Raw genomic sequence first — 90,271 nt, 5'->3', positions numbered from 1 at the left:
CCTGCTCTACCAGCTGAGCTAACGATCCATGTTGTTTCGATAGTAGCAAGATGGGGTGGGTGAAGGGGCTCGAACCCTCGACCTACGGAGCCACGGTCCGTCGCTCTGCCAACTGAGCTACACCCACCATCTGTTTGCCACTGCTCGAAGCAGCTCGTTTATTATGCACAGACGCCAGCGGCCGCGCAAGGGGGAATTTTATAAATTTTTTCGGGTGCCCTTGCGCTAGAATTCTCGCCGAACGTACGCGCCCTTAGCTCAGCTGGATAGAGCACCGGACTTCTAATCCGACGGTCGAGCGTTCGAATCGCTCAGGGCGCACCATCGAGTTCGAGGCCGGGTGGCAAACGCCATCTGGCTTTTTTGTTTGCGTATCGAGAAGGGCCTGCAGGGGAGGTTCAACTTCAGCTCATTTCTACGATGCCGAGACCATGGGCTTCGGCAAGGGCTTCAACGCCTACAACGACGCGGCCGTGCGGAGGGTCATCGGGACCAGGTGGACCGGCGGGCAGTCCTACTCCGGGCGCATCTGGGGGAGCGCCGGCAGGCCCGCGGGGCACAACGGCAAGGTCTACCTCATTCTCCCCGGCAAGCGAGAGGGAGCCTTTGCCAGGTTGGTAGAATGGCTCCAGATGTCGAAGGAACTCACGTCCGACAGCAGGGAGGCCGAGGACATGGCCCGTCGGGCCTTCCTCGATGAGAACGTCAGAAAGAGGTGGATGCAATGCGTGGAGATAAGAGCGGGGTCAAGGTAACGGTTGCTGACGCCACGGGTGACGCTGCGTGGGGCGTTGATGACCGGCACTGGGAAGACCCCGACCGCAGACCGGTGCCGGACGAGCTGATGGAGAAGCTTCGAGCAAAAATGGCCCGACGGGACAAGGTCAGCGCTTGAGCTGGCAATGAGAGACTTTGAAAAGAGGTGCGGGATAACATGGCGAAGGCTGATGTGAGGACGGTCGAGGTGGACCTGTCCAAGTCGTTCGACGTCCCAGCCGACGTCAGGTATTCTGACCTTCACGGCAAGGACCTCGACAAAGCCATCGAACTCTCACTTGAGCGAGCAAAGTCGCTCAAGTCATGGGCCGATGCCGAGGTCCTGAGCTATGAATTTAGCTAAATGTGCGTCAACATCGTGGTTCTGCTTGGGGCCATCCATCCGGGTGGCCCTTTCTCTTAGGGAGGCGGCGTGGGGCGCTCATGGCACGTGGACGGTTCCATCTTGATCGCCGTAGGCCCTTCTGCCGCGCGCCCCGCTCACTTGTTCTCAAATCGCTAGTCATTTGGGAGAATAAACTTGCAGGTAGTGCCTAGTAAATGTTTGCGAAGCGCGCACGGGGCGAGTACTATGAAACCGATGTGTACAGACGAGGCCTCGGCGCATGCCGGGTCGAGAGAGGGAGTAGCCATGGCCATTCTCGAAGCTTCCCACGTTTTCCTTGACAACCCTGCCACCACTCGTGACGAGGCCCTTGAGTTCCTAGCCTCCAAGGCCGTTGAGCTTGGCGCGAGCGATGACGCCGCTGCTCTCGTCGAGGGTCTCAAGAAGCGCGAGGCCGAGGGCTCCACTGGCATGATGAGCGGCTTTGCCATTCCGCACTGCAAGTCCGCTTCCGTCAAGGAGGCCTGCGTCGTCGTCACCCGCTTCGCCAACCCGGTCGAGTGGGAGACGATGGACAAGAACCCCGTCACCGTCGCCATTGCCCTGCTCATCCCAGACGGAGACCTCGGCACCAAGCAGCTTCGCATCCTCTCCAAGATCGCCGTCATGCTCATGCACGACGACTTCTGCGAGAAGGTCCAGAAGAGCGAGGACGCAGACGCTATCGTGGCCGCCATCAACGAGGGTCTCGAGCAGTAGGCGTTTTGCATATATAGAGACATTGACACGTGGGCTCGACGGTTGGCCACCGTCGGGCCCAAGTTGTATGGCAGGAGCTATACATTTGCAGGTAGATGGCCAAATTGCCATACAGAATCATTACCTGGCGCACCGATTTACGACATTTCAAGGTGCGTCCTGAGTCATACTGGAACCTGGTTCAAATCGCGTGAAAGGGGCGTTTCAGTTGATTTATACCGTCACGTTTAACCCTGCAGTCGATTACGTCATGCACCCCCTCACCCTCGACATGGGCTTCACGAACCGCTCGTCGAGCGAGGAGGTCCGCTGTGGTGGCAACGGAATCAACGTCTCGAGTATCCTCAACGAGCTCAACGTCGATACCATCTGCCTGGGCATCATCGCGGGCTTCACGGGTGACTACATCCTCGATACGCTTCAGCAGGCCGGCGTCACCTGCAACTTTGTTCGTCTCGACAAGGGTTTCACGCGCATCAACGTCAAGCTCAACGGCATCGTGATGACCATCATCAACGGCATGGGCCCCAAGATTCCCAACGAGAAGGTCGACGAGCTCTTCGGTCGTCTTGACCGCATCAAGGCGGGCGACACGCTCGTCCTCACGGGCTCCATTCCCAAGTGCCTGCCGGATGACATGTACGACATCATCATGACGCGCCTCGCTGGCCGTGGCATCCGCTTCGTGGTCGACGCCCCGGGCACGCTGCTACTTCAGTCCCTCGCCGCCAAGCCGTTCATGATCAAGCCGAACAACCATGAGCTTGGAAAGCTCTTTGACGTGAATCCCGAGACGCCGGAGGAGTGCCTGCCCTACGCGCGCCTGCTGCACGAGCGCGGCGCCCAGAATGTCGTCGTTTCTTGCGGCGGCTACGGTTCGGCCCTCATCGCCGCAGACGGCAACGAGTACACCACGAAGTGCCCGCCGTGCCGTCTCGTGAACGCCACCGGTGCCGGCGACTCCATGGTGGCGGGCTTCCTGGCGAGTCTCGATGCTGGCATGGGCTATCAGGACGCTCTCAACTTCGCCTCCGCCTGCGGCTCTGCCACGGCTGCGAGCAAGGGCCTCGCGCACCGCTCTACGATCGATAAGTTCTACGACTCCCTAAAGAAGGTCATGGCTGCCGACGCTTGCCAGAGGGAGCTGGAGACTGCTAAGGCAGAGAAGTCCGAGAAGGCCAAGGCCTAGCGTCTCTCGTGCCGTCTTCACATCTCGCTTCGTTCGTTCTTATGGCGTAGGTGCGGTTTTGTGCGAACGGTTTCAAGGCGTCCGTGAACGGCAGGAGCCTTCGCACCGCCGGCAGGTTGCCGACGCACTCCCTACGCTGGCCCGCATTTGCCATTGCGTGGGGATTCAGGGACGGATTGTCTGCTAGACTGCGCTTCGGTTACATCAGGAGGACCGGCTGCGGGTTATGAAAGTCGCAACCTGCCGTCCTGCACGGGGAAAGGGCCCTGATAGGGCCAAAGAGAACAAGGAGTTCAGCATGGTTTCCGAGAAGGTTACGCTCATCAACCCGCAGGGTCTCCACATGCGTCCGGCTGGCACGTTTGCCTCCGCCATGGGCAAGTTCGCCAGCACGGTGACGATCGTCGCCAACGGCAAGGAGACCAACGGCAAGTCGCCGATGGCCCTCATGGCCGCCGGTCTCTCCTGTGGTACTGAGGTCGAGGTCAAGTGCGACGGCGCCGACGAGGCTGACGCCCTCGCCGCTGCCGTCGAGCTCATCAAGAGCGGTATCGGCGAGTAGCATCGCTCCTGGCCTCTCGGGGGCCTTGCGCGCTCATGCATGCGCATGGAGGGGGCGACGCCTGGCGTCTGCCCCCTTTTTTGTTATATGGCAGCTTGTTCGCCATAACTAACTCAATCAGGGGGTTTCCATGTACAAGGGTGTAAACGCTTCCGATGGCATCGGTATCGGCGTCGCTCGCGTCGCCGTCGAGCCCGACCTCTCTTACGTCCCCGCGACGCACCAGGACACCGACGAGGAGGAGAAGGCTCGCTACCAGGCGGCCCTCGATGCCTTCTGCGCCAAGACGCAGGCCCAGGCCGACCGCATGAAGGTCACGGTGGGCGAGAAGGAGGCCGAGATCATGGTGGGTCACATCACCATGGCCAACGACCCCTTCATGCTCGACGAGGTTAACAACCGCATCACCGAGGGCAAGTGTGCCGAGCAGGCCATCGACGAGGTTTGCGACATGTTCTACGCGATGTTCGACGCCTCAGACGAGCAGCTCATTCGCGAGCGCTGCGCCGACGTGCAGGACATCCGCACTGGCATCCTCGCCCAGCTGCTTGGCAAGGAGCTTGTTGACCTTTCCGTCCTGCCGAAGGACTCCATCGTCGTCGTGCACGACCTTACCCCGTCCATGACGGCGACCATCGACAAGGAGAACGTTGCTGCCGTGGTCACCGAGGTTGGCGGTCGCACCTCCCACTCCGCCATCATCTGCCGTGCCCTCGAGATGCCGGCGGTGCTCTCGCTCGAGAACGCCTGCACGCTCATCAAGAACGGCGACACCGTGGTCGTGAACGGCTCCACGGGCGAGGTTGACGTCTCGCCGACGCAGGACGAGCTCGCCGAGTTCCGCACACTGGCCGAAAAGGCCGCTGCCGAGAAGGCCGCCCTCGAGGCGTACCGCGGCGTTCCCACCAAGACGGCCGACGGCATCGAGAAGCTCCTCGTGGCCAACATCGGCAACCCCGATGACGCCAACGTCGCCGCCGAGCGCGATGCCGAGGGCGTGGGCCTGTTCCGCTCCGAGTTCCTGTTCATGGATGCCAAGGAGCTCCCGAGCGAGGATGAGCAGTTCGCCGCGTACCAGAAGGTTGCCCTGCGCATGAAGGGCCAGCCGGTCATCATCCGTACGCTCGACGTGGGTGGCGACAAGGAGATCCCGTACCTACACCTCACGCAGGACGACAACCCCTTCATGGGCTACCGCGCCATCCGCTACTGCCTGGCCAACCCGGACCAGTACAAGGTCCAGATTCGAGCCCTGCTTCGCGCCAGCGCCTTTGGTGATATCAAGATCATGCTGCCGCTCGTGACCGACATCGACGAGGTTCGCGATGCCAAGGCGCTCGTTGAGGCTTGCAAGCACGAGCTGGACAACGAGGGCGTCGAGTACAACAAGGACATCGAGGTCGGTACCATGATGGAGACGCCGTCCGCGTCGCTCATCGCCGACATCCTTGCCTCCGAGTGCGACTTCTTCTCCATCGGTACGAATGACCTCATTGGCTACACGATGTGCGCCGACCGCGGCAACGACGCCGTGCGCTACCTCTACACCGTGTACCAGCCGAGCGTCCTGCGCTCCATCAAGCGCATCTGCGAGGAGGGCAACAAGTCCGGCATCATGGTGGGCATGTGCGGCGAGGCTGCGGCTGACCCGCTGCTTATTCCGCTGCTGATTTCCTTCGGCCTGGGTGAGTTCTCCGTGAGCGCCCCGTCCATCCTGCGCACGCGCAAGATCATCTCCCAGTGGACCAAGGCCGAGGCAGACGCGCTTGCCGAGAAGGTCCTCGCGCTCAAGACCAAGGAAGAGGTCAGAGCCGCGCTCGAGGCCGCCGCGAAGTAGGTTTGGCTTAAATCTACGTATCCGAGGAGCTCGATTGCGAGCTTTTCGGAGGCTGTTTTAGGACCCGGGGCTGGTTTCAGAGAAACCAGCCCCGGGTTCGACGTTTTCTTGCTCGGAAGGGGCTAAGGACTCGTGGCTGTTTCCCAGCAATACATATGGGCCGTTGGCGGACTGGTTGAAATGAGGGTTGCCCGTCATGAGAAGCCGACCTTGGAGCTGCCGCCGGCGGCGAATTATCCCTGCCGGGTGGGAGTGATGACCTCGAGAGCTCGGTGAGCGCAGGTGATCTTGAAGTGGGCGCCCACGAGCCGCTCGCCGTCGGCCTGGCAGGGAGGTTCGCCTTCGAAGTCGATCGAAATCGACTTTGCTTTAAGGAAGCCCAGGTACGGCGAGTGGGTATGCAGCCCGATTCGTGCGCGTGCAAAGGTTGCGAGGGCCGTGGCAGTGCTGGGGTCGCCGTGCGAGTAACAGACGTCAAGCAGGCCGTCGGTGCTGTCCGCGTCCGGGCAGATGCGGAAGCCGCCGCCGTAAGTGGGCCCCACCTGCACGGCAAAGACGATTGAGCTCCCCGTCACCTGCTCTCCGTCAAAGGCGGCCGTGAATGGCCACGAACTAATCTGATGACGAATGATGTCGAGGCCCGAGCCCATGAAAAGGCGCGTCCCGTGCGCGCCGTGGGCCTTGCGGCGCCTCATCGTGTCGAGCGCGATGGCCGCATCCACGCCAAACGAAAGCGTCTCATCAAAGTAGGTACCGTTCACAAGCCCAAGGTCCACGCGACGGCAGACGCCGCGAAGAATCTGTCCGAGGGCGACCTCGGGGGCGTTCTTTGCCATGCCGAGGGTGCGAGCGTAGTCGTTTCCGGAGCCTAGGGGGATGATTCCGAGTCTCGGCCTCCGCGAGGCGTCGATGTGCATGAGGCCATTGACGACCTCGTGGATGACGCCATCACCGCCGAGCGCGAGTACCGTCTCGAAGCCAGTTGCCGCCCGTGCCATCTGCGTGGCGTTGCCGGGCCCAGTGGTGAGCCTAAGGTCGAATCCGTCCGTAGCGGAGGAAAAGGCCTCGAGCGTGCGGCGAACGAACTCCGCGCCCTGTGCACCGGCGCCGCTCTGGGCTGCGGGGTTTGCGATGACGAGGGTGCGGCCGAGCCTGAGTCCCAATGCAACCTCCCTGGCCCGTCGCCTGGTCACGGCGTTTGTAGCCATACAAAAGCAGCCCAGGCCACCGAGCGGACCTGGGCTGCTGCGCTCCCGAGTGGAGCGGGTGACGGGAGTCGAACCCGCGTCATCAGCTTGGAAGGCTGAGGTTCTACCGTTGAACCACACCCGCATGTTGGTCGGGGCGACTGGATTCGAACCAGCGACCCTCTGCTCCCAAAGCAGATGCGCTACCAAACTGCGCCACGCCCCGGGACCGCCGGATTAGTATAGGCGAGCGCCGGGGCTACGGCAACGGTCATGTTCGAATCCAGATGTGAAAGCTATCTTCACGCCCGGACCTCGCCGGAGACATTGGTACTTCTTGCGGACGGGTATCCGCTCGTGGAGCTTTCTGATACCGTTCGCCGGCCGATGGGGCGGATGCGGGTGTAGGGGCGGTGCCCGGCGGTACACTGCATTACGCTAAAGTGGTTATTACCACTTGTCCAGCCTGACGTGACGAATTGCTCGTGTTCAGGCAAGATGTTCATCGTTTGATGGTGTCCCGTCTTCGGCCACCGGCCGAGGCAGGCCGTTCCTTCGCGCCTTTGCGCGAGAGAGGGGAGACGCATGTCCTATTCCCAGAGGGTGCTCGCGGAGCTTCGCGAGCGGTACGCGGACCAGCCCGAGTTCATCCAGGCCGCCGACGAAGTTCTCGAGAGCATCGCCCCGGCCGTTGACGCAAACCCCGCGTACGAGGAGGCTGGCCTGCTCGAGCGCCTCGTCGAGCCCGAGCGCGTCATCATGTTCCGCGTCCCGTGGGTGGACGACGAGGGCAAGGTACAGGTCAACCGTGGCTACCGCGTCGAGTTCAACTCCGCGCTCGGCCCCTACAAGGGTGGCCTGCGCTTCAACCCGACGGTCACCCTCGGCATGCTGAAGTTCCTCGGCTTCGAGCAGATTCTCAAGAACAGCCTCACCACGCTGCCGATGGGCGGCGGCAAGGGCGGCTCGGACTTCGACCCCAAGGGCAAGTCCAACCGCGAGGTCATGGCCTTCTGCCAGTCCTTCATGACCGAGCTGTGCCGCCACATCGGCCCCAATACCGACGTCCCCGCCGGAGACCTGGGCGTCGGCGGCCGTGAGATCGGCTATATGTTCGGCCAGTACAAGCGCATCCGCGACGAGTGGAGCGGCGTGCTGACGGGCAAGGGCCTCTCCTTCGGCGGCTCCCTCGCGCGCACCGAGGCCACCGGCTACGGCCTCGTCTACTTCGTGGACGAGCTGCTCAAGAGCGCCGGCGACTCCTTCGAGGGCAAGACCGTCGTTGTGCACGGCTCCGGCAACGTCGCCATCTACGCCATTCAGAAGGTCGCCCAGCTCGGCGGCAAGACCATCGCCGCCTCCGACACCAAGGGCTGGGTCGAGGACCCCGAAGGTATTGACTACAAGGTGCTCGAGGATATCTACAACGCCAAGCGCTCCGGCCACGACAAGGGCGTGAGCCTCGCCATGTACGTCGAGAAGCGCCCGGGTGCCACCTGGCATGCCGAGGACGGCCGCGGCGTCTGGGCCCTGCCCTGCGACGTCGCACTTCCGTGCGCCCGCGAGAACACCCTGCTTCTCGAGGATGCCGAGAAGCTCGCCGCCAACGGCTGCAAGGTTGTCGGCGAGGGCGCGAACATGCCCACGACCACCGAGGCCACGAACTACCTCATCGAGCACGGCGTCGCCTTCTGCCCGGGCAAGGCCGCGAACGCCGGCGGCGTGCTGGTCTCCGGTCTCGAGATGAGCCAGAACGCCGAGCACCTGTCCTGGACCTTCGAGGAGGTCGACGGCAAGCTCGAGCAGCTCATGCGCGGCATCTACCACAACTGCGCCGAGACGGCCAAGCAGTACGGCCATGAAGGCAACTTCGTGGTTGGCGCGAACATCGCCGGCTTCAAGAAGGTCGCCGATGCCATGATGGCGCAGGGCATCGTGTAGCCTTGCGGGGCATATGACCGTCCGGGAGGCCCCGGCGTTCATCGGCTTTGACGCGGTGCCAGGCATCGTGGCAAGGTCGGTGGCCGCCGGGGCTTTTTGTGACGGTCGGCGGGGTGGGGGAGGCGTATGCTATCCCTCAAGCTTGCTTTCAGACCGGAAGGCAGTTTGACGAGGGGTAACGGACGTGTCGTGCGGCTGCACCTTCGGCCTGCGTCGCGACTACGTCCATGACGAGTGAGGAGACGCGTATGGCAGGCAATGGTTCTGGGGCTCCGGTTCCGCCTCAGGGGGTGGGCGCGCCCGCGCCTCCGCCGGGGGCACCCGTACCCCCTCAGGGAGCGGCCCCGCAGCCGCCCGCGCCCGGCAAGCCCGCGCGCAAGAAGAAGCCCGGTCGCACCCTGCCCATCGCCCTCGCGGCGGTGCTTGTCCTCGTCCTCGTTGGCGTGGGCCTGTTCACCTTCGGCCCCCTGCGCACCCCGCACGGCTCGGCAGACGTCGCGGCGATGAACTCCGACGTCTACTCCGACAACCTGAGCCCCGACAAGTACGACCTGCAGCCCCCGCAGCGCAATCTCGAGGCTGACCACGAGTTCGACTTCGACCTCGACGACGGCGTCGACCTCGGCCTCGAGAACATCGGCGACGAGGCCACCGGCGACTACTCGGTCGCCGACGCCACCGGCGCGGCGCGCGTCTTCGTCGACGGCGCGCTCACCCAGGAGATCCCCGTCGACGTCTCGCAGACCAACGACGGCGAGACGAACCGGCTCCAGGTCGAGCCCGCCCACGTCGTGTGCTGGGACACCTCGAAGGGCTACGACTACGAGGGCGACGACGTCTTCCATGCCGACACGCTCAAGGGCGCCTGGGGCCGCTGGTACGGCTTCGGCGGCTACTACCTTGTGCTCTACACCGGCTCTGACGGCAAGCCCCTCGACAAGCCCCAGGTGACCTACTTCACCGTGAAGGACGACGTCACCGACGCCGACAACCAGATTGCCGCCCCGCAGAACGTGCAGTTTGCCGTGCAGGACGACGGCGGCCTTGGCATCTCGTGGGACAAGGTGGACGGCGCCAAGGAGTACAAGGTCTACATGAAGACCATCGACCCGACGCTCAAGGACCCGTCCGAGTCGGTCACGCTGTCGCTTCTCGCCACGACCTCCGACACCTCGATCAACACCCTCGACTTCGACCCGGTGACCGAGAGCAGGCAGCAGCGCGCGGTCGACGACGCCGAGAAGTGGGGCGACGCGGGCGCCTCGAACTACACCCAGAACTCCCAGTTCGAGGATCTCGTGATTGGCGACGACGAGGACCGGGTCTACTACAACCGTGAGCAGACCAAGGAAGGCGCCCAGGGCCTCGAGGTCACCTACGCCCCGACGAAGGACAAGGTCAAGGCGACCTCGATCACCGTCGTGGCGGTGGGCGACAAGTCCGACGACCAGCAGTCGCCATTCCAGTTCCAGAGCATCAACAACGTGTTGGGGCAGATTCCCGTGGAGACGGCCTTCAACGTCAACAGCGACTGGGTGCAGCAGACCCCTGACGACCCCAAGGCCGGTTTGGGACATCGCCTCATCACCTACGTGACGATGGCCGACGGCACCGCGGCGTCAATCGTCAACGACATCGACGTCTCCAAGATGACGAGCACGCAGGGCACGATGACCGAGGGCTCGGACGAGAACGACCCGTCGACGTGGACCAAGCGCTCCTACACGCGCCTCGAGATTCCCTACACGGTGAGAAACACCCTGCTCTCCGGCACGTTCGTCCTCGACGGCACGAACTGGCCGGGCGGCGCCGACGAGATCAGCCGGGCGGCGACCGACCAGCTCCAGGCGATGGCCAAGGCCAACCCCGCCGTCGGCACGCCGCAGCGCGTGAGCTCCTCCGACGACGTGGACTGGGAGTCCATCCAGAACGCCCAGAAGCCCGCGACCGACATGGCCGACGTGCCCTACCCGGTTTCCGGCAGCTCGGACTACGTCAAGTTCGTCGCGAGCAACATCATGGCCGGCAACATGTACCTTGACATCACGAAGTATGCCAACGAAATCGGCGCGCCGAGCATCTACGACGTCGTGGGAGAGGCCTGCGCCCAGAACCCGATGACGATGGTGTGGCCGGGCGGCATGAAGGTGAACGAGCGCACCGAGGGCGACAAGGTCACGGTGGCGCTCTACATCAACGGCCTGAACGCCGAGGGCGAGGACAACGACATCCCCGCGCTCAACAAGAAGCGCGAGGAGACCTACAAGGTGATCAAGCAGATCGTGGCCGACGCCGTGCAGGACGGCATGTCCGATGCGGAGAAAGTCAAGGCGCTCGACGCCGCCCTCTCGAACCGCCTGTCCTACGACTGGGACAGCTACTACCTGAACACTGGCCAAGGCGACAAGGCCGACGTCGACCCGATGGACGTCTGGAAGCACCGCGGCTACGCCGCCTACGAGCTGCTCGACGACAACCGCGTGGTGTGCTCGGGCTATGCCGCGATCTTCAAGGCCTGCGCCGACGAGGCGGGGATCAAGAGCCTCTACGTGACGGGCACCGTGCCGCCGCAGCCGGGCTCCGACAACAACGGCCACGCCTGGAACCTCGTGAACGTCGACGGCTCCTGGAAGGTCGTGGACGTGACCTGGGACGACACGGACCGGGGCGACAGCCAGTCCAACGGCACGTACCTGCTGCTCGACCAGAAGGACCCGAAGCTGGACGGCCGCGTGTACGACTCCGACAGCCTGTTGGACTCCGTGGTGGAGGACTACGTGGACCCGAGCCGCCTGGCGGCGTAACCGCGACTGCGGCACGCGGCGCCCGCCCGCACGGCGGGTGCCGCGCGCGGGGGAGGCGGGCGTCCATCGCCTCCGTCCCGCGCACGCACGTCCCGTGCGCTACCACCGCGGCAGCGCACGAAAAGAGGCCGGGGCCACAAGGGCTCCGGCCTCGCCTGTTCGTGGTGCGGGCGACAGGAATCGAACCTGCACGAAGTTTCCCCCACTGGAACCTAAATCCAGCGCGTCTACCATTTCCGCCACGCCCGCTCGTGACCTCAGCATAATACCCTAAGTTTGCGGGGAGTTGTGTTGTCATGTGGCAACCATGGCGCAAGTGCCGCACTCTGCTAAGATAGGCCTGTTTTGTGCATGCGGGCGAGCCGTGAGGCCAGCCCGCCGAGAGCGCACGGGCTCCGCCCGCACGCAGGAAAGACCCATCAGGAGGAACGTTGAACATCACCGTCACTGCCGCCGAGCCCAAGGACAGCAAGCTCGAGGCCCAGCTCACCATCTCCGCCGCCGATGTCGACGCGGCCATCAAGAAGGCCTACAAGGACATCGCGAACAAGTATCGCTTCCAGGGCTTCCGCAAGGGCAAGGCCCCGCGTCCGGTGATCGACAACCTCGTTGGCAAGAACGCCGTCCTCGCCGACGCCTCCGAGGCCCTGCTCAACGCCGCCACGCCGCTGATGCTCGACCAGCTCGACGTCGTGCCCGTGGGTCAGCCCACCTTTGGCGAGGAGCCCAAGCTCGCCGAGGAGCACAAGGACTACGAGCTCGTTGCCACCATCAACCTGCGCCCGGACGTGGAGCTCGACTCCTACGACGCGCCCGAGATCAACATGCCGCCGGCGGAGGTCACCGACGCCGAGGTTGACGAGCAGGTTGAGGCGCTGCTTAACTACCACGCCAAGTTCGAGGACGCCGGCGAGGACTACGCCGCCGCCGCTAACGACATGCTCACGATTGACGTCGAGAACGTCGAGAACGGCGAGAACCTCGCCGGCAACGACCGTCCGTTCATGATTGGCTCCAGCGTTGCCCCGGCCGAGCTCGACGAGGGCATCAAGGGCATGAAGGTTGGCGAGACCAAGGAGATCTCCTGGCACGTCGAGGGCGAGGAGCACACCCACGCCGACGGCGAGGTCCACAAGACCGAGGACAAGGACGTCAAGATCAAGGTCACGCTGAAGAGCGCCAAGCAGCACGTCGTGCCCGAGCTCAATGACGAGCTCGCCAAGAAGGCCTTCGGCTTCGACACCGTCGATGAGTTCAAGAACGCCGTCAAGGACGAGGTCGCCGAGGACAAGAAGGCCCAGTTGCCCTCCCTCAAGGAGACTCGCGTCATCGAGGCCGTCACCAAGCACCTCACGCTCGAGGAGGCTCCCGAGGACTACACCAAGCAGGTCTTCGACGAGATTGCCCAGGACTTCCTCGGCCAGCTTCAGCGCCAGGGCCTGACGCTGGACCAGTGGCTGCAGTCCCGCCACATCCAGGTCAACGACTTCCTGGCCGACCTCAACGCCCAGGCTGCCGAGCGTGCCAAGCAGTCCCTCGCGCTTGACGCCCTCGCCAATCACCTCGAGCTCGAGGCCACCGAGGGCGACGTTCGCTCCGAGTTCGAGAAGGCCGGCGTCAAGGACGTCGACGCCTCCATCAAGGAGTTCACCGAGGCCGGTCGCATGCCTGCCGTGCGCGAGACTATCAAGCGCACCAAGGCCGTCGAGTGGCTCGTCGAGAACGTCAAGGTCACCGAGGTCGACGAGGTTGCCGAGCGTCGCGCCAAGAAGGACGCCGAGTAACCGATCCCGGAGGCACCCGGCCCACCGGGTTTGACCGCCGTCATTAGGGGTATACGGGCCGGGCGGGGTTTTCCCCGTCCGGCTTTTTCTCACAACGGGCACGCCGCAGGGCGGCCCGCTCCCTGGAACGAAGGAGGACCTCATGGTCAACCCAGTTCGCAACATCCCGCTGATTCCGTACGTCGTGGAGCAGACGCCCCGTGGCGAGCGCAGCTATGACATCTACTCGCGCCTGCTCAACGACCGCATCGTGTTCCTGGGCGAGGAGGTTACGCGCGACTCCGCTAACCTCGTCATCGCGCAGCTGCTGCATCTCGAGAGCCAGGACCCCGACAAGGACATCGTGCTCTACGTTGACTCCCCGGGCGGCGACGTCTACGCCGGCCTTGGCATCGTTGACACGATGAACTACATCAAGCCCGACGTCTCCACCGTGTGCGTGGGCATGGCCGCCTCCATGGGCGCCGTCATCCTCGCGAGCGGCACGAAGGGCAAGCGCCTCGCGCTGCCGAACTCCATGGTGCTCATCCACCAGCCGAGCTCGGGCGTCCAGGGTCAGCAGACCGACATCCAGATCGTGGCCGACGAGACCAAGTGGATTCGCCAGCACCTGAACCAGATCCTGGCCGACGCCACGGGCCAGCCCGTCGAGAAGATTCAGGCCGACACCGAGCGCGACAACTACCTGCGCGCGAGCGAGGCCTGCGCCTACGGCCTCGTGGACAAGGTCATCACGTCTCGCAAGGACGCAGACAACGACGTCAAGGGAGCGTAAGTCGATGCCCTCGTACCAGGACCCTCAGAATCCCTCGGGCATGCGCTGCTCCTTCTGCGGCAAGACCCGCGACCAGGCCCACAAGCTCGTGCAGGGTCTCAACGGCGTCTGCATCTGCGACGAGTGCGTGAGCGCGTGCTCCGACATCATCCACGACGCAGAGGGTATGGGCACGGTGGCCCCCGGCGAGGCCGCCTCGCTCTCGGACTACGCAGATGACGAGCCGCCGATCCTCCCGATTGCCGAGCTGCCCACGCCTCACGAGATCTACGACGAGCTGTCCCAATACGTGATGGGCCAGGAGGACGCGAAGCGCGCGATGAGCGTGGCCGTCTACAACCACTACCGCCGCGTGCTCTATGGCCTCGAGGACTCCCAGGCCGAGGACGACTACGAGCGCCTGGAGCTTGCCGCTCGCAACGCCGGCGCCACCGACGTGATGCCGCGCGAGCGCGTGGAGCTCGCGAAGAGCAACATCTTGCTGCTGGGCCCCACGGGCACAGGCAAGACGCTGCTCGCCCAGACCCTGGCGCGCTTCCTCGAGGTGCCCTTCGCCATCGCCGACGCAACCACCCTCACCGAGGCCGGCTACGTGGGCGAGGACGTGGAGAACATCCTGCTCAAGCTCATCACGGCCGCCGACGGTGACGTGGAGCGTGCGCAGGTGGGCATCGTCTACATCGACGAGATCGACAAGATCGCTCGCAAGGCCGAGAACCTCTCGATCACGCGCGACGTGTCAGGCGAGGGCGTGCAGCAGTCGCTGCTCAAGATCCTCGAGGGCACGGTGGCGAGCGTGCCACCCCAGGGTGGCCGCAAGCACCCGCAACAGGAGCTCATCAAGATCGACACGACGAACATCCTGTTCATCTGCGGCGGCGCCTTCGTGGGCCTCGACAAGATCGTGGCCGACCGCATCGGCAAACGCGGCGTGGGCTTCAACTCCGAGCTCGCCACCAAGGTCACGGACTCCGAGAACGAGCTCATGAGCGTAGTCACGCCTCAGGACCTGCACAAGTTCGGCATGATTCCCGAGTTCGTGGGCCGTATCCCGGTCATCACCTCGACGCGTCAGCTGGGCGAGGACGACCTCGTGCGCATCCTCACGGAGCCGCGCAACGCCATCGTCAAGCAGTACACGCGCATGTTCGAGATCGAGGGCGTCGAGCTCGAGTTCGAGCCCGAGGCTCTGCGCGAGATGGCGCACCTGGCCCTTGAGCGCAAGACCGGTGCGCGCGGGCTGCGGGCCATCTGCGAGCAGACGCTCCAGCAGACGATGTTTGACGTGCCGAGCGACCTGTCCGTCTCCAAGGTCGTCGTCTCCAAGGGGGCGGTTGACGGGGAGGAGCAGCCCCGTCTCGTGCGCACGCACAAGGCCGGCCACCGCGAGTAGCCTTGGTGACCGTACCTGCCCAGGGGGCGGCGCTCGCCGTCCCCTGGGGCATCGACTATGCGTCAGTCGTGGTGGGCGTCCTGGTGGGCGCCCTCCTTGGTTGCCGCGGCAAGTTCGACGTCGTGGGCACCACGGTGCTCGGGTTTCTCACCGGCTATGCCGGCGGCATCATCCGAGACCTGCTCATGGGGGCCAACGACGTCTACTTCATGCAACACCCGGAGCTTGTCTGGGTGTCTCTGGCCATTTGCCTTCTCACGTTCTACTTCAGGGGGCCCTTCCTGGGGCTTCATCGCTCGATGATCGCGGCCGACGCCCTCTCCGTGGGGCTCTTTGCCCTCGCGGGGGCCAACAAGGCCTACGCCTACGGGCTCGACCCGCTCTACGTCATCCTTATGGGAACGATCACCGCCGTGGGCGGCGGCGCCGTGAGGGACTCGTTTGTCGGCGTGACGCCGGCGATCTTCAGGCAGTCCAACTACTACGCGCTCGCGTGCCTGGGAGGCTCCGCCTCGTTCGCCGTGCTCGCGTACGCCGGGGCACCCCTCGAGGTCGCGGGCGTTGCCTGCGTGCTCGTGGTGCTGCTGCTGCGCTACCTTTCCCTGCGCTTCGATTGGCAGACGCGCAGCGAGGCGGACCTCGCGCCCAAGGCAAAGGCCGTCGTGCGCAACATGCGCCGGCGGATGCGGACCAGGCGCCGAGGGCGCGGACGCCCGGACCGGCGCTAGCCAACCCGAAGAGGGGAGACCAATGTCTACGGTCCTCGACATCATCGGCCCGGTCATGATCGGACCCTCGAGCTCGCACACGGCCGGCGCCGCGCGCCTCGGGCTCGTTGCCCGGAAGCTGCTGGGCGAGGACGCCACCCGCGCCCGGGTGACGCTCTACGGCTCGTTTGCGAAGACCTATCACGGCCATGGGACGGATCGCGCCCTTGCCGCTGGCATCATGGGCATGGCCACGGATGACGTGCGCCTGCGCGACGCGCTCGACATCGCGCGCGAGCGCGGCATCGACATCGCATTCGTCCCGAGCGAGGACGAGGCGGGCCACCCGAACACTGCCAAGCTCGAGCTCGCTGGCACCTCGGGCGCGACGCTCGAGCTCATTGGCAGCTCGGTTGGTGGCGGAGCGATTCGCGTGACGGAGATTGACGGCATGAAGGTCAACATCACCGGCCAGCGCGAGACGTTCATCGTGCTGCACCGCGACGTGCCGGGCCTCATCGCCGCCGTGACCGACGTGCTTGCCGAGGGTGGCGCGAATATCTGCGACTTTACGCTCTCGCGCGTCTCGCGTGGCGGCGACGCCGTCATGTCCATCGAGGTGGAGGGCCACGTGGACCCGCTCACCAACAAGCGCATCCGTCGTCTTCGCGACGTCACGGCCTCAATCGTGCTGCAGCCCGTCTAGGGGAGGACCATGAGCTACGACTTTTCTTTCGACTCGCTCGCCGAGGTGGTCTCGGCTGCCGAGCGCGACGGCGTGCGCATCTCCGACGTCGTCCTTGCCCAGCAGGCGGAGGCCATGGAACTTGCCCCCGAGGACCTGTTCGACAAGATGGCGGAACGCCTCAGGGTCATGGACGAGTGCATCGAGCCGGGCTGCGCGGCAGACCTGCGCTCCACAAGCGGGCTCACGGGCGGCGACGCCCGCCGCATGCGCGAGGCCTCGCGCACGGGGCGGGCGCTGCTCGGGCACGTCATGGACGGCGCGCTCTACCGGGCGCTCGCCGTCTCCGAGCTCAACGCCGCCATGGGCCGCATCGTGGCCGCCCCCACGGCCGGCTCCTGCGGCATCCTGCCCGCGGCGCTGCTCACGATGCGCGACGAGCTTGGCTGCGAAGAGCGCGCGGTGGTGATGAGCATGTTCACGGCCGCGGCCGTGGGGCTCGTTATCGAGAAGCGCGCATCCGTCGCGGGCGCCGAGGGCGGCTGCCAGGCGGAGACGGGCTCGGCCGCCGCGATGGCAGCGGCGGCGATCGTTGAGCTTGCGGGCGGCACGCCGGCGCAGGCGTCTTGCGCCGTGGCGTCGGCAATCCAGAACCTGCTCGGGCTCGTCTGCGATCCGGTTGCGGGGCTCGTCGAGGTGCCGTGCGTGAAGCGCAACGCCTCGGCCGTTGCCGTGGCCTTCGTCTCGGCCGAGCTCGCGCTCGCGGGTTGTTCGACCGTCATCCCGGCCGACGAGAGCATCCAGGCGATGCGGCTCGTGGGCAACGCGATGCCGGCATCCCTGCGGGAGACGGCCGAGGGCGGGCTTGCCGTGACGCCGACCGCCCTCGAGCTTGCGGCCGAGGTCTTTGGCGGCGCAGCCGACGCAGGGCAGTCCGCGGGATGCGGTCAGGGAGGCTGCGCGGCCTGCGGCGACTATGGCTGACGCCGACGCTGTCCCAGGTACGTGAGTCTTCATAACGTAAGAGCACAGCCGCGCCGCTTGTCTCGGCGCTCATTGAGAGGAGTTCTCTTGTCGGAATCCCGAAATGCCACGATCGCGCCCACTGGTTCTGCCGGCTCGCTCAGCCCCAGGCAGAGCCTGCTCGTGGGCGTGACCCTGTTCTCGATGTTCTTTGGGGCGGGCAACCTCATCCTGCCGCCCCTTCTGGGCCTCAAGGCCGGCGCGGCGGTCGTGCCGGCCATGGCCGGCTTCCTCGTGGCCGGCATCGGCCTGCCGGTGCTCGGCATCATCGCCGTGGCGCTCTCGGGCACGATCCGCGACCTTGCGGCGCGCGTGCACCCCGCCTTCTCGGCGGTGTTCGTGGCGGCCATCTACCTGTCCATTGGCCCCTGCCTCGCGATTCCGCGCACATCCTCGACCTCGTTCGAGATGCTGGCGCCGCTGCTGCCCGCGGGTCTTGACCTTGGCGTGGCGCGGCTCGCCTTCTCCATTGCCTTCTTTGTTGTGGCCTACCTGCTGGCCATGCATCCGGGCGAGCTCACGAAGTTCCTCGGGCGCGTCACGGGCCCCGCGCTCGTGATCTTGATCGTGATCGTGAGCGTGGCCTCGATCGTGGCGCCCACGGGCGCGGCCGGCGTGGCCCAGGCTCCCTATGACGGCGCCGCCCTCGCGCAGGGCTTCCTTACGGGCTACCAGACGATGGACCTCTTGGCTTCGCTCACCTTTGGCATCGTCATCGCGGAGAACATCCGTGGGCTTGGCGTCACAGACGACGCGGGCCTCACGCGCGAGATCTCCAAGGCCGGCGTGTTCATGGCGGTGCTCATGGGTCTCATCTACTGTGGGTTTGCCTACGTGGGCGTCACCATGGGCGCGGTGCTGCCAAACGCCACGAACGGCGCCGCGGTGCTCACGGCCTCTGCCACGGTGCACTTTGGCGTCGTGGGCACGGTCGTGGTGGCGGCGATCTTTCTGCTCGCGTGCCTGAACGTGTGCGTGGGCCTCATCAGCTGCTGTGGCACCTACTTCTCCGAGCAGCTGCCCCGCGTTTCGTATCGTGTGATGGCCGGGGCGTTTGCCCTGTTCAGCTGCGTGGTGTCCAACTTTGGCCTCGACGCCATCCTGGCATTCTCGGTGCCTCTGCTCTCGGCGCTCTACCCGGTTGCCATCGTGCTCGTGGCGATGGGCCTTGCGCGCGGGGCGCTCGAGGGGCGTCGCGCGGTGTGGGCGTGCGCCGTGGTGCCCACGGCCGTGGTGAGCGTCTGCGAGGCCGTGCGCACCGCGGCAGCCCCCTTCGCCTGGCTTCCAAGCGACGCGTTGCCCCTTGCGGCCTTTGGCCTGTCGTGGGTGGTGCCGGCGCTGGCTGGCCTCGTCGTGGGCTTCGTCTGGGCTCGATTCGCGCGCAGCGCCTAGCGGGCGTGCTATTCTGAGCAGTTAGTTTGTACGCAAGGGGAGGGCGGCGCCCTCCCCGTATCCTTGCGAGAGGATGGACCTGCCTGTGAGCGATTCCACGAACGCCGCCAACCCGGCCGAGTTCGACATGCCCAAGACCTATGACCCGGCAACCGCCGAGCCCGACCTCATCGACCAGTGGATCGATGCCGGCTGCTACCAGCGCAGCAAGGGCGTGGGTGACTGCACCGTCGTCATTCCGCCGCCCAACGTCACGGGCGTGCTGCACATGGGCCATGCCATGGATGACACCATCCAGGACTCCATCATCCGCTACAACCGCATGCGCGGCCGCTCCACGCGCTGGATCGTGGGCACGGACCACGCCGGCATCGCCACGCAGACCAAGGTGGACAAGAAGCTCAAGAGCGAGGGCATCAGCCGCCTCGAGATCGGCCGCGAGAAGTTCATCGACGCGTGCTGGGACTGGCGCCGCGAGTACGGCGGAACCATCATCAAGCAGATTCGCCGCATGGGCTGCTCCGTCGACTTCGACAACGAGCGCTTCACCATGGACCCGGAGTACGCCAAGGCCGTGCGCAAGGTCTTCTGCGACTGGTACCACGATGGCCTCATCTACCGCGGCAAGCGCATCGTGAACTGGTGCCCGGACTGCACCACGGCCATCTCCGACGACGAGGCCGAGTACAAGGACGAGAAGGGCCACCTTTGGCCCCTTCGCTATCCGCTCAGCGAGCCGGTCGACGGCGTGGAGTACATCGTCGTGGCCACCACGCGTCCCGAGACCATGCTCGGGGACACGGGTGTGGCCGTGAGCCCCTCCGACCCGGACAAGGCTAAGTTCGTGGGCAAGACGGTCAAGCTACCGATCGTCGACCGCGAGATTCCCATCTTCTCCGACTGGCACGTCGATGCCGGCTTCGGCTCCGGCTTCGTGAAGGTCACGCCCGCGCACGACCCCAACGACTACGCCATGGGCCAGGCCCACGACCTTCCGCAGATCAACATCTTCGACGAGCACGCCGTCGTGGTGCCGGGCTACGGCGAGTTTTCCGGCATGACGCGTGACGAGTGCCGCGAGGCCATCGTCAAGTGGTTCGACGAGCACGGCCTGCTCGACCACGTCGAGGACCATGAGCACTCCGTCATGCACTGCTACCGTTGCGGCGCCGCTCTGGAGCCGTGGCTGTCCGAGCAGTGGTTCGTGGCCGTCGACAAGCTCAAGGGTCCCGCGCTTGAGGCTGTGACCTCGGGCGACATCAAGTTCCACCCGGCCCGCTGGACGGACACCTACACCACCTGGATGGAGAACCTCAAGGACTGGTGCATCAGCCGTCAGCTGTGGTGGGGCCACCGCATCCCGGTCTTCTACTGCGCCGACTGCGGCTGGGAGGACGCGTGCATGGATGACGTGCACGAGTGCCCCAAGTGCCACGGCCACCACGTGCACCAGGACGAGAATGTGCTCGACACCTGGTTCAGCTCGCAGCTGTGGACCTTCGCCACGCAGGGCTGGCCGGACCACCCCGAGCAGATGCAGGGGCACCACCCCACAACGGCGCTCGTCACCGCGCGCGACATCATCGCGCTGTGGGTCGCCCGCATGATCATGAGCTCGCTGTACTTCACGCACGAGATTCCGTTCAAGGACGTGGTCATCTACGCCACGATCCTCGCCAAGGACGGCAGCCGCATGTCCAAGTCCAAGGGCAACGGCGTGAACCCGATGGACCTCATCGGCAAGTACGGCGCGGACGCCATGCGCTTCAACCTGCTGACGCTCGTGACGAACAACCAGGACGTCAAGTTCGACGCGGACATCGACAAGAAGACGCACGAGCTTCTGGGATCGCCGCGCACCGAGCAGGCTCGTGGCTTCGTGACCAAGATCTGGAACGCGAGCCGCTTCGTGCTCATGAACATGGACGGCTACACGCCGGGCCCGGCGGTGGCCGCGACGCCCGAGGACGCGTGGATGCTCAGCCGCCTCGCGAAGATGGTCAAGGCGACGACGGAGCGCCTCGAGGCCTATGAGATGGGCGACTACGCCCGTGACCTTCAGAGCTTCTTCTGGGGTGAGGTCTGCGACTGGTATATCGAGCTGTGCAAGAGCCGTCTGCTCGACGGCACCGGCGCCGAGCGCCTGCAGGTGCAGCGCAACCTCGTCTACGTGCTCGACGCCTCCCTGCGCATGCTGCACCCGGTGATGCCGTTCGTCACCGAGCGCGTGTGGGACGCCATGCCGGCGAGCGAGCTCGACGCCGACGGCGAGGGCGGCTACGAGCCGCACGTCGGGCGCTTCCTCATGATGGCGCCGTGGCCCGCGCCCGAGGCGCTCGCCTCCTTCGTCGACGACGAGGCGGAGTCCACGTTCGACATCGCGCGCAGGCTCGTCGCCGGCGTCCGCTCCAGCCGTGCCCGCTACAAGCTCTCGCCGAAGACCGAGCTCGAGGTTGTCGTGCGTGCCGCCGGCGACGCCGTCGCCAAGCTCGAGAGCCAGGCGGAGTTCGTCAAGAGTGTGGGACGCGTCAGCGCGCTGACGGTCGCCGAGGACGCCGCCAAACCGGCAGCGTCCGTGAGCTTCGTCGAGCCCGACTTCGAGGCGTTCGTCGTGATGGGCGACCTCGTGAACTTCGCCGCCGAGGGCAAGAAGCTCGAGAAGGACCTCGCAAAGGCGGAGAAGGAATTGGCCGGCACCGAGAAGACGCTGGGCAACCCGGGCTTCCTCGCCAAGGCCGCGCCCGAGGTGGTCGCGACGAAGCGCGAGCGCGTGGCCGAGCTCGCCGCTACGGTCGAGCGCATCAAGGCCCAGCTCTCGGATCTCGCCTAAGGCGTCTTGTGGCTACCGCGCCACTCGATAAGAAACGGCTGAGGACCCAGCTCCTGGCACTTCGCCGGGGGCTTGGTCCTCGCGTTCGTGCCGACGTTGACGCGCGGATCGCGACTGCCGTGGCAGCGACCGAGCAGTGGCGTGAGGCCCCGGTGGTCCTCGCATACCTCTCCGTGGGGGATGAGGTCGATACGCGCGAGCTCGTGCGCCTTGCCTGGGATGCCGGCAAGATGGTGGCGGCGCCGCGCGTGACGGGCCCCCGATCTCTCGCGTGGTATCGCGTCGAGGCGGGTGACGAGCTCCACGTAAACGCGATGGGTATCGAAGAGCCGGCGGCGCGCGGGGAGCGGCGCGTCGAGCCCGCTCGCCTTGATGGGCGCGCGGCTGCGCTCGTGCCGGGCCTCGCCTTTGACGAGGCGGGCTATCGCCTTGGTTATGGCGGTGGCTTCTACGACGCGTTCCTCAATCGATTCAGGGGCGTTTCCATCGGGCTTTGCCGGGATGCGGCGTTGGTGCCGTCCCTCGCCGACATGGGCGCCCTCGAGGCGCATGACCGCGCCGTCGGCATCGTCGTTACCGAGAGCCGCCTGCTTCGCAAGCGCTCGTGGCCCGGATCCGCAAATCGTGGGTCGGGCGTTGGCCAGGGCTGAGGCGCCCTCACGCCAGCATGCGCTCCATATGGCGCTTGGCGCGCGAGAGCGCCTCTTTGATGAGCGTCTGCTTCTCGTCGGTGAGACGGTAGGAGGGCGTCGTGACCGACAGGCCGTACTGGATAGTGCCATGGCTGTGTATGCCAATGGCGATGCACTGGACGGCCTCCGTCGCCTCTTCCCGGTCATAGGCAAAGCCCTCGTGCCGTACCACGGCAAGGTTGGCGATGAACTCGTCGACGGTTCGCACCGTGGCCTCGGTGGGTCGCTCGAGCGGCTCATGGAGCATTGCACGCACGCTTGCCTCGTCCATCTCGCTTACGAGCACTTTGCCGATTGCCGTGTAGTGGACAGGCAGCGTCTTGCCGATGCTCGAGGTGAGGCGCACGGGCTGGGGCGAGTCAACCTTGGCGATGTAGAGCACGCGGCCATGGTCGAGAACGCCGAGTTGGCAGGTCTCTCCGCATGCGCTCGTTATATCTCGCATCGCGGCCATGAACAGGCTCATCAAGGTGCTCTCGCAATCGAATGACTTGCCGAGCAGATACGTCCTGAGGCCGATGGAGTAGCGCTTCGTCGTGTCGTCAAACGCGATGTAGCCGGCATCTGCCATCGTATGCAGGATGGGAGAGAGGCTTCCCTTGGGCGCGTTCACATCACGGCAGATCTCTGCCATCGTGAGCCCTCCGGAAGCGTTCGCGAGCGTTTCGAGGGTGTCGAGAACGCGCTTTGTCGAGCGATGCTGGGGTTTGTCCTCAACTGTAGTCATTACTCCTGGGCTCCCTTGGGGAAATAGTCAGGCCCAAAGGCCATGTGCGCGGCCGCGACGTCTCGTGTTCTCAAGTACTCTTAGCACTGTTTCTTAGGGTTCGCAAATACGAACGCCGTTCGTAGAATAATAACAACCGTTCACGGACGCTGCGCATGTCCCGTTCCCGTGCGTGGCGCGAGAGAATTATTCTGCAATTGGAATTTGGGGATGGTGTTGTATATCCGAACAAGCGGGGTCCAAGCAGCGCAAGTGGGCGCCAAGCGCCTGCGCTTGGTCTCCTTAGATTACGAACCGTCCCAGACAGAGGGAGGACCCTTCATGAGAAACGGCGTCATCATCGACGAAAACGACAACGTCGTTGTTGCCATTCACGAGCTTGAGGCTGGTACTGACGTCGCCTATCCGCTGCCCGGCGGAGGCGAGGGCCATGTCGTGACTCGCGAGCACATTCCACTGTTCCACAAGATTGCTCGCACGGATATCAAGCGTGGCGAGAAGGTCATGAAGTACGGTGAGTACATCGGCGTCGCCACCGCCGATATCGCGGCGGGCGAGCATGTGCACACGCACAACTGTGCCAGCTCCGATGAGCTCAAGGACACGGACGCCAACGATGTGGCCTCCGCCGCCTCCGATGTCATTTCCCCCGCGGCCGCGCCTGAGTCCACCCGCACCTTCCGCGGCTACCGTCGTGCGGACGGCCAGGTGGGCATCCGCAACCACGTGCTCGTCCTTCCCACGAGCATCTGCGCCTCCGACACCACGGAGCGCATCGCCCGCGCCGTCACCGGCTGCGTGACGTTCCACAACCAGAATGGCTGCAGCCAGGTCAACGTCGACCAACAGCTGACGATCGACACGCTCGCCGGCCTTGCCGCCAACCCCAACGTCTACGCGGTGCTGGCCGTGTCTCTTGGCTGCGAGGGCTGCCAGAACGACCTGGTCGTCGATGCCATTCGCAAGCGCACCAACAAGCCCATTCGCTCGCTGATCATTCAGGAGGTCGGCGGCTCCATCAAGGCCGTTGACGAGGGCACGCGCATCGCCCGCGAGCTCGTCCGCGAGGCAAGCCTGTGCGAACGCGAGGACGTGCCGGTCTCCGAGCTCATCTTCGGCACCAACTGCGGCGGCTCTGACACCTCCAGCGGCCTGGGGTCCAACCCGCTGATCGGCGAGGTCTCCGACTGGCTGGTCGCCCAGGGGGCCACGACGGTGCTGTGCGAGACCCCGGAGCTCTTCGGCGGCGAGCACATCCTGGCCCGTCGAGCCGCCACGCCCGAGGTGGGCGAGCAGATTCTCAAGATCGTGCGCGACTACGAGAAGTACGTGCAGTCCTTTGGCGCCGAGATGCGCGAGGGTAACCCAGCCCCGGCAACATGGCGGGCGGTCTCACGACCCTCGAGGAGAAGTCCCTCGGCTGCATCCACAAGGCGGGTCACAGCCCCATCAACGCCGTCTATCCCTATGCGGCGAAGCTCAAGAGCCACGAGGGCCTCGTTATCATGGACACGCCGGGCAACGATCCCTCCAGCGTGGGCGGCATCATCGCCGGCGGCTGCCAGCTCGTCATCTTCTCCACCGGCCTGGGCACGCCCACGGGCAACGCCATCGCGCCGGTGCTGCGCATCACGGCCAACGGTCGCACGGCCCAGACCATGGCCGACAACATCGACGCCGATGTTCAGGCGACGATCTATGGCCCCGAGACAATGGAGCAGCTGCGCGACAAGCTGATCGACCATATCATCCGCGTCTGCAACGGCGAGCCCACATGTGCCGAGGCGCTCGGCTACACCGAGACGGCCCTTCCGCACCTATGCAACTACATGTAGCGGACGCTCTCCAAGGCCCTGGGATTCACGGCGTCCCACATGGGACGGGTCTCGGGCGAGGGCTCTGAAGCCTGGCATTCGGCGTCAGGCGCAAGGAATCACCGCGGAGCAATCCGCGTGATGGATACGGCGCGAGTCACAATCGCGCTATCGGCAAACCCCGGGGCGAGACACCCGGGACAGGAAAAGGAGTACATCATGGATCTGCATCTCGAGGGTAAGGTTGTCTTCGTCACCGGCGGTTTTAAGGGCATCGGCAAGGGCATCGCTCTGCAGCTCGCTCGCGAGGGCGCTGTTCCTGTGGTCCTGAACCGCAAGGATGGCGTCGAGGACGAGTTCCGCGCCGAGATCTCTGAGATCACCAAGACGTTTGAGATGTACTACATCGACCTTAACGACACCGACGCCATCGCGCCGATCGTCGAGGAGGTCTACAAGAAGTACGGTCACATCGACGGCGTGGTCAACAACGCCGGTCGCAACGACAACCTGGAGCTCGAGACCCTCGAGTGGCGCGACTTCGAGAAGTCCCTCCATGGCAACCTCACGCACTACTTCGAGCTCGTTCACTGCTGCTGCCCCTATCTCAAGGAGAGCAAGGGTTCGATCGTGAACATCGCCTCCAAGGTCGCCCTCACCGGCCAGGGCAAGACGACCGCCTACGCTGCCGCCAAGGGTGCCATCCTCGGCCTTACCCGTGAGTGGGCCGCCGCTCTCGTCCATGACTCCGTGCGTGTCAACGCCATCGTCGTCGCCGAGGCCTGGACGCCGCTGTACGCCAACTGGATCAAGACCTTCGGTGACGAGGAGGCCCAGCAGAAGCGTCTGTCCCTCATCACGGACCGCATCCCGCTGGAGCACCGCATGACCTCCACCGAGGAGATTGCCGACACCACGTGCTTCCTGCTCTCCGACCGCTCCAGCCACACCACCGGCCAGTGGTGCAACGTCGACGGCGGCTACGTCAACCTCGACCGCGCGCTTGACTAGTCCGCGGTTTGAAAGAGGGCTTTTGAATGTCTGATCCCACCAAGAAGGCGAGCTCGAAGGGTTCTGCGGCAACCGTCGCCATCGTTCTCGTTACCTCACTGTTCTTCGTCTGGGGCCTGACCATGAACCTGGTCAGCTCGCTGAACGCCCCGATCGCGAACTACCTTGAGCTGACGACGACCCAGACGTCGCTCATGCAGGTCGCTTACTATGGCGCCTATTTCGTTATGGCCATTCCGGCCGGCGCAATCGCCAAGAAGTACGGCTATAAGGGTGGCGTCATCGCCGGCCTCGCCCTGTTCGTGATCGGCTCCATCATCACGGTGCCCGCCACCAACGCCGCCTCGTTCGGCCTGTTCCTCGTCTCCACGTTCGTCGTCGCCGCTGGTGCCACCACGCTCGAGGCGAACTGCAACCCCTACATCACCAAGCTTGGTGATGAGAAGCACGAGTCCATGCGACTCAACCTCGCCCAGTCCTTCAACGGCGTCGGTTCCATCGTGGGCCCGCTTATCATGGCCCAGATCCTGAGCACTACCGTTGCGGCCGGCCAGCCTGGCTTCGCCGAGGCCAAGACCGCCTTCCTTGGCAGCACCCGTGGCATCTACATCGTCATCGCCATCGCGCTTGCCATCATGCTTGCCGTCTTCGTGTTCGTGAAGCTCCCCACACCGCCGAGCGACGTCGAGGAGGCAGGTTCCGAGAAGGCCGCAAAGGGCGGCGCCCTCAAGAAGCCCTACTTCAAGCTTGGCGTCGTTGCCGAGTTCTTCTACGTGGGCATTCAGACGGTTGGCTTCTCTCTGTTCGCCACGTATGCCACCAAGGTCGCTGGACTTGAGATGAGCCTCGCCACGGGCCTCGTGAGCGCCCTGTCGCTGCTGTTCACCATCGGCCGTTTTGGTTCCACGCCGCTTCTGGCCAAGAAGGACCCGGGCAAGCTGCTCGGTGTGTACATGACCGGTGCTGCCATCTGCTTCTTCCTCGTCTTCCTTGACCTGGGTGTCGTCTCCGTCGCCGCGTTCGTCATTGCCTATCTCTTCATGTCCATCGGCTACCCGACGATTTTCTCGCTGTCGCTGCGTGGCATGAGTGGCAATGAGACCAAGACCGGCTCCTCCATCATCACGATGTCTATCGTGGGCGGCGCCATCATCCCGGTCGTCGTCAGTGCCATCGGCGACGCCTGCGGCCTGCCTATCGCCATGCTCGTCGCCGTTCCCTGCCTGGCCTACTGCGCCTGGTTCGGCTTCGTAGGCTCCAAGATCGGTTTTGAGAGGGAGTAAGCACCATGTCTGATCTCAAGGTTGTCGATTCCCACTTCCATGTCTGGAACCTCGATACACAGGAGCTCCCGTGGCTTGACGGTACCGACGGCACCATCACGAACACCTACACGGTGCCCGACCTCGAGGCCGAGTATGCCCGTCAGGCCGGCGTGGAGTTCGTTGGTGGCGTGTATGTCGAGGTGGACTGCGCCGACCACGAGGCCGAGGACAAGATTGCCTACGATCTCAAGGCCGCCCACCCCAAGATGCTCGCCTGCATGCTTCGCAGCGACGTCTCTCCGTGGATGCGTGTCCCCGCGTTTGCCGCCGGCATTCGTGAGCCGCTCCACATCGACTCCGAGCCCCGTGGCCGTTGCCTCGAGCCTAGCTTCATCGAGGGCCTGCACACGCTGGCCGCCAAGGGCCTGCCGTTCGAGTCTTGCAACCGAGTGAACGAGCTCGAGGACGCCTTCGAGGCATTCGCCCAGGCACCCGAGGAGACCGTCATTCTGAACCACCTCGGCAACGTCGAGGCGCTCACGCCGGAGTGGTGCGCGGTCATGAAAAAGTTCGCCAATCTGCCGAACCTCTACGTGAAGGTCTCTGGCTTCGCCACGGCCGACAAGCAGTTCGTCTCCGAGCTGCTCAAGTTCACGCGCGACACGTTCGACCCCAAGAAGCTCCTGTACGCGTCCAACTGGCCCGTCGTCAAGCTCTACAGCTCCTTCGACGAGCACTTCCAGACGCTGCGCGACGCCTTTGGCGATGACGAGGACTTCTTCATGAACAACGCCGTGCGTGCGTACGGCCTCAAGCTCTAGCGCCATCTTTTGACCCGCGCGTCTGTCAGGCGCGCGGGCCTTTCCATCCATCCGTTTTAAAGAGGGAGCACATCATGCTTAAGGGTATTTCTCCGGTCCTGCCGCCAGAGCTTCTCTCGATTCTGTGCGAGATGGGACATGGTGACACGCTCGTGATTGCCGACGGCAACTTCCCGGCGGCCTCTATCGCCAAGGACTGCAAGCTCGTTCGCTGTGACGGACACGGCGTGCCTGAGGTGCTCAAGGCCATTCTCAAGCTCGTCCCGCTTGACCAGTACGTCGAGAAGCCCGTTACGCTCATGGACGTCGTGCCGGGCGATGACTGCGAGACCCCGATTTGGGATACGTACAAGGAACTCGTCTCTCAGGTCGACGACCGCGGCGCCGATGTCATTGGTACCATCGATCGCTTCCCGTTCTACGACGAGGCCAAGAAGGCCTATGTCGTGATCGCCACGAGCGAGCGTGCCCAGTATGCTAACGTCATCCTGCAGAAGGGCGTCGTTTACGAGAACGAGAAGATTGACTAGCTTACCTGGTCAGAGCTGGTAAATGCCTGTGGGACCGGCGCCTCGTGTGTCCGGTCCCCGCTGCTGTTTTGGATATAAAGGTAGGGATAGCGGAGATTGCGTCCGTCCCTAGAAAAGGAAGGGTAGTGACATGTTCGAGGGCATTTTCTGTCCGTCCATCACCATCACTGATGATGAGGGCAACATCGACTTCGATCTGTGGGGCAAGCACCTTGATCACCTTGCCGACGCCGGTCTCAACGGTGTTCTGCTCTTTGGCAGCATTGGCGAGTTCTACAGCGTCTCGCTCGAGGACAAGAAGGCCGCTTGCGACTTTGCCGTGAAGCGCGTGGGCGATCGCATGAAGGTCTTCATTGGTGTTGGCGACACGAACTACGCGAACGTTCTGGAGCTCACCCGCTATGCCGAGAAGGCTGGCGCTGACGCGCTGCTCGCGGTGTCCCCGTACTACTTTGGCCCGAGCGCGCCTACCGCCGAGCACTACTTCGGCGGCATCGCCGAGGCCACGAAGCTCCCGGTCATTCTCTACAACTTCCCGGCGCGCACCGGCACCGACCTCACGCCCGAGCTTGTTGCCTCCCTCGCTGCCAAGCACGCCAACATCTGCGGTATCAAGGACACCGTGGACACGATCAGCCACACGCGCAAGGTCATTCGCGCCGCGCGTGCCGTGAACCCCGAGTTCACCGTGTTCTCCGGCTTTGACGAGTACTACCTGGTCAACCGCGTGAGCGGCGGCAACGGCGTGCTGTGCGGCCTCACGAACGTGGAGCCCGAGACGTTCGCCAAGATGCACGCCGCCTACCAGGCCGGCGACTATGCAACGACCATCTCGTGCGCCGAGCGCATCTCCAAGCTCATGGCCGTCTATGACGTGTGCGACCTGTTCGTCTCCGCCATCAAGGCTGCCGTGAAGGTCAAGGGCCTGCCCATCTCCACGAAGATCTTCGACCCGGCTGTCCAGGCCACCGAGGCCGACGAGGCCGCCATCGCGGAGCTGCTCGCGGAGTAGCGACGTCGCCATCGAAACGCGAAATGGCTAGTTTTGACCAAGGGCCCGCCTCCGGATTAGGCTTCGGAGTCGGGCCCTTCTTCTGGCGCGCCGTATGGCATTTTGATTTTGAATCTTGAGGTCGCCGAGAAGTTTCATGACGGGGCAGCGAGCGATGGCCGGAATTGAATGCCATGGCGTTGCGAGGGCCTGCTGACCTTCGATGCTCTAGAGCTCTGTGAGTACGGCTTCCCAATCTTGTGGCGTGGCTACTGAGTCGAAAGCCTCGACGAGGGGGGCTTGGTAGAATTCGTGCTTTTGCCCCTGCTTGGCAAGCCAGTGCCGGCAGAAGGAGCGGGCTTCCTCCGGCGAGACGCCCCCTTCCTCGTAGTTCTCGGAGAACTCCTTCGAGAACTCGGCCCAGACTGCTGGGTCGGCAGAGAGACGGTCCTTCCAGACGAAGGGGTCGGCGTCCTCCACAAGGGTCTTCAGGCCTGGGTCAGTGTACTCATCTGTCGCCGCCTCAAGTGCGTAGTACATCGCCATGAAGGCGTCATGAGCTGCGACTTCCATGTCAGTTCCTCCTCTTCCTTCGGAACGGGTTCCTGTTGAAGCCCGTCTCGTCGTTCCATTCCCGGGGCATGTCGTTCTTTCCCGCGTCCGAAAGGGTGCTGCCCCAGACGCTTGCCCACAGTTGGGAGCCGTCGGGCTGAATCTTCGAGTACCAACTCTTACCGTTTCCATCGATTCCGACTCTGTTGGCAGGGTCATTGATTAGTTCGACGATGGTCTGCCGGTTGCGGGGCGTGTCGGGCAGGTGTCCGGGTCTGTCGGCGAAGATGTGCGCCATCTGCGCCTTGTTGGAAGGCATCCGGTTTCCCGTCTGGCCCCCGAAGCCTCCCATGCCTCCCTTCTCACACATGGGCAACACGCGCGTGGGCCTGCGCCGCCTTTCCCCTGAAGAAGTAGAGCGGGATTTCGCAGTCCCTTGCGTAATCGAAGACTCCGTACGAGTCGCCTCCGACGACCACGATCCCCGTAGGCTCGAGCTCCTGAACCGCTCTGACGATGCCGCCTTCGAAGCGGTTGCGGTCGTATCGGTTCTTGACGCAGCCTACTTCGCCGACGCATATGAGGCTGTGCCGGGGCACGCCTGCCAGAAAGTAGTCGTGGCCGAAGACGGGGCAGCGAACGTTGCACAGCGCTGCTATCCCGAGGGACTGCATCCAGGCTCCGGTCAGTTGATTTCGATAGACGTTGTATCGCCTGACGGGGTCTGGCATACTCGGCCCGGTACTGTAGTCGGTCGCCACGACGCCCGCGAAGCGGCTGAGCCTCTCGAGGTAGCGCCAGGGGTTGTTCCAGAACCTTTCTATCACGTCGTCGTTCTCGAAGAAGTGGACGTGGCAGGAGTAGTCAGGGTTCTTTTGGCCCATGGCTACGCTGAACGGTACCATTCCGGTCGGGACGTTCGACTCGGGCCACATGACGGGCATGCCGTTTGTCTGGTCGATGATCACCCCCTTTGTCATGTAGGCGTGGGCCACATCGCGGTTTGACCCGCGCTGTCTGCGGCTCTCGGGCGGAATGCCCGGCAGCGTCCCCTGGCAGCAATGAGTTTTTTGGCGCAAATCGGTTGACATGGTTCTCGACCAGTCCCCTTCTGCCGATTCTCGGCAATCTGATGACAAGAAAGGGCTGGCGTGAGATACTGCTCTTTGCTACAGGGTGTGCATCCGCACGCCAGCCGATGGCCGTTGGAGTTGGCGCTCCAGCGGCTTTTTTTATCTAAGGCCGTCCAATGAGACCACCTCCCCTCCACGTCGCATTCTCGATGAGCCACTTCTCATGGGGCCTCCAGGCACCGCCCTCTCTGAGCCGGCTTTGTGCCTGGTCGTACGCGAAGTCTGCGCACGGTTGGCTGATGCCGAACCTGTCGGCGATCGATGCCCCCTTTGGCATGGTGAGGATGAGCGGGTGGGGTGCGAGGAGATATCCGGCGTAGTAGTCGGCCTCCGTCTCACGGTTCGGCGTGTCCTCCGTGTGCTCCAGATGGATGTGGCCGACCTCGTGCGCGCCAGAGAACCTCGATCGGTTGTAGTAGGACCCGGTCATGTCGTTGACGACTATCTTCGCAATCGTAAAGTCGGCGTTGTGTATGCCGAATGCGTCCCCGGACGCGGCGAGAGCCAGCCTTCTCTCCCTCTCATCGAGGGAGGAATACGGAACGATGTCGATGCCCAGTGCCTCTGCGACCTTGCCGATGCTCATCGGGTACATCGCGCGACCGTAGTCCTTGAGCATCTCGACGATCTCGACTTCAATCTCGATTTGGCGTGCGCGTGAAACCAAGCGTCCCCCTAGTCCTGGACCAAGGCGGCGATGAGCTCCGCCTTCTGCTCTTTGGTGAGTGCGTGGGCGTTGCGGGCGATGAGCTTGATAGCCTCGTCCGTCTCCCTTTCGACCTCGTCGCCGGTGATATCCGCCGGCGTGACGCCAAGTGCCTTCGCCATTGCGGCAATCGTTATCGCGCGCGGCTCCCGCGCTCCGCTGACGTACCTGCTCACTGCGGCTGGCGTGAGGTTCGTCGCCTCGGCGAGCTGCTTCTGGCTCATCCCGCGCTCGGAAAGCAGGGCCGCCAGCCTCCTTCCCACGATTGAACTCATATCTGCTCTCTCTCCTTCAATCCCTGCATGGTAACGATTACCAACTAACGGTAATTCTAGACAACGTTGCGTACGATGGTCAAGTGCGATTCGAGTCGTGTTTTTGTCCGCTGTGCCCATAAAATGGAGGCATCTGCGCACTGGCAAAGGAGACAACGCATGAAGTCCGTCTACGACGCGCTCGACCCCATAGTCAACGGGAGCCTTACCGAGAAGGAGAAGGGCACCAAGTACGAGGCTGCCTGCGTCTGGTATCTGTGCAACGATTCGTTCTGGGCCGGCTACTTCTCTCGCGTGGGAACGCTCGAGCAGGCTCTCGGCTGGAGCGATTGCCCCATCCATGACGCCCAGGACACGGGCATTGACCTCGTCGCGCAGACGGTGACCGGCGGCTTCTGGTGTGCCATCCAGTGCAAGTGCTATGACGCGTCCAAGGACCTCCCCAAGGGTGTTTGCGACTCGTTTTTCGCCCGCGCGGCCTATGACGATGACATCGCAGAGCTCATGATCATGACCTCTGCGGCGAGAGCCGGCAAGCACCTCGAACAGCAACTCGAGAAGTCGGGCGCCATCTTTGTGGACACCCAGAAGATGGCCGTCTCCAACCTCGACTGGACGCCGTTCATCGATGGTGCCCCCGCATCCGAGCGCGTGACGTATGATCTGCGCCCGCACCAGGAGGAGGCGGTCGCCAAGATCGAGGAGGCCTTCGAGAGCAACGACCGCTGCAAGGCGGTCATGGCCTGCGGCACGGGCAAGACCCTCATGTCGCTGCGCCTGGCCGAAGAGTACCTGGATCCCGAGGGGCTCGGGACCAAGACGGTGCTGTTCTGTGCGCCCTCCATCGCCCTCGTGGGTCAGTCCATGCGAGAGTGGATGGCTCAGAGCAGGGTGAGGATGTCGCCGCTCGTCGTATGCTCTGACTCGAGGGCCTCGCGCCTCGAGGACTCCGTCCCCATGACGCTCATGGACTTCGAGTACCCGGCCACCACAAGTGCCGAGAGCCTCGCGAACGCCTACGCTGCGTGCTCTGCCTCCAACGACGATGGCCTCATCGTCGTGTTTTCCACCTACCAGTCCATAGATGTCATCCACAAGGCCCAGCAGCTCGGCATTCCCGAGTTCGACCTCGTTATCTGCGACGAGGCACACCGCACTACGGGCAACACCCTGCCCGGCGTCTCCAAGGCCGAGGCCTCCGCCTTCATGAAGGTGCATTACGACGAGAACGTCGCCGCCAAAATGCGCCTCTACATGACGGCCACTCCACGCATCTATGGCGAGACGGCAAAACGTAAGGGCGCCGAGGAGGACTACACCATCGCCTCCATGGACGACGAATCCATTTATGGTCCCACCGCGTACCAAATCAAGTTTGGCGAGGCGGTCGAGAGGGGGCTGCTCACCGACTATAAGGTCGTCGTTCTTACGGTTATGGAGGACGCCATAGGTGAGCGCATTGCCGCTTATGACGATGAGGGCGTCGATGCCGTCAGTCTCGACCCGGAGGACATTGGTAAGATCATCGGCTGCTGGAAGGGCCTCGTCGACCACGGCGAGGCAGCGCCGGAGGATGCTACGGGCCTGGGCGACATGCTCGTAGTCGACGACATGGACGTGCTTGCCGCCCATGCCAAGCCGTTGCGCCGAGCTGTGGGTTTCTGCTCCACAATCAACGCTTCCAAGACCATCTGTGAGACGTTCAACAAGATCGTTGAAGGCTACGCCGAAGATGCCGCGGAGGAGGGCTACGGGCTCGAGTGCGAGCTCAAGCACGTCGATGGCAACATGAGAGCAGACGTTCGCACCAAGAACATCGCCTGGTTGGGGGAGGACGTTCCGGAGGGCAAGTGCCGCATCCTCACGAACGCCCGTTGCCTGGCGGAGGGCATCGACGTGCCTAACCTGGACGCCGTCATCTTCTTCAACGCCAAGAACTCCACGGTGGACGTGGTCCAGGCTGTGGGCCGCGTCATGCGCCGTGCGGAGGGCAAGGATTACGGCTACATCATCCTGCCCATCTTCGTGCCGGCAGGCATGAGTCCGGAGGAGGCCCTTGACGACTCCAAGGTCTTCGCGAACGTCTGGAGCATCCTGCAGGCACTGCGCTCTCACGACGAGCGTATCGAGGCTCGCGTCAACGAGCTCAATCTTCTCCAGGAGGCAAACAAGAACAAGCTTGCTGACTCGGGTAAGAACCACGAGGGTTGGGACGGCAATGGTCCCTCGGCGAAGGAGAGGGAGGACGCCAAGGCGGCTGAGATCGCCTCGGGCGTCCAGATGAAGCTATCACTCTTCCCGGTTGAGCGCTGGGAGAAAGCCGTCAAGACGCAACTCGTTAAGAAGTGCGGTACGCGCATCTACTGGGACGAGTGGGCTGACGACGTGGCGCGTATCGCGAAGAGGCACATCGAGCGAATCGGCGAGCTTGTGAGGGGAGACGATGACGTCCGCACCCACTTCGATGTCTTCCTCAAGGGCCTTCAAGACTCGCTTAACCCGCACGTGACGGCAGACGACGCCATCGAGATGGTGGCACAACACATCATTACGGTGCCGGTGTTCGATGCACTGTTCTCAGACTTCAAGTTCGCGGACTCCAACCCCGTCTCCATAGCGATCAACAGGTTCCTCTCCTCGCTCGAGGGACACAACATCGGCGAGGCGTCCGATGCCGACGTGCTCGAAGGGGTCTACGCAAGCGTACGCCGCCGTGCCTCCGTCATCCAGTCCGACGCTGCCCGCCAGCAACTCATCCGCGACCTCTACGAGCGCTTCTTCAAGGTTGCATTCAAGGGGGCGTCGGACAAGATGGGCGTGGTCTACACCCCCATGGAGATCATTGACTACATCCTGCGTGAGACCGATCGCGTACTGCGCCGTGAGTTTGGCAAGTCGCTCGCAGACGACGGCGTGCACATCCTCGATCCCTTTGCGGGCACGGGTGCTTTCATGGCTCACCTCATCGAGAGCGATCTCATTCCAGACGAGAAGCTCCGCCGCAAGTACACCAGGGAAATCCACTCCAACGAGATCCTGCTGCTGGCGTACTACATCATGTCGGTGAACATCGAGCAGGCCTACCACGCCCGCATGGGTGGGGACTACGTGCCCTTCGACGGTGCAGTGCTTACCGACACCTTCCAGATGACCGAAGAGAGCAACACGCTCGACGACGAGGTCTTCTATGACAACACGGACCGTGTACGCATCCAGAACGCCCTGCCCATCCGCGTCATCGTGGGTAACCCTCCGTACTCGTCCGGTCAGAAAAATGCGGATGACGCTAACGCCAACGACTCCTACCCAACGCTGGACTTGAGGCTTGAACAGACCTATGTCCAAGCGTCTGACGCGAGCAATAAGCGCCAGATGTACGACTCTTACATTCGCGCATTCCGCTGGGCGACCGACCGAATCGGTGAACAGGGCATCGTCTGTTTCGTCTCGAACGCCGGATGGCTCAGAGGTCAGGCAATGGCTGGCATCCGCCGATGCTTCCGGAAGGAGGTCGATGACATTTACGTGTTCGACCTCAGGGGTAACCAGAGAACGATGGGCGAGGAATCCCGTAAGGAGGGCGGCAAAGTCTTCGGGCAGGGCTCGAGGACGCCCGTTGCCGTCACGATGCTCATCAAAAAGAAGAACGGCGATCGGGCTGGCAGGATTCACTATCACGACGTGGGTGACTACAAGTCTCGAGACGAGAAGCTCTCAATCATTGGGGACACGGCGATTGATGGTGACGTCAGCTGGACTACTATCGAGCCAGATGAGCATGGGGACTGGTTTGACAAGAGGGAGAAGTCCTTTGACCTCTTCGCTCCGGTTGCATTGGGAAAGTTGAAGGCTCCCGCCGGCGTCTTCCAGACCTACTCTCTCGGCATAGCCACAGGCCGCGACTCGTGGGCATGGAACTACTCCGCCTCCAGGGTTGAGGGCAACATGGCAGGTCTGATCGGCAGACTCAACTACGAGGTTGATCGTTATACCGCGGAAGGGGATGGAACAAAGCCCGAGGACTTTGTGACGTATGACCCGACTGTTATCAGCTGGAACAGGAACCAGCTTGACGATGTGAAGCGCGGCAGACATGCGACATATGATGAATCTCATGTTGTGATGGGCATGTACAGACCATTCTGCAAGCAGGCTGTCTACTTCTGCAAACAACTGACCGCAAGGACCTACCAACAAACCCGCCTTTTCCCGCTCGCCGAAGGCGAGCGGGCGCAAGGACCTACCAACAAACCCATACCTTCCTCAATGGCTGCTCTTACGGCGACGGGAGGGGTGAAGGGAAAAGGCGGCGCAATGACCTACCAACAAATACCTGGTCATTGTCTTGAGAACCTTGTTATCTGCTTTTCCCAGACGACGAGGAGAGATTTTTCTTGTTTCGTGACCTCGCTTCTTCCGGACCTTCACATGGATCCGGATGGCGCTCAGTGTCTTCCCCTCTTCTGGTACGAGGAGTTCGAGGCTGGCGCGGCCCTGTTCGATACAAATGACTATGCGGCTTTCGGTGCTCAGACGTCATTGTTCGGCAATGGTGCTTCGAATAAGGAGAAGGGCATTACCCGTCACGACGCCATCACCGACCAGGCGCTCGAGGTCTTCCGCAAGGCGTACCCGCACGCGTTTGTCGGCAGGTTCAAGAAGGACGGCGGAGAGGAGCTCACCAAGTTCGACATCTTCTTCTACGTCTACGGTATTCTGCATTCGCCGGAGTACCGTAGCCGCTTTGCCGCCAACCTCAAGAAGGAGCTGCCGCGCATCCCGCTGGCGGCGGACTTCAGAGCCTTCTCGGAAGCTGGCCGCAGGCTCGCAGAGCTACACGTGAATTACGAGTCCGTGGAGCCCTGGGCCTCAATCGAGGAGGACGGCGATTCCGTCGACCCTGGCCGCACCGAGAAGATGGCTTTCGGCAAGTGCAAGAAAGATGACGACCACCCCAAGGGCCAGGACATGACCGTGCTGCATGTTGCCGAGCGCATGACGCTGCGTGGCATTCCCGAGAGGGCATACGAGTACGTTGTCAACGGCCGTTCCGCCATTGGCTGGCTCATGGACCGCTACCAGGTTCGCAAGGACAAGGCCTCCGGTATCGCGAACGACCCCAACGACTACTCGGATGACCCGCGCTACATCGTGGATCTTGTGGAGCGCGTCGTGACGGTCTCGATGGAGACTCTCGATATCGTGACCCAGCTCCCAGCCTTGAACGAGCGAGAGCAGCCCGCTGACTGGCCCGTTGAGTGGAAGGTGATGTAAATGCACGACAAGGGCTATATCTTTTGGGATAGCGAAACTGCCAATCCTCAACAGAGAATCTGCCAGGCTGCCTACATCCTGACTGACTTCGAGGGGGAATCGTATCGGCGATCCTGTTTGCCAGACGATTAACCCCGAGAGCGAAATAGCGCCATGGAACAGGCACCACCTTCACATTGATTGGGACTCTCTTGAGGATATGCCTACGTTTCCTCAGTTTTGCGAAGAAGCTGGGCTGCTGGATATCTTGAGCGATTACATCCTCGTTGCTCATAATGCTAATGGTGCTGATATCCATCACATCAGGAAGAGCTTGGCTGCGTACGGCATCGAGATGCCTGTAATCGAGGCGGCTGATACGATGCGGATTGCCCAACAGCACGGACTTCCCAGTTCACTTGTGGGGCTCTGCAATCGTTATGGTGTCGAGCTCGGAGAGCATCATGACGCGCTTTGTGATGCAAATGCCTGCATGGGCGTATATCTCAAGATGTCTGCCGAGTTTGGGAGCTTGGAATCTGCGGTCTGGACGCCTCGGCGCGATTCTTATCACGGACATAAGCATGTCTTCTCCGACCTTGGAACAGTTAACAATTCAACTGAAAGAGTCGAGCAGGTCCTAGAAAAGGCAGAGAAAATGGGACTCAGGGGCTATCCGAGTGATATCGAAAACCCAGTCGGGCTGAAGGTGAAGGTGTCGGGCGAAACCCAAGGTTACAACCGCGGCGAGATCATTGAAGCTCTCCGATCTTGTGGAATGGATGCGAGCGATGGAAAGCCGGCCAAGAAGACGCAGTTCTTGGCCATTGGCGACAATGATGGACGGACCAAGCTCGACGTCGTCTTTGGCGGGGGGGCACTCAGGCAAAGATCATTACCACGGGAGAGATTTTGGAGGTCATGAATCGCTTCGCCGAGGTGAAATAAGGCCGCATGATTTTGTCTGCGTTTCATGGCCTGCTGTTCTTGATAATACTGGCGTCAATGGTGGGAGGTCTCGTCGCTGCCTCACTCCTCACTCCCGCTCGTGGAGGCGCAGGGCGATGTCGCAGGCGAGGCGCACGTCGGGGTCGTCCAGGTCGAGGCCGCTTATCTCGACGATCTGCTCCAGGTGCCTGATGCAGGTGCTTCTCGTGAGGAACAGGTCGCGCGCGGTGCGCGTCACGTTGCGGTCGCGGTCGAGGTAGCCGCGCAAAAGGCGCGTGAGGTCCGTTCCGTTCGCGCGGTCGTGCTCCATGAGGCGCAGGAGTCCCGGCGGGGTCAGCGCCGCGGGAATCTGGCGCACGCGCACACGCCGCAGCATGTCCGCGAGCAGGAAGTCCGTGTAGCGCCAACAGGCGCTCTCCGGCCGCCTCCTGATGCCCAGGAGCGCTGCCGCCAGCGCCTGGTTGTAGTAGTAGAACGTGTTCTTGAGGTCACCGTACGCCTCGCTCGCGCCCACGGCGAGCAGACCCGGGACGAACACGCCGGCAAGGCGTCGCAGCATGCCTTCCTCGTCTGTGCCAGCGCGCGTGAGGTTGCAGACGACGAGGTGCTCGCCATGCATGACGCAGGCGAGCTCGCCGATCCTTCCGGAGAGCGAGCGCGCCGTGGACTCCAGGCGCTCCTGGCTCTGGCCGCGCTGCACGGATGCGATCGAGACGCACAGGTAGCGGTCGAACACATCCCAGCCGAGAAGCCCCGCGCCTGCCTCGATGCGCCGCTCGTCAAGCAGCTGGTGGGCGAGAAGGCCCTCGAGCACGAGCCCGAGCTCCCGCGGCTGTCCGGCCTCCTCGATCTGCCCGCGCATCGAGCGCTCCCACTCCTCGTGGCGCGCGAAGGACCTCGTTACGCGCGCGAGCAGCGCCCTCACGTCGATCGCACCCTCCTCGGTCCAGAGGATGTCGAGGTCTCCGTGGCGCCAGGAGGCGGTCGGCTGGCCCACGCAGATGACGGACGCGATGCCGCTCGTGCTGGGATGCGCGGGCAGCTCGCTTGCCTCCGTGACGTAGACGGGCCCCTCCTCGAGGGGCTCTCCGGGCACGAGGGGGAGGGCGTAGGTGCACGTACGCGTTGCCGCCCCGGGGGCAAGGTGGCTCGAGAACTCGAGCGGGGCGAGCTCGTCTCGGAGAATCTGGAGGTTCAGCCGCATGGGGTCTCCATCGTTGCATGGTACAAAGTGTTTCATCATCTTAGTGGTGTTGCCGCGCTCTGGTTGAGACGTGCGTGCGCGAGGTTCATAGAATTAAACGCGTTGAGATAAACGGGTTTGTTTTGCCTTTCCCACACGACATCGGCCGCATGTGCCCTCGCTCTCAAGAGATGCAAAGTGTCTCAGTCGCGGGGGCTTCTCGAGTTTGGTCGGCGAGGCGTCTGATAATGGTGGCGCAGCAGACCCCTCGAGCGAATGGAGCTCCCATGGCACTGACGGATATCGAAATCGCACAGCAGGCCGAGGTCTGGCCCATCAGCAAGGTCGCCGAGGGTCTCGGCCTGACCGATGACGAGCTCATCCCCTACGGCCACCACATGGCCAAGGTCGACGTCACGAAGCTCCGCGACAAGGAGCGCCGCGCCAAGCTCATTCTCGTGACCGCCATCAACCCCACGCCTGCGGGTGAGGGCAAGACCACGACGTCCGTGGGCCTCGCTGACGCCCTCCAGCGTCTTGGCAAGAAGGCCGTACTTGCGCTTCGCGAGCCGTCCCTTGGTCCGGTCTTCGGCGTCAAGGGTGGTGCCGCTGGCGGCGGCTATGCCCAGGTCGTTCCCATGGAGAACATCAACCTCCACTTCACCGGCGACTTCCACGCCATCGGCGCGGCGAACAACCTGCTTGCCGCCATGCTCGACAACCACATCAAGCAGGGCAACGCCCTCGGCATCGACCCGCGCCGCATCACCTGGAAGCGCGTCGTCGACATGAACGACCGCCAGCTGCGCAACATCGTCTGCGGCCTCGGCGGCGTCGCCAACGGCATGCCCCGCGAGGACGGCTTCGACATCACCGTCGCCTCCGAGGTCATGGCCTGCTTCTGCCTGGCTACCTCCATCATGGACCTCAAGGCCCGTCTTGGCCGCATTGTCGTCGGTTACACCTTCGACCGCACGCCCGTCACCGCGCACGACCTCCACGCCGAGGGTGCCATGACGGCGCTGCTCAAGGACGCCATCTCGCCCAACCTCGTCCAGACGCTCGAGCACACGCCCGCGTTCGTCCACGGCGGTCCCTTCGCGAACATCGCCCACGGCTGCAACTCCGTCATGGCGACCGACGTCGCGATGAAGCTCGGCGACTACGTCGTCACCGAGGCGGGCTTCGGCGCGGACCTCGGCGCGGAGAAGTTCTGCGACATCAAGTGCCGCATGGCCGGACTCACCCCGAGCGTCTGCGTGGTCGTCGCCACCGTGCGCGCCCTCAAGCACAACGGCGGCGTGCCCAAGACGGCGCTCTCCGAGGAGAACCTCGAGGCCCTCGAGGCCGGCATGCCCAACCTCCTGCGCCACGTCACCAACATGCGCGAGGTCTTCGGCCTGCCCGTCGTCGTCGCCATCAACGCGTTCCCCACGGACACGAAGGCCGAGCTTGACCTCGTCGAGGCCAAGTGCCACGAGCTAGGCGTGAACGTTGCCCTGTCCGAGGTCTGGGCGAAGGGCGGCGAGGGTGGCCTGGCCCTCGCCGAGGAGGTCGTGCGCCTGTGCGACGAGCCCAGCGAGTTCACGCAGGCCTACGAGCTTGGCGGCATTCGCGAGAGTATCGACGCCATCGCCCGCCGCGTCTACCACGCTGACGGCGTTGACTTCACGCCCGCCGCTGCCAAGCAGGTTGCCCAGCTCGAGGAGCAGGGCTTCACGAACATGCCCGTCTGCATGGCCAAGACCCAGTACTCCTTCTCCGACGATGCCAAGAAGCTGGGTGCCCCCGAGGGCTTCCGCATCACGGTTCGCTCGGTGAAGGTCGCCGCCGGCGCCGGCTTCGTCGTTGCCCTCACGGGTGACATCATGACGATGCCGGGCCTGCCCAAGCGCCCCGCCGCGGAGAACATCGACGTCGACGAGGACGGCCGCATCACCGGCCTTTTCTAGGGAGTAACCCAGTTCATGAGTGTTTCTATGACCGAGAGGACCTGTGCGGAGTTCTCCGATCGCCTGGCCGCCCGGGAGCCCGTTCCGGGCGGCGGCGGAGCCTCCGCCTACGTGGGGGCGCTGGGTCCGGGCGGCGGCGGGGCCTCTGCCTACGTGGGGGCGCTGGGAACGGCGCTCTGCACGATGGTCTGCCGCTTCATCGAGGGCAGGCCCGCATGCGCCGCGCACGATCCCGCCTGCTCGCGGGCTGAGCTCATGTCCTCCATCTCTGCCGCCAGCGAGGACCCGGCGGTCCACGGCATCCTTGTGTTTCGCCCGCTGCCCGCCTCGCTCGACGTGGCGGTCGCATGCGAGGCCATCGCTCCCGAGAAGGACGTCGACGTGGGCATCACCTGGGACGACGACGCCGGCAGGCTCGTGGGCGACGTCAACTTTGACATCGTTGAGCCCGTCGCTGGTGCCATAACGCCTCTGCCTGGCGGGGTGGGGTCGCTCACCACGGCCGTTCTCATGCAGCATGTCGTACAGGCGGCGGAGCGTGCCGCGACCCGCTCGGAAGGTGAGTAGCATGACCGAAGACCATCGAGCCCGGGTCGCCGCGTTTCCGGACCCCGGTGCCCTCACGCCCCAGAAGATTGAGGCGAAAGCCGTGGAGGCGGGGTCTGCCAAAGCCGGCATGAGCCCTGCGAGGGCCTTCGTCCTCGCCGTGATGGCGGGCTTCTTCATCGGATTGGGCGCCATGTTCATGACGCTCGTGAAGTCCGACGCGACGCTGTCCCCCGCGGCCTCGTCGCTTCTCGGCGGGCTGTCCTTCTCGCTGGGCCTCTTCCTCGTCCTCGTGGCGGGAGCCGAGCTCTTCACGGGCAACGCGCTTATGGTCATCGGTCGCATGCACGGTAGCTATTCGTGGGTTGCCCTCGCCCGGAGTTGGCTCGTCGTCTATGCGGGCAACCTCGTGGGTGCGCTTCTGCTCGCCGCACTGCTCGTCGGGGCGGGTTTCGCCGACATGGCGGGAGGTGCCGTGGGCGAGACCATGGTGGCGGTTGCCGCAGGTAAGGCCGGGCTTTCCTGGAGGGTCGCCTTCTTCCGCGGCGTCCTGTGCAACGTGCTCGTGTGCCTTGCCGTGTGGATGGGGTTCGCTGGCAAGACCGTCGTGGACAAGCTCGCCGCCGCACTTTTGCCCGTGACGTGCTTCGTCGCGTGCGGGTTCGAGCACTGCGTCGCAAACATGTTCTTCCTGCCCATGGGCCTCGTGGCCAACGCCCTGGGCTATGCCGCCCACGGCGTTGACGTCTCTGCCCTCACGGCCACGGGCGCCCTCGCCAACATTTCGGCCCTGACGCTGGGTAACATAGTGGGCGGCGCCATGTTTGTGGCGCTGGGCTACTAGTTCGTCTGCGGGCGCGGCGTGAGGACGTCGTCTGCTGACGACGAGGCGTCGATTCCGGTTTGAGGAGATTCATGGCTATGTACCAGATTCCGTTCGAGATTCCCCCCTACACTTTCGAGGAGGCGGTGGAGAGGCTTCACAGCTCCAAGAAGTTCGGTATCCAGCCCCTGCTCGAGACCGTCGAGGACATGCTCACGGAGCTCGGCAATCCGGATGACTACTTCGAGAGCGTCCAGATCGCGGGCACCAACGGCAAGACCTCGACCTCGCGTTATACCGCCGCGATCCTCATGGGGGAGGGCAAGCGCACCGCTCTCTACACCTCGCCGGAGCTCGTGTGCCTTACGGAGCGCATGGAGCTCATGGGCCGGCCCGTGAGTAAGGAGCGCTTTGCGCGTGGCCTGGCCGCTGCCGTCACCGCGGGCGAGCGCGTGAACGAGCGCCGCAGCGCCGCGGGGCAGAGGCCCTATGACGTCACGGAGTTCGACCTTCTCACCGTGGCCGCCCTCGTCGTCTTCGCCGAGGCGGGCGTTGACGTCGCCGTGCTCGAGTGCGGCATGGGCGGTCGCTGGGACGCGACGAGCGCTGCGCGCACCATCAAGTCCGTCGCCGTCACGGGCATCGGCCTCGACCACATGAGGATCCTCGGTGACACGCTCGAGCAGATCGCGGGCGAGAAGGCTGCCATCATCAAGCCCGGGAGGACCTGCGTCCTGGGCGTCGGTACGGGCACGCCCCCGAGCGTCGAGGACGTGCTGCTGAGCCGCTGTATCGAGGCGGGCGTCGAGCCCACGCTCGTTCGACCGCGCGTCGCCTCCGATGCCCCCGGCGAGCTTGAGCACGGCGAGATGCGCTCACATCCCGAGCTTGCGCAGGCCACCTATCACGTCACGCGCCACCCCGAGCGCATCGGCGGCGGGCTTGTCCTCGACGTAACGACTCCGCGCGCAAGCTACGAGGGACTGTGCGCGGCGCGCCCTGCCTACCAGGCGGCCAATATCGCCTGCGCCGTCGCGCTCGCCGAGGCCTTCCTCGGCCGGCCGCTCGACCAGTATCGCCTGTCCGACCGCGTGGGGGAGTGCCCGACGCCCGGGCGCTTCAACGTCGTGTCGGGCTCGCCCCTGCACCTTGTCGACGCTGCGCACAACCCGCAGTCGATTCGTGCCTTCCTCGCTTCGCTCGCCGAGGTGGCGCCCGACGTCGGGAGCCGTCCCATGCTCCTTTGCGCGGTGCTTGCCGACAAGGACGTTCACGGCATCGTGGGCCTGCTTGCCGACCAGTTCCCCCGCATCGCCGTCTGCGCCACGAGCAGTGACCGCGCCCTTCCCGCCTGTGAGCTCGCCGACGAGTTCGCCTCCTGTGGCCATGTGCCCGAGGAGGTCTTCGAGACGGCCGCCGAGGCCCTCGACGCGCTCGCGGGCGACAGGTACGTGGCCGTCGGCTCGATCACGCTCGCGGGCGAGGCCGTGGCCTGGCACCGCGGGCGCGCCGGTGACTAGCCCCCCTCGTCGCCGGTCTGTGTCGTTTTGCCGATGCACCCTGCAGCGGCAGGGCCCCCGCGCTCATTTGCTACAATTCCTAAAACCATGCCCGGGCACTGAGAGTTCAGGCGAGAGCGCGCTGCCAAACGCCGTGCCGGGCATGTGCGGCAACATTCGACCAGGAGGAGTCTTCGCCCCTATGCAGGATATTCTTGACCAGCTCATCACGCCCGAGGTCCGCATGGTGCTCTATCTCATGCTCGCCTGCGTCGTCATGCTCTACGTGCTCTCCATCGTCTACGTGATTCGTGACGCCCAGCGCCGCGGCGCCGAGCCGTGGTGGCTGTGGGCCATCATCTCCGTTATCCCCATCGTCGGCCTGCTCGCCTACGTGATCCTCCGTCCGAGCTCGTATCTGGTCGACCGCGAGGAGCAGGACCTCGACATCGCCCTGCGCGAGCACCAGCTGTCGCACTACGGCATCTGCCCCAAGTGCGGCACGCCGATCGACAAGGACTTCATCGTCTGCCCGATCTGCAACACGCAGGTGCGCAACGTCTGCCCGACGTGCCACCGACCGCTCAACGCGGACTGGAAGGTCTGCCCGTACTGCCGCACGCGCATCCAGTAGCGCGGGTTCGGCGGGGGAGCGAGCCCCGAGGCATCGACGAAGTGTGGCCCGTCACGAATGTGGCGGGCTTTTTTGTACATCGCCTGCGGGACGCTATGCCCCCTCGAACGGCCCAACGTCCCTTTGGGCCGCTATCCGCCCGAGGCCCCGTGACGAGCCCGTGCCCCGCACGCCGGCGCCGGCATTTTGTGGTAAACCTATGCAAGCAATATTCCGCGAAAGGTCGGGTCCATGTTCCAAGCGCGCGCACGTCTCGTATCGGCAGGCATCGTCTCGTCACCTACGGCCACGCGAACCCAGACTATCTAGGCGTCTGCCCGCCGCGTCTCGCGCGGCCCTGACAGGCGCCTTTTCCGTGGGCGTCGCACGCGGCGCGCCCCGGCGGCCCCGCCGTCACCCCTTCGGTTCGAACGCGCGCCCTGGCGCGCATATCCTAGAGAGAGGTTCCCATGAAGGTTCTCTACAACGATGGCCACGTGGCCGAGTGCCCCGCCGACGAGGAGCTCCACGTCATCCGCCACTCCGCCGCCCACATCATGGCACAGGCCATCAAGCGCCTCTACCCCGAGGCCGACTTCGCCTACGGTCCGGCCACGGACAACGGCTTCTACTATGACATCGACCTCGGCGACAAGAAGATCAGCGAGGAGGACTTCCCCGCGATCGAGGCCGAGATGAAGAAGATTTGCAAGGAGAACCTCAAGTTCACGACGTTCGAGCTCTCCCGTGACGAGGCCAAGAAGCTCATGGCCGAACGCAACGAGAAGTACAAGCTCGAGCACATCGACGACCTGCCTGCCGACGCTCGCATCACCTTCTACCAGCAGGGCGAGTACATCGACATGTGCGTGGGCCCGCACCTCACCTACACCAAGGCGCTCAAGGCCTTCAAGCTCACCGGCGTGTCCGGCGCCTACTGGAAGGGCGACAAGGACAACAAGATGCTCACCCGCATCAACGGCATCGCCTTCGGCTCGAAGGAGGCGCTCGAGGAGCACCTCAAGATGCTCGAGGAGGCCGCCCGCCGCGACCACCGCAAGATCGGCCGCGAGATGGAGCTCTTCATGATGAACGACGCCGGCCCGGGCTTCCCGTTTTGGCTGCCCAACGGCATGGTCGTGCGCAACTCCCTTATGCAGTACTGGCACGAGATGCAGGCCAAGTTCGGCTACGAGGAGGTGCAGACGCCCGTCATCCTGTCGCGCACCCTCTGGGAGACCTCCGGTCACTGGGACCACTACAAGGCCAACATGTACACGACGAAGATCGACGAGGAAGACTACGCGATCAAGCCGATGAACTGCCCGGGCGCCTGCCTCATTTACAAGAACAAGCCTCGCAGCTATCGCGACCTGCCGCTCAAGCTCGCCGAGGCCGGCCTTGACCACCGCCACGAGCTCAAGGGCGCGCTGCACGGCCTGTTCCGCGTGCGCGAGTTCACGCAGGACGACGCGCACCTGTTCATACGCCCGGACCAGATCACCGAGCAGGTCACGGACGTCGCGCACCTCATCACGGCCTACTACGCGCAGTTCGGCTTTCCCTACAAGGTGGAGCTGTCGACGCGCCCGGACGACTCGATGGGCTCGGACGAGGACTGGGCCAACGCCGAGGAGGGCCTGCGTCGCGCTCTCGAGACGATGGGCGTGGAGTACACGATCAACGAGGGCGACGGCGCCTTCTATGGCCCGAAGATCGACTTCCACCTGCAGGATTGCCTCGGCCGCACCTGGCAGTGCGGCACGATCCAGCTCGACTTCCAGCTGCCGCACAACTTCCAGCTCGAGTACACCGACGCGGACGGCTCCAAGAAGCAGCCGATTATGATCCACCGTGCGGGCTTCGGCAGCTTCGAGCGCTTCATTGGCATGCTGACGGAGGAGTACGCGGGCAAGTTCCCGACGTGGCTCTCGCCGCTGCAGGTCAAGGTGCTGCCGGTGTCCGAGAAGACCCGCGACTACGCCCACTCGGTGGCCGACACCCTGCGCGACGCCGGCGTGCGCGTGAAGGTGGACGACCGCGACGAGAAGATCGGCTACAAGATTCGCGAGGCGCGCAGCCTCGACCGCGTGCCGTACATGCTGATCATCGGCGAGAAGGAGGCCGAGGCGGGCAACATCAGCGTGCGCGACCGCTCGAACGAGACGGTCCAGCGCGACCTCGCCGACTTCGTGGCCGACGTGACGGCCGAGATTGCCGAGCGTCGCTAAGTCGGGCGTTTTGAGGTGATGTGCGGGGTTCCGGTTCTTCCGGGGCCCCGCCTTTTCGTTTCCTTGCAATTCGCATTCGATGAGGAGGCTCCTGTGGCCGACTACGACGAGCACGAAGCCGATGGGCCTGAGGGCCGCTCCTATCCGAAGTTGCGTGAGCTGAAGGCCCTGTCTGAGACCATGGGACAGGCCGGATGGTCCGCCTCGTCCGATACGGCCCAGGTTGTCGCGAATTACCTGTGCTGCCACCCGGCCGTTGCCGAGGTGCGCTATGCGGGCCTTCGCGAGGACCCTCTGTTTGCCGAGGCGTCCTGTACCCTCGAGAGAGGCTTCGGTCCGCTGGTCGGCTTTCGTCCCGTTTCGGGCGGATGGCGTCTGCTCGATTGTTCTGGAGCTCGCGACGCGAGGGCGTTCGTGCTTTCGCTTGAGGCGGAGCTTGCTCGCTAGGCGGGTTTGCTCCAGAGGTGCGGGCCCATCGGGGGAGGGTCTCTCTGGCCTGCACTGACGTTCTGAATGGGCATGCGTCGCATCTTGTACTCAGCCGCTCGCCTTGCCGAATTGACCGTTCGCCGTTTCGACCTCGGAAATACCTCTCATATGCACGGATTCGGCCATGAGACACAGATTCATGCACATATTCGCGAATGCTATGCACACTTCGTTTCATATGCACAGTCAAATGTGGTCATTTGTGGGCCAAGTTGACCGCTCTTTGACCATGTTTGGATAGACAACTGCTGGTTAATGGGCTGGCGAAGGTGTTTGCGCCGCAGATATGCCCGGAGCCGGCCGGCTAGTATGTATTCCAGTTCTTAGCGTGTTTTATGCACGTATCTGCAATCGTGGTTAACCTGGGCGCGTCCCGCGGGACGTCCCACAGAATCTGGAGGTAGCTATGGCGGAAAAGGTCATCGACAGCCTCGACGCACTGACCTCGCGGCTCAACAGCATGCGCAAGGCGCAGGCCGAGTTTGCGACGTTCTCTCAGGAGCAGGTCGACAAGATTTTCCACGCTGCGGCCATCGCGGCCAACAAGGCCCGAATCCCCCTGGCAAAGGATGCGGTTGCCGAGACCGGCATGGGCATCGTCGAGGACAAGGTCATCAAGAACCACTACGCGGCCGAGTACATCTACAACAAGTACAAGAACATGAAGACCTGCGGCGTCGTCGAGGACGACCCGGAGTTCGGCTACAAGCGCATCGCCGAGCCCTACGGCATCGTCGCTGCCGTCATCCCGACCACCAACCCGACGTCCACGGCGATCTTCAAGTGCCTCATCTGCCTGAAGACCCGCAACGCCATCATGATCAGCCCACACCCTCGCGCCAAGAAGTGCACGATCGACGCGGCCCGCATCGTCCGCGACGCCGCCGTCGCCGCCGGCGCCCCCGAGGGCATCATCGACTGGATCGGCGCACCGTCCCTCGAGCTCACCAACGAGCTCATGCGGTCGGCCGACATCATCCTCGCCACCGGTGGCCCGGGCATGGTCAAGGCCGCGTACTCCTCCGGCAAGCCCGCCCTGGGCGTCGGAGCCGGCAACACGCCCGCCATCATCGACTCCACGGCCGACATCAAGCTCGCCGTCAACTCGATCATCCACTCCAAGACCTTCGATAACGGCATGATCTGCGCCTCCGAGCAGTCCGTGACCGTGCTCGCCGACATCTACGACGAGGTCAAGGCTGAGTTCAAGGCCCGCGGCTGCTACTTCCTCAAGGGCGCCGAGCTCGATCGCGTCCGCAAGACCGTCATCATCAACGGCTCCGTGAACGCCAAGATCGTCGGCCAGAGCGCCTACACGATTGCCAAGATCGCGGGCGTCGAGGTTCCCGAGAAGACCAAGATCCTCATCGGCGAGGTCACGAGCACCGACCCGTCCGAGGAGATGGCCCACGAGAAGCTCTCGCCGGTGCTGGCCATGTACAAGGCCAAGACCTTTGACGAGGCCATCGACAAGGCCGAGCACCTCGTGATGGACGGCGGCCCCGGCCACACCTCCTCCCTCTACATCGCCACGACGGAGAAGGAGAAGATGGCCAAGCACGCCGACGCCATGAAGACCTGTCGCATCCTCGTGAACACCCCGAGCTCCCAGGGCGGCATTGGCGACCTCTACAACTTCAAGATGGCCCCGTCGCTGACGCTGGGCTGCGGCTCTTGGGGCGGCAACTCCGTCTCCGAGAACGTGGGTCCCAAGCACCTGCTCAACTATAAGACGGTCGCTGAGAGGCGGGAGAACATGCTCTGGTTCCGTGCACCCGAGAAGGTCTACTTCAAGAGGGGCTGCCAGCCGGTGGCGCTCGACGAGCTGGGCTCTGTCATGCACAAGAAGCGCGCCTTTATCGTCACCGACCAGTTCCTGTTCAAGAACGGCTACATCAAGCCGATCGAGCAGAAGCTCGACGAGCTCGGCATCGAGCACGCCTGCTTCTGGGACGTTGCGCCCGACCCCACGCTGCAGTGCGCGCGTGAGGGCGCGAAGATCCTCACGAGCTTCGAGCCCGACGTGATCATCGCCTTCGGCGGTGGCTCCGCCATGGACGCCGGCAAGATCATGTGGGTTCTCTACGAGCACCCCGAGGCCAACTTCGAGGACATGGCCATGGACTTCATGGACATCCGCAAGAGGGTCTTCACCTACCCGGAGATGGGCTCCAAGGCCTACTTCGTGGCCATCCCGACCTCCTCGGGCACCGGCTCCGAGTGCACGCCGTTCTCCGTCATCACCGACGCCGAGACGGGCATCAAGTGGCCGCTCGCCGACTACGCGCTGCTGCCGAACATGGCCATCGTCGACGCCAACAACATGGACTCCCAGCCCAAGGGCCTCACCTCGGCCTCCGGCCTCGACGTCCTCACGCACGCCCTCGAGGCCTACGTGTCCGTCATGGCGAGCGACTGGTCTGACTCCATGGCGCTCAAGGCCATGAAGCTCGTCTTCGAGTACCTGCCGCGCGCCTACGACAAGGGCGCCGCCGACCCCGAGGCCCGCGAGCGCATGGCCAACGCCTCCTGCCTCGCCGGCATGGCCTTCGCCAACGCCTTCCTCGGCCTTAACCACTCCATGGCCCACAAGCTCGGCGCCTACCACCACATCCCGCACGGCCTGGCCAACGCCGTCATCCTCACCCGCGTCATGCGCTACAACGCGGCCGAGAAGCCCACGAAGATGGGCACCTTCCCGCAGTACGCCTACCCCCACACCCTGGCCCGCTACGCCGAGGCCGCCCGCTTCTGCGGCGTCACCGGCAAGAACGACCAGGAGGTCTTCGAGAAGTTCGTGGACAAGATCGAGGAGCTCAAGGCCCACTGCGGCGCCAAGGCGACGATCGCCGAGTACGGCGTTGACGAGAAGTACTTCCTCGACACGCTCGACGAGATGACCGAGAACGCGTTCAACGACCAGTGCACGCCGGCGAACCCGCGCTATCCGCTCATGAGCGAGATCAAGGAGCTCTACCTCGACGCCTACTACGGCCGCGAGCCCAAGAGCTACGAGGACTAACCCGTAGTGACCGCCGGCATCCGTTGCCGCGGGTGCCGGCGCCTTCTGGCGCGCCGTCTGCCGAGCGCTGCCGTCCCTTGGTCTGCATGGGGCCGGCGGCGGACTCATCTGGCGGCGGGCAGGGGATATAGTTTGGGAAATCAAACCCGAAGGAGGGTTACCCATGGAGCTTCCCGAGAACAAGACCGTCCTGGTGAGCCGCGGCAACAAGGTCGTCTATGACTGCGGCGACCGCATCGTTAAGGTGTTCAACGCCTCCAAGCCCGAGAGCGACGTCTTCAATGAGGGCCTCAACCTCGCGCGCATTCAGGAGACGGGCATTCGCGTCCCGCACATCCTCGAGGTCTCCAAGAGCGACGAGGGCTGGGCGCTTGCCACCGAGAAGGTCCCGGGCAACACGCTCGCCGAGCGCATCAAGGCCGACAAGAAGAACGTCGACATGTACCTCGAGCAGTTCGTGCGCCTGCAGCTGGAGATCAACGGCCACACCGCGCCTCTGCTCAACCGCCAGCGCGACAAGTACGCCCGCATGATCAACTCGCTCACCGAGATTGACGCCACGACGCGCTACGAGCTGCTCATCCGCCTGGACGGCATGAAGGTGGAGTCGAAGGTCTGCCACGGCGACTTCAACCCCACGAATGTCATCGTGGGCGACGACGGCCTGCTCTACGTCTGCGACTGGGCGCACGCCACCCAGGGCTCGCCTGCCGCCGACGCCGCCATGACCTACCTGCTCTTTGCGCTTGAGGACCTGGACCTGGCCGACAAGTACCTCATCATGTTCTGCAAGATGGCCGACATGCCGATGCAGGTCGTGCGTCGCTGGATGTCCATCGTCGCCGCCTCCGAGCTTGCGCGCCACCGCGAGGCCAAGGAGGAGGAGTTCCTCCGCAGCTGGATCGACGTGGCCGAGTACCAGTAGGCTTGAGCCGGATCAACCTGACCGCCGAGGCCAGGCATACCCCTGTGCTGAGGGACTTTTCGCGTCGCGAATAGTCCCTCAGCCCTGCGCTTCGGGGTATGCCTGGCCTCGGCTCTGTTGACGCGGACGCGGGGTGCCTCCACCTTGTTGGGAGGGAGGGTGACGTCGTTGGGCGCGCGGCTGATTGCCGGTGCCTCCATCTTGTCGAGAGAGCTTGGAGGGTGACGCAGCTCGGAGCTCTCGACTCGTTTTCGGTAGGATGGTTTGGTTGTCGAAAGAGGGGAGAGGGATGGCTGAGGTCACGGATACGACGGTTCGGGGGTATCTGGACGCGGTGGCGTCAACCGAGCCGGTGCCTGGCGGGGGTGGCGCGGCTGCGCTGGCAGGCTCGCTCGCCTGCGCGCTGGGCTGCATGGTCGCGGGTCTCACGATGGGCAAGCGCGCCTATGCGGACTTCGAGCAGGGTGCTCGCTCGGCGCTCGAGAGCTGCGAGCGCCTGAGGGCCCGCATGCTCGAGCTCTCGAACTCCGACGCCGAGGGATTTCGGCCCGTCACGGTGGCGCTGAAGCTGCCGCGCTCCACGCCGGAGGAGGTGGCCGCGCGCGCGGAGGCGCTCGATGGCGCGCTCGCATCTGCCTGTGAGGCCCCCTTCGAGGTCCTCGAGAGCGCCCTGGAATCCCTTGGCGCCCTCCACGAGCTCGCTGAGCACGGATCGAAGATCGCGGTCGTGGACGTTGGCGTTGCCGCGAGCCTCGCCCGCACCGCAGCGGACGGCGCGGCGCTCACGGTCCACGCCAACGCGCGCATGATGTCCGACGACGCCCGGGCGGCGGCGCTGTGCGAGCGGGCCGACCAGCTCATGGGCCTCACCGAGGTGCGGTCGCGCGAGGTGTACTTTGCGGCGAAGCTGAGGTTCTCGTGACGGCCCGCGAGTTGCGTGGCGCCCCCGTCGCCGCCGCCATCTGCGAGGACCTGGCGCCTCGCGTGGATGCACTGAAGGGTCGTGGCGTCGAGCCGCGTCTGGCCATCGTGCGGGTGGGCGAGGAGCCGGGAGACCTCGCCTACGAGCGTGGCGCACGCTCGAGGATGGGCAAGGTGGGTATCGCCTGCGACGTGTCGGCCCTGCCTGGCGACGTCTCTCAGGACGAGCTCGAGGCTGTGCTCACGAGCCTGGCCGGCGACCCCGCCACGCACGGCATCCTTCTGCTGCGCCCGCTCGCCCCGGGTCTCGACGAGCGCTCGGCCATCGCCTGCGTGGGCGCCGCGAAGGACGTGGATGGCATGACGCCGGCTTCGCTTGCCGCCACCTTCACGGGTGCGGGCGAGGGCTATGCCCCCTGCACGGCCGAAGCCGTGGTGCGCCTGCTCGAGCACTACGAGGTGCAGCTCGACGGCGCGCGTGCCGTGGTGCTCGGCAGGAGCCTCGTCGTGGGCAGGCCGCTCGCGCAGCTGCTGCTCGCACGCGGCGCCACGGTCACCCTCTGCCACTCGCACACCCGCGACCTCGCCTCGGAGTGCCGCCGCGGCGAGGTGCTCGTGAGCTGCATGGGCCGCGCCGGTGCGGTGGGGGCCAGCATGGTCTCTGCGGGCTCCATCGTCGTCGATGTGGGTACAAACGATGACGGTGCCGGCGGCATCACGGGAGACGTGGACTATGCCTCCGTCTCAGGGGTGGCCGCCGGCGTGACGCCCGTGCCCCGCGGCGTAGGGTCCGTCACCACCTCGGTGCTCGCCGCCCACGTGGTGGAGGCTGCGGAGCGCCTGTCGTCTGGGCGCTAGGCGCCGGCTGGTCCGGCAGAAGGGAAGGTTGGCCATGAAGGTCCTGCTTATCAATGGAAGCCGCCGCGCGAAGGGTTGCACGTACACGGCGCTGGGCGTCATCGGCGACGAGCTCGCGGCGCGGGGTGTCGACTCCGAGATGGTGCACGTCACCGACGAGGGGGCCGAGGACCTCGCTCTCGACCTGCTCAACACCTGCGACGCCATGGTGATCGGTTCGCCGGTCTACTATGCGAGCCCATCCGGCGAGGTCGAGCTCTTCCTCGACCACCTGTTTGGGAGGGCCTCCTACGCGCAGCTCGCGCACAAGCCTTGCGCCGTGGTTGCCTCCGCGCGGCGTGCCGGCACGACGGCGACGCTCGACGCGCTTGCCAAGTACCCCACCATTGCCGAGATGCCGCTCGTGAGCTCGAGCTACTGGTGCGAGGTGCACGGCAACACGCCGGAGGAGGTCCTTCGCGACGAGGAGGGCGTCTCCACGATGAGGCGTCTCGGCCAGAACATGGCGTGGATGCTCGAGTGCATCGAGGCCGGCAAGGCGGCCGGCGTCGAGGCTCCGGAGCAGGAGAAGAAGGCTCGCACTAACTTCATCCGCTAGAGCCAAAGGTAATTCGTTTGACCCCCGCAATATGCGACGGTGGTCAAGTTTTATGCATGCGAGGGAAAGACGCCGCGCGTATCCGCTTGTGCCAAAATGACCATCAACCGCTGAGCAACTTGGCCATCTAGCAGCATATTTTCGCAAAAAGCTAACGCGCGTGGGGGTAAGTTCCCCGCAAGCGTGGCTATAATGCGAATCGGTTAGTGTCACCGTCACGTTATGGAGGTACGTTATGCTCGTCAACGCAGCCACTATGCTCCAGCACGCCGAGAAGGGCCACTACGGCATCGGTGCGTTCAACACCAACAACCTCGAGTGGGCCACGGCCATTCTCCAGGCCGCCGAGGAGACCCAGAGCCCGATGATCATCCAGTGCACCTCTGGCGCCGCCAAGTGGCAGACCAGCTTCAAGGTCGTCTCCCAGCTCGTGCACCAGCTTGTCGAGGACATGAACATCACCGTCCCCGTCGCCCTGCACCTCGATCACGGCTCCTACGAGGCCTGCTTCCAGTGCATCGAGGCCGGCTTCACCTCCATCATGTATGACGGCTCCCACGAGGCCGACTTCCAGACGAACCTCGACCGCACGGCCGAGCTCGTCAAGCTCGCCCATTCCAAGGGCATCTCCATCGAGGCCGAGGTTGGTGGCATTGGTGGCACCGAGGACGGCGTGACCTCCGCCGGCGAGCTGGCCGACCCCGAGCAGTGCAAGCAGATCGCCGACCTCGGCGTCGACTTCCTCGCCTGCGGCATCGGCAACATCCACGGCGTCTATCCCGCCGACTGGCAGGGTCTCTCCTTCGAGCGCCTCGGTGAGATCAAGGCCCTCACGGGCGACCTGCCGCTCGTCCTCCACGGCGGCTCCGGCATTCCCCTGGAGCAGGTCCAGAAGGCCATCAAGCTCGGCGTCTCCAAGATCAACGTCAACACCGACCTTCAGATTGTCTTCGCCGAGGCTACGCGCAAGTACATCGAGGAGGGCAAGGACCAGCAGGGCAAGGGCTTTGACCCGCGCAAGCTCATGGCCCCGGGCAAGCAGGCCATCGTCGATCACACCAAGAAGCTCATCTGCGACTTCGGCTCTGACGGCAAGGCCTGGAACTAACTTTTCGCCTTGGCATTCGGCCTTTTCGGGGCACCCCTTGGGGTGTCCCGTTTTTTGTGCGACTCTTTGGGAGACGAACGGGGCCATGTTTGTGGTCCTTGCTTTTGATGCCGGAGACGAGACATGCTCGCCGTGGGACCCTGCGGGCGGTCTTGCGGGCGTCAGGCTTTTTGGGTTTGAGCGGGACGAACTGCTGAGCTGCAGCGTTCACTGCGGCTTCACATAAGCTTGGAACAGGTGCTAGGAAACACTATGATTAATAACCAATGGCAGCGTAAGCTGCCATTTCTGTAAGCAACCGAAGGGAATTCCGTTCGATGACTTGCAAGACCAGGATTGCTCGTTTTGCCATTGGTGCCGCCCTTGGCGTTTCCGTTCTCACAGGCCTGCCCACGCTGTCCGTGGCCGATACCTCCTCGGAGCTCCAGTCCCAGCTCGACGAGGCCAGCTCCCACCTGAACGACCTCTACTCCCAGGCCTCCGACCTTGGCCAGGATCTTCTGCAGACGCAGGAGGACCTCGACAGTACGAATGCCGAGATTGCCCAGAAGCAGACGGAGCTCTCCCAGGCCCAGGACACGTTGGCCGGTCGCGTCTCGACCAACTACAAGACGGGCGGCGTCTCGCTCGCGTCCATCATCTTCGAGTCCAACAGCTTCGATGACCTGGTGAACCGCATCTATTACGCCTCCAAGGTGAGCGAGAGCGACGCCCAGACCATCCAGCAGGTCAAGGACATTCAGAACGAGCTCGACCAGAAGAAGTCCGAGCAGCAGCAGCTCCTTGCAGACCAGCAATCCCAGAAGGACGACTTGGATGCCAAGACGTCTGAGGCCGAGACGTACGTGAGCTCCCTCGACCAGCAGGTCCAGGACAAGCTGGCCGAGGAGCAGGCCGCCTACGAGGCGCAGCAGAAGGCCGCCCAGGAGGCTGCGCAGCAGCAGGCCCGGCAGGATGGCGGCTACGTAACCGAGCAGGACGTCGCAGGAGGCTCTGCGGAGTCGGGCACTGCCAACAACGGTGGCAACGAGTCCAACGGCGGCGCTGGAAACCAGGGCTCCGCCAACACCGATACCACCGACAACGCTGGTTCGCAGGAGACGCCCACCTCTCCCTCCAAGCCCTCCAAGCCCTCCAAGCCGAGCAACAACGGCAGCTCCAACGGCAATTCCGGCTCCTCGAGCGGGCTCACGCAGTCCCAGCGTGACGCCATCGTCTCGGCCGCGTGGAGCAAGGTTGGCGGCCCCTACGTCTATGGTGGCACGGGTCCCGTGGGCTACGACTGCTCCGGCTTCGTGCGGTACTGCTATGCCCAGGCGGGCATCTCGCTGCCTCGTACCTCCGAGTCACAGGGTGGCTGGGGCAAGTCGACCTCGAATCCCCAGAAGGGTGATATCGTCTGCTGGGGTGGCCATGTGGGCATCTACATGGGTGGCGGCATGATGATTGACGCCGGAAACGAGCGCGTCGGCATCTCGTATCGCGCGGTCTACGGCTCTCCCTGGTACCGCACGAAGGCATAGCTTGCGCTAACAAGCTGGGAGTTGGCCCCGGCCGGCCCTGGAACATGGCAACGTCCTCGAGGGGACCAGGCAATTGCCTGGCCCCCTCTGTGGATTGTTTCCTTAGTTCTAGGGCTGGGCGGGGCCGTTTCGTTGTTGCGGTGCCGCGCTTACGCTTGTCGGCCTCTTCGCAACATGTTCCCATAGTCTCTGGGTCGGGCGGGCCGGCTTCGCTGTTGGGCGTCTATGAACGGTGCAACAAGAAAAAGGCGGCCCCGTCTTGCGATGGGGCCGCGCGTTTGCCGGCTGAGCTTGGGCGAGCTCGATGGGTCTGTGGGGTTGGGGTCCCTTTATTTGCAGAGCCCCTCAATGCCGGAGAGGGCGGTGTCGGTGTCCTCAGGCTGGGTCATGTTGGCGGTGATGTCCGAGAGGTGCTTGCTGTCGAGGTAGCCGCTGATGAGGGCTCCGAGCTCCTGCCAGACCGGCAGGGTGGGGCAGTGACTCGACCGCGGGCAGAGCGTGCCGCTCGAGCAGTCGAGGCAGGCCGCGGGCGCAAGCGAGCTGCCCTCGGCCGAACGGATGATCTCGCCGAGCGTGTAGTTGGCCGGGTCGCGCTTGAGGCGGTAGCCGCCCCCCTTGCCGCGCTGGCTTGTGACGAAACCCGCCCGGTGCAGGGAGGCCATGACCTGCTCGAGGTATTTCCTCGAGATACCCTGCCTACGTGATACGTCACCGAGGGACACCCAGTCGTTCTCGCCCTGGGAGACCGCGAGGTCTGCCATGACACGCAGGGCGTAGCGACCCTTTGTGGAGATGCCTGAGGCCATGGCTAGGCCCTCTCTCCCATGCCGTGTCCGTCGGTTGCGCAGTCGACGACGGTCTTGCCCGCGAGCGGGTTTCCGCTCTCGTCCGTGCCGTCCTCCGTGGAGGTGGGGGAGGTGCGCTCGGAGGTCTTCGGGTGGGCGAGCATCTCGTCGAGCGTGCGCCAGGCAAGCTCAGCGCACTTCACACGTGCGGGCATGTGCGATATGGACTCGAGGCAGCTTGCCTCGTCAAGCTCGTCCAGCTTGCTCTCGTCCTTCTCCTCGCCGCGGATCATCTTGCCAAAGAGGTGGCAGAGGGCACGGGCGTTCTCGGGGGTCTCGCCCACCATGAGGTCGCTCATCATGTCCGCGGAGCCCTGGGAGACGGCACAGCCATGTCCCGTCCAGCTCACCTCGGCGATCTTGCCGTCATCGCCGAGGCGCACGTCGAGCACGAGGTCGTCGCCGCAGCTGGGGTTGATACCCTCGTGGGAGAGGGTGGGGTCGTCCATCTTGTACTTGTAGTCCGGGTTGCTCACGTGGTCCATGAGCGCGCGACTGTAGACGTTCTCGTTAGCCATGGAAGACTCCCCATACGAACTTGAGGCCATCGACGAGCTGGTCGATGTCGTGGCGGTCATTGTAGAAGGCCACGCTGGCGCGGCAGCAGCTCTCGATGCCCATCCAGGTAAGCAGGGGCTGTGCGCAGTGGTGGCCGGCGCGGATGGCGACGTCCTTGGTGTCGAGTAGGCTCGAGACGTCGTGCGGGTGGATGCCGTCCACGTTGAAGGAGACGGCACCGATGTGGGCCTTCGGGTCGCTCGGGCCCACGATGGTCACGAAGTCGAGCGCCTGGAGCTGCTCGCAGAGGTGGGCGGCCAGCTCGCGCTCGCGCGCCTCAAGCTCGTCGCGGCCGTGCTCCACCACGTAGTCGATGGCGGCGCCGGTGGCGTAGATGCCCGCGGCATCCTGGGTTCCGGCCTCGAACTTCTCGGGAATGGGTGCCCAGACGGCGTCGGTCTCGGTCACGGAGTCAATCATCTCGCCGCCAGTGAGGAAGGGCGGGAGGCTCTCGAGCAGCTCGCGCTTGCCCCAGAGCCCGCCGATGCCCATCGGGCCGCCGAGCTTGTGGGCTGAGAAGGCAAAGGCGTCAACGCCGAGCTCTCGCACGTCGACGTGGACGTGGGGGAGCGACTGGGCGCCGTCGGCGATGACCGTGGCACCCTGGGCGTGGGCGGCATCCGCAATCATGCGGACGGGGTTCTCGACGCCAAACACGTTGGAGACGTGGGTGACGGAGACGATCTTCGTGCGCGGGCCAATCTTTGCCGCAACCTCCTCCGGCGTGATCCGGCCCTCCTCGTTGGGGCGCAGGTAGACGAGATCGGCGCCCGTCGCGCGGCAGACCTGCTGCCACGGGATGAGGTTGGAGTGGTGCTCCATGATGGAGATGCACACCTCGTCACCCTCGCCGAGTGCCTGGGGCCCGAGCGTCTTGGCGATGATGTTGAGCGCCTCGCTGGCGTTTCTCGTGAAGACGACCTCGTCGCGGTCGGTGGCGCCGAGGAAGGCGGCAACCTTGCCGCGCGCCTCCTCGATGGCCTGCGTGGCGTCAACGGAGAGCTTGTAGAGGCCGCGCAGCGGGTTGGCGTTCATCGTCTCGTAGAAGCGGCGCTGGGCGTCAAGCACGGTGGCCGGACGCTGGGCGGTGGCGGCGCTGTCGAGGAAGGAGAGCCCCGGGTTCTGCGCAATCAGGGGGAAGTCGGCCTTGTAGGGGTTGGCTGTGATGTCGATGGCTTCGGCCATGTGCCTTATGCCTCGCTTTCGTCGTTCGTGCGCGCGAGCGCATGGTCGCCGAGCTCGAGCGCGTCGGCAATCTCCTCGGCGGCCTCGGCTCCCAGGGCCGTGCGGGCCCAGCAGACCACGGCCGCGGGCGCCGCGCCCGGCAGGGTGTTGGCGGCGTCGTCCACGATGGCGCGGCTGAAGAGCTCGAGTGCCTCTCGCTCGGTGAGGCCGCGGTCGGAGAGGTAGCCGAGCTGCTCGGCGCTCACCGTGCCGATGGCGGCGCCGTGGGCGCCCTCGACGTCGTCCTCGTCGCAGAGGATGACCGGCAGCGTCTTGTTGCGTACGTCGTCGCCGGCCACCAGGACGGTCTCCTGCTCGGAGCCCTTGGCACCCTTGCAGCCGTGCTTGAGGTCGATCGTGGCGCGCAGGGACTTCTGGGCGTCATCGGTGAGCACGCCGGTCATGTCGAGGTTGGCGCGGCTCTTCTTGCCCAGCATCGGCACCGAGTAGCCAAGGTCGAGCTTATCGCCCGCGCCGGCCAGGTAGCGCAGCGTGAGGTCGAGACGGCTGCGGTCGCCGTTGAGCTCGACGTTGGTGCCGAGCGCCGTGGCGCCGGCGCCGATGACGTACTGGTGGACGGTGACCTCGGCGCGGTCGTCTGCGATGACGCCGAGGCTGTCGAGGTACTGCTCGTTCGTGCCGGCGGCCACGAGCAGGGTCACGTGGACGACGCTTGCCGCCTCGGCGTGGATGCGCAGGGCGTGGCCGCTCGTGACGGCGGCGTCTCCCTTGATGTGCGGAAGGTCGGCCTTGCGGGCAACCTCCTCGTTGGCCTCGGCGTGGGCACGTTCGTCGCGCTCCTTGGGCGCGGCGCCCAGGCCCTCGGCCACGACGACGTTCACGCTCACTTCGGAGTGGGGGCGGCAGAAGACGTTCGTTTGGGCCACGGCGCCGAGCGAGGCATCGAGCTCGACCGTCACGGTCTGTGCGGTTGCGCCGGCGGGCACGACAACGGTGCGGCGGGAGGTTGCCGCGGCGTCGAGCCACTGGGTGGCCTCCGCACCGGCGCCGCAGGTGATGCGGCGGGCGGCGGCGGGCACGTCGGCCGCGGGGTCTGCAGCGGGGGGCTCGGGCACCGTGAGCTTCGTGTCGTTGATCTTGAGCCAGTTCCAGGTCTGGGAGGGCGCCACGTCAACGCCGGAGAGCGTGACGGTGCCCGTGGCGGCGGTCTTCGCTGCCTGGTCTAGGGTCGCGGCCATCTAACCGATCGCCCCTTCCATCTCGAGCTTGATGAGGTTGTTCATCTCGACGGCGTACTCAAGCGGCAGCTCCTTCGAGACCGGGTCCGCGAAGCCGTTGACCACCATGGTCTTGGCCTCCTGCTCGGAGCAGCCGCGACTCATGAGGTAGAGCACCGTGTCGTCCGAGATGCGGCCGATGGTGGCCTCGTGGCCCACGCTCGCGGTGGCGTTGCGAACGTCCATCGCCGGGATGGTGTCGGAGCGACTGATGTCGTCGAGCATGAGCGAGGAGCAGCTCACGGAGGCCTTGGCGTTCTGTGCGGCCTTCGTCACTACGACGGAGCTGCGGAACGTGGAGATGCCGCCGCCCTTGGAGAGCGACTTGGTGTCCACGCTCGCGCGCGTGTCGGGCGCGGCGAGGGTCACCTTGCAGCCCGTGTCGAGGTTCTGCGTGGCACCGGCGAAGGTGATGCCGGTGAACTCGCAGCTCGCGCGCTTGCCCACGAGCACGGAGCTCGGGTAGAGGTAGGAGATGTGGCTGCCGAATGAGCCGGAGACCCACTCGATCTTGCCGTCCTCCTCGACCTTGGCACGCTTGGTGTTGAGGTTGTACATGTTCTTCGACCAGTTCTCGATGGTCGAGTAGCGCAGGCGCGCGCCCTTCTTGACGAAGAGCTCCACGGCGCCCGCGTGGAGGTTGGCCACGTTGTACTTGGGTGCCGAGCAACCCTCAATAAAGTGCAGGTCGGCGCCCGGCTCCACGATGATGAGGGTGTGCTCGAACTGGCCCGCGCCCGCCGCGTTCAGACGGAAGTAGCTCTGCAGCGGAAAGTCCAGGTGCACGCCGGCCGGCACGTAGACGAACGAGCCGCCGCTCCAGACCGCGTAGTGCAGGGCCGCGAACTTGTGGTCGCTCATGGGGATGAGCGTGCCGAAGTACTCGCGCACCATGTCCTCGTAGCCTGTGTGCAGCGCGTCCTCGACGGTGGTGTAGACGACGCCCTGCTTGGCCACCTCGTCCTTCATGTTGTGGTAGACGATCTCGGAGTCGTATTGGGCGCCCACGCCGGCCAGGCTCGCGCGCTCGGCCTCGGGAATGCCCAGGCGCTCGAAGGTGTCCTTGATGTCATCGGGCACCTCGCTCCAGTCCTTGGCCTGCTTGGAGCCACTCGCCACGTACGTGGAGATCGTGCCCATGTCCAGGCCACCGATGGAGGGACCCCAGTTGGCGGGCATCTCCATGCGTTCGTAGAGGTCGAGGGCACGGAGACGCATCTCGAGCATCCAGGCGGGCTCGTCCTTCTTGCGGCTAATCTCCTCGACGACGTCGCCGGAGAGGCCGTCGGCGAAGCGCTCGTAACCGGCCTCGGGCTTCACGAAGTCGTACATGCTGCGGTCGACGTCGGCCACCTCGGCGCGCTTGCGCTCGGGCTCGGCGCCCGGCACGTTGGCGCCGTGCTCGACGTCCACGGTTGCGCTCTGCGTCGGCTGGGCGTCTGCCTTTGCCTTGGCGGCGAGGGCGGCTGCCTGCTCGGCGATCTTGCTCAGGTCTGCCATCGCTTACGCCTCGGCCTTCTCGTTGGCCTCGATGTGCTCGAAGCGCTCGAAGCCCTCGCGGTCGATCTCGCCGATGAGCTCGGGGCCCTCGTTGGCCACGAGGTGGCCCTTGACCATCACGTGCGTGCGGTCGACGTCCACGCGCTCGAGGATGCGGGTGTTGTGCGTGATGATGAGGAGCGCCCCGCCGCACTGCTCGCGATAGGCCGTGATGCCGCGCGAGACCACGGAGAGCGCGTCGACGTCAAGGCCGGAGTCGGTCTCGTCGAGGATGGCGAGCTTCGGCTGGAGGAGCAGGAGCTGCAGCATCTCGACCTTCTTCTTCTCGCCGCCGGAGAAGCCCACGTTGAGCTCGCGAGTGAGGTAGGAGGAGTCCATGTCGAGCTCGTCGCAGAGCTCGCCCACGCGGCGGCGGAACTGGCGGGCGGTCATCTTGAGCTCGGGGCGCTTCTGGCAGATGGTGCGCAGGAAGCTGTAGAGGGGCACGCCCGGGATCTCGACGGGGGCCTGGTAGGAGAGGAAGATGCCGGCGAGCGAGCGCTTGTCGGCGGCGTCGTCGGTCATGTCCTGGCCGGCGAACTCGATCTTGCCGCCCGTGACGCGGTAGGTTGGGTCGCCCATGATGACGTGTCCGAGCGTGGACTTGCCGGCGCCGTTGGGCCCCATGAGGACGTGGCACTCGTCCGCGTCCAGGGAGAGGTCGATGCCGTGGAGGATGGGCTTCTCGTCGACACTCGCCGAGACGCCGCTAACGTTGAGGAGGTGTTCCATCGTGTGTCCTTACCCTTGCTGGCCGTCCGTTTCGCACGCGTTACCATGGCGTGTGCGGGCTGGGCCTGCCTTGCCTGTTGGTTGAGCCTTGGTGATAATACCCCAGTGGCAGTGGGATTATTTTCGCCTTGGCGATAATACCCCAAACGCTTAGGGATTTTGTTTCGAAAACGACGATTGGCCATGCGGCCTGTGTCTTTGCTGTCTGGAGGACGTGGGCCTGCGCCATCTTTGGGCCTGGAGGTTGCCTTCCCTATGGAGAATTGGACGAGGTTGGGACGGGTGCTTGGCTCCCACATGATGTTCATCGCGCCCACATGCGTCATCTTGGGCGTGCTGTTCCCGGGCGTCTTCGGCCTGCTGCGTCCAATCGTCCCGGTGCTCTTCGCCTTCATGACGTTCCAGGGCTCGCTCAACAACAACGTCCGACATGTCGTCGAGGTGTTCAGGCACCCCAAGAACATGCTCGCCATCCTCGTCGTCTCAATGGTTGTGATGCCCGTGGCGTCCCGCGTGCTCTCGGGGCTGCTCTTTGCCAACGACCCCAACCTCGTGGTGGGAGCCACGCTCGAGTACTGCGTGCCGGTGGCAGTGGTCTGCTTCATGTGGTGCGACATGTACGACGGGGACCTCTCGCTCGCCCTCGCGACCATTCTGGTCTCCACGGTGCTCGCGCCGTTTACGATCCCGGTCTCCCTCAAGCTGCTTTTGGGCGCCACCGTGCAGGTTGACGTTGCGAGCATGATGACCCAGATGGTGTTCATGATCGCCTTGCCGGCGCTTGCGGGCATGTTGGTGAACGACCTCACGAAGGGCTGGGGCCACAAGGTGCTGTCCCCGGCGATCTCGCCGGCGGCGCGCATCCTGATCATGTTCATCATGGCGGCCAACTCCACGCAGATGAGCGACTACATGCGCCACATTACGCCCGAGCTGTTTGGCATGATGGCCTACATTCTTTTTTTCGCCACGTGCGGCTTCCTTCTGGGCATGGGGCTCGCGCGCCTCATGCGCGTCGACCAGGCCAGGTTCGTGACCATGACCTTCGGCGTGGGCATGCGCAACATCTCTGCCGGCGCCGTCATCGCGGCCCAGTTCTTCCCAGGCGAGGTGGTGTTCCCGGTGATGATGGGCACGCTCTTCCAGCAGATGCTCGCCGGCGTGTTCGCTACCGTCATGCCCCGGCTCGCCGGACGCGGCGCTCCCGAGACATCGACGGAGTAGCCGTCGCGTCCCTTCGGCTCCTCAACGAGGCGGCAACTGTGCCTTCGGCTCCGCAACGAGGCGGCAGCTGTGCCTTCGGCTCCTCTCTTCTTCATCGAGAGTAGTCATTACGCACATTTGGAACCGTTTCAGCGAAGAAAAACATGCGTAATGACTACTTTCGGCGGCTGGCCTGCGACCGTTGGGCTGAACGGCCTGCCGCCTGTTGTCTCCACGATTCTCGGCGCCACTGACGTGCGCCTCTCCTGCTCACTGCCCCGGGTCTAGCACCGGCCTGCACTTTCCTCAGCTTCTGGCCTGTGCCCCCAGCTCCAGCCCGTGCCATCACCAGAATTCGCTCCTGCCGCCCAGCCCCTCTTCCACGGCTTCTCTGTTGGGGCCCGCATGAGTCCGTCTCTCTGGCCTCGTGCGGCGTCATCTAGAGTCTAGTGTTACTGCCGGTAGAGGGCGAGCTTTATGAGGAGCGAGAGCGAGTCGCACGACGCCGTGCCCTCGCATGCGCTGTCCCTCACCTCGTGCAAGCAGAGAAGCGCGAGCTCATGCGACCCAATGATTCGGAGGAGCTCCTGGTCTATGCGCGCGTCGCCCAGGGCGGATGCCTCGAGCGTCTCGACGACGGCCTCGATGACGGCCTCGATGAGGTCGTTCTCACCGCGTTTCGCATCGTCCCCCTCGCGCGGCCGTCGCGGGCTTGTGTCTCCAAGCCAGCTTCCCCGGAACTCCGAGAGCATGCCGACGAGACGGGCCGCGAACGGGAAGGAGCCAGGCGTAGTGCCGGCCCCGAGCCCCCTCTCGAGACAAGGCGGCGCCCACGTGCGGGGACACGTGGGCGCCTTGGGAAGAGAGGGCGCCGTGCGGGGACACGAGCTGCCCTGTGGACACATCGCGCGGGGACGCGTGTGCCCTTGGGTTTTAGTTCGCGGGGGAGAGGACCCGCGAACATCGGATAAAGCAATGGTGCGTGGAGAGACGCCGGGAGCGACAACGTGATGCCAGCTCGGCCAACGGACCCAATCGGCCCTTTGGAAAGCGGTTCCGAACCTACTGGCCAAGCCGCCTTCCAAAGGGCCACCGCAGGGCGAGTCGAACCTGCGGTGGCCGTGCGTCCCGGAATGCTTACTTCAGGAAGCGGAACGGGCTCATGCCGGCGTAGACGGCGGCGTCGCCCAGCTCGTCCTCGATGCGGAGGAGCTGGTTGTACTTGGCGACGCGGTCCGTGCGGCACGGGGCGCCCGTCTTGATCTGACCGGCGTTGGTGGCAACGACGATGTCGGCGATCGTGGTGTCCTCGGTCTCACCGGAGCGGTGGGAGACGACCTGGGCGTAGCCGTAGCGCTCGGCGGTGGCCATGGCCTCGAAGGACTCGGTGAGCGAGCCGATCTGGTTGACCTTCATGAGCAGGGCGTTGGCAGCTCCAAGCTTGATGCCCTTCTCGAGGCGGGTCTTGTTGGTGACGAACAGGTCGTCGCCCACGAGCTGGACCTTGGTGCCGATGGCCTTGGTGAGGTTCACCCAGCCGTCCCAGTCCTCCTCGGCGAGGCCGTCCTCGATGGAGATGATCGGGAACTTGGCGATGAGCTGCTCCCAGTACTCGATCATGTCGTCGGACGAGAGCGTGCGGCCCTCGCCCTTGAGCTCGTACATGCCGGTCTCCTTGTTGTAGCACTCGGAGGTAGCCGGATCCATGGCGTACATGAAGTCCTCGCCCGGCTTGAAGCCCGCCTTCTCGACGGCGCGCTCAATCCACTCGAACGGCTCGGCGTTGGTCTTGAGGTCGGGAGCGAAGCCGCCCTCGTCGCCGACGCCGGTGGTGTGGCCGGACTCGGCCAGGACGGACTTCAGGGTGTGGTAGACCTCGGTGCACCAGCGAAGCGCCTCGGAGAAGGTGGGGGCGCCGACCGGCATGATCATGAACTCCTGGAAGTCAACGTTGTTCGTGGCGTGAACGCCGCCGTTGAGGATGTTCATCATCGGGGTGGGCAGCACGTGGGCGTTGGGGCCACCGAGGTACTTGTAGAGCGGCAGGCCCACGGACTCGGCGGCGGCGCGGGCGGCGGCCATGGAGACGCCGAGGATGGCGTTGGCGCCGAGCTTGCCCTTGTTGGGCGTACCGTCGGCGGCGATGAGGGCGGCGTCGAGGTCGCGCTGGTCGGTAGCGTCCATGCCGAGGACGGCGTCGGCGCACTCGTTGTTCACGTGGTCGACGGCCTTGAGCGTGCCCTTGCCGCCGTAGACGGACTTGTCGCCGTCGCGCAGCTCGACAGCCTCGAACTCGCCGGTGGAGGCGCCGGAGGGGACGATGGCTCGACCGAAGGAGCCGTCGTCGAGGGTGACCTCGACCTCAACGGTGGGATTGCCGCGGGAATCGAGCACCTGACGGCCGTACACGTCGATGATCTCGCTCATGCTTTCTCCTTGCTGCCCTAAGGGCTTCGTGACGGGCTCGGACGCCTTTCCCCGGGCGACCGGTGGCTCGCCGTTTGCTTGCCCATATATACCACTTGTAAACCGGGGTTTACTTCAAGAATTGGTAAAAGTCCGGTAAAAGCGAAAATCGTCGTATCGACAAGGAGGTATACCAGCGGGAACGCCGCAGGTGAGGGCAGGTTGCCCAGAAAATCTTAGTCATTTGCTCGGGCATGTTCGAGAGCCTGCCTGATATCCCGAGGTTTTTTGCGTGCGTGACTAATTTGCGGGCGTGACTAACTTGCGTGCGTGCCTAACTCGCGTGCCTGTCTAACTTGCGCGCGTGTCCAACGAGGCCAACCTGAAACCAATCGCGTTGCGGCGCGCGATCTGTTACCGTCCGTTCACATTTGCGCCGCCCGTTCGTGCGGGGCGTCTGCGTGCCGTAAGATAGCTATCGTTTGTGAACTCTGACCCGGTGGCCGTAAGGCCCCGGGCCGCATGACCTGTGCAGGAGGCCCCATGGCACTCAGCGAGAACGACGTGCGGGGCATCGCGGACTACGCTCACATCGGGCTCACGCCCGAGGAGCTCACCGAGATGACCACGTACATGAACGACGCCATCGGCATGCTCGAGCCGGTGCTGCAGTACGGCGACGCGGACGTGCCGCCGACGTTCCACCCGATCGGGGACCTCTCCAACGTGATGGGGACCGACGCCGAGCGCCCGGGCCTGCCCGTGGACGTGGCGCTCTCCGACGCCGCCTCCACGCGCGAGCGCTACTTCCGTGTGCCCTCCATCCTCGGGGACGGGGGTGAGGCATAAATGGCCACCCTCGACGCCCTCTCCGCCTCCGCCATCCGCGAGGGCATCGTCTCGGGCGAGTTCTCTGCCACCGAGGTCGCGCGCGCCGCGCTTGATGCCGTGCAGAGCCGAGATGATGCCGTCCAGGCTTTCCTCCAGGTCTCGCCCGAGCTTGCGCTCGACGCCGCCAAGCGCATTGACGACGCGCGCGCCGCCGGCGAGGAGCTCGGCCCGCTTGCCGGCGTGCCGCTCGCCGTCAAGGACAACATGAACCTCGTGGGCACGCGCACCACCTGCGCCTCCAAGATGCTCCACAACTACGAGAGCGTCTACACGGCCACCTGCGTCCAGCGCATGCTCGACGCCGGCTGCCTGCCCATCGGCAAGGCCAACATGGACGAGTTCGCCTTTGGCTCCTCTACCGAGAGCTCCGCGTTCCACCGCACCAACAACCCCTGGGACCTCGAGCGCGTCCCGGGCGGCTCCTCGGGCGGAAGCGCGGCGGCCGTGGCCGCGGGCGAGGTCACGCTCGCGCTCGGCTCCGACACGGGCGGCTCGATCCGTCAGCCGGCGGCGCTCTGCGGCGTCGTGGGCATGAAGCCCACCTACGGCGCGGTCTCCCGCTACGGCGTGGTGGCCTTCGGCTCCTCGCTCGACCAGGTGGGACCCTTCGGCCGCAGCGTTCGCGACGTGGCGCTCGCCATGAACGCCCTCGTTGCCGGAGGGCATGACAAGATGGACTCCACCAGCCAGGACTGCCCGGTGGACTTCCTCGAGCACCTTGAGGACGGCGTTGCCGGCCGCCGCGTGGGCATCGTGCCGAGGCTCATGGAGGCGGAGGGCCTCACGGGCGAGGTGAAGGCTGCCGTGAGCGCCGCGGCCGAGTCCCTCAAGGCCCAGGGCGCCGAGCTCGTCGAGGTCGACCTGCCGAACCTCGACGCCGCCATCGCCGCCTACTACGTCCTCGGCCCGTGCGAGGCGTTCTCCAACCTCGCCCGCTTCGACGGCGTCCGCTACGGCTACCAGGAGCCCAACTGCGCCACGCTCACCGAGCAGAGCGAGCTCTCGCGCGCCCATGGCTTTGGCGCAGAGGCGAAGCGCCGCCAGATGCTGGGCGCCTGGCTGCTCTCGAGCGGCGTCTACGAGCGGTACTACCTGGCGGCGCAGAAGGCCCGCACCCTCATTACGCGCGACTATGCCGCCGCCTACGAGAAGGCCGACGTCATCCTCATGCCGGCGTGCCCGCGCACCGCGTTCAGGTTCGGCGAGCTCTCCGACCCCACGCAGATGTACCTCTCTGACCTCTACACCATCAGCATCAACATCGCCGGCAACGGCGGCGTGTCCGTGCCGCTTGGCCTTGGGACGGACTCCGGCCTGCCCACCAGCGCGCAGCTCGTGGGCCCGGCCTTCAAGGACCGCCAGCTCCTCACGTTCGCCCGCGCCGTCGAGCGCGGTGCCGCCGAGGCGGTCGGCAAGGACGCCGCCGCGGGCCAGACCGCGCTTTGCGTGGCGCCCGACTTTGCCGGGAAGGGGGGTGAGCTCTAGATGAAGAAGCTCGCCGAGGTCCTCCAGGACTGGGAGGCCGTCATCGGCCTCGAGATTCACACCGAGCTCACCACGCTCGACACCAAGATGTTCTGCAACTGCCGCCTCTCCCATGACGACGAGCCCAACGCCAACGTGTGCCCGGTGTGCCTAGGCCTGCCGGGCGCCCTTCCGGTGCCCAACCGCAGGGCGATTGAGTCCATCGTGAAGGCCGGCCTCGCCACGAATTGCCAGATCATGCGGCACAGCATGTTCTACCGCAAGCACTACTTCTATCCCGACATGGCCAAGAACTTCCAGACCACGCAGGGTCCGGTGGCCTTCTGCATGCATGGTCACCTGGACCTCGAGGTCTCCGGCCGCGGCGCCCAGGAGCGACCGGACTGCGCGTTTGGCGAGGCAGAGGCCCAGAGCCTCGCGAGTGCCTCCGCCAACGCGGTGGGGCTCTCCACGTCCATGAGCGAGCACATGCCGGAGGGCGGCGCCGCGGTGGCGCGCCCCAAGGCGTCCAGCCAAGGGACCTATGACACGGCGAACCTCGCCGTGCCGGTGCGTGCCGACGACGGCTCCTATACCGTGCCCATCCGCATCCTGCGCATCCATATGGAGGAGGATGCCGCCAAGATGGTCCACGTGGGCGGCGAGGAGGGCCGCATCACCGCGGCCACCGAGAGCCTCATCGACTACAACCGCTGCGGCACGCCGCTCATCGAGCTTGTGACCGAGCCCGACCTCCGCACACCGGAGGAGGCGCGCCTGTTCATGGAGAAGCTGCGTCGCGTGTTCCTGACGCTCGGCATCTCCGACTGCTCGATGGAGAAGGGCTCCATGCGCTGCGACGGCAACGTGAGCCTGCGCCGCCGCGGCGAGACGCGCCTGGGCACCAAGACCGAGCTCAAGAACCTCAACTCCTTCAAGAGCCTGCATGACGGCCTTGAGTACGAGATCTGCCGCCAGGCGGAGGTGCTGGAGGAGGGTGGCGTCATCTACCAGGAGACGCGCCACTGGGAGCCGAGCCGCAAGCGCACCGTGGTGATGCGCGTGAAGGAGACGGCAGACGACTACCGCCTCTTCCCGGACCCGGACCTGGCACCCTTCGACCTCACGGACGACTTCATCGACGGCTGCCGCGCCGAGATTCCGGAGCTGCCGGACGCCAAGCGCGACCGCTACGTGGCGGCGGGCGTGAAGCGCGCCGACGCCGAGCAGATTGCCGGCGACCCGGAGACGGCGGCGTTCTTTGAGGCAGCGGTCGCAGGCCTCGACGCCAAGGCAGCCCAGACGGTGGCGAACCTCGTGGTGAACGAGCTCGTTGCCTACCTCAAGGCCGCGGGCACGACGCTTGCGGATTCCGGCCTGGCCCCGGCGCAGCTGGCCTCGCTCGCCAAGCTGCTCGCCGCCGACGCCATCAGCTCCAACCAGGCGCACGAGGTGTTTGGCGCCATGGCCGAGACGGGCGACGACCCCGAGAAGATCGTGGACGCGCGTGGCATGCGCCAGGTGAGCGACACCGGGGCGCTTGAGCCGGTCGTCGATGCCGTGTTGGCGCGCTGCACCGACCAGGTGGAGCAGTTCCGAGGCGGCAACCGCAAGGTGGTCGGCTTCCTCGTGGGACAGTGCATGAAGGAGAGCCGAGGGAAGGGTAACCCGAAGCTCTTCAACCAGCTCTTGACCTCGAAACTCGAGGCGATGTAGGCGACGGGGCCGCGACTGAGCGTCGCGGCCCTTTTTTCCCGCCGGCGCAGGTCTGGCGGCATTGGAAGCCAATGACAGGGGAGGATGCATGAGGGTAGCGTTGCTGGAGCCGCTCGGCGTGCCAGAGTCGAGGATTCGCGAGCTTGCCGAGCCCATCGAGCGTGCGGGCCACGAGTTCGTCTACTTTGGCGACAAGACGGCAGACGTAGGCGAGCTTGCCCGGCGCTCCGAAGGCGCCGACGTGGTGATGATTGCCAACAACCCGTATCCGGCCGAAGTGGTGCGTAGTGCGGGCGCGCTCAAGATGGTTGCCGTCGCCTTCACGGGCATCGACCATGTGGGGCTCGATGCCTGCCGCGAGCGGGGCGTCTGCGTGTGCAACTGTGCCGGGTACTCAGACGTGAGCGTGGCGGAGCTCACGGTGGGACTCACGATCGACGTGCTGCGCAAGGTTGTTCCTGCCGACGCCGCCGTGCGCGCGGGCGCAACCTCCGCCGGCCTCATGGGCAGGGAGGTCTGTGGCAAGACGGTCGGCATCGTGGGGACGGGCCACATCGGCTGTGCGGCGGGCCGGCTCTTTGGGGCCTTTGGCGCGCGCGTGCTTGGCTATGCGCGCCACGAGAGCGGGGCAGCTCGCGAGGCGGGAATCGAGCAGGTGCCACTCGATGAGCTGCTCGGCGAGTCCGACATCGTGAGCTTGCACCTGCCCCTGAACGACACCACGCGCGGCTGGTTCGGCGCGGACAAGATCGCCCGAATGAGGCGCGGCGCCGTCTTCGTGAACTGTGCCCGCGGCGCCATCGTGGACAACGACGCCCTGGCAGATGCCCTGAATTCCGGCAAGCTCTCCGGCGCCGGCATCGACGTGTTTGACATGGAGCCGCCGCTGCCCTCGGGCTATGCACTTGCGAGTGCCAAGAACTGCGTGCTCACGCCGCATGTGGCCTTTCTCACGGAGGAGGCCATGGAGCGCCGGGCGAAGATCGAGTTTGACAACGTCGTCTCCTGGCTCGGGGGAACGCCGAAGAACGTCTGCGCGCTGTAGACGACGGGCGTGGCCTCGGGGCTCCTCGTCGCGTCGCTTCTTGGCGGCGTGGCGGGGGCCCTTTTTTGTCCGCGCCCGGTGGCGAGCGGCGAGAGGCCTCGATGACCGTAGGCTTCGAGACTGTCAGGGGCGGTGCCTCCTCAGGGAAGGGCGGTCTCCGATTTGTGATTGCCAGACCCACCCCCTGGGGGAGGGGTATACTGCGTCATGTAGCAAATCACCTGGGGTCGCGCTCGCGGGCCTGCGCTCGGGTCGGCGATGGGATCGGAGCCTGGGCTAGCGCTCAATCGAAGCGGTCCCGTTGGCTATGGGAGGGTGCCATGGCGCACGAGAAGTTTGACGTTGGGGGCATGAGTTGCGCTGCCTGCCAGGCCCATGTCCAGAAGGCCGTCGAGGGGATCGACGGTGTGAGCGAGGTTGCCGTGAACCTGCTCTCGGCCTCCATGGCGGTCGACTTCGACGAGGCGAGGGTCTCCGAGGATGACATCTGCCGCGCGGTTGACCGGGCTGGTTACTCGGCGTCTCCCCAGTGCGGTGGCTCCGCGGCTTCCCAGGGGGCCGGGTCTGCCGCCTTTGCCGGTGCCGCCATGGCCAACCCCACACAGAGGCTCGAGGCCACGGCCAATGCCATGCGCCGTCGCCTCGTCATTTCCGTCGTGTTTTTGGTCCCACTCTTCTATATCGGGATGGGGCACATGTTTGGCTGGCCTCTGCCGGAAGTCCTGGCAGACCACATGCACTCGATGACGCTCGCCCTCACCGAGCTGCTGCTTCTGCTGCCCATCCTCTACGAGAACCGCTCGTACTTCACCAACGGTTTCAAGAGTCTCGCACACCGCGCCCCCACGATGGACGCGCTGATTGCCATTGGCGCCACGGCAAGCGTCGCCTGGTCCGTCTACGCGATGTATCTCATGGCCGATCAGTACGCCATGGGCGACCCGATGATGGCCGGCATGACGGCGATGGACAACCTTTACCTCGAAAGCGCCGGTACGATTCTCGCGCTCGTGACGGTGGGCAAGTACCTTGAGACGCGCTCCAAGGCCAAGACGGGTGGAGCCCTCGAGAAACTCATTGACCTGGCTCCCAAGACGGCGCATGTGGTCGATGCCGAGGGCGGGGAACGCGAGGTTCCGGCAGCCTCGCTAGCCGTGGGTGACACGATCCGCGTGCGCCCCGGCGAGTCCCTGCCTGTGGACGGCGTCGTGCTCGAGGGCGTGAGCTCGGTGGACGAGAGCGCGCTTACCGGCGAGTCCATCCCCGTCGAGAAGCGGGCGGGCGACGCGGTGAGTGCGGCCACCATCAACCGTACCGGCACGTTCACCCTCCGTGCCACGCGCGTGGGCGCCGACACGAGCCTCGCCAAGATTGTCCAGCTCGTGGAAGACGCCAACGCCACGAAGGCCCCCATCGCCCGCCTTGCGGACAAGGTTGCCGGCGTATTCGTACCCGTCGTCATCGGCGTCGCGGTCGTGACCTTTGCGGCGTGGCTCACGATGACGGGTTCCGCCAGCGAGGCCATCACCTCTGCCGTTGCCGTGCTCGTCATCAGCTGCCCCTGTGCCCTCGGGCTTGCCACCCCGGTTGCCATCATGGTGGGTACCGGCCGCGGCGCGGAGATGGGCGTGCTGTTCAAGAGCGCCGAGGCCCTCGAGACGCTGCGTGGCGTCGACATCGCGGTGCTCGACAAGACGGGTACCATCACGCAGGGCAAGCCGGCCGTCACCGATGTCGTTCCTGCCGAGGGTGTGAGCGAGAAGGCCCTGCTCAAGCTTGCCGCCACCCTCGAGGCAAACTCCGAGCACCCGCTTGCCGAGGCCATCATGACGCGCGCGGCGGAGCTTGGGATCGTGCCGCGCGAGGCCGCCGACTTTGCGGCCGTGCCCGGCAGGGGCGTCACGGCCAGGGAGGGTGCTAACGAGGTTGCCGCGGGCAACGCATGGCTCATGGACGAGCTGGGGGTTCCCGTTGACGTCGAGGTGCTCGCCTCGTTTGCGCGCGACGGCAAGACGCCGCTCATGTTCGCGAAGAACGGCAATCTCGTGGGTACCATTGCGGTGGCGGACCAGGTGAAGTCGACGAGTGCGGAGGCCATCTCGGCCCTGCGCGCCCTTGGCGTCGGCGCTGTGATGCTGACGGGAGACAACCGCGCCACGGCCGAGGCCATTGGTCGTACGGTTGGGCTCTCCGGGGACTCCGTCATCGCCGACGTGCTGCCCGCCGACAAGGAGCGCCACGTTCGCGAGCTCCAAGGTGCCGGCCACAAGGTGGCCATGGTGGGCGATGGCATCAATGACTCGCCCGCGCTCGCCCGCGCGGACGTAGGCCTCGCGATCGGTGCTGGTGCCGATATCGCCAAGGAGGGGGCGGATGTCATCCTGATGCACTCCGACCTCATGGACGTGGTTCGCGCCGTCGAGCTCTCGCGCGCCGTGATTCGAAACATCAAGCAGGACCTCTTCTGGGCGCTGTTCTACAACGCGATTGGCATCCCCCTGGCAGCCGGCGTGTTCTACCCGCTGCTGGGCTGGCAGCTCTCGCCGATGTTCGGCGCTGCCGCCATGAGCCTCTCGAGCGTCTGCGTCGTCACGAACGCGCTGCGCCTGAGGACGTTCAGGCCCAAGGCGTCTGCGCGCTAGGGGAGCGTCCTGTTCGCATGAGCCGGGCCTATGGCCCGGTGCAGGGTCGAGCCCGGTTGTGGCGTATGGGTCGCATTCAGGTTCTGTGTGGATTGGCCGTTGGCATGGGCCGGCGGCGTTAGAAGGGAAGTAGCCATGAAGTACGTCATCAAGACCAAGGGACTTATGTGCGGGCATTGCGAGGCCACCGTCGAGGCTGCCTTGCTCAAGGTTTCCGGGGTGACGGATGCCGAGGCCGACCACGACACGAACACCGTGGAGGTCGAGTGCTCGGACGCGGTGACCCCCGAGCAGCTCTCCGCCGCCGTCGAAGGCGCCGGGGATGCCTACAAGGCCCTCGAGGTCGTGGTTGCCTAGGCCAAGTCTGCGTGGAGCTGCCGGCAGTGCCGCATGTGCGGCCCTGCCGGGAGGCTGCTCTTCGGGCGGGGAACCGGAGGGCGGAGATGAGAGGAGACCGCCCATGATGGCCGACCACAAGACCGTGCTGAACCTGCTCAAGACGGCGCGCGGCCAGCTCGATGCCGTGATTCGCATGGTCGAGGAGGACCGATACTGCATCGACATCTCGAACCAGCTCATGGCAACGGAGAGCCTGATTGCCAAGACGAATGCCACGGTGCTCAAGGCCCATGTGGGAGGCTGCGTGCGCTCGGCCTGCGATTGCGGAAGCGACGAGGAGCGGAACAAGAAGCTTCGTGAGATCGAGAATGTCATCGACAAGCTCTCGAAATAGGTTCAAGTCATATCGACCTCAAGTAGAGCTTGAGGTGCCAAAGAATAACCCTCAGCTTTAGTTCGAGGGAGGTTCTTTCTATCTGGCACCCGGAATGCCTGCTCAAGCGTCATACTTACGTGACGTCGAAAGGAAGTTAGCCATGTATGACAAGGGTCCGGTTCCCGGCCGCAATGACGCCTGCTGGTGCGGGAGCGGCAAGAAGTACAAGAAGTGCCATGCCAACGAGGACGAGCGCCTGCAGGAGCTCTACAACGACGGCAAGGAGGTGCTCGTCCGCAGTTTGCTGAAGACGCCGAAGGACATTGACGGCATCAAGTACAGCGCCGAGGTCAACATCGGCGTGCTGGACTACGTGGGCGAGCGCATCGGCCCAGGCGTGAGCACCGCCCAGATTGACAAGTGGGTCTACGAGTACACCATCGCCCACGACGCCATTCCCGCGCCCCTCAACTACGAGGGCTTCCCGAAGAGCGTCTGCACGTCCGTAAACGACGTCGTGTGCCACGGAATTCCGAGCGAGGATGAGGTCCTCAAGGACGGCGACATCGTCAACGTTGACTGCTCGACGATTCGTAACGGATACTTCTCGGACTCCTCGCGCATGTTTTTGATCGGTGACGTCTCTTCGGAGCGCAAAAAGCTCGTGGACGTTACTCACGAGGCCATCCAGCGCGGGCTTGCCGCGGTGAAGCCCTGGGGCTACCTAGGCGACATGGCCCATGCCGTTCAGTCCTACGTGGAGGAGAACGGCTTCTCCGTCGTGCGCGAGTTTGGCGGCCATGGAATCGGGCTCGAGTTCCACGAGGACCCCTTCGTCGGGTTCGTGGGCGAGCCGGGCGAGGGCGTCGTCTTGGCTCCGGGCATGTGCTTCACGATCGAGCCGATGGTCAACGCCGGCGACTACGAGATTGACATGAACGACCCCAACGGTTGGACCGTTCGTACGGCCGATGGCAGCGACTCTGCCCAGTGGGAGGTCCAGCTGGTCGTCACCGACACGGGTTACGAGCTGCTGAGCTGGTAGGGCTGCTGCCCCGGAGACGTCCGGCCGAGGGACCGCGTCCCGCGAGATTCCGCACGAGCTGGAGGCTTACGCACTCGCCGGGACGCGCGTCCGATGCCGGAGCCGCGTCCGAACCCACGAGATTTCGCACCGGCAGCTATTGGAACAAGCTAGAGGCTTATACGCTCGACAAGGTGTGCCCCCGAGTGCGTACTGCATCGACCTGAAAAGCGCCGGGAGGCGCATCCGAACCCACGAGATTCCGCACGAGCCGAAGGTGACTCACTGTCACCTTCGTGCGAGCAGGACTGACCGAGTGGGGCTCGGATGCGCCTCCCGGCGCGGCCTTCCAGGTTAGATGCTAGTACGTCATCCCCATGGCCTCGCGCACCTCGGCGAGGGTGGCCTCGGCAATCTCGTTGGCCTTCCGGTTGCCCTCGGCAAGCACGTCTTTCACGTAGTCGAGGTCGCCCTCGTACTGGTGACGGCGCTCGCGAATCGGCTCGAAGTAGCTGTTCACGGCCTCGGTAACGTACTTCTTGAGCGCGCCGGCGCCGCCCATGCCAATCTCGTCGGCAATCTCGGCGGCGTCGCGTCCCGTGCAGATGGCGGCGGTGGACAAGAGACCCGAGACCTCGGGGCGGTTTTCGGGGTCGAAGGTGATGTTTCGCTCGGAGTCGGTCTTGCTCTTCTTGATGAGCTTGGCGGTCTCCTCCGGCGTCATGGAAATGGAGATGGCGTTGCCGTAGCTCTTCGACATCTTGCGGCCGTCGAGGCCCGGGAGCAGCGGCGTGTCGGAGAGCAGGGCGTCAACCTCGGGGAAGACCTTGCCGTAACGGTTGTTGAAGCGGCGCGCGATCTGACGGGTGATCTCGATGTGGGGCAGCTGGTCGCGGCCGACCGGCACCACGTTGCCCTTGCAGAACAGGATGTCGCAGGCCTGGTGCACCGGATAGGTGAGCAGAAGCCCGGTGAGCTCGTGGCCGGAAGCCTCCATCTCGGCCTTGACGGTGGGGTTCCTCTGGAGCTCCGCCTCCGAGACGAGCGAGAGGAACGGCAGCATGAGCTGGTTGCAGGCGGGAACCGCGGAATGCGCGTAAATCATGGTCTTGTCCGGGTCGATGCCGCAGGCAAGGTAGTCCATGACCATGTTGTAGACGTTGTCCTGGATGTGCTCGGTGGTGTCGCGGTCTGTGATGACCTGGTAGTCGGCGATGAGCACGTTGGTGCGGACGCCCATGTTCTGCAGCTCGACGCGACCCTTGAGCGTGCCGAAGTAGTGGCCGAGGTGGAGGCGGCCGGTGGGGCGGTCTCCGGTGAGCATGGTGTACTTCTCGGGGTGGTTGGTGAGCTCGGCGCGGATGGTGTTGCTGCGCCCGAGCGCGACCTCGTAGCTTCCCTCGTTGGGCATTGGGTATCCTCCTGTGACGCGTGACGGGTCGGAGCCTTGTCCGTCCCCGCCTCTGCAAACTCTCTTATAGTAGCGCACGGTCCAGTCGTGGAGTCCCTGTGATGTTGTGTGCGGGCCGTGGGCGCAGGCGTGATGCGGAGCTTCGGAGAGGTACCTGGTGCCTACCTTTTCGAGACGGCCGCTAGCAGCGGTGACACTAGATATTGTGTCTAGTTGTGCAGATACCCCATGCAGGTTGTATTGCCACACACAAACCTTCGGTAAGTCAAGACTGTATTTGGCAGCCGGTTCGCTTACCATCGACAGGGCGATGGCGGAGCCTGGCCGAAAGGCGCTCGACGCCTGGGGCCGCCCGGAGCCCCGTCCATATCGCCACCTTGAATCTTCCGCGGCATCGGCCGCTTCTGTCACATGAGACACGTCCTTGGAGGAACCGACATGAAGATCGTGAAGCGCAACGGGTCTGAGGTCACCTTCGACGTCAACAAGATCGTCGCCGCCATCGAGCGTGCCAACATAACCGTGCCGGGCGAGCAGCGCCTCACGCACCAGCAGGTCGTGGACGCGGCCGATGTCGTCGAGGCGGAGGCGCAGGCCTGCGGCCACACGGTCACGGTCGAGGAGGTGCAGGACATGGTCGAGGACCAGATCATGGCCAAGGGCGCCTTCTCCGTGGCGCGCAACTACATCACCTACCGCTACATCCAGGGCCTCAAGCGCCAGTCCAACACCACCGACGACAAGATCCTGTCCCTCATCGAGTGCAACAACGAGGAGGTCAAGCAGGAGAACTCCAACAAGAACCCGACGGTCAACTCCGTGCAGCGTGACTACATGGCCGGCGAGGTCTCCAAGGACCTGACGATGCGCATGCTGCTTCCCGAGGACGTGGTGGAGGCGCACAACGAGGGCATCATCCACTTCCACGACTCGGACTACTACGCCCAGCACATGCACAACTGCGACCTCGTGAACCTCGATGACATGCTCCAGAACGGCACCGTCATCTCGGGGACCCTTATCGAGAAGCCGCACAGCTTCTCCACGGCGTGCAACATCGCCACGCAGATCATCGCCCAGGTTGCCTCCTCCCAGTACGGCGGCCAGTCCATCTCGCTCACGCACCTCGCGCCCTTCGTGGAGGTCAGCCGCCAGAAGATTCGCCGCGAGGTGACGCGCGAGCTGGCCGAGCTCGGCATTGACGCCACGAGCGAGAAGATCTCCGAGGTCGTCGAGAACCGCCTGCTCGAGGAGATACGCCGTGGCGTGCAGACCATCCAGTACCAGGTCGTGACCCTCATGACTACGAATGGCCAGGCGCCGTTCGTGACTGTCTTCATGTACCTCAACGAGGCGCGCAGCGCCCAGGAGAAGCACGACCTTGCGCTGGTCATCCAGGAGACCCTGCGTCAGCGCTACGAGGGCGTCAAGAACGAGGCCGGCGTCTGGATCACGCCCGCGTTCCCCAAGCTCATCTACGTGCTCGAGGACGACAACATCGAGCCGGGCCAGAAGTACTACCACCTCACGCAGCTCGCGGCCAAGTGCACGGCCAAGCGCATGGTGCCCGACTACATCTCCGAGAAGAAGATGAAGGAGCTCAAGCTCTCTCGTGGCGAGAAGCCTGGCGAGGGCGATTGCTTCACCTGTATGGGCTGCCGCAGCTTCCTCACGCCGGACCGCTCGGGCAACGGGTTCGACAACGTCGCCAACGCCAAGAACTACGAGCCGGGCAAGCCCAAGTACTACGGTCGCTTCAACCAGGGCGTCGTCACGATCAACCTGCCGGATGTGGCACTGTCCTCCGGCGGCGACATGGACGAGTTCTGGAAGATCTTCAACGAGCGCCTCGAGCTCTGCCACAAGGCCCTGCGCTGTCGTCACGACCGCCTCAGGGGCACGCTCTCCGATGCCGCGCCGATACTCTGGCAGTACGGCGCTCTCGCGCGCCTGCCCAAGGGCGCGCCCATCGACCCGCTGCTGTATGGCGGCTATTCCACGATCTCGCTTGGCTACGCCGGTCTTTACGAGTGCGTGAAGTACATGACCGGTCACTCCCACACCGAGCCGGACGCCACGCCGTTTGCGATTGCCGTCATGCAGCACATGAACGACAAGTGCAACGAGTGGAAGGCAGCTGAGGACATCGACTACTCGATCTACGGCACGCCCCTCGAGTCCACAACGTACAAGTTCGCGAAGTGCCTCCAGCGTCGCTTTGGCATCGTCCCCGGCATCACGGACCATGGCTACATCACCAACAGCTACCACGTAAACGTCCGCGAGGAGATCGACGCCTTCGACAAGCTCAAGTTCGAGAGCCAGTTCCAGCCGCTCTCGCCGGGTGGCGCCATTTCCTACGTTGAGGTGCCCAACATGCAGGACAACCTCGAGGCCGTCATGGCGGTGCTGCGCTACATCTACGACAACATCATGTATGCCGAGCTCAACACCAAGAGCGACTACTGCCAGGTATGCGGCTACGACGGCGAGATCAAGATCGTGGAGGACGATGGCAAGCTCGTCTGGGAGTGCCCGCACTGCGGCAACCGCGACCAGAGCAAGCTCAATGTGGCGCGTCGTACCTGCGGCTACATTGGCACGCAGTTCTGGAACCAAGGCCGCACGGAGGAGATTCGCGACCGCGTGATGCACCTGTAATGAACTACGGCAACATCAAGTTCTTCGACATTGCAAATGGCATAGGCGTGCGAACGAGCCTGTTCGTATCGGGGTGCCGACTCCATTGTCCGGGCTGCTTCAACGGCGAGGCTCAGGACTTTGGTTTCGGCGCCCCCTACACGCGCGAGATTGAGGACCGCATTGTCGAGAGCCTGCGACCCGACTACATCAAGGGACTGTCCCTGCTTGGTGGCGACCCCATGGAGCCCGAGAACCAGCGTGTGCTTGCCGGGCTGGTCGAGCGCGTGACGCGCGACCTTCCCGAGAAGGACATCTGGTGCTATACCGGCTACGTCTACGACCGAGACCTCGTGCCCGGCGGGCGCAAGTGGCTCGAGGGTGTTACGAACCGGCTGCTCGATGGCGTCGACGTGTTAGTGGACGGTCCATTCGTGGAGGCCAAGAAGGATATCACGCTGCGGTTCCGCGGGTCTTCCAATCAGCGGCTCATTGACCTTGCCGCCACGCGGGCGACGGCAGGGAAGCCAGGTGCCCCCGCAGGTGGAACTATCATCTTCTGGGACGATGGCCCCATTTTCTCTACGCATGCCATGGACTAGGGGCATCGATGCCCACCTATGCGTGTCAGGCCGTCACCTTGGACACCTTTAGATGGATTGCCCCTCTCTCAAGATCATTATTAGGCTGCGCGGCCCTGCCTCAATCCCTTTTTCAAAATCTTAATTGGGCTGCGCGGTCCTGCCTCGATTTGAGGCTCGACCTTACATTCCCAGGTGCTTTGCCAGGTCGTTGATGGCCTTTCGGTAGCCCTCGATGCCCAGGCCAGTGATGGTCTCGAAGCAGGCCTGGCGCACATAGGAGACTTGGCGGAAGTCCTCGCGGTCCTCGACCTTGGAGATGTGAACCTCGATGCAGGGGATCTGCACGGCCTTGAGGGCGTCCAGAATGGCCACCGAGGTGTGCGTGTAGGCAGCGGGGTTGATGACGATGCCGTCAAAGGTGTCGAGCGCGGCCTGAATCTCGTCGACGATGGCCCCTTCGTGGTTGCTCTGGAAGCACTTGATGTCCGAGAAGCCCGCCTTGCGCGCGGCATCCTTGCAGGTGCGCAGGAGGGCCGCGTAGTCCTGCTTGCCGTAGATGTCGGGCTCGCGCCTGCCAAGCATGTTGATGTTGGGGCCGTTGATGACGAGGACGGAGCGACCAATGGCGGGCGTGGCCTCGCGGGCATGCGAGGCCTTCTTTCCCTTCAGCTCGCCTGCCTCCTCGCTCAGGAAGTCCTTGAGTGCCTCGATGTCGTCCTTGCTCAGGCGCTCCTCGTCGATCGCCGCCTGCTGCTGGGCTCGATAGGAGCGCATGCGCCCTGCCGGAATTTGGATGCGAACGGCGTTGGGGCTGCTTGCGAGGGACTTGGGCACCAGGGGCTTGCTTTCCTCCTTCGCCTCGGAGGCGCTCGCACGCATGCGGGCGAGCGGGTTGGCGCAGGACGTGGTGCCGCTGCTGAGCGCAAGGTCGGTCTGGAGGGCGAAGGCGCGCGACACCCCTTCGATGGCCGTAGGGCCAAACACCACCTCAAGGCTGTCCGAGCCCCTGGAGGCAACGCCCAGCACACCCCTGAGCTTCTTGAGCGCGTCGAGGTCAACGGCGGTGACATCAGCGATCGAGAGACGCAGGCGCGTCAGGCAGGTGCTGGCGCTTGTGACGTTGCCCTCGCCACCGAGCGCATCGATGATGCCAGCCGCGACGCTTTCGTAGTCCATGTCACAAACCTCCCTGCACCAGGATCTTCGCCAGGCGAGTCCTGCCATGTGCTCGTTCACGGAGGAAGTCCTCCAAATAAGTCCCTTAATCACCTTAGCATGCCACGCTTTTCAAACTTCGAAGGCAGCTGTTGGGGAGCGAGCGAAAAACGTCCCTTAGTGGCTCTAGAGGCCAAGCAGCCGACGAATCTCCTCGGCATCTCCACGGGCCGATCCCGTGCAGCCAACGATGACGTCTGCCCATGAGCGGTACAGCGGCATGCGCTCCTCGGCCAACGCCTTGACGCCGCGCGCCCTCGAGAGCGGCCGGCCCTTGCTGGAGAGTTGGTCGATGGGCCTGTCGAGCATGACGACGGTGCCGTTCTGGCGCATGAGGTCGAGGTTCTCGGGCCTGGTCACCACCCCGCCTCCGCACGAGAGGATGAGGCCGCTCCTCTTGCCATAGTCGGCGAGGACCTTCGTCTCCATGCGTCGGAATGCCTCCTCGCCCTCGCGTTCGATGACCTCGCCGGCACCTGCCCCGAACCGCTCGGCGAAGGCCTGGTCGAGGTCGATGGCCGTCCGTCCGGTGAGCTCCGCCAGGCAATGACCGCAGCTCGTCTTGCCGCTCCCGGGCATGCCGATGAGGATGACGTTTCTCGTGAGGGTGCGCAGCTCGCGCTCGATCGACTCGACGAGCTCGAGGGGCAGGTCCGTGCCCTGCCACAGCTCGCTCGAGCGCCAGGCCTGACCCACGAGCATGGCAAGGCCGCTTTCCGAGGGAAGCCCGAGATGCTCCGCCGCAAGGCAGATGCCCGTGCGCTCGGGGTTGTAGACGGCATCGAGGACGCCGCGCAGCAAGGGGAGTGCCGCGAGCGTGGCCTCGTCCACGGGGGACGCGGGGCAGGAGGGGTACATGCCCACCGGCGTCGCGTTCACCACGAGGACTGCGCCCGCGTGGCGCTCGGTGATCGAGGCATAGTCGTCCTCGCCCGTCCGGGAGATGACGACGGGCTTGGAGCCTGCGTTCTCGAGGGCGCCCACCACGGCTCGGCTGGCGCCGCCCGACCCCAGCACGAGGCAGGTTCGGCCGGCGATGGCCTCAAGGTCTCCCATGTGGCGCTCGCAGAAGCGACGCAGGAGCCAGGCAAAGCCGTAGAGGTCCGTGTTGTCGCCGCGGACGCGGCCGTCCTCCGTGCGGATGAGCGTGTTGACGGCCCCGAGCCTCTGTGCGGCAGCCGAGAGCTCGTCGCACAGCGGCATCACGTCGCGCTTGTAGGGGATGGTGACGTTAAGCCCCTCCCAATGGCCTTCGCGCACGTAGTCTGCCAGCTCGTTGGGCTCGAGCTCCACGAGCTCGTAGGGCGCCGAACCGAGCCGCTGGTGGATCTGCGGGCTCCAGCTGTGGCCAAGGGTGCGCCCGAGGAGGCCATAGCGCACGGGCGTGCGGTTCCCCTTGGTCTTGCCGTCGCCTGCGGCTGCCAGGCGAATCTCGCTCTCCTGCGCGTTCGTTGTCGTCATCAAACCAGCTCCGAATAGCTGCCGAGGTAACGGTACTCCTCGCACGTGTCCCCGAGCGAGCCTACGATGGAGGGGAACTCTGGGTCCGCGGCGGGGGCGTCCAGGTCGAAGTAGAACATGAACTCGAAGTCTGACTTGGGAAGCGGTCGACTCTCGAGCTTCACGATGTTGATGTCAAGCGCGTAGAGGCGGGCGAGGACCTTGTAGAGGCTGCCGGGCTCGTTGCCGGTGACCACCATGAGCGAGGTGCGGTTGGCTCCCGGGTAGATCTCGAGGTCCTTGGAGATGCAGGCAAAGCGCGTGAAGTTGGCGTCGCTGTCCTGGACGTTTCTGGCGAGCGGCTCGAGGTCGTAGAGGGTGGCGCAGGCGCGGCTCGAGAGCGCCGCCACGTCGGCACGTCCGCTCTTTGCCACGAGCTTGGCCGCCATCGCGGTGTTCTCGCAGACGTGGACGGAGGCATTCGGCAGGGTGCGCAGGAACTCGCGGCACTGGTCGATGGCCTGCTGGTGGCTGTAGATGTCGCGGATGTCCTCGATTCGGGCGCCCGGAAGCGCGAGGAGGTTGTGATCGACCTTGAGGCGGACGGAGCGCACGATTGAGAACTGGTGGCGGCGCATGAGGTCGTAGACCTGGTTTACGCTGCCGGCTGTGGAGTTCTCGACGGGGAGCACGCCATAGCGGCAGAAACCCTCGTCGACCGCGCGGAAGACGCCCTCGAAGGTCTCGAAGTAGCTGATGGCAGGCCTTCGAAAGAGCCGGTCTGCGGCAAGCTGGGAGTAGGCCCCCTCTACGCCCTGGCAGGCGACGGTGGCCGTGGTGGGGAAGACGGGCACCGTGTCGAGCTCGGCCTGGCGAATCTGCCGCTCGAGCTTTGAGTCCACGTCGAGCTCGCGGCCCTGCTGGGCGCGGCTGACGGCCATGAGCAGGTCGAAGAGGACCTGGGTGTAGCTGCGCAGGTCTTCGGGCACCTTCTCGGCCACGGCGGCGAGCTTCTTGCGCTCGCGCCCACGGTCGAGGACGGGCATGCCCTTGGCGCGCTTATACTCCGCAACCTCGCGCGCGCAGGCCATGCGCTCGCAGAAGAGCTTGCAAATCTGGTCGTCAATCCCGTCGATGCGGGTCCTGATCTCAGAGAGGTCCTCCATGGGTTCCTTCTTGCCTCATGCCCGCCCCTTGCGGGCGCACGTTACTTCTGGTCGGTTGCTGCGGGCGCCTTAGACGCGGCACTGCCTTTCGCCTGCGGCGCGGGCGCAGGCAGGGGAAGCGCCCCCTCGGCCACGAGCGCATCGAGCAGCGCGAGCGCGCAGGCGGCCTCGGCCACCGGCACCGCCCTCGGCACGATGCAGGGGTCGTGCCTGCCGTGCACGACGAGCTCGGCGTCGGTGCCCTCGGCGAGGTCGACGCTCCTCTGACGCATGCCGATCGAGGCCGTGGGCTTCACGGCGCACGACCACACCACGGGGGCTCCGGTGGTGATGCCGCCGAGGATGCCGCCCGCGCGGTTCGTCTCGGGCCTCACCCGGCCGTCCCGAATGCGCCAGGGGTCGTTGTCATCGCTTCCGAGCATCCGTGCCGCTCCAAAGCCCGCGCCAAACTGCACGCCCTTGACGGCGGGGATGCCAAAGGCGATGCGCGCGATGCGGTTCTCGATCCCGTCGAACATCGGGTCGCCGATGCCGGCGGGCATGCCGTAGGCGACGCACTCGATGATGCCGCCCACGGAGTCCGCCCCGTCCTTGGCGTCGAGGATAACCTCGCGCATGGCGAGAGCAGCCTCGCGGCTCACGCACGGCAACGGGTTGGCGAGTATGGCCTCAGCCTGCTCGGGGTGCCACTCGAGGGCGTCGAGCGGCAGGTCGACGACACCCGAGGGGCCGAGCGAGGAGATGTGGGCCACGACGCGGATGCCGAGGGCACGCTCGAGGACCTGGAGGGCGATGCCGCCCGCGATGCAGAGCGGGGCCGTGAGCCTGCCGGAGAAGTGGCCGCCGCCGGCGACGTCGTGATAGTTGCGGTAGCGGACGAGCGCCGGATAGTCGGCGTGCCCCGGCCTCGGCACGCGCCTCAGCCCCGCGTAGTCCTGCGAGCGGGTGTTGGTGTTCTCGATGACGGCCGAGAGGGGCGCCCCGCAGGTGTGACCGTCGACGAGGCCGGAGAGGATGCGCGGGCGGTCCTCCTCGCGCCTGGGGGTCGACGTGTCGCTGTGGCCGGGCGCCCTGCGCGAGAGGAAGCCCTGGAGTCGTTCGAGGTCGATGTCGAAGCCAGCCGGCAGGCCGTCCACGACGCACCCGATGGCCTCGGAGTGGGACTGGCCGAATATCGAGACGTGGACGGCCTCTCCGTAGCTAGAGGACATGGGCTCCCTCGCTCTCGCTCACAAGGCCGCCCAGGGCCTCGTAGTCACGGAAGAAGATCGGATAGGACTTCTGGACGCACCCGGCGCCGCGAATGGTCACGGCGCCCTCGCAGCGAATGGCCGCGATGGCCGCCATCATGGCGATGCGGTGGTCCCCGCTGGCATCAACCGTACCGCCTCGCAGGCTCCCTTGGCCGTTGATGACGATGTCGTCGCCGGCGCTTTGGATGTCGGCTCCAAGGGCCGCAAGGCCACCGCATACGGTCTCGATGCGGTCGGATTCCTTGAGGCGGAGCCTCCCGCAGTTCGTGAGGCGGGTCGAGCCCGGCGCGAGGGCCGCTACGGCGGCGAGCGGGGGCACGAGGTCAGGGAAGTCGGAGACGTCCAGCTCTGTGCCCGCGGGGGAGCCGGGCGAGACGCGCGCGCAGCCCGGGCCGCGCGTCACGCGGGCGCCGAGCTTGGCGAGGGCCGCCAGGATGGAGCGGTCGCCCTGGCGGCTCGCGAGGTCGAGGTCCGAGACGCCGACCTCGCCCGCAAGCGCTCCCGCCGCGAGCCAGAAGGCCGCGTTGGACCAGTCGCCCTCGACGGTGACATGCCCTGGCGACTGGTAGGGGGTCGAGGGGCTCACGGCAAAGCACGTGCAGGGCATGCCGTCGACGACCTCATGGGTCTCGTTGACGGTGACGCCGAAGGTCGAAAGGGCCGAGATGGTGAGGTTGACGTAGGGGCGGCTCTCGACGGGCTCGGTGACGCGCACCTCCGAGGGGCCGCCCAAAAGCGGCGCCGCGAGCAGAAGTCCGCTGATGTACTGCGAGCTCACGTTGCCCGGCAGCTCGAACCGGCCGGCCCTGAGGCGGCCCGAGACCTCGAGCGGGAAGGCGCCGGCCGGCGAGAGCTCGGCCCCGGAGCGAGCGAGCTCCTCGTAGAGCGGGGAGAGGGGGCGCTCGGCGAGCCTGCCGTGCCCCACGAGCGAGGCATGGCTCCCGAGGGCGCAGACCACCGGCAGGATGAAGCGAAGGGTCGAGCCCGACTCGCCGCAGTCGAGGACGGCGCCCTCGCGTCCCACGCGAAGGTTGTCCGAGGCGGGGGTGCCGGCGAGCGGAGTCACCTCGAGACAGTCACCCGTGCGCTCGACCTCGGCCCCCAGGGCCTCGAGACACTCGATGGTGGCCTCGATGTCGCGGGAGCTCGTGGCGCAACGGATGGTGGTGGGTCCCGGGCAGAGGGCGGCGCAGATGAGGAGCCTGTGCGCCATGGACTTGCTCGCGATGGCCCCGATGGTGCCCCCAAGCGCCTTGGGGGTGATGGTGACGTTCATCTTCCTACCTCTCCTGGCCGCGGGCCGCGCCTCCGCAGCCCAGGTCGACGAGACGTGCGAACTCGTCCATGCTCACGCGCCTCACGCCTACCGATCCGATGGCCTCGGGCATCACGACGTTGACGCCGTCGCCGTGGCGCTTCTTGTCACTTCTCGCGAGGCGTACGATCGTGGCGTGGTCGAGGTCGGTGTCCGTGGGAAGCCCGTGGGCGGCGCAGACGCGCTCGATGCGGGCGGGCACCTCGGGGGCGCAGGCGCCGATGGCCGCCGCGGCGCGGGCGATGCAGCACAGGCCGATGGCCACGCAGGTGCCGTGGCCGAGGGAAAACCCGCTCGCCGCCTCGATGGCGTGGCCAATCGTGTGGCCGAGGTTGAGGGTCTGACGCAGCCCGCGCTCGTGCTCGTCGGCGTCCACGACGTCGCGCTTGATCTCGATGTTCCTGGCGATCACGGCCGCAAGGGCGTCCTCGTCGTAGCCGGCCGCGTTTATGGGGGAGCGCTCAAGTTCGTCGAAGAGGCCGGGGTCTGCCAGAACGCCGTGCTTGATGACCTCCCCGCAGGAGTCCGTGAGCAGCTCGTGCGAGATGGTGGCGAGGCAGCGCGGGTCGGCGACGACCACGCTCGGCTGCCAGAAGGCCCCGGCGAGGTTCTTGCCGGCCTCGAGGTCGATGGCGGTCTTGCCACCCACCGAGGAGTCGACCATGGCGAGCAGGCTCGTGGGAACCTGCGCAACCTGGCAGCCACGCATGTAGCTCGCGCCCGCAAAGCCGGCAAGGTCTCCCACGACGCCGCCGCCGAGCGCCACGACCACGTCGTCACGCGTGAGGCCGGCGCGCGCGATGGCCTCCATGCAGAGCCCCCACGTGGCCGCCCGCTTGGAGGTCTCGCCGGCCTGGAACACGAAGCTCTCGGGCGCCGGGTAGCCCGCCCGCTCGAGCGAGGCGCAGACGCGCCCGAGGTAGAGCGGGGCAACGTTGGTGTCGGAGACCACGAAGGCGCGGGAGCCGCCCGCGGCCCCGCGTATGAGCTCGCCCGCCTCGTCAAGCACGCCCGGCGTCACGTGGACGTCATAGGCCCTCGAGCCCGTCTTGACGTGCACGACCCTCTCGCTACCCATCAGGCCTCGGCCTCCCCCTCGTCCTCGCGCTTGAGCGCGTCGCCCGCGGCGAGCAGCGCGGTGAGCCTGTCCGCGTCGCGCGCCTCGAGCGCGTCTTTGTACTTGTTGAGCTCGTCTACGAGCGTCGAGATCTCGCGGGCGAGGTTGTCTGCGTCGTCGAGGAACAGCTCGCACCACATCTGGGGGTTGAGCCTCGCCACGCGGGTGAGGTCTCGGTAGGAGCCTGCCGAGAAGCCCTGACGGAGCTTGAGCGTGGGGCTCTTGACGTAGGCGTTGGAGACCACGTGCGCGAGCTGCGAGGTGTAGGCGATGACCTCGTCATGGCGCTCGGGCGTGGTGACGGTGAACTTCTCGAAGCCGCAGGGGGCCAAAAGCCCCTCGAGCCGGTCGACGAGCTCGAGGCAGGCGACGCCGCGAACCTCCGGCGGAGGGCAGACGACCATGGGCGCCCCCTGGAACATGTCTGCGCGCGAGTGCGCGTAGCCCGAGAACTGGGTGCCCGCCATGGGATGGCACCCCACGAAGGTGATGTGCGCCCTGCGCGCCGCGGCAAAGCCGCGCTCGCAGATGGCGCGCTTCACGCCTCCCGTGTCGATGACGATGGCGTCGGGCGATATGAGCCCGGCGTGGGCCTCAAGCCAGTCGACGCAGGCCTGGGGGTAGCAGGCGAGCACGATGAGCTCCACCGTGGGCAGCAGCTCGTCGGTGAGGGCGCCCGCCGTGGTGTCGATAGCGGCGAAGCGCTCGATGTCGTCGTTGGGGTCGAAGGCGTAGACCTCGCGGCCGCCGTGGGAGAGGGCACGCGCGAACGAGCCCCCTATGAGGCCAAGGCCCACGATCGCGCAGCGGCCGGGCACGACGTGCGCACCCTCCCGCTGCGCCGCCGCGAGCGCGGCCTGCTCCGCCTGGCCAGCCTGTCGCTCAAGCTGCGCCGCCATGGCCTACTCGACCTCCATCGTGACGGCCTCGCGCACCTTGGCGATGCGGGCCATGGCGTCCTTGAACTGGGCCGGCGTGAGTGCCTGGGCGCCGTCGGACCAGGCGTGGCTCGGGTCGTCGTGGACCTCGATCTCGAGGCAGTCGGCGCCGGCGGCCGTGGCGGCGAGGGCCATGGGGGTCACGTAGCGGGTGTAGCCGGTGGCGTGGCTCGGGTCGGCGCAGACGGGCAGGTGGGTGAGGCCGTGCAGCACCGGCACGGCATTCAGGTCGAAGGTGTTCCTCGTGCGGCGCTCGAAGCTGCGGATGCCGCGCTCGCAGACGATGACGTTGGGGTTGCCCTCCCTCATCACGTACTCGGCGGCCATGAGCAGCTCGTCGATGGTGCCGGCGATGCCTCGCTTGAGCAGGATGGGCACCTGGGTCTTGCCGACCTCCTTGAGCAGGGGGAAGTTCTGGGAGTTGCGGGCGCCGATCTGCCAGACCTCGATGTTGCGGTCGAGGAACTTCTGGACGTCCCTGGGGTCCATGATCTCGGTGACGATGGGCATGTCGAGCTCGTCGCCCGCCTCGCGCAGGAGGTCGAGCCCCTCCTCGCCCATGCCCTGGTAGCTGTAGGGGCTCGTGCGCGGCTTGTAGGCCCCGCCCCTCAGCATCGTGGCGCCCGCGGCCTTGACCTCGCGCGCGATGCGCAGGAGGTTCTCGCCCTCGACGGAGCAGGGGCCGGCGATGACCTGGAAGTGGCCGCCGCCCACGAGCACGCCGTGCCCGCAGTCGATGACCGTGTCGAGCGGGTGGAACTTGCGGTTGGCCTTCTTGAAGGGCTCCGAGACCCGCTGCACCCGGTCGATGATGTCCATGCTCTCGACGAGGAACGGGTCTATCTGGGTGGTGTCGCCCACGAGGCCGATGATGGTCTCGCCGGCTCCCCTCGAGATGTCGGCCGAGAGGCCCTTGGACTCGATCCAATCCACGAAGTGCGCTACCTGCTCCTTCGTGGCACTGTCCTTGA

74 protein-coding genes, 5 tRNA genes and 1 pseudogene (1 of these 80 only partly in view) are annotated in these 90,271 nt (G+C 65.0%); 51 read left to right on the top strand and 29 right to left on the bottom strand.

Annotation, left to right across the window (positions count from 1 at the left end):
• Positions 1 to 51 precede the first annotated feature (51 nt).
• Positions 52 to 127 (bottom strand) — tRNA-His (locus tag EFAMC2_RS03450).
• Between the two features lie 120 nt (positions 128 to 247).
• Here EFAMC2_RS03450 and EFAMC2_RS03445 point away from each other — a divergent pair.
• The 7 genes from EFAMC2_RS03445 to ptsP all read left to right on the top strand — a co-directional run bounded on the left by EFAMC2_RS03445 (position 248) and on the right by ptsP (position 5,449).
• Positions 248 to 324 (top strand) — tRNA-Arg (locus EFAMC2_RS03445).
• A 107-nt stretch (positions 325 to 431) separates the two neighbouring features.
• Positions 432 to 755, top strand: coding sequence for a hypothetical protein (locus EFAMC2_RS03440; RefSeq protein WP_154027039.1), 324 nt, complete (start codon positions 432 to 434; stop codon positions 753 to 755).
• A gap of 179 nt (positions 756 to 934) precedes the next feature.
• On the top strand, positions 935 to 1,120 hold the full coding sequence (locus EFAMC2_RS03435) for a hypothetical protein (protein ID WP_154027036.1): 186 nt from the start codon (positions 935 to 937) through the stop codon (positions 1,118 to 1,120).
• A gap of 288 nt (positions 1,121 to 1,408) precedes the next feature.
• Positions 1,409 to 1,861 (top strand): PTS sugar transporter subunit IIA, encoded by a 453-nt coding sequence (locus EFAMC2_RS03430; protein WP_154027033.1) that lies wholly within the window; start codon positions 1,409 to 1,411, stop codon positions 1,859 to 1,861.
• 208 nt (positions 1,862 to 2,069) lie between these two features.
• Entirely contained in the window at positions 2,070 to 3,050 is a 981-nt protein-coding gene (locus EFAMC2_RS03425) for a 1-phosphofructokinase family hexose kinase (RefSeq protein ID WP_154027030.1), read from the top strand.
• A gap of 298 nt (positions 3,051 to 3,348) precedes the next feature.
• The gene (locus EFAMC2_RS03420; RefSeq protein WP_154027027.1) at positions 3,349 to 3,612 is read left to right on the top strand and encodes an HPr family phosphocarrier protein; all 264 of its coding nucleotides are present in this window, start codon (positions 3,349 to 3,351) and stop codon (positions 3,610 to 3,612) included.
• A 130-nt stretch (positions 3,613 to 3,742) separates the two neighbouring features.
• Entirely contained in the window at positions 3,743 to 5,449 is a 1,707-nt protein-coding gene (gene ptsP, locus EFAMC2_RS03415) for a phosphoenolpyruvate--protein phosphotransferase (RefSeq protein ID WP_154027024.1), read from the top strand.
• 233 nt (positions 5,450 to 5,682) lie between these two features.
• On the opposite strand, the gene EFAMC2_RS03410 is transcribed toward ptsP, so the two are convergent.
• The 3 genes from EFAMC2_RS03410 to EFAMC2_RS03400 all read right to left on the bottom strand — a co-directional run bounded on the left by EFAMC2_RS03410 (position 5,683) and on the right by EFAMC2_RS03400 (position 6,862).
• Positions 5,683 to 6,612, bottom strand: a complete 930-nt coding sequence (locus EFAMC2_RS03410; RefSeq protein WP_187325123.1) for a diacylglycerol/lipid kinase family protein — start codon at positions 6,610 to 6,612, stop codon at positions 5,683 to 5,685.
• 95 nt (positions 6,613 to 6,707) lie between these two features.
• Positions 6,708 to 6,781 (bottom strand) — tRNA-Gly (locus EFAMC2_RS03405).
• A gap of 4 nt (positions 6,782 to 6,785) precedes the next feature.
• A tRNA-Pro gene (locus tag EFAMC2_RS03400) sits at positions 6,786 to 6,862 on the bottom strand.
• Positions 6,863 to 7,221: 359 nt separating this feature from the next.
• Between EFAMC2_RS03400 and gdhA the strand changes: the two genes are divergently transcribed.
• Positions 7,222 to 8,577, top strand: coding sequence for an NADP-specific glutamate dehydrogenase (gene gdhA, locus EFAMC2_RS03395; RefSeq protein ID WP_154027018.1), 1,356 nt, complete (start codon positions 7,222 to 7,224; stop codon positions 8,575 to 8,577).
• A gap of 248 nt (positions 8,578 to 8,825) precedes the next feature.
• Positions 8,826 to 11,381, top strand: coding sequence for a transglutaminase domain-containing protein (locus EFAMC2_RS03390; protein WP_154027016.1), 2,556 nt, complete (start codon positions 8,826 to 8,828; stop codon positions 11,379 to 11,381).
• A gap of 162 nt (positions 11,382 to 11,543) precedes the next feature.
• Here EFAMC2_RS03390 and EFAMC2_RS03385 read toward each other — a convergent pair.
• A tRNA-Leu gene (locus EFAMC2_RS03385) sits at positions 11,544 to 11,630 on the bottom strand.
• A 182-nt stretch (positions 11,631 to 11,812) separates the two neighbouring features.
• Here EFAMC2_RS03385 and tig point away from each other — a divergent pair.
• The 9 genes from tig (at position 11,813) to EFAMC2_RS03340 (ending at position 22,620) form a co-directional block, all read left to right on the top strand.
• Positions 11,813 to 13,165 (top strand): trigger factor, encoded by a 1,353-nt coding sequence (gene tig, locus EFAMC2_RS03380; RefSeq protein WP_154027013.1) that lies wholly within the window; start codon positions 11,813 to 11,815, stop codon positions 13,163 to 13,165.
• A 142-nt stretch (positions 13,166 to 13,307) separates the two neighbouring features.
• Positions 13,308 to 13,940, top strand: a complete 633-nt coding sequence (locus tag EFAMC2_RS03375; protein WP_154027010.1) for an ATP-dependent Clp protease proteolytic subunit — start codon at positions 13,308 to 13,310, stop codon at positions 13,938 to 13,940.
• Positions 13,941 to 13,944: 4 nt separating this feature from the next.
• Positions 13,945 to 15,333 carry an ATP-dependent Clp protease ATP-binding subunit ClpX gene (clpX, locus tag EFAMC2_RS03370; RefSeq protein WP_154027007.1) on the top strand — a complete coding sequence of 463 codons (1,389 nt, stop codon included), beginning with the start codon at positions 13,945 to 13,947 and terminating at the stop codon, positions 15,331 to 15,333.
• A gap of 5 nt (positions 15,334 to 15,338) precedes the next feature.
• Entirely contained in the window at positions 15,339 to 16,061 is a 723-nt protein-coding gene (locus EFAMC2_RS03365; RefSeq protein ID WP_222838508.1) for a trimeric intracellular cation channel family protein, read from the top strand.
• 22 nt (positions 16,062 to 16,083) lie between these two features.
• A complete protein-coding gene (sdaAB, locus tag EFAMC2_RS03360) occupies positions 16,084 to 16,746 on the top strand; it encodes an L-serine ammonia-lyase, iron-sulfur-dependent subunit beta (RefSeq protein WP_154027001.1) in 663 nt (220 codons plus the stop codon).
• Between the two features lie 9 nt (positions 16,747 to 16,755).
• Positions 16,756 to 17,709, top strand: coding sequence for an L-serine ammonia-lyase, iron-sulfur-dependent, subunit alpha (sdaAA, locus tag EFAMC2_RS03355; protein WP_154026998.1), 954 nt, complete (start codon positions 16,756 to 16,758; stop codon positions 17,707 to 17,709).
• An 87-nt stretch (positions 17,710 to 17,796) separates the two neighbouring features.
• The gene (gene brnQ / locus EFAMC2_RS03350; RefSeq protein ID WP_261980025.1) at positions 17,797 to 19,140 is read left to right on the top strand and encodes a branched-chain amino acid transport system II carrier protein; all 1,344 of its coding nucleotides are present in this window, start codon (positions 17,797 to 17,799) and stop codon (positions 19,138 to 19,140) included.
• Positions 19,141 to 19,267: 127 nt separating this feature from the next.
• On the top strand, positions 19,268 to 21,970 hold the full coding sequence (locus tag EFAMC2_RS03345; RefSeq protein WP_154027206.1) for a valine--tRNA ligase: 2,703 nt from the start codon (positions 19,268 to 19,270) through the stop codon (positions 21,968 to 21,970).
• Positions 21,971 to 21,978: 8 nt separating this feature from the next.
• On the top strand, positions 21,979 to 22,620 hold the full coding sequence (locus EFAMC2_RS03340) for a 5-formyltetrahydrofolate cyclo-ligase (protein WP_154026995.1): 642 nt from the start codon (positions 21,979 to 21,981) through the stop codon (positions 22,618 to 22,620).
• A gap of 7 nt (positions 22,621 to 22,627) precedes the next feature.
• On the opposite strand, the gene EFAMC2_RS03335 is transcribed toward EFAMC2_RS03340, so the two are convergent.
• Complete coding sequence (locus EFAMC2_RS03335; RefSeq protein WP_154026992.1) at positions 22,628 to 23,389, bottom strand: IclR family transcriptional regulator; 762 nt, start codon at positions 23,387 to 23,389, stop codon at positions 22,628 to 22,630.
• 210 nt (positions 23,390 to 23,599) lie between these two features.
• Between EFAMC2_RS03335 and EFAMC2_RS10515 the strand changes: the two are divergent.
• From EFAMC2_RS10515 to EFAMC2_RS03305, 6 genes and pseudogenes are all read left to right on the top strand, one after another.
• A pseudogene (locus tag EFAMC2_RS10515) lies at positions 23,600 to 25,224 on the top strand (UxaA family hydrolase).
• 198 nt (positions 25,225 to 25,422) lie between these two features.
• Positions 25,423 to 26,214, top strand: coding sequence for an SDR family oxidoreductase (locus EFAMC2_RS03325; RefSeq protein WP_154026989.1), 792 nt, complete (start codon positions 25,423 to 25,425; stop codon positions 26,212 to 26,214).
• Between the two features lie 26 nt (positions 26,215 to 26,240).
• The gene (locus EFAMC2_RS03320) at positions 26,241 to 27,497 is read left to right on the top strand and encodes a sugar MFS transporter (protein WP_154026986.1); all 1,257 of its coding nucleotides are present in this window, start codon (positions 26,241 to 26,243) and stop codon (positions 27,495 to 27,497) included.
• Positions 27,498 to 27,502: 5 nt separating this feature from the next.
• The gene (locus EFAMC2_RS03315) at positions 27,503 to 28,300 is read left to right on the top strand and encodes an amidohydrolase family protein (RefSeq protein WP_154026983.1); all 798 of its coding nucleotides are present in this window, start codon (positions 27,503 to 27,505) and stop codon (positions 28,298 to 28,300) included.
• A 74-nt stretch (positions 28,301 to 28,374) separates the two neighbouring features.
• Entirely contained in the window at positions 28,375 to 28,830 is a 456-nt protein-coding gene (locus EFAMC2_RS03310) for an RbsD/FucU family protein (RefSeq protein ID WP_154026979.1), read from the top strand.
• Positions 28,831 to 28,960: 130 nt separating this feature from the next.
• A complete protein-coding gene (locus EFAMC2_RS03305; protein WP_154026975.1) occupies positions 28,961 to 29,842 on the top strand; it encodes a dihydrodipicolinate synthase family protein in 882 nt (293 codons plus the stop codon).
• A gap of 207 nt (positions 29,843 to 30,049) precedes the next feature.
• Here EFAMC2_RS03305 and EFAMC2_RS03300 read toward each other — a convergent pair whose 3' ends face one another.
• From EFAMC2_RS03300 to EFAMC2_RS03280, 5 genes are all read right to left on the bottom strand, one after another.
• Entirely contained in the window at positions 30,050 to 30,394 is a 345-nt protein-coding gene (locus tag EFAMC2_RS03300; protein ID WP_154026972.1) for a hypothetical protein, read from the bottom strand.
• A gap of 1 nt (position 30,395) precedes the next feature.
• A complete protein-coding gene (locus EFAMC2_RS03295; protein ID WP_187325122.1) occupies positions 30,396 to 30,743 on the bottom strand; it encodes a filamentous hemagglutinin family protein in 348 nt (115 codons plus the stop codon).
• Entirely contained in the window at positions 30,736 to 31,353 is a 618-nt protein-coding gene (locus tag EFAMC2_RS03290; RefSeq protein WP_261980022.1) for a DUF4417 domain-containing protein, read from the bottom strand. The genes EFAMC2_RS03295 and EFAMC2_RS03290 overlap by 8 nt, the downstream gene beginning before the upstream one ends.
• A 256-nt stretch (positions 31,354 to 31,609) precedes the next feature.
• A complete protein-coding gene (locus tag EFAMC2_RS03285; RefSeq protein WP_187325120.1) occupies positions 31,610 to 32,125 on the bottom strand; it encodes an ImmA/IrrE family metallo-endopeptidase in 516 nt (171 codons plus the stop codon).
• A 56-nt stretch (positions 32,126 to 32,181) separates the two neighbouring features.
• Positions 32,182 to 32,487: a helix-turn-helix domain-containing protein gene (locus EFAMC2_RS03280; protein ID WP_154026960.1), complete on the bottom strand. Its 306-nt coding sequence runs from the start codon at positions 32,485 to 32,487 to the stop codon at positions 32,182 to 32,184.
• 159 nt (positions 32,488 to 32,646) lie between these two features.
• On the opposite strand from EFAMC2_RS03280, the gene EFAMC2_RS03275 reads away from it, so the two are divergent.
• Both EFAMC2_RS03275 and EFAMC2_RS03270 read left to right on the top strand, forming a co-directional pair.
• Entirely contained in the window at positions 32,647 to 37,761 is a 5,115-nt protein-coding gene (locus tag EFAMC2_RS03275) for a type ISP restriction/modification enzyme (RefSeq protein WP_187325119.1), read from the top strand.
• Positions 37,762 to 37,843: 82 nt separating this feature from the next.
• A complete protein-coding gene (locus EFAMC2_RS03270) occupies positions 37,844 to 38,665 on the top strand; it encodes an exonuclease domain-containing protein (protein ID WP_154026954.1) in 822 nt (273 codons plus the stop codon).
• Positions 38,666 to 38,776: 111 nt separating this feature from the next.
• Here the strand turns inward: EFAMC2_RS03270 and EFAMC2_RS03265 are convergent, their stop codons facing one another.
• The gene (locus EFAMC2_RS03265) at positions 38,777 to 39,892 is read right to left on the bottom strand and encodes a PucR family transcriptional regulator (protein ID WP_187325118.1); all 1,116 of its coding nucleotides are present in this window, start codon (positions 39,890 to 39,892) and stop codon (positions 38,777 to 38,779) included.
• Positions 39,893 to 40,158: 266 nt separating this feature from the next.
• Here EFAMC2_RS03265 and EFAMC2_RS03260 point away from each other — a divergent pair, with 266 nt between their 5' ends.
• From EFAMC2_RS03260 to EFAMC2_RS03195, 14 genes are all read left to right on the top strand, one after another.
• A complete protein-coding gene (locus EFAMC2_RS03260; protein ID WP_154026948.1) occupies positions 40,159 to 41,823 on the top strand; it encodes a formate--tetrahydrofolate ligase in 1,665 nt (554 codons plus the stop codon).
• 15 nt (positions 41,824 to 41,838) lie between these two features.
• On the top strand, positions 41,839 to 42,390 hold the full coding sequence (locus tag EFAMC2_RS03255; protein WP_261980021.1) for a cyclodeaminase/cyclohydrolase family protein: 552 nt from the start codon (positions 41,839 to 41,841) through the stop codon (positions 42,388 to 42,390).
• A 1-nt stretch (position 42,391) separates the two neighbouring features.
• On the top strand, positions 42,392 to 43,213 hold the full coding sequence (locus EFAMC2_RS03250) for a formate/nitrite transporter family protein (protein WP_154026945.1): 822 nt from the start codon (positions 42,392 to 42,394) through the stop codon (positions 43,211 to 43,213).
• A 71-nt stretch (positions 43,214 to 43,284) separates the two neighbouring features.
• Positions 43,285 to 44,712 carry a bifunctional folylpolyglutamate synthase/dihydrofolate synthase gene (locus EFAMC2_RS03245; protein ID WP_315985346.1) on the top strand — a complete coding sequence of 476 codons (1,428 nt, stop codon included), beginning with the start codon at positions 43,285 to 43,287 and terminating at the stop codon, positions 44,710 to 44,712.
• A gap of 181 nt (positions 44,713 to 44,893) precedes the next feature.
• The gene (locus EFAMC2_RS03240) at positions 44,894 to 45,325 is read left to right on the top strand and encodes a double zinc ribbon domain-containing protein (RefSeq protein ID WP_154026942.1); all 432 of its coding nucleotides are present in this window, start codon (positions 44,894 to 44,896) and stop codon (positions 45,323 to 45,325) included.
• A 449-nt stretch (positions 45,326 to 45,774) separates the two neighbouring features.
• A complete protein-coding gene (gene thrS / locus EFAMC2_RS03235; protein ID WP_154026940.1) occupies positions 45,775 to 47,535 on the top strand; it encodes a threonine--tRNA ligase in 1,761 nt (586 codons plus the stop codon).
• Between the two features lie 93 nt (positions 47,536 to 47,628).
• On the top strand, positions 47,629 to 47,982 hold the full coding sequence (locus EFAMC2_RS03230; protein ID WP_187325117.1) for a PLP-dependent transferase: 354 nt from the start codon (positions 47,629 to 47,631) through the stop codon (positions 47,980 to 47,982).
• A 448-nt stretch (positions 47,983 to 48,430) separates the two neighbouring features.
• Positions 48,431 to 51,046 (top strand): bifunctional acetaldehyde-CoA/alcohol dehydrogenase, encoded by a 2,616-nt coding sequence (gene adhE / locus EFAMC2_RS03225; RefSeq protein WP_154026936.1) that lies wholly within the window; start codon positions 48,431 to 48,433, stop codon positions 51,044 to 51,046.
• Positions 51,047 to 51,209: 163 nt separating this feature from the next.
• Complete coding sequence (locus tag EFAMC2_RS03220) at positions 51,210 to 51,971, top strand: aminoglycoside phosphotransferase family protein (protein ID WP_154026933.1); 762 nt, start codon at positions 51,210 to 51,212, stop codon at positions 51,969 to 51,971.
• 289 nt (positions 51,972 to 52,260) lie between these two features.
• Positions 52,261 to 52,893 carry a cyclodeaminase/cyclohydrolase family protein gene (locus EFAMC2_RS03215; RefSeq protein WP_187325116.1) on the top strand — a complete coding sequence of 211 codons (633 nt, stop codon included), beginning with the start codon at positions 52,261 to 52,263 and terminating at the stop codon, positions 52,891 to 52,893.
• Entirely contained in the window at positions 52,890 to 53,750 is an 861-nt protein-coding gene (locus EFAMC2_RS03210) for a bifunctional 5,10-methylenetetrahydrofolate dehydrogenase/5,10-methenyltetrahydrofolate cyclohydrolase (RefSeq protein WP_187325115.1), read from the top strand. The genes EFAMC2_RS03215 and EFAMC2_RS03210 overlap by 4 nt, the downstream gene beginning before the upstream one ends.
• 34 nt (positions 53,751 to 53,784) lie before the next feature.
• Entirely contained in the window at positions 53,785 to 54,348 is a 564-nt protein-coding gene (locus EFAMC2_RS03205) for a flavodoxin family protein (protein ID WP_154026929.1), read from the top strand.
• A gap of 235 nt (positions 54,349 to 54,583) precedes the next feature.
• Positions 54,584 to 55,456: a class II fructose-1,6-bisphosphate aldolase gene (gene fba / locus EFAMC2_RS03200; protein WP_154026927.1), complete on the top strand. Its 873-nt coding sequence runs from the start codon at positions 54,584 to 54,586 to the stop codon at positions 55,454 to 55,456.
• Between the two features lie 317 nt (positions 55,457 to 55,773).
• Positions 55,774 to 56,979, top strand: a complete 1,206-nt coding sequence (locus tag EFAMC2_RS03195) for an NlpC/P60 family protein (protein ID WP_154026925.1) — start codon at positions 55,774 to 55,776, stop codon at positions 56,977 to 56,979.
• Positions 56,980 to 57,308: 329 nt separating this feature from the next.
• Here the strand turns inward: EFAMC2_RS03195 and EFAMC2_RS03190 are convergent, their stop codons facing one another.
• The 6 genes from EFAMC2_RS03190 to sufC all read right to left on the bottom strand — a co-directional run bounded on the left by EFAMC2_RS03190 (position 57,309) and on the right by sufC (position 63,115).
• Positions 57,309 to 57,785, bottom strand: a complete 477-nt coding sequence (locus EFAMC2_RS03190) for an RrF2 family transcriptional regulator (RefSeq protein ID WP_154026923.1) — start codon at positions 57,783 to 57,785, stop codon at positions 57,309 to 57,311.
• Between the two features lie 2 nt (positions 57,786 to 57,787).
• Entirely contained in the window at positions 57,788 to 58,342 is a 555-nt protein-coding gene (sufU, locus tag EFAMC2_RS03185) for a Fe-S cluster assembly sulfur transfer protein SufU (protein ID WP_154026921.1), read from the bottom strand.
• Entirely contained in the window at positions 58,335 to 59,567 is a 1,233-nt protein-coding gene (locus tag EFAMC2_RS03180) for an aminotransferase class V-fold PLP-dependent enzyme (RefSeq protein WP_154026919.1), read from the bottom strand. Before EFAMC2_RS03180 ends, sufU begins: the two co-directional genes overlap by 8 nt.
• A gap of 5 nt (positions 59,568 to 59,572) precedes the next feature.
• Complete coding sequence (locus tag EFAMC2_RS03175; protein WP_154026917.1) at positions 59,573 to 60,805, bottom strand: SufB/SufD family protein; 1,233 nt, start codon at positions 60,803 to 60,805, stop codon at positions 59,573 to 59,575.
• A complete protein-coding gene (gene sufB / locus EFAMC2_RS03170; RefSeq protein ID WP_261980037.1) occupies positions 60,806 to 62,176 on the bottom strand; it encodes a Fe-S cluster assembly protein SufB in 1,371 nt (456 codons plus the stop codon). It abuts the gene before it with no gap.
• 171 nt (positions 62,177 to 62,347) lie between these two features.
• Positions 62,348 to 63,115 (bottom strand): Fe-S cluster assembly ATPase SufC, encoded by a 768-nt coding sequence (sufC, locus tag EFAMC2_RS03165; protein ID WP_154026913.1) that lies wholly within the window; start codon positions 63,113 to 63,115, stop codon positions 62,348 to 62,350.
• A gap of 255 nt (positions 63,116 to 63,370) precedes the next feature.
• Between sufC and EFAMC2_RS03160 the strand changes: the two genes are divergently transcribed.
• On the top strand, positions 63,371 to 64,339 hold the full coding sequence (locus tag EFAMC2_RS03160) for a bile acid:sodium symporter family protein (protein WP_187325114.1): 969 nt from the start codon (positions 63,371 to 63,373) through the stop codon (positions 64,337 to 64,339).
• A 431-nt stretch (positions 64,340 to 64,770) separates the two neighbouring features.
• On the opposite strand, the gene EFAMC2_RS03155 is transcribed toward EFAMC2_RS03160, so the two are convergent.
• A complete protein-coding gene (locus tag EFAMC2_RS03155; protein ID WP_154026901.1) occupies positions 64,771 to 65,070 on the bottom strand; it encodes a hypothetical protein in 300 nt (99 codons plus the stop codon).
• 385 nt (positions 65,071 to 65,455) lie between these two features.
• Positions 65,456 to 66,745: a phosphopyruvate hydratase gene (gene eno / locus EFAMC2_RS03150; RefSeq protein ID WP_154026899.1), complete on the bottom strand. Its 1,290-nt coding sequence runs from the start codon at positions 66,743 to 66,745 to the stop codon at positions 65,456 to 65,458.
• A gap of 522 nt (positions 66,746 to 67,267) precedes the next feature.
• Here eno and EFAMC2_RS03145 point away from each other — a divergent pair.
• The 8 genes from EFAMC2_RS03145 (at position 67,268) to EFAMC2_RS03110 (ending at position 76,242) form a co-directional block, all read left to right on the top strand.
• Positions 67,268 to 67,573 carry an aspartyl/glutamyl-tRNA amidotransferase subunit C gene (locus EFAMC2_RS03145; RefSeq protein WP_154026897.1) on the top strand — a complete coding sequence of 102 codons (306 nt, stop codon included), beginning with the start codon at positions 67,268 to 67,270 and terminating at the stop codon, positions 67,571 to 67,573.
• Positions 67,574 to 69,100, top strand: a complete 1,527-nt coding sequence (gene gatA / locus EFAMC2_RS03140; protein ID WP_154026895.1) for an Asp-tRNA(Asn)/Glu-tRNA(Gln) amidotransferase subunit GatA — start codon at positions 67,574 to 67,576, stop codon at positions 69,098 to 69,100.
• Complete coding sequence (gene gatB / locus EFAMC2_RS03135) at positions 69,101 to 70,795, top strand: Asp-tRNA(Asn)/Glu-tRNA(Gln) amidotransferase subunit GatB (protein ID WP_154026893.1); 1,695 nt, start codon at positions 69,101 to 69,103, stop codon at positions 70,793 to 70,795.
• A gap of 88 nt (positions 70,796 to 70,883) precedes the next feature.
• Entirely contained in the window at positions 70,884 to 71,840 is a 957-nt protein-coding gene (locus EFAMC2_RS03130) for a 2-hydroxyacid dehydrogenase (RefSeq protein WP_154026891.1), read from the top strand.
• Positions 71,841 to 72,160: 320 nt separating this feature from the next.
• Positions 72,161 to 74,482, top strand: a complete 2,322-nt coding sequence (locus EFAMC2_RS03125; protein WP_154026889.1) for a heavy metal translocating P-type ATPase — start codon at positions 72,161 to 72,163, stop codon at positions 74,480 to 74,482.
• 135 nt (positions 74,483 to 74,617) lie between these two features.
• The gene (locus tag EFAMC2_RS03120; RefSeq protein ID WP_154026887.1) at positions 74,618 to 74,839 is read left to right on the top strand and encodes a heavy-metal-associated domain-containing protein; all 222 of its coding nucleotides are present in this window, start codon (positions 74,618 to 74,620) and stop codon (positions 74,837 to 74,839) included.
• Positions 74,840 to 74,942: 103 nt separating this feature from the next.
• Positions 74,943 to 75,215, top strand: coding sequence for a metal-sensing transcriptional repressor (locus tag EFAMC2_RS03115; protein ID WP_154026885.1), 273 nt, complete (start codon positions 74,943 to 74,945; stop codon positions 75,213 to 75,215).
• A 142-nt stretch (positions 75,216 to 75,357) separates the two neighbouring features.
• Positions 75,358 to 76,242 (top strand): methionyl aminopeptidase, encoded by an 885-nt coding sequence (locus EFAMC2_RS03110; protein ID WP_154026883.1) that lies wholly within the window; start codon positions 75,358 to 75,360, stop codon positions 76,240 to 76,242.
• 340 nt (positions 76,243 to 76,582) lie between these two features.
• Here EFAMC2_RS03110 and trpS read toward each other — a convergent pair whose 3' ends face one another.
• Positions 76,583 to 77,632, bottom strand: a complete 1,050-nt coding sequence (trpS, locus tag EFAMC2_RS03105; protein WP_154026881.1) for a tryptophan--tRNA ligase — start codon at positions 77,630 to 77,632, stop codon at positions 76,583 to 76,585.
• Between the two features lie 438 nt (positions 77,633 to 78,070).
• On the opposite strand from trpS, the gene nrdD reads away from it, so the two are divergent.
• Together nrdD and nrdG are read left to right on the top strand one after the other, a co-directional pair.
• Complete coding sequence (gene nrdD, locus EFAMC2_RS03100) at positions 78,071 to 80,293, top strand: anaerobic ribonucleoside-triphosphate reductase (RefSeq protein ID WP_154026879.1); 2,223 nt, start codon at positions 78,071 to 78,073, stop codon at positions 80,291 to 80,293.
• Positions 80,293 to 80,874 (top strand): anaerobic ribonucleoside-triphosphate reductase activating protein, encoded by a 582-nt coding sequence (nrdG, locus tag EFAMC2_RS03095; protein ID WP_154026877.1) that lies wholly within the window; start codon positions 80,293 to 80,295, stop codon positions 80,872 to 80,874. The genes nrdD and nrdG overlap by 1 nt, the downstream gene beginning before the upstream one ends.
• A gap of 162 nt (positions 80,875 to 81,036) precedes the next feature.
• Here nrdG and aroQ read toward each other — a convergent pair whose 3' ends face one another.
• The 8 genes from aroQ to aroF form a co-directional block, all read right to left on the bottom strand.
• Positions 81,037 to 82,032: a type II 3-dehydroquinate dehydratase gene (aroQ, locus tag EFAMC2_RS03090; protein ID WP_187325113.1), complete on the bottom strand. Its 996-nt coding sequence runs from the start codon at positions 82,030 to 82,032 to the stop codon at positions 81,037 to 81,039.
• Between the two features lie 165 nt (positions 82,033 to 82,197).
• A complete protein-coding gene (locus EFAMC2_RS03085; protein ID WP_154026873.1) occupies positions 82,198 to 83,532 on the bottom strand; it encodes a shikimate kinase in 1,335 nt (444 codons plus the stop codon).
• Positions 83,532 to 84,677 carry a bifunctional chorismate mutase/prephenate dehydratase gene (locus EFAMC2_RS03080; protein ID WP_154026871.1) on the bottom strand — a complete coding sequence of 382 codons (1,146 nt, stop codon included), beginning with the start codon at positions 84,675 to 84,677 and terminating at the stop codon, positions 83,532 to 83,534. Before EFAMC2_RS03080 ends, EFAMC2_RS03085 begins: the two co-directional genes overlap by 1 nt.
• A 41-nt stretch (positions 84,678 to 84,718) precedes the next feature.
• On the bottom strand, positions 84,719 to 85,888 hold the full coding sequence (gene aroC, locus EFAMC2_RS03075) for a chorismate synthase (protein ID WP_154026869.1): 1,170 nt from the start codon (positions 85,886 to 85,888) through the stop codon (positions 84,719 to 84,721).
• A complete protein-coding gene (gene aroA, locus EFAMC2_RS03070; protein WP_154026867.1) occupies positions 85,878 to 87,206 on the bottom strand; it encodes a 3-phosphoshikimate 1-carboxyvinyltransferase in 1,329 nt (442 codons plus the stop codon). The genes aroC and aroA overlap by 11 nt, the downstream gene beginning before the upstream one ends.
• Before the next feature lie 4 nt (positions 87,207 to 87,210).
• Positions 87,211 to 88,323: a 3-dehydroquinate synthase gene (aroB, locus tag EFAMC2_RS03065; protein WP_154026865.1), complete on the bottom strand. Its 1,113-nt coding sequence runs from the start codon at positions 88,321 to 88,323 to the stop codon at positions 87,211 to 87,213.
• Positions 88,323 to 89,261: a prephenate dehydrogenase gene (locus tag EFAMC2_RS03060; protein WP_154026863.1), complete on the bottom strand. Its 939-nt coding sequence runs from the start codon at positions 89,259 to 89,261 to the stop codon at positions 88,323 to 88,325. The genes aroB and EFAMC2_RS03060 overlap by 1 nt, the downstream gene beginning before the upstream one ends.
• A gap of 3 nt (positions 89,262 to 89,264) precedes the next feature.
• A protein-coding gene (gene aroF, locus EFAMC2_RS03055) for a 3-deoxy-7-phosphoheptulonate synthase (protein ID WP_154026861.1) crosses the window boundary here: on the bottom strand, positions 89,265 to 90,271 show its 3' portion. Its footprint extends 13 nt past the window's final position; 1,007 of the gene's 1,020 nt are visible here — the last part of the coding sequence; its start codon lies beyond the right edge, outside the window — the gene reads right to left on this strand; it ends in the stop codon at positions 89,265 to 89,267.

Origin of the sequence: Olsenella uli (assembly GCF_901212655.1) — a bacterium.
Lineage (GTDB): Bacteria > Actinomycetota > Coriobacteriia > Coriobacteriales > Atopobiaceae > Parolsenella > Parolsenella uli_A.
The sequence above is the reverse complement of the archived record's forward strand: the minus strand, read 5'-3'. Positions and strand labels throughout refer to the sequence as shown.

Coding starts and splice junctions, on each gene's coding strand:
- EFAMC2_RS03440 (WP_154027039.1), top strand. CDS start 432: ATGGGCTTCGGCAAGGGCTTCAACGCCTACAACGACGCGGCCGTGCGG.
- EFAMC2_RS03435 (WP_154027036.1), top strand. CDS start 935: ATGGCGAAGGCTGATGTGAGGACGGTCGAGGTGGACCTGTCCAAGTCG.
- EFAMC2_RS03430 (WP_154027033.1), top strand. CDS start 1,409: ATGGCCATTCTCGAAGCTTCCCACGTTTTCCTTGACAACCCTGCCACC.
- EFAMC2_RS03420 (WP_154027027.1), top strand. CDS start 3,349: ATGGTTTCCGAGAAGGTTACGCTCATCAACCCGCAGGGTCTCCACATG.
- ptsP (WP_154027024.1), top strand. CDS start 3,743: ATGTACAAGGGTGTAAACGCTTCCGATGGCATCGGTATCGGCGTCGCT.
- gdhA (WP_154027018.1), top strand. CDS start 7,222: ATGTCCTATTCCCAGAGGGTGCTCGCGGAGCTTCGCGAGCGGTACGCG.
- EFAMC2_RS03390 (WP_154027016.1), top strand. CDS start 8,826: ATGGCAGGCAATGGTTCTGGGGCTCCGGTTCCGCCTCAGGGGGTGGGC.
- EFAMC2_RS03375 (WP_154027010.1), top strand. CDS start 13,308: ATGGTCAACCCAGTTCGCAACATCCCGCTGATTCCGTACGTCGTGGAG.
- clpX (WP_154027007.1), top strand. CDS start 13,945: ATGCCCTCGTACCAGGACCCTCAGAATCCCTCGGGCATGCGCTGCTCC.
- sdaAB (WP_154027001.1), top strand. CDS start 16,084: ATGTCTACGGTCCTCGACATCATCGGCCCGGTCATGATCGGACCCTCG.
- sdaAA (WP_154026998.1), top strand. CDS start 16,756: ATGAGCTACGACTTTTCTTTCGACTCGCTCGCCGAGGTGGTCTCGGCT.
- EFAMC2_RS03345 (WP_154027206.1), top strand. CDS start 19,268: ATGCCCAAGACCTATGACCCGGCAACCGCCGAGCCCGACCTCATCGAC.
- EFAMC2_RS03335 (WP_154026992.1), bottom strand. CDS start 23,389: ATGACTACAGTTGAGGACAAACCCCAGCATCGCTCGACAAAGCGCGTT.
- EFAMC2_RS03325 (WP_154026989.1), top strand. CDS start 25,423: ATGGATCTGCATCTCGAGGGTAAGGTTGTCTTCGTCACCGGCGGTTTT.
- EFAMC2_RS03320 (WP_154026986.1), top strand. CDS start 26,241: ATGTCTGATCCCACCAAGAAGGCGAGCTCGAAGGGTTCTGCGGCAACC.
- EFAMC2_RS03315 (WP_154026983.1), top strand. CDS start 27,503: ATGTCTGATCTCAAGGTTGTCGATTCCCACTTCCATGTCTGGAACCTC.
- EFAMC2_RS03310 (WP_154026979.1), top strand. CDS start 28,375: ATGCTTAAGGGTATTTCTCCGGTCCTGCCGCCAGAGCTTCTCTCGATT.
- EFAMC2_RS03305 (WP_154026975.1), top strand. CDS start 28,961: ATGTTCGAGGGCATTTTCTGTCCGTCCATCACCATCACTGATGATGAG.
- EFAMC2_RS03300 (WP_154026972.1), bottom strand. CDS start 30,394: ATGGAAGTCGCAGCTCATGACGCCTTCATGGCGATGTACTACGCACTT.
- EFAMC2_RS03295 (WP_187325122.1), bottom strand. CDS start 30,743: ATGTGTGAGAAGGGAGGCATGGGAGGCTTCGGGGGCCAGACGGGAAAC.
- EFAMC2_RS03290 (WP_261980022.1), bottom strand. CDS start 31,353: ATGACAAAGGGGGTGATCATCGACCAGACAAACGGCATGCCCGTCATG.
- EFAMC2_RS03285 (WP_187325120.1), bottom strand. CDS start 32,125: ATGCTCAAGGACTACGGTCGCGCGATGTACCCGATGAGCATCGGCAAG.
- EFAMC2_RS03280 (WP_154026960.1), bottom strand. CDS start 32,487: ATGAGTTCAATCGTGGGAAGGAGGCTGGCGGCCCTGCTTTCCGAGCGC.
- EFAMC2_RS03275 (WP_187325119.1), top strand. CDS start 32,647: ATGAAGTCCGTCTACGACGCGCTCGACCCCATAGTCAACGGGAGCCTT.
- EFAMC2_RS03265 (WP_187325118.1), bottom strand. CDS start 39,892: ATGCGGCTGAACCTCCAGATTCTCCGAGACGAGCTCGCCCCGCTCGAG.
- EFAMC2_RS03260 (WP_154026948.1), top strand. CDS start 40,159: ATGGCACTGACGGATATCGAAATCGCACAGCAGGCCGAGGTCTGGCCC.
- EFAMC2_RS03255 (WP_261980021.1), top strand. CDS start 41,839: ATGAGTGTTTCTATGACCGAGAGGACCTGTGCGGAGTTCTCCGATCGC.
- EFAMC2_RS03250 (WP_154026945.1), top strand. CDS start 42,392: ATGACCGAAGACCATCGAGCCCGGGTCGCCGCGTTTCCGGACCCCGGT.
- EFAMC2_RS03245 (WP_315985346.1), top strand. CDS start 43,285: ATGGCTATGTACCAGATTCCGTTCGAGATTCCCCCCTACACTTTCGAG.
- EFAMC2_RS03240 (WP_154026942.1), top strand. CDS start 44,894: ATGCAGGATATTCTTGACCAGCTCATCACGCCCGAGGTCCGCATGGTG.
- thrS (WP_154026940.1), top strand. CDS start 45,775: ATGAAGGTTCTCTACAACGATGGCCACGTGGCCGAGTGCCCCGCCGAC.
- adhE (WP_154026936.1), top strand. CDS start 48,431: ATGGCGGAAAAGGTCATCGACAGCCTCGACGCACTGACCTCGCGGCTC.
- EFAMC2_RS03220 (WP_154026933.1), top strand. CDS start 51,210: ATGGAGCTTCCCGAGAACAAGACCGTCCTGGTGAGCCGCGGCAACAAG.
- EFAMC2_RS03215 (WP_187325116.1), top strand. CDS start 52,261: ATGGCTGAGGTCACGGATACGACGGTTCGGGGGTATCTGGACGCGGTG.
- EFAMC2_RS03205 (WP_154026929.1), top strand. CDS start 53,785: ATGAAGGTCCTGCTTATCAATGGAAGCCGCCGCGCGAAGGGTTGCACG.
- fba (WP_154026927.1), top strand. CDS start 54,584: ATGCTCGTCAACGCAGCCACTATGCTCCAGCACGCCGAGAAGGGCCAC.
- EFAMC2_RS03195 (WP_154026925.1), top strand. CDS start 55,774: ATGACTTGCAAGACCAGGATTGCTCGTTTTGCCATTGGTGCCGCCCTT.
- EFAMC2_RS03190 (WP_154026923.1), bottom strand. CDS start 57,785: ATGGCCTCAGGCATCTCCACAAAGGGTCGCTACGCCCTGCGTGTCATG.
- sufU (WP_154026921.1), bottom strand. CDS start 58,342: ATGGCTAACGAGAACGTCTACAGTCGCGCGCTCATGGACCACGTGAGC.
- EFAMC2_RS03180 (WP_154026919.1), bottom strand. CDS start 59,567: ATGGCCGAAGCCATCGACATCACAGCCAACCCCTACAAGGCCGACTTC.
- EFAMC2_RS03175 (WP_154026917.1), bottom strand. CDS start 60,805: ATGGCCGCGACCCTAGACCAGGCAGCGAAGACCGCCGCCACGGGCACC.
- sufB (WP_261980037.1), bottom strand. CDS start 62,176: ATGTACGACTTCGTGAAGCCCGAGGCCGGTTACGAGCGCTTCGCCGAC.
- sufC (WP_154026913.1), bottom strand. CDS start 63,115: ATGGAACACCTCCTCAACGTTAGCGGCGTCTCGGCGAGTGTCGACGAG.
- EFAMC2_RS03160 (WP_187325114.1), top strand. CDS start 63,371: ATGGAGAATTGGACGAGGTTGGGACGGGTGCTTGGCTCCCACATGATG.
- EFAMC2_RS03155 (WP_154026901.1), bottom strand. CDS start 65,070: ATGCTCTCGGAGTTCCGGGGAAGCTGGCTTGGAGACACAAGCCCGCGA.
- eno (WP_154026899.1), bottom strand. CDS start 66,745: ATGAGCGAGATCATCGACGTGTACGGCCGTCAGGTGCTCGATTCCCGC.
- EFAMC2_RS03145 (WP_154026897.1), top strand. CDS start 67,268: ATGGCACTCAGCGAGAACGACGTGCGGGGCATCGCGGACTACGCTCAC.
- gatA (WP_154026895.1), top strand. CDS start 67,574: ATGGCCACCCTCGACGCCCTCTCCGCCTCCGCCATCCGCGAGGGCATC.
- gatB (WP_154026893.1), top strand. CDS start 69,101: ATGAAGAAGCTCGCCGAGGTCCTCCAGGACTGGGAGGCCGTCATCGGC.
- EFAMC2_RS03130 (WP_154026891.1), top strand. CDS start 70,884: ATGAGGGTAGCGTTGCTGGAGCCGCTCGGCGTGCCAGAGTCGAGGATT.
- EFAMC2_RS03125 (WP_154026889.1), top strand. CDS start 72,161: ATGGCGCACGAGAAGTTTGACGTTGGGGGCATGAGTTGCGCTGCCTGC.
- EFAMC2_RS03120 (WP_154026887.1), top strand. CDS start 74,618: ATGAAGTACGTCATCAAGACCAAGGGACTTATGTGCGGGCATTGCGAG.
- EFAMC2_RS03115 (WP_154026885.1), top strand. CDS start 74,943: ATGATGGCCGACCACAAGACCGTGCTGAACCTGCTCAAGACGGCGCGC.
- EFAMC2_RS03110 (WP_154026883.1), top strand. CDS start 75,358: ATGTATGACAAGGGTCCGGTTCCCGGCCGCAATGACGCCTGCTGGTGC.
- trpS (WP_154026881.1), bottom strand. CDS start 77,632: ATGCCCAACGAGGGAAGCTACGAGGTCGCGCTCGGGCGCAGCAACACC.
- nrdD (WP_154026879.1), top strand. CDS start 78,071: ATGAAGATCGTGAAGCGCAACGGGTCTGAGGTCACCTTCGACGTCAAC.
- nrdG (WP_154026877.1), top strand. CDS start 80,293: ATGAACTACGGCAACATCAAGTTCTTCGACATTGCAAATGGCATAGGC.
- aroQ (WP_187325113.1), bottom strand. CDS start 82,032: ATGGACTACGAAAGCGTCGCGGCTGGCATCATCGATGCGCTCGGTGGC.
- EFAMC2_RS03085 (WP_154026873.1), bottom strand. CDS start 83,532: ATGACGACAACGAACGCGCAGGAGAGCGAGATTCGCCTGGCAGCCGCA.
- EFAMC2_RS03080 (WP_154026871.1), bottom strand. CDS start 84,677: ATGGAGGACCTCTCTGAGATCAGGACCCGCATCGACGGGATTGACGAC.
- aroC (WP_154026869.1), bottom strand. CDS start 85,888: ATGTCCTCTAGCTACGGAGAGGCCGTCCACGTCTCGATATTCGGCCAG.
- aroA (WP_154026867.1), bottom strand. CDS start 87,206: ATGAACGTCACCATCACCCCCAAGGCGCTTGGGGGCACCATCGGGGCC.
- aroB (WP_154026865.1), bottom strand. CDS start 88,323: ATGGGTAGCGAGAGGGTCGTGCACGTCAAGACGGGCTCGAGGGCCTAT.
- EFAMC2_RS03060 (WP_154026863.1), bottom strand. CDS start 89,261: ATGGCGGCGCAGCTTGAGCGACAGGCTGGCCAGGCGGAGCAGGCCGCG.